100 protein-coding genes, 5 tRNA genes and 1 pseudogene (1 of these 106 running past the window's edge) are annotated in these 115,343 nt (G+C 71.4%); 64 read left to right on the top strand and 42 right to left on the bottom strand.

Annotation, left to right across the window (positions count from 1 at the left end):
- The 9 genes from CHC09_RS38055 to CHC09_RS38015 form a co-directional block, all read right to left on the bottom strand.
- A protein-coding gene (locus CHC09_RS38055) for an MFS transporter (RefSeq protein WP_089298118.1) crosses the window boundary here: on the bottom strand, positions 1-379 show its 5' end (the start). It extends 905 nt beyond the left edge of the window; 379 of the gene's 1,284 nt are visible here — the first part of the coding sequence; the start codon lies at positions 377-379; its stop codon lies beyond the left edge, outside the window.
- Between the two features lie 76 nt (positions 380-455).
- Positions 456-1,511, bottom strand: coding sequence for a polysaccharide deacetylase family protein (locus CHC09_RS38050; RefSeq protein WP_089298117.1), 1,056 nt, complete (start codon positions 1,509-1,511; stop codon positions 456-458).
- Positions 1,508-2,884, bottom strand: coding sequence for a condensation domain-containing protein (locus tag CHC09_RS38045; protein ID WP_089298116.1), 1,377 nt, complete (start codon positions 2,882-2,884; stop codon positions 1,508-1,510). Before CHC09_RS38045 ends, CHC09_RS38050 begins: the two co-directional genes overlap by 4 nt.
- A 70-nt stretch (positions 2,885-2,954) precedes the next feature.
- Positions 2,955-4,094, bottom strand: a complete 1,140-nt coding sequence (locus CHC09_RS38040; protein WP_089298115.1) for an acyl-CoA dehydrogenase family protein — start codon at positions 4,092-4,094, stop codon at positions 2,955-2,957.
- Entirely contained in the window at positions 4,091-4,843 is a 753-nt protein-coding gene (locus CHC09_RS38035) for a class II aldolase/adducin family protein (RefSeq protein ID WP_089298114.1), read from the bottom strand. Before CHC09_RS38035 ends, CHC09_RS38040 begins: the two co-directional genes overlap by 4 nt.
- Positions 4,840-5,556, bottom strand: a complete 717-nt coding sequence (locus CHC09_RS38030) for a dihydrodipicolinate reductase C-terminal domain-containing protein (RefSeq protein ID WP_089298113.1) — start codon at positions 5,554-5,556, stop codon at positions 4,840-4,842. Before CHC09_RS38030 ends, CHC09_RS38035 begins: the two co-directional genes overlap by 4 nt.
- Positions 5,549-5,812, bottom strand: a complete 264-nt coding sequence (locus CHC09_RS38025) for a phosphopantetheine-binding protein (RefSeq protein WP_089298112.1) — start codon at positions 5,810-5,812, stop codon at positions 5,549-5,551. Before CHC09_RS38025 ends, CHC09_RS38030 begins: the two co-directional genes overlap by 8 nt.
- A gap of 32 nt (positions 5,813-5,844) precedes the next feature.
- Positions 5,845-7,284 (bottom strand): class I adenylate-forming enzyme family protein, encoded by a 1,440-nt coding sequence (locus CHC09_RS38020; RefSeq protein ID WP_203833374.1) that lies wholly within the window; start codon positions 7,282-7,284, stop codon positions 5,845-5,847.
- 5 nt (positions 7,285-7,289) lie between these two features.
- Complete coding sequence (locus CHC09_RS38015) at positions 7,290-8,711, bottom strand: nitroreductase family protein (protein ID WP_179277448.1); 1,422 nt, start codon at positions 8,709-8,711, stop codon at positions 7,290-7,292.
- A gap of 964 nt (positions 8,712-9,675) precedes the next feature.
- On the opposite strand from CHC09_RS38015, the gene CHC09_RS38010 reads away from it, so the two are divergent.
- Together CHC09_RS38010 and CHC09_RS46835 are read left to right on the top strand one after the other, a co-directional pair.
- Entirely contained in the window at positions 9,676-10,767 is a 1,092-nt protein-coding gene (locus CHC09_RS38010; protein WP_239138800.1) for a hypothetical protein, read from the top strand.
- A gap of 252 nt (positions 10,768-11,019) precedes the next feature.
- Positions 11,020-11,172: a hypothetical protein gene (locus tag CHC09_RS46835; RefSeq protein ID WP_218827184.1), complete on the top strand. Its 153-nt coding sequence runs from the start codon at positions 11,020-11,022 to the stop codon at positions 11,170-11,172.
- Positions 11,173-11,178: 6 nt separating this feature from the next.
- On the opposite strand, the gene CHC09_RS38005 is transcribed toward CHC09_RS46835, so the two are convergent.
- The 3 genes from CHC09_RS38005 to CHC09_RS37995 are packed head-to-tail and all read right to left on the bottom strand — an operon-like array spanning position 11,179 to position 14,719.
- Complete coding sequence (locus CHC09_RS38005) at positions 11,179-12,984, bottom strand: choline/carnitine O-acyltransferase (RefSeq protein ID WP_089298109.1); 1,806 nt, start codon at positions 12,982-12,984, stop codon at positions 11,179-11,181.
- 22 nt (positions 12,985-13,006) lie between these two features.
- Complete coding sequence (locus CHC09_RS38000) at positions 13,007-13,858, bottom strand: class I SAM-dependent methyltransferase (protein WP_089298108.1); 852 nt, start codon at positions 13,856-13,858, stop codon at positions 13,007-13,009.
- A gap of 18 nt (positions 13,859-13,876) precedes the next feature.
- The gene (locus CHC09_RS37995; protein WP_089298107.1) at positions 13,877-14,719 is read right to left on the bottom strand and encodes a HalD/BesD family halogenase; all 843 of its coding nucleotides are present in this window, start codon (positions 14,717-14,719) and stop codon (positions 13,877-13,879) included.
- Positions 14,720-15,055: 336 nt separating this feature from the next.
- On the opposite strand from CHC09_RS37995, the gene CHC09_RS46830 reads away from it, so the two are divergent.
- A complete protein-coding gene (locus CHC09_RS46830; protein ID WP_179277446.1) occupies positions 15,056-15,199 on the top strand; it encodes a hypothetical protein in 144 nt (47 codons plus the stop codon).
- 60 nt (positions 15,200-15,259) lie between these two features.
- On the opposite strand, the gene CHC09_RS37990 is transcribed toward CHC09_RS46830, so the two are convergent.
- Together CHC09_RS37990 and cspE are read right to left on the bottom strand one after the other, a co-directional pair.
- Positions 15,260-15,547 (bottom strand): hypothetical protein, encoded by a 288-nt coding sequence (locus CHC09_RS37990; protein WP_239138799.1) that lies wholly within the window; start codon positions 15,545-15,547, stop codon positions 15,260-15,262.
- A gap of 375 nt (positions 15,548-15,922) precedes the next feature.
- Positions 15,923-16,126 carry a transcription antiterminator/RNA stability regulator CspE gene (cspE, locus tag CHC09_RS37985; protein WP_089298106.1) on the bottom strand — a complete coding sequence of 68 codons (204 nt, stop codon included), beginning with the start codon at positions 16,124-16,126 and terminating at the stop codon, positions 15,923-15,925.
- A 687-nt stretch (positions 16,127-16,813) separates the two neighbouring features.
- Here cspE and CHC09_RS37980 point away from each other — a divergent pair.
- Entirely contained in the window at positions 16,814-18,169 is a 1,356-nt protein-coding gene (locus CHC09_RS37980; protein WP_179277445.1) for a phosphatase PAP2 family protein, read from the top strand.
- A 73-nt stretch (positions 18,170-18,242) separates the two neighbouring features.
- On the opposite strand, the gene CHC09_RS37975 is transcribed toward CHC09_RS37980, so the two are convergent.
- The gene (locus CHC09_RS37975) at positions 18,243-19,889 is read right to left on the bottom strand and encodes a hypothetical protein (protein ID WP_089298105.1); all 1,647 of its coding nucleotides are present in this window, start codon (positions 19,887-19,889) and stop codon (positions 18,243-18,245) included.
- 813 nt (positions 19,890-20,702) lie between these two features.
- Between CHC09_RS37975 and CHC09_RS37970 the strand changes: the two genes are divergently transcribed.
- Both CHC09_RS37970 and CHC09_RS37965 read left to right on the top strand, forming a co-directional pair.
- Complete coding sequence (locus CHC09_RS37970) at positions 20,703-21,038, top strand: DUF3618 domain-containing protein (RefSeq protein WP_089298104.1); 336 nt, start codon at positions 20,703-20,705, stop codon at positions 21,036-21,038.
- Between the two features lie 52 nt (positions 21,039-21,090).
- Complete coding sequence (locus CHC09_RS37965; protein ID WP_089298103.1) at positions 21,091-21,381, top strand: hypothetical protein; 291 nt, start codon at positions 21,091-21,093, stop codon at positions 21,379-21,381.
- A 178-nt stretch (positions 21,382-21,559) separates the two neighbouring features.
- Here the strand turns inward: CHC09_RS37965 and CHC09_RS37960 are convergent.
- From CHC09_RS37960 to CHC09_RS37935, 8 genes and pseudogenes are all read right to left on the bottom strand, one after another.
- Positions 21,560-21,632: transfer RNA gene (locus CHC09_RS37960), tRNA-Asn, on the bottom strand.
- Positions 21,633-21,665: 33 nt separating this feature from the next.
- Positions 21,666-21,738: transfer RNA gene (locus CHC09_RS46825), tRNA-Gln, on the bottom strand.
- A gap of 74 nt (positions 21,739-21,812) precedes the next feature.
- Positions 21,813-21,953, bottom strand: a pseudogene (locus CHC09_RS48135) (HNH endonuclease); the annotation flags it as partial.
- Between the two features lie 6 nt (positions 21,954-21,959).
- A tRNA-Gln gene (locus CHC09_RS37950) sits at positions 21,960-22,030 on the bottom strand.
- A 12-nt stretch (positions 22,031-22,042) separates the two neighbouring features.
- Positions 22,043-22,115, bottom strand: a tRNA-Gly gene (locus CHC09_RS37945).
- Between the two features lie 10 nt (positions 22,116-22,125).
- A tRNA-Glu gene (locus CHC09_RS46820) sits at positions 22,126-22,199 on the bottom strand.
- Between the two features lie 487 nt (positions 22,200-22,686).
- Positions 22,687-23,490 carry an ABC transporter permease subunit gene (locus CHC09_RS37940; protein ID WP_089298102.1) on the bottom strand — a complete coding sequence of 268 codons (804 nt, stop codon included), beginning with the start codon at positions 23,488-23,490 and terminating at the stop codon, positions 22,687-22,689.
- Positions 23,487-24,407, bottom strand: a complete 921-nt coding sequence (locus CHC09_RS37935; protein WP_089298142.1) for an ABC transporter ATP-binding protein — start codon at positions 24,405-24,407, stop codon at positions 23,487-23,489. Before CHC09_RS37935 ends, CHC09_RS37940 begins: the two co-directional genes overlap by 4 nt.
- Positions 24,408-24,588: 181 nt before the next feature.
- On the opposite strand from CHC09_RS37935, the gene CHC09_RS37930 reads away from it, so the two are divergent.
- Together CHC09_RS37930 and CHC09_RS37925 are read left to right on the top strand one after the other, a co-directional pair.
- Positions 24,589-25,851 (top strand): sensor histidine kinase, encoded by a 1,263-nt coding sequence (locus tag CHC09_RS37930; RefSeq protein WP_239138798.1) that lies wholly within the window; start codon positions 24,589-24,591, stop codon positions 25,849-25,851.
- Positions 25,842-26,480 (top strand): response regulator transcription factor, encoded by a 639-nt coding sequence (locus tag CHC09_RS37925; protein ID WP_089298101.1) that lies wholly within the window; start codon positions 25,842-25,844, stop codon positions 26,478-26,480. Before CHC09_RS37930 ends, CHC09_RS37925 begins: the two co-directional genes overlap by 10 nt.
- Before the next feature lie 10 nt (positions 26,481-26,490).
- Here the strand turns inward: CHC09_RS37925 and CHC09_RS37920 are convergent, their stop codons facing one another.
- Positions 26,491-28,437 (bottom strand): TIGR02996 domain-containing protein, encoded by a 1,947-nt coding sequence (locus CHC09_RS37920; RefSeq protein WP_089298100.1) that lies wholly within the window; start codon positions 28,435-28,437, stop codon positions 26,491-26,493.
- A gap of 188 nt (positions 28,438-28,625) precedes the next feature.
- Between CHC09_RS37920 and CHC09_RS37915 the strand changes: the two genes are divergently transcribed.
- Positions 28,626-28,820 (top strand): hypothetical protein, encoded by a 195-nt coding sequence (locus CHC09_RS37915; RefSeq protein WP_089298099.1) that lies wholly within the window; start codon positions 28,626-28,628, stop codon positions 28,818-28,820.
- Positions 28,821-28,882: 62 nt separating this feature from the next.
- Here the strand turns inward: CHC09_RS37915 and CHC09_RS37910 are convergent, their stop codons facing one another.
- Positions 28,883-29,533: a TetR/AcrR family transcriptional regulator gene (locus tag CHC09_RS37910; protein ID WP_089298098.1), complete on the bottom strand. Its 651-nt coding sequence runs from the start codon at positions 29,531-29,533 to the stop codon at positions 28,883-28,885.
- Positions 29,534-29,627: 94 nt separating this feature from the next.
- On the opposite strand from CHC09_RS37910, the gene CHC09_RS37905 reads away from it, so the two are divergent.
- The 12 genes from CHC09_RS37905 to CHC09_RS37850 all read left to right on the top strand — a co-directional run bounded on the left by CHC09_RS37905 (position 29,628) and on the right by CHC09_RS37850 (position 48,267).
- The gene (locus tag CHC09_RS37905; RefSeq protein WP_089298097.1) at positions 29,628-30,656 is read left to right on the top strand and encodes an ABC transporter permease; all 1,029 of its coding nucleotides are present in this window, start codon (positions 29,628-29,630) and stop codon (positions 30,654-30,656) included.
- Between the two features lie 162 nt (positions 30,657-30,818).
- Positions 30,819-33,677, top strand: coding sequence for an AfsR/SARP family transcriptional regulator (locus tag CHC09_RS37900; protein ID WP_179277444.1), 2,859 nt, complete (start codon positions 30,819-30,821; stop codon positions 33,675-33,677).
- 60 nt (positions 33,678-33,737) lie between these two features.
- Entirely contained in the window at positions 33,738-33,998 is a 261-nt protein-coding gene (locus tag CHC09_RS37895; protein ID WP_143232806.1) for a hypothetical protein, read from the top strand.
- The gene (locus CHC09_RS37890; RefSeq protein WP_239138797.1) at positions 33,995-35,878 is read left to right on the top strand and encodes a RiPP maturation radical SAM C-methyltransferase; all 1,884 of its coding nucleotides are present in this window, start codon (positions 33,995-33,997) and stop codon (positions 35,876-35,878) included. Before CHC09_RS37895 ends, CHC09_RS37890 begins: the two co-directional genes overlap by 4 nt.
- Before the next feature lie 46 nt (positions 35,879-35,924).
- Positions 35,925-36,464, top strand: coding sequence for a GNAT family N-acetyltransferase (locus tag CHC09_RS37885; protein ID WP_239138802.1), 540 nt, complete (start codon positions 35,925-35,927; stop codon positions 36,462-36,464).
- A gap of 118 nt (positions 36,465-36,582) precedes the next feature.
- Positions 36,583-37,329, top strand: a complete 747-nt coding sequence (locus tag CHC09_RS37880; protein WP_089298094.1) for a LuxR family transcriptional regulator — start codon at positions 36,583-36,585, stop codon at positions 37,327-37,329.
- A gap of 168 nt (positions 37,330-37,497) precedes the next feature.
- Positions 37,498-38,484, top strand: coding sequence for a DUF8094 domain-containing protein (locus tag CHC09_RS37875; RefSeq protein WP_089298093.1), 987 nt, complete (start codon positions 37,498-37,500; stop codon positions 38,482-38,484).
- Positions 38,484-40,787, top strand: coding sequence for a TOMM precursor leader peptide-binding protein (locus CHC09_RS37870; RefSeq protein ID WP_089298092.1), 2,304 nt, complete (start codon positions 38,484-38,486; stop codon positions 40,785-40,787). Before CHC09_RS37875 ends, CHC09_RS37870 begins: the two co-directional genes overlap by 1 nt.
- A gap of 19 nt (positions 40,788-40,806) precedes the next feature.
- The gene (locus CHC09_RS37865; protein ID WP_143232805.1) at positions 40,807-42,264 is read left to right on the top strand and encodes a SagB family peptide dehydrogenase; all 1,458 of its coding nucleotides are present in this window, start codon (positions 40,807-40,809) and stop codon (positions 42,262-42,264) included.
- Positions 42,261-43,067: an HlyD family efflux transporter periplasmic adaptor subunit gene (locus tag CHC09_RS37860; RefSeq protein WP_089298090.1), complete on the top strand. Its 807-nt coding sequence runs from the start codon at positions 42,261-42,263 to the stop codon at positions 43,065-43,067. The genes CHC09_RS37865 and CHC09_RS37860 overlap by 4 nt, the downstream gene beginning before the upstream one ends.
- Positions 43,064-45,253 carry an NHLP family bacteriocin export ABC transporter peptidase/permease/ATPase subunit gene (locus CHC09_RS37855; protein ID WP_203833372.1) on the top strand — a complete coding sequence of 730 codons (2,190 nt, stop codon included), beginning with the start codon at positions 43,064-43,066 and terminating at the stop codon, positions 45,251-45,253. The genes CHC09_RS37860 and CHC09_RS37855 overlap by 4 nt, the downstream gene beginning before the upstream one ends.
- 29 nt (positions 45,254-45,282) lie before the next feature.
- Complete coding sequence (locus CHC09_RS37850; RefSeq protein ID WP_203833371.1) at positions 45,283-48,267, top strand: ATP-binding cassette domain-containing protein; 2,985 nt, start codon at positions 45,283-45,285, stop codon at positions 48,265-48,267.
- Positions 48,268-48,367: 100 nt separating this feature from the next.
- Here CHC09_RS37850 and CHC09_RS37845 read toward each other — a convergent pair whose 3' ends face one another.
- On the bottom strand, positions 48,368-48,850 hold the full coding sequence (locus CHC09_RS37845) for a hypothetical protein (protein WP_143232804.1): 483 nt from the start codon (positions 48,848-48,850) through the stop codon (positions 48,368-48,370).
- Positions 48,851-49,122: 272 nt separating this feature from the next.
- Positions 49,123-49,875, bottom strand: coding sequence for a MerR family transcriptional regulator (locus CHC09_RS37840; protein ID WP_089298088.1), 753 nt, complete (start codon positions 49,873-49,875; stop codon positions 49,123-49,125).
- A gap of 254 nt (positions 49,876-50,129) precedes the next feature.
- Between CHC09_RS37840 and CHC09_RS37835 the strand changes: the two genes are divergently transcribed.
- From CHC09_RS37835 to CHC09_RS37800, 9 genes are all read left to right on the top strand, one after another.
- Complete coding sequence (locus CHC09_RS37835; protein WP_089298087.1) at positions 50,130-50,495, top strand: hypothetical protein; 366 nt, start codon at positions 50,130-50,132, stop codon at positions 50,493-50,495.
- 151 nt (positions 50,496-50,646) lie between these two features.
- Entirely contained in the window at positions 50,647-51,021 is a 375-nt protein-coding gene (locus CHC09_RS37830; protein WP_089298086.1) for a hypothetical protein, read from the top strand.
- Between the two features lie 101 nt (positions 51,022-51,122).
- A complete protein-coding gene (locus CHC09_RS37825; protein WP_089298085.1) occupies positions 51,123-51,485 on the top strand; it encodes a hypothetical protein in 363 nt (120 codons plus the stop codon).
- Between the two features lie 3 nt (positions 51,486-51,488).
- The gene (locus CHC09_RS37820) at positions 51,489-52,649 is read left to right on the top strand and encodes a YcaO-like family protein (protein WP_089298084.1); all 1,161 of its coding nucleotides are present in this window, start codon (positions 51,489-51,491) and stop codon (positions 52,647-52,649) included.
- Entirely contained in the window at positions 52,642-54,042 is a 1,401-nt protein-coding gene (locus CHC09_RS37815) for a TfuA-like protein (RefSeq protein WP_089298083.1), read from the top strand. Before CHC09_RS37820 ends, CHC09_RS37815 begins: the two co-directional genes overlap by 8 nt.
- Positions 54,039-56,240, top strand: a complete 2,202-nt coding sequence (locus tag CHC09_RS37810) for a B12-binding domain-containing radical SAM protein (protein WP_089298082.1) — start codon at positions 54,039-54,041, stop codon at positions 56,238-56,240. Before CHC09_RS37815 ends, CHC09_RS37810 begins: the two co-directional genes overlap by 4 nt.
- Positions 56,203-56,334: a hypothetical protein gene (locus CHC09_RS48610; RefSeq protein WP_275407957.1), complete on the top strand. Its 132-nt coding sequence runs from the start codon at positions 56,203-56,205 to the stop codon at positions 56,332-56,334. Before CHC09_RS37810 ends, CHC09_RS48610 begins: the two co-directional genes overlap by 38 nt.
- 63 nt (positions 56,335-56,397) lie before the next feature.
- Positions 56,398-57,585: a hypothetical protein gene (locus CHC09_RS37805; protein ID WP_089298081.1), complete on the top strand. Its 1,188-nt coding sequence runs from the start codon at positions 56,398-56,400 to the stop codon at positions 57,583-57,585.
- 12 nt (positions 57,586-57,597) lie between these two features.
- Entirely contained in the window at positions 57,598-59,811 is a 2,214-nt protein-coding gene (locus tag CHC09_RS37800; RefSeq protein ID WP_089298080.1) for a tetratricopeptide repeat protein, read from the top strand.
- A gap of 19 nt (positions 59,812-59,830) precedes the next feature.
- Here the strand turns inward: CHC09_RS37800 and CHC09_RS37795 are convergent, their stop codons facing one another.
- From CHC09_RS37795 to CHC09_RS37765, 7 genes are all read right to left on the bottom strand, one after another.
- A complete protein-coding gene (locus CHC09_RS37795) occupies positions 59,831-60,280 on the bottom strand; it encodes a hypothetical protein (protein WP_089298079.1) in 450 nt (149 codons plus the stop codon).
- Positions 60,281-60,359: 79 nt separating this feature from the next.
- On the bottom strand, positions 60,360-61,697 hold the full coding sequence (locus tag CHC09_RS37790; protein ID WP_089298136.1) for a glucose/sorbosone family PQQ-dependent dehydrogenase: 1,338 nt from the start codon (positions 61,695-61,697) through the stop codon (positions 60,360-60,362).
- Positions 61,698-61,787: 90 nt separating this feature from the next.
- Positions 61,788-63,440, bottom strand: a complete 1,653-nt coding sequence (locus CHC09_RS37785; protein WP_089298078.1) for an AMP-binding protein — start codon at positions 63,438-63,440, stop codon at positions 61,788-61,790.
- Between the two features lie 63 nt (positions 63,441-63,503).
- Positions 63,504-63,821 (bottom strand): hypothetical protein, encoded by a 318-nt coding sequence (locus tag CHC09_RS37780; RefSeq protein ID WP_143232803.1) that lies wholly within the window; start codon positions 63,819-63,821, stop codon positions 63,504-63,506.
- Positions 63,822-64,016: 195 nt separating this feature from the next.
- Entirely contained in the window at positions 64,017-65,792 is a 1,776-nt protein-coding gene (locus CHC09_RS37775; RefSeq protein WP_089298076.1) for a DUF1996 domain-containing protein, read from the bottom strand.
- Positions 65,793-65,928: 136 nt separating this feature from the next.
- Entirely contained in the window at positions 65,929-67,287 is a 1,359-nt protein-coding gene (locus tag CHC09_RS37770) for a hypothetical protein (protein WP_089298075.1), read from the bottom strand.
- Positions 67,284-68,333 (bottom strand): NAD-dependent epimerase/dehydratase family protein, encoded by a 1,050-nt coding sequence (locus CHC09_RS37765; RefSeq protein WP_089298074.1) that lies wholly within the window; start codon positions 68,331-68,333, stop codon positions 67,284-67,286. Before CHC09_RS37765 ends, CHC09_RS37770 begins: the two co-directional genes overlap by 4 nt.
- 155 nt (positions 68,334-68,488) lie before the next feature.
- Between CHC09_RS37765 and CHC09_RS37760 the strand changes: the two genes are divergently transcribed.
- From CHC09_RS37760 to CHC09_RS37725, 8 genes are all read left to right on the top strand, one after another.
- Positions 68,489-69,148 (top strand): glycosyltransferase family 2 protein, encoded by a 660-nt coding sequence (locus CHC09_RS37760; RefSeq protein WP_089298073.1) that lies wholly within the window; start codon positions 68,489-68,491, stop codon positions 69,146-69,148.
- Positions 69,145-69,804, top strand: a complete 660-nt coding sequence (locus tag CHC09_RS37755) for a TIGR04282 family arsenosugar biosynthesis glycosyltransferase (protein WP_089298072.1) — start codon at positions 69,145-69,147, stop codon at positions 69,802-69,804. Before CHC09_RS37760 ends, CHC09_RS37755 begins: the two co-directional genes overlap by 4 nt.
- Positions 69,801-70,442: a class I SAM-dependent methyltransferase gene (locus tag CHC09_RS37750; protein WP_239138796.1), complete on the top strand. Its 642-nt coding sequence runs from the start codon at positions 69,801-69,803 to the stop codon at positions 70,440-70,442. Before CHC09_RS37755 ends, CHC09_RS37750 begins: the two co-directional genes overlap by 4 nt.
- On the top strand, positions 70,415-71,653 hold the full coding sequence (locus tag CHC09_RS37745) for a molybdopterin-dependent oxidoreductase (RefSeq protein ID WP_203833369.1): 1,239 nt from the start codon (positions 70,415-70,417) through the stop codon (positions 71,651-71,653). The genes CHC09_RS37750 and CHC09_RS37745 overlap by 28 nt, the downstream gene beginning before the upstream one ends.
- Entirely contained in the window at positions 71,650-72,114 is a 465-nt protein-coding gene (locus CHC09_RS37740; RefSeq protein ID WP_089298070.1) for a hypothetical protein, read from the top strand. Before CHC09_RS37745 ends, CHC09_RS37740 begins: the two co-directional genes overlap by 4 nt.
- Positions 72,115-72,124: 10 nt before the next feature.
- The gene (locus CHC09_RS37735) at positions 72,125-72,835 is read left to right on the top strand and encodes a response regulator transcription factor (RefSeq protein ID WP_089298134.1); all 711 of its coding nucleotides are present in this window, start codon (positions 72,125-72,127) and stop codon (positions 72,833-72,835) included.
- Positions 72,832-73,848, top strand: coding sequence for a sensor histidine kinase (locus tag CHC09_RS37730; protein WP_373872006.1), 1,017 nt, complete (start codon positions 72,832-72,834; stop codon positions 73,846-73,848). The genes CHC09_RS37735 and CHC09_RS37730 overlap by 4 nt, the downstream gene beginning before the upstream one ends.
- Positions 73,849-74,147: 299 nt before the next feature.
- Positions 74,148-74,822, top strand: a complete 675-nt coding sequence (locus CHC09_RS37725; protein ID WP_203833368.1) for an MBL fold metallo-hydrolase — start codon at positions 74,148-74,150, stop codon at positions 74,820-74,822.
- A 105-nt stretch (positions 74,823-74,927) separates the two neighbouring features.
- Here the strand turns inward: CHC09_RS37725 and CHC09_RS37720 are convergent, their stop codons facing one another.
- Positions 74,928-75,392 (bottom strand): hypothetical protein, encoded by a 465-nt coding sequence (locus tag CHC09_RS37720; RefSeq protein ID WP_089298068.1) that lies wholly within the window; start codon positions 75,390-75,392, stop codon positions 74,928-74,930.
- A gap of 158 nt (positions 75,393-75,550) precedes the next feature.
- The gene (locus CHC09_RS37715; RefSeq protein WP_089298067.1) at positions 75,551-77,266 is read right to left on the bottom strand and encodes an IlvD/Edd family dehydratase; all 1,716 of its coding nucleotides are present in this window, start codon (positions 77,264-77,266) and stop codon (positions 75,551-75,553) included.
- A gap of 68 nt (positions 77,267-77,334) precedes the next feature.
- Between CHC09_RS37715 and CHC09_RS37710 the strand changes: the two genes are divergently transcribed.
- Entirely contained in the window at positions 77,335-78,189 is an 855-nt protein-coding gene (locus tag CHC09_RS37710) for an SMP-30/gluconolactonase/LRE family protein (RefSeq protein ID WP_089298066.1), read from the top strand.
- Positions 78,190-78,191: 2 nt separating this feature from the next.
- Here CHC09_RS37710 and CHC09_RS37705 read toward each other — a convergent pair whose 3' ends face one another.
- The 3 genes from CHC09_RS37705 to CHC09_RS37695 all read right to left on the bottom strand — a co-directional run bounded on the left by CHC09_RS37705 (position 78,192) and on the right by CHC09_RS37695 (position 82,500).
- Positions 78,192-80,192, bottom strand: coding sequence for an ABC transporter permease (locus CHC09_RS37705; RefSeq protein WP_089298065.1), 2,001 nt, complete (start codon positions 80,190-80,192; stop codon positions 78,192-78,194).
- Positions 80,189-81,616, bottom strand: a complete 1,428-nt coding sequence (locus CHC09_RS37700; protein WP_089298064.1) for an extracellular solute-binding protein — start codon at positions 81,614-81,616, stop codon at positions 80,189-80,191. The genes CHC09_RS37705 and CHC09_RS37700 overlap by 4 nt, the downstream gene beginning before the upstream one ends.
- 113 nt (positions 81,617-81,729) lie before the next feature.
- Entirely contained in the window at positions 81,730-82,500 is a 771-nt protein-coding gene (locus tag CHC09_RS37695) for an IclR family transcriptional regulator (RefSeq protein ID WP_089298063.1), read from the bottom strand.
- Positions 82,501-82,546: 46 nt separating this feature from the next.
- Here CHC09_RS37695 and CHC09_RS37690 point away from each other — a divergent pair, with 46 nt between their 5' ends.
- The 4 genes from CHC09_RS37690 (at position 82,547) to CHC09_RS37675 (ending at position 85,690) form a co-directional block, all read left to right on the top strand.
- Positions 82,547-83,413, top strand: a complete 867-nt coding sequence (locus tag CHC09_RS37690; protein ID WP_089298062.1) for a fumarylacetoacetate hydrolase family protein — start codon at positions 82,547-82,549, stop codon at positions 83,411-83,413.
- On the top strand, positions 83,406-84,110 hold the full coding sequence (locus CHC09_RS37685; RefSeq protein ID WP_089298061.1) for a ThuA domain-containing protein: 705 nt from the start codon (positions 83,406-83,408) through the stop codon (positions 84,108-84,110). Before CHC09_RS37690 ends, CHC09_RS37685 begins: the two co-directional genes overlap by 8 nt.
- Positions 84,080-85,183, top strand: a complete 1,104-nt coding sequence (locus CHC09_RS37680; protein WP_089298060.1) for a Gfo/Idh/MocA family protein — start codon at positions 84,080-84,082, stop codon at positions 85,181-85,183. Before CHC09_RS37685 ends, CHC09_RS37680 begins: the two co-directional genes overlap by 31 nt.
- Positions 85,184-85,294: 111 nt before the next feature.
- Positions 85,295-85,690 (top strand): RidA family protein, encoded by a 396-nt coding sequence (locus CHC09_RS37675; protein WP_089298059.1) that lies wholly within the window; start codon positions 85,295-85,297, stop codon positions 85,688-85,690.
- Here CHC09_RS37675 and CHC09_RS37670 read toward each other — a convergent pair.
- Genes CHC09_RS37670 through CHC09_RS37660 form a run of 3 tightly spaced genes read right to left on the bottom strand, consistent with a single transcriptional unit; the run spans position 85,659 to position 90,453 of the window.
- The gene (locus tag CHC09_RS37670) at positions 85,659-87,485 is read right to left on the bottom strand and encodes a BTAD domain-containing putative transcriptional regulator (protein ID WP_239138795.1); all 1,827 of its coding nucleotides are present in this window, start codon (positions 87,483-87,485) and stop codon (positions 85,659-85,661) included. The genes CHC09_RS37675 and CHC09_RS37670 overlap by 32 nt on opposite strands.
- A gap of 50 nt (positions 87,486-87,535) precedes the next feature.
- On the bottom strand, positions 87,536-89,110 hold the full coding sequence (locus tag CHC09_RS37665; RefSeq protein ID WP_089298057.1) for an amino acid adenylation domain-containing protein: 1,575 nt from the start codon (positions 89,108-89,110) through the stop codon (positions 87,536-87,538).
- Positions 89,107-90,453, bottom strand: coding sequence for an MFS transporter (locus tag CHC09_RS37660; protein WP_089298056.1), 1,347 nt, complete (start codon positions 90,451-90,453; stop codon positions 89,107-89,109). The genes CHC09_RS37665 and CHC09_RS37660 overlap by 4 nt, the downstream gene beginning before the upstream one ends.
- Before the next feature lie 721 nt (positions 90,454-91,174).
- Here CHC09_RS37660 and CHC09_RS37655 point away from each other — a divergent pair.
- The 21 genes from CHC09_RS37655 (at position 91,175) to CHC09_RS37550 (ending at position 115,180) form a co-directional block, all read left to right on the top strand.
- Positions 91,175-91,423 (top strand): phosphopantetheine-binding protein, encoded by a 249-nt coding sequence (locus CHC09_RS37655; RefSeq protein WP_089298055.1) that lies wholly within the window; start codon positions 91,175-91,177, stop codon positions 91,421-91,423.
- Positions 91,420-94,614, top strand: a complete 3,195-nt coding sequence (locus CHC09_RS37650) for a non-ribosomal peptide synthetase (protein WP_089298054.1) — start codon at positions 91,420-91,422, stop codon at positions 94,612-94,614. Before CHC09_RS37655 ends, CHC09_RS37650 begins: the two co-directional genes overlap by 4 nt.
- Positions 94,611-95,336 carry an alpha/beta fold hydrolase gene (locus tag CHC09_RS37645; protein WP_089298053.1) on the top strand — a complete coding sequence of 242 codons (726 nt, stop codon included), beginning with the start codon at positions 94,611-94,613 and terminating at the stop codon, positions 95,334-95,336. The genes CHC09_RS37650 and CHC09_RS37645 overlap by 4 nt, the downstream gene beginning before the upstream one ends.
- A 73-nt stretch (positions 95,337-95,409) precedes the next feature.
- Positions 95,410-96,174 carry an SDR family NAD(P)-dependent oxidoreductase gene (locus CHC09_RS37640; protein ID WP_089298132.1) on the top strand — a complete coding sequence of 255 codons (765 nt, stop codon included), beginning with the start codon at positions 95,410-95,412 and terminating at the stop codon, positions 96,172-96,174.
- On the top strand, positions 96,171-97,448 hold the full coding sequence (locus CHC09_RS37635; protein WP_239138794.1) for a glutamate-5-semialdehyde dehydrogenase: 1,278 nt from the start codon (positions 96,171-96,173) through the stop codon (positions 97,446-97,448). Before CHC09_RS37640 ends, CHC09_RS37635 begins: the two co-directional genes overlap by 4 nt.
- Positions 97,449-97,598: 150 nt before the next feature.
- Positions 97,599-97,868 carry an acyl carrier protein gene (locus tag CHC09_RS37630; RefSeq protein ID WP_089298051.1) on the top strand — a complete coding sequence of 90 codons (270 nt, stop codon included), beginning with the start codon at positions 97,599-97,601 and terminating at the stop codon, positions 97,866-97,868.
- Positions 97,865-99,199, top strand: coding sequence for a TrpB-like pyridoxal phosphate-dependent enzyme (locus CHC09_RS37625; protein ID WP_089298050.1), 1,335 nt, complete (start codon positions 97,865-97,867; stop codon positions 99,197-99,199). Before CHC09_RS37630 ends, CHC09_RS37625 begins: the two co-directional genes overlap by 4 nt.
- Before the next feature lies 1 nt (position 99,200).
- The gene (locus CHC09_RS37620; protein ID WP_239138793.1) at positions 99,201-100,433 is read left to right on the top strand and encodes an acyl carrier protein; all 1,233 of its coding nucleotides are present in this window, start codon (positions 99,201-99,203) and stop codon (positions 100,431-100,433) included.
- Positions 100,430-101,926: a class I adenylate-forming enzyme family protein gene (locus CHC09_RS37615; RefSeq protein WP_089298049.1), complete on the top strand. Its 1,497-nt coding sequence runs from the start codon at positions 100,430-100,432 to the stop codon at positions 101,924-101,926. The genes CHC09_RS37620 and CHC09_RS37615 overlap by 4 nt, the downstream gene beginning before the upstream one ends.
- Positions 101,919-103,163, top strand: a complete 1,245-nt coding sequence (locus CHC09_RS37610) for a type III PLP-dependent enzyme domain-containing protein (RefSeq protein ID WP_089298048.1) — start codon at positions 101,919-101,921, stop codon at positions 103,161-103,163. The genes CHC09_RS37615 and CHC09_RS37610 overlap by 8 nt, the downstream gene beginning before the upstream one ends.
- Complete coding sequence (locus CHC09_RS37605) at positions 103,163-103,411, top strand: phosphopantetheine-binding protein (RefSeq protein ID WP_239138792.1); 249 nt, start codon at positions 103,163-103,165, stop codon at positions 103,409-103,411. The genes CHC09_RS37610 and CHC09_RS37605 overlap by 1 nt, the downstream gene beginning before the upstream one ends.
- Positions 103,408-104,565 (top strand): acyl-CoA dehydrogenase family protein, encoded by a 1,158-nt coding sequence (locus tag CHC09_RS37600; RefSeq protein ID WP_089298047.1) that lies wholly within the window; start codon positions 103,408-103,410, stop codon positions 104,563-104,565. Before CHC09_RS37605 ends, CHC09_RS37600 begins: the two co-directional genes overlap by 4 nt.
- Positions 104,558-105,706 (top strand): acyl-CoA dehydrogenase family protein, encoded by a 1,149-nt coding sequence (locus CHC09_RS37595; RefSeq protein ID WP_239138791.1) that lies wholly within the window; start codon positions 104,558-104,560, stop codon positions 105,704-105,706. The genes CHC09_RS37600 and CHC09_RS37595 overlap by 8 nt, the downstream gene beginning before the upstream one ends.
- Complete coding sequence (locus CHC09_RS37590) at positions 105,700-106,404, top strand: 4'-phosphopantetheinyl transferase family protein (protein ID WP_239138790.1); 705 nt, start codon at positions 105,700-105,702, stop codon at positions 106,402-106,404. Before CHC09_RS37595 ends, CHC09_RS37590 begins: the two co-directional genes overlap by 7 nt.
- The gene (locus CHC09_RS48130) at positions 106,401-108,911 is read left to right on the top strand and encodes an AMP-binding protein (protein ID WP_239138789.1); all 2,511 of its coding nucleotides are present in this window, start codon (positions 106,401-106,403) and stop codon (positions 108,909-108,911) included. The genes CHC09_RS37590 and CHC09_RS48130 overlap by 4 nt, the downstream gene beginning before the upstream one ends.
- Before the next feature lie 15 nt (positions 108,912-108,926).
- The gene (locus tag CHC09_RS37575) at positions 108,927-111,344 is read left to right on the top strand and encodes a condensation domain-containing protein (protein ID WP_239138788.1); all 2,418 of its coding nucleotides are present in this window, start codon (positions 108,927-108,929) and stop codon (positions 111,342-111,344) included.
- Positions 111,345-111,358: 14 nt separating this feature from the next.
- The gene (locus tag CHC09_RS37570) at positions 111,359-112,117 is read left to right on the top strand and encodes a HalD/BesD family halogenase (protein WP_089298045.1); all 759 of its coding nucleotides are present in this window, start codon (positions 111,359-111,361) and stop codon (positions 112,115-112,117) included.
- A gap of 5 nt (positions 112,118-112,122) precedes the next feature.
- Complete coding sequence (locus CHC09_RS37565) at positions 112,123-113,349, top strand: argininosuccinate synthase (RefSeq protein WP_089298044.1); 1,227 nt, start codon at positions 112,123-112,125, stop codon at positions 113,347-113,349.
- A complete protein-coding gene (locus CHC09_RS37560; RefSeq protein WP_089298043.1) occupies positions 113,346-114,266 on the top strand; it encodes a methionyl-tRNA formyltransferase in 921 nt (306 codons plus the stop codon). Before CHC09_RS37565 ends, CHC09_RS37560 begins: the two co-directional genes overlap by 4 nt.
- Positions 114,267-114,293: 27 nt before the next feature.
- Positions 114,294-114,665 carry a VOC family protein gene (locus CHC09_RS37555; protein ID WP_089298042.1) on the top strand — a complete coding sequence of 124 codons (372 nt, stop codon included), beginning with the start codon at positions 114,294-114,296 and terminating at the stop codon, positions 114,663-114,665.
- Positions 114,666-114,667: 2 nt separating this feature from the next.
- A complete protein-coding gene (locus tag CHC09_RS37550; protein ID WP_089298041.1) occupies positions 114,668-115,180 on the top strand; it encodes a flavin reductase family protein in 513 nt (170 codons plus the stop codon).
- Positions 115,181-115,343 lie beyond the last annotated feature (163 nt).

Below are 115,343 nucleotides of genomic sequence, written 5' to 3'. Positions count from 1 at the left end.
CGTCGATGCCGTGGAAGAAGAGGAAGGCGAGAAGCACCTGGGCGGCGAGGTTGCCGAGATCTGCGGCGATCATCATCCGGCGCGCGGTGAAACGGTCGGAGAGCACCCCGCCGAACAGCACCAATCCGGCGAACGGCCCCACCAGGAAGGCCATCGCGTACCCGGCGGTACCCAGCCCGTAGCCGGACTTGAGCAGGCCGGCGGTGATCGCGATCGGCAGCATGGACCAGCTGAGCAGGCCCGCGCTGCGGGCAACGAAGTAGTACCTGAAGTTGCGGGTCCAGATTGCCGGTTCCGTGCTCGGGGGCGCCTCTGTGAACCCGTCCCCGGCCTGCGAAGGTGTCGCCGCGGCGGCGCGGTTCGCCAATTCCTTGTTCATGAAATCTCGTTGCTCCAGCGTTGGATCAGGATTTTCGATCGAATCCGTGGTCGGCTGCCTCACCCGCGGCTGCCGGTCAACCGCCCATCGCGGCTGGGACGGACGGCGCGGGCAACTCGCCCACGGGCACCAGTTCCAGGCCCCGTTCCAGCAGGCCCTCGATGATCGAGGGCAGAGCCTGGACCGTCTGGCTGCGATCGCCGGCGCCCTCGTGCATCAGCACCACGGAACCCGGCCGGGTGGACTGCAGCACGGTCGCGGCGATCTGTTCCGGCCCCGGCCTGGACCAGTCGCGGGAGTCCACGTCCCACAGCGTCAGGGCGCTCGGGTGCTCGTCCAGTACGGTCAGGACCTCCGGGGTCAGCGCACCGTAGGGCGGCCGGAACCGGGTCGGTGCCGCGCCGGTCACCCGGGCCACCGCCTCAGCCGTCCGGTCGAGCTGCTGGTGCAGCTGAGCAGACGTCAGATCGGGCAGGAAGGGGTGGGACCAGGAGTGGTTGCCCACCTCGTGGCCGGCGGCGACGATCCGGCGCACCTCGTCGGGCAACGCGGCGACATGGTGGCCGACGCAGAAGAAGGTGCCCCGCACGCCGTAGCGGTCCAGGATCTCCAGGATCCGGCGGGTGTACACCGGATCGGGACCGTCGTCGAAGGTCAACGCGACCTGCGGAATATCCCGGCGGCCGTGCTCGAAGCAGCGTCCGGCCGCCGTCAGCTCCGCCAGCATCGGTTCGCTGCGCCGCGCGCCGTCGTGGTACTCGTCGGCGCGGCCGGTCAGACTGCCTCCCTCGGCGGTGACGCGGGCCAGCGAGCCGACGGCGGCTCGCGCCTGTTCCGCCAGCTGACGGGCGGTGACGGAGCCGAACGACGGCCGGGGCGGCAGCCGCCAGGGGTCGGCGCGGTAGACCTCGAGACCGGCGGCCGTCATCGGCCCGTCGAGCAGGCCGTTGGTGCTGTCGAACACCGCGGCCACCGGCTGTTCGTCGCCCAGCTTCTGGAGCCAGGTGATGAGCCGGGCGACCTCGGCTGCGCCCCAACTGCTCGGCTCGACCACCTGTCGTCCCGCGTCGTCGAGGATTTCGACCTCGTATCCGGTGCCGCTCCAAGCGACTCCCGCGTACCGCTTGGTCACGCGTCCTTCACCGCCATCGCCGCGTCGACGACCAGCCGCTCGACCCCGCGCAGGAGTTGCTCCATGCCCTCGCGGCTGAGCAGAGCCGGGTCGGCGGTCATCGAGAGCTCCAGGGCTCCCGGGGCGGTCAGCACGTCTATCGCCACCGAGACGTTGGCCCTGGGCAGGAAGTCGGTGGGCCAGCTCAGTTCCGTCCGCACGAGCAGTTCCCCCAGCGCGGCCCGGGGCCGCTCGACGGTGTCGAACGGGCCGACGCCCGGGTCGCGGGTGTCGTTCCACCAGCAGGAGTGGTCGGCCGCCTCGCCGCGCTCGACGAGCCGTGCCACCTGCCGGTCCAGTGCCCACTTGTCGTAGCCGGCGTGGCGGAACGCGCCGAACGCGACGGACCGGGTCCGCAGGACGGCGTCCTCGAAGTCCTTGTCCGCCATCGGGAGCAGGAACACGGCCTCCTGGGCCATGGTGCTGACCGACTCGGCGGCTGCCGGCTGGAAACGGTTGCTCACCACCACCTGGAACAGCACGTCGCTGCTGCCCGAGATCCTGGCCAGCTGGTGGGAGGCCGCGCCCAGCAGCACGGCGGCGTCGCTCACTCCCAGCCGCGCCGCCACCCGCTCGACGGCGACGGCCAGGGCCGGCGAGCGCAGCAGCGCGTTGGGGAACAGCCGGCCCGGGTGCGTCACCGCGAGGTCCGGTGCCGCGGGATTCAGGAAGATCCGGCGGGGGCCGCTGGTCAGCCGCTCGCACCAGTAGCGCCGGGCGGCCTCGTCCCGGCGCCGGCCCTGCGGCGTGGCCTGCAGCGCCGCCGCGTCCAACGGCTGGACGGCGGGTCGTGCCCGGAGCAGGGCCTCGGCTGACTCCCCGGCCTCGATCAGGGTCAGGTCGCGAAGCATCCGGCCCTCACCCCACAGGTCCATCGCGGTGTGCGAGGCGGCCAGCACAAGCCGGTGGACCATTCCCTCGTGCTCCACCAGACCGACCCGGAACGGCCACTCCCGCGCGTGGTCGAAGGAACGTCCGGCCAGCTCCTCCATCAGCGCCTCGCCCACCGCCTCCGCCTCCACGGGCGTGCAGACCCGCACGGTCGCCGGAAGCTCGCCGGTGCCGTCGACGACCTGCCGCAGACCGTCCTCGCCCTCCGGCAGCAGCCGGGTGTGCAGGCTGTCGTGCATCCGGAGCAGCTCCGTCAGGTCCGCAAGCACACGGGAGGCGGGGCGGGGTGGGGTGACGGGGAGGTTGAGCCGCAAGTTGTACCTGGGCGCGTCGTCGCCGAGGCGGGTGACGACACCCCAGATCGCCCGCTGCCCCCAGGTCGCCGGGCCGGTCCCGGCTCGCGCGGAGTCCAGTGTGATCGTCCGCTCCTCGATCGTGGTCATCGTGTTTCCGAACCGTCCTTTCGGTTGCCTTGTACGAACGCCTGCCAAACCCGCCCGGTAAGCGCGCGGGTCAGCCCAGGCCCTGCGAGATGACCATGCGCTGGATCTGGTTGGTGCCTTCGACAATCTGGAGCAGCTTGGCCTCACGCATCCAGCGCTCCACCGGGTGGTCGGCGACATAGCCGGCGCCGCCGAGGACCTGCACCGCGTCGGTGGTCACCTTCATCGCCATATCGGTGGCGAACAGCTTCGCCTTCGCCGCCTCCAGCGAGTACGGCCGGCCGGCGTCCTTGAGCCGGGCGGCCGCCAACGTCAGTGCCCGAGCCGCGGCGATCTGCGTGGCCATGTCGGCAAGCATGAAACCGACGCCCTGGAAGGAGATGACCCGCTGCCCGAACTGACGGCGCTCCTTCGCGTAACGCACGGCATAGTCGGCCGCGGCCTGGGCGATGCCCACCGCGCAGGCCGCGATTCCGAGCCGGCCGCAGTCCAGTGCGCCCATCGCGATCAGGAAGCCCTTGCCCTCGCGCCCGATCAGCCGCTGCGCCGGAACCCGGACGTCCTCGAAACCGACCTGGGCGGTGGGTGAGGACCAGACGCCCAGCTTCCGTTCCTTCGCGTGCACCACCAGGCCCGGCGCGCTTCCCGGGACCACCAGGCAGGACAACCCGCGGGCTCCCGGCCCTCCGGTGCGGCCGAACACGTTGTAGAAGTCCGCGTGACCGGCGTGCGTCACCCAGGACTTGGTGCCGGTGATGCGGTAGCCGTCCTCTTCCCGCACCACCTGGGTGCTGAGGGAGGCCACATCGGAACCGGCCTCCGCCTCGGACAAGCAGTAGGCGCCCAGCAGTTCGCCGCCCAGCATGTCGGGCAGAAGCTCCTCCCGCTGGGCCCGGGTGCCGTAGGTGGCGGTGCCGAAACAGGCGAGGTTGTGCACATTGACCGCCTCGGCCACCGCGAACCAGTGGTACGCGATCTCCTCCAGCGCCTGGAGGTACACCTCGTAGGGCTGCCCGCCGCCGCCGTACTCCTCGGGGTAGGGCAGGCTCAGCAGCCCGGCCTTGCCCAGGGTGCGCACGATCTCCCTGGGGAACTCGTGGGCCGCTTCGAAATCGGCGACACGGGGCGCGAGCTCACCCGCCGCGATCTCCCGGACCAGGCCGAGCAGCTCGGCCGACTCCTCCGTGGGCAGGATCCGTTGGACCTTCATCGAGAGATCTCCCATTCGCGGGTCTCGGGCCAGTGCCGGCCGACTCGGCGGACGGCGTAGTCCCAGTAGGAGCGGACCGAGAGGTCGGCGTAGATGAAGTCGTGCTTGGCCGCGACGTCCACATCAGAGGACCAGTGGTAGGGCACGCCGGTGCCCTCCGCGGTCAGCTGGAGGCGGCAGGCCCGCTCCAGTACCTGGGCGAAGACCGCGGCATGCCGCACGCTCTTGCCGACGACGACTCCGCCGTGGTTGCGCAGCAGCACGGCCGGATGGTCGCCGAGGTCCTTGGCGATGTGCTCGCCGGTCCCGATGTCCAGGACGGTGTTGCTCGTCTCGGTGAACAGCCCGATCCGGTCCCGGAAGTAGGCGCCGTCGTGCGAGATCGGCCGCATCGGCAGGTCGGTGGCGCCGAACAGCAGGGTGTACGGGGCGTGGCTGTGGACGATGCCGTTGACGTCCGGGCGGGCCTGGTAGATGGCCTGGTGCAGGGGTAGCTCCGGTGGCGCCAGGGCCGGCGCGGGACGGGCGTGGTCCACCGAGCAGCGGACCACGTCCTCGGGGGCGGCCTCGTCGAAGCCGACGAGTGCTCCCTTGATGAAGAACTCGTCCCGGCCGGGCATCCGGGCGGAGATCTGCCCCTGGTTGAAGTCGTCGTGCCCGTCGAGGGAGAGCATCCGGGCGCCGATCGCCACCTGAAGGACGAGCCGGCGTTCGGCCGGGGTCAGCGGCCGTGGTTCGTCGACGGTCATGTCGTGGTCCTTCCTGTCAGGTCGTCGTAGACGGTGCGCATGGTGACCAGGCCGGGCGCGGCGGTGCGGGCCCAGTCGGCGGCGGCCAGCGCACCCCGGGCCGGCACCGCCCAGTCGGCGACGTGGTGCCGCACATGCAGCGACTCGCCGCCCCAGGTGTGGGTCAGCTCGTGTTCGCTGACCGGGAGTCCGGCCCGCTCGTCGGCGATGTCGGCCACGGCTCGGCCGCTCGCCGCGGCCCAGGTGTCCGCCAGCGCCAGCGCGCTGCCACTGGGGCGGTGTGCCTTGCCGAGCGGGTGCCGCTCCCGGACCGTGGTGGTCGTCTCGAAGCGGCCGGTGGTGAGGGCCGCGGTGAACTCGGCGATGCGCACCTGCAGGTAGTGGGCGAAGGAGAGGTTGGTGGCGCGGACCACCGGAACCACCTCGGCCAGTTCTGCCAGCGCCTTCCACTGCGGTTCCGTCAGGTTGGAGACGCAGGCGACGAGCGGCACCCGGTGGCCGGCGCAGTAGTCGAGGACGTCGGCGTGCGCCTCCGGGCCACTGGCGTCGACGAGCACCTCAGGCACCGCTGCGGCGGACCAGCCGCCACGACGGGAGGCCGTCAGGGTGACCCTCCTGCCGTCGCTCCGGCAGGCCGACCGCAGTGCCGATCCCAGCCGGCCGAGGCCGACGATCCCGATCGTGGGCCCGTCGCCTTCTGGCGCGTCAGGCACCGGTGCCGGCCCCGCCGGCGACCACCAGGGCCGTGACGGAGTCGATGGTCTCGTAGTGCTCGATGTCGGCCTCCGGGTCGAGATAGACGCCCACCTCGTTCTCGATGCTGTCGATCAGGCGCATGTAGGAGAGCGAGGAGTATCCGACGTTGCGCAGCGAGTAGTTGACGCTTGCCAGTTCGTCCGCGGAGACACTGCCGTCACCGGCCGCGATGGCGAGTTCGAGGATCTTGGCGCGGAGCGAGTTGTAATCCATGGGGAACGCTTTCCTGTGTGTCGAAGGGATGGTCAGTTGCTCGGCGATTCGCTGAGCAGGCGTCGCAGGCGCTCGATGGACGGCTTGCCGATCGAGTTGGCCGGGATCCGGTCCGTCAGGCGGAGGATTGCGGGCACTTTGAAGGTGGGGAGCGTCGCCGCGCAGTGCGTGCGCAGGAACTGCGCGGTCACACCGGGTTCCGCGACGACGACGGCGGCCAAGACCGGTTCGCCGTGCTTGTTCTCGGCCTCGAGGGCGACGGCGTCCAGCACTCCGGGTGCCCCGCGCAGCACTTCGACGATCTCGATCGGGTCGATCTTGCGCCCTCCCGCGTTGACCAGCCGGCTGGTGCGCCCGGTCAGGTGGAGCGTGCCGTCGACCAGATGCCCCTGGTCACCGGTGCGGTAGTACCCCTCGGCATCGATGCGCTGCTCGAAGACCCCCGGCGCGTTGAGGTAGTGCGAGCCCATCGACTGGCTCCTGACCCGGATGCCGTGCTCGTCCGCGCGCAGGTCCACGCCGGGCAGGGGCTTTCCGAGTCCGCCACCGTCCGCGTCGGGGGCGTAGGTCAGTGGCCCGGTCTCGGCGACCCCGTAGTAGTTGTGGATCGGCACCCCGGTGATCCGGGTGAACTCCTCGCGCACCGTCTCGCGCAGCGGCGCCCCGGAGGAGATCGCGGTGCGGACGCTGGCGAAGCCGTTCCGGGGTGCCCGCCGCACGATCGACTCGTACAGTGCCGGGAAGGCCACGAGCCGGGTGGCGCCCGTGTTCTCCAGCAGACGCACGACCCGGGAAGCGGTGGGCAGTCCCTGGGACAGGTGCAGTGAGGCGCCGTGCAGGAAGGCCGCCAGCAGCGAGGTGTTGAAGGCCAGTCCGTTGGAGAGCGCGGCCAGACAGGCGATCCGGTCGTCGGCGGAGAGCCCGGTCCCCTTCGCCCAGTTGGAGGCGGCGGCGGAGACGGCCGCGCCAGAGAACGCGATGCAGTTGGGCCGCCCGGTGGAGCCGGAGGTGAACCGGCACACTTCGGTGTCGTCCAGTAGCTCCGGACGGGGCCTGCCATCGCGACGGAGTCGGCTGAGCCCGAGGGCGCCCAACTCGCCGTGGTGGGTGGGTGCCTCCTCCGCGATCGACCGGACGTCCGCTCCCGGAGCGTGGATCAGCAGGTCGAGCCCACAGTCCTCAGCGATGCGGGAGAGTTCGAAGGGACCGAATGCCGAGTCGGCCAGGAACGGCACCGCACCCGCGAACAGGGTCGCCAGGTAACAGACCACGTAGTCGATGGAATTGGTGGCGTAGAGGCCGACGCGCAGCCGCTCGCCCGGAACGGCGTGCGGGGCGATCCGCGCCGCGGCGGCGCGGGCCCGGTCGGCGAGTTCCGTGTACCCGACCGAACCGTCGGCGTCGGTGACCGCGACGCGGTCACCACGGCCGTCGAGAAGGCCGGTGAAGACATTCGTAAGCACAGCGGGCACTGGGCTCACCGCTCGTTCTGGGCGTACGCCATGGCAAGCCGGTCCAGCTTGACGCCCGAGTCGTCCAGGCTGCCGAGCAGCAGGGCGTAGAGGATCTCGTCACCCTCCGGGAGCCCTGCCAACGTACGCCACAAGGGCGTGTCGAAGCCGCCGACCCCGGTCACTCCGACCGACGCGCGGTTGGCACCCAGGTACAGCAGCTGTCCCAGAACACCACAGCGGAACGTGAGCTCACGCAGGCTCCCACCGTGCCCGGGTGGATTCGCTCCCGCGAGCGAGCCACGCGGCACGTGCAGCAGCAGGACGGCCGCGGCCCCGGCGAGGGCACGCTGCTGCATGCAGGCACGGGCCACCTCGTCGTCGGACGGCAGCGGCACCGCCTGGCGCTCACCGGTGTCCAGCCGGTACACCGCGTCCTGCCCGGGTTCTGTCGTCGTGCGCACGACCAGAGTGGCGGACAGCGACGAGACGTCGGGAAGGTCGGTCTCCAGCGGCGTCGACAGGGCGGAGACCGCCCGCCAGACGGCCTCGGCGGACACGGGCTCGCCGGTGAAGGCCTTGCTGGAGGCACGCGTCCTGATCAGCTCCGGCCATCCGGCCGCGGCGCCCAGTCCGCGCTTCTCCTCCGGCAGCTGTCGGCCCGCACGGATCCGCGCGAGCGGTGCGGAGGTCGTCCGCGGGCTCGGCGAGTCGGCGTCCTCGGGCCAGTCGACGAGCGAGTCCCAGCATGCGCTCTCCAACCAGGAACGCCAGACGGGCCCGCGCATCTCCCGGTCGGTGGCGTCGTGCACGGTCCAGCCGGTCCACTCGTCGTCCGATGAGCCCGCCCGCGCCAGGAAGGCGGAGTGGATCTGCCGGCAGTTCTCGTCCGTCTCCAGCAGGTCCGAGAGCGGCTCCCTCGGAAAACGCAGTCGCAGCACTCCCGCAGCGCCGCGCCCGGTCGCGGTCAGAGCGAGGCTTCCGGCCGCGTGTCCCGCGTCGAGCTGGGCGTAAAGGTAGCCACGATCGCCGTACTTGCGCATCGACAGCCAGGGCCGGGTGAGGATGAGCACGAGCGCTCCGCCGTCCTCCGGAATGGCCAGCAGTGACGCGTCCAGCGCGGCGGCGACCGGAGCACCGGCGGCCACACGGGCGCAGGCACGGCGATCGACGTCCACGCGGAAGGCCGTCGGCTCGCCGTTCTCCAGGGCGAGCACGGCGAATTCGTACGGGTAGACGGCCCCGGCCGACGGCACCGCCCGCGCGTCGGCGCCGCGGGACCGGTCGGCGTGGCCGGTCAGCACGCCCTCAGCCAACAGGGACAGGGCAAGGCGCAGGCCCGGCGCGTCGACCGGCTCGGCATGCGGCTCGGGAGCCGCCGCCGGGAGGGCCAGCCGGGCCCACAGGTCGACGGCACTGTTCGAGGAAATGCACTCGGCCCCATGCACGACTGACTCCGCTTCTTGTCTCATCAGATTTCTTTGCACGTTGGACACAAACCTCCTATCCGCCAACAGCCCACGGAATGCGCAGGGACGGCCACCTGGCAGGCAGCATCATCCGCACTGATATTGCGGGCTCCGCGCGCCACAGAGAAGTGTGAACGCATTCCGCCGACGCATGCGGCGGTTCTCTGGCACGGCTTTAGAATGCCCCTTTGAACAGGGCAGAGGAAATCTCAAATATTGAGACTGATGATTTGTTAACTAACGGTCCCCGTAGCGTCCGCGAGGGTCCGAGCACTCGTCCATTCGTCGACCCCCGTCTCAAGAATGTGACACGCATCCCGTTAACATTCCGCAGCTCTGCGGAGCGCATGATCAAATGCGTCGATGATCAGCATGCCAAGGCGTCCGGCTTCAGTCAAGTAACTTTACAGAAGTTTTGGGCGCGGACGGCCCTGGCGCGCATCTTGTGGATCGGGGTCCGCTTCAGCCCGGTTTCGCGGCGGCGAATCATGATCGAGTCAGTGGTTGCCGTTGCCCGCGGCGGTATTCGAGCTCGTCGTACCGGATAGTCGTGGCTGGATCTGTTTGAGCTGGTCGAATGCCCACTCGACCTGACTGCTGTCGTTGCTCCGCGGCCCATCTTGAGCAGGTTGCTCCGCTGCTCTCTGATGCCGGCGATGAGCAGCCGGTGCCGCTCGATCCGGGCCGTCAGGGTCCGAGGTCGGCCGGGGTGAATCTCCATCTGAACGGCCAGGCGGTCGCGCGAGTCAGACTCACCACCACCGGGACCTCTGCTTGCCATGATTGCCTCGGCGATCTGCTGCCGGCGGCCGTACGTGATCGTCACGCGGTGGGCCCGCCGCAGGGTGCCCGCTGCGCGGGTATCTGTACCGCAACTGACTGCGCGTGCCAGGCGGCTGGGGGAGAGTGGCCAAACCATCGGTCAACGTCGATTGGAGATCCGATGTTTTCCCGTCCGCGCCGCCTCGTTGCCGTCTACGCCACCGCACTCGCGACGGCACTGCTGCTGATCGCACCGGGTGCTCCCGCTGCGGCCGCCACTCCGGACCGATTCGGGTTCGCGTACATCAAGGATCCGACCGTTCCGGCGTGGACCCCGCTACCAGCGCCGTACCAGTTCGGCAGCTGGGTGCCCGGCCCGCTCGCCACCGGCGGGAAGATCGCCACCGGCCGGTTCCTGGTCCGGTTCCCGAACATCGCGTTCGGCTCGCGTGGCAACGTCCACGTCACCGCGGTCGCCCGCGACGGCCGGTTCTGCGAGATCGTCCGATGGTACGCGTCGGCGCCCGACGAGGTCATCGACGTGCAGTGCTTCAAGCCCGGCGGCGGCCCCGCCGACACCCCGTTCACCGTCCTCTGGAACGTGAACTCCGGCGTCCTGCCGGCCGGCGCGGGCGGCTACGCGTCCGTGCAGGCGATCTCCGGCCTGGTCGGTCAGTCGTACAACTCGAGCGGCGGCGCGGTGACGGTGACCGGGGTCGCGGTCGGTGTCTACCTCGTCCGGTTCAACGGCGTCGGTACGCCGGCCGGGCTCTCCGGCGACATCCAGGTCACCGCACAGCAGCCGAACGCGCAACCGCGCCGGTGCAAGATCCTGCGCTGGGGTGCCTCCGGCTCCGACGTGCTCGCCTACGTCACCTGCCACGACCCGGCCACCGGAGCGGCGCTCAACAGCGACTTCACCGCCTCGTTCCACCGGGAGCGCTCGGTCTACGCGGCGTTCGCCCCGCCGAAGTACTTCGGGTACATCGCCCAGCCCGGCGGCGGCACCACCAACTACCAGTACCCGCTGGGTGTCGGCGCCAACGGCATCGGCTCCCTCGGCATCGGCGTGTACGAGGTGAAGTACCCGGTCCTGCACCAGAAGGAGACCCACGCACAGGTGACCGCATTCGGCGACGGGCCGTCGTACTGCACCATCCGCGACCTCTGGACGGACAACCTGGGTGACGCGCTGCTGCCGGTGGCCTGTTTCGACAACGCCGGCCTGCCAGTCAACAGCGGCCTCACGGCGAGCTTCTCGTCGAGCATCTGAGCGCGCTTCGCCGTTCTGATCTTCATGATCGTCCGACGTGGTCGGGGGCGGAAAGGTCGACGAGTTCCTCCGGCGATCCGCGACTCCTGATCGGAGCGGGTGGTCGCGGCGGGCTGGATCGGCCCACCGCGACCGCTCGGGTCACCCGAGGAGCAGGTCGGTCCAGCCGTGGAAGATGCGGTGGTCGGAGCAGAGCACGCTGTCGCAGTAGCTCAGCGGCAGCGAGTCGCCGGCGTGATGGTGCCGCCGGTGGTGCCCGACGTCTGGTACCACCTGAGCGTCGACGCTCCGGCGAAGGGCAACAACACCGGTGCGTACCGGGAGATGGAGCATCTGCGGGAACGGGTCCGCCGTCAAGCCGGCCATCAGATCGCGGAGATCGAACGGCTTGCGGCGGACCCGTGACCCGGGCTACTGCTCGTCGAGAAGGTCGCGCAGCTCACGCAACGCTTCGCGGAGCCGGTCGGCAAACGTGTACATCATGCCGGCGACCGGGCGAGGTGTGCTGAGGTACAGGTTGAACCGGTCCGGCAGCAGTACGTACGCGATCCCGATGCAGCGACTGCTGGTGGCCCCGAACCCGAAGTAGCGGATGCTGGTCGACGGCGCCGAGCTGGTGCTCAGGTAGTCATCGCGCATCGTGAGCCACCCCGGCGTCTCGTACAGCCGGGGCGACTCGGGCACGCCGAGCGCGAGCCCACGCCCCTTCTGAATCAGCTGCAGCTGCCACAGGTGCTGCTCCGGTGCCGCACCGGCCTGGCACTGCTTCGCCCGTTCGACATGCTTGTCGGCCGCGGCCCGGAACGCTGCCCGCCGCTGGTCGGGTGACGCGGCGGGGTCGTCGATCGTGGATACGAACCGCAGCACCTCGGGCGTGACGACGCGCATCGCCTCGGTCCGTCCCCGCCGGTACTGGCGGGTGGCGATGGACTCGTACGTAGCACCGATGAGGCCTTTGGCCCGCTTGTGCGCGAGCTGGTAAGCCATCTGCACGAACGCGTCCGGCGACATCCGCAGCCGCTTGACCTCGTCCACCCCGAACTCGTCGAAGGACAGGGTCGCGGTGGCGGTGTCCGCGCCGTATTGGGCGAACGACCGTGCCGCGGCGGCGATGTCGGCCCGCAGCGCGTCGTCGAGCACGAACGTGACCGGTTCGATCGCCGGCACCCCCTGCGCCGCCGCACCCGACTTCGCGGCGTGCTCCTCGGGCGACGTGGCGAGCAGCGCGTCGACGAAGCTGAGGATGGTGGTGCCGTCCAGCTCGCAGTGCTCGACGTTGATGCCGGCCGTGCCGTCGGCGAACACGATGAGCGACACCGCCTTGTCGAACCACCGGTTGCCGCTGTCGCCGTGCAGCAACTGATCGCCGGCCGCCAGGTCGTCGGCCGGCGTCAGGTCCTCCAGGCACACGCAGAACAGCGCCGTCTCGATGGTGTCCAGCGTCGCCGCGTTACCGGGATCCAGTGCCGCCAGCCGGTCCCTGGTCGCCGCCCACTCGGCCCGGGCCATCGTGGTGAGATGACCGGCCGCGGTGTCCGTCGTGGCCCGCGCGGCACCGGCCTTCTGCACCTCACGCAGGCCGGCCGCCAGGTCGTCGAGGGAGTACGGGCGCCCGTCCGGACCGATCACGTTCATCCGGAACGCGTTGCCGCGCTGGAATACCACGATGTGCCGCGCCGTCGACGGGCCCGGCCACTCGTCGCTGTACGGCGCTCGGACGGTGTCCTGCACCGGCCCAGGGATGCGGGTGGTGGAGAACAGGAACTTGTGCTGCTCCATCGACAACGGCTTCCCGCGAGTCGCGATCGGCGGGATGCGTTCGTCGTCGAGCTGAGTCTTGTAGTTCACGGCGGCGGCGATGAGCCCCGCCGCGCGCTCCACCTGCGGCTCGGCGAGCCCGTGCAACGGCGTTTCACGGAACAGGAAGAAGAAGTTGGCGTTCAACGCGATCCGGTCCCGGCGACCGAGGTAGCGCGCCGGCCAGAACGCGTCCAACCAGCTGTGCGTGGCCGGATCCGCGTTGTACCGCACCAGATCGGCGTGCAGCTTCGGCCCCGGACCATCGGGCCGTCCGAACTCCCGTACCGCGGCCTCGGTGTCGGCGAACTCTTCCGCCGTCAGCAGCGGTGCACACCACTCGAGGAGCCGGGTGCAGGTGTCCTCCAGCGCGGGCAACGGCACCCGCGACAGCGTGTCCTCGTTTTCGAACGTGCTCACTCGGTCTCCTCGAATTCGATGCTCATCGGGCGGCCTTCTGGGTCATTGACTCGTCAATGTCGAAGGTCAAGGGGTCGGGCGTGCCGACGGGCCGGGAAACGTAGAGCTGAGCGTGCAACCAGCCATCGGTCTCCAGCCCCTCCGGGTCAACACCGGCGGCGGACATTGTCCGCAGCACCTGCCGCTGTTCCTGGTCGGACGCGAAACGCCGCTGTCGGAACGTCCGGTCCACCCGCATCGTCTCGTAGCCGAGGGCCGCGAGGCGATCCGCGATCGGCTCGAACGGGAACATTCGCAGCACGAAATGCGCCATCCACGGTCGCCGGTCCCGGCGGGAGCCGAGCACGCGCGTGAGCGTCCGGCCGGTGACGTAGCCGATGCATCCGGTGGAGATCACGATGTCGGCCTCGGCGAACAGGGCGCGCTGCCCCGCCGTGGGTTCGCGCGCTTCCAGGTCGGCCTGCACGGCATCGTCGAGGAACCCGGCCGCCGATGCGTACGCCAGCGCCGGCCGGGACACGTCCAGCCCCACGAACCGGGCCGGAGACCCTTGCGACCGGACCAGCTCACGATCGCGCTCCAGCAGTTCTTGCCGGGTGCACCCGGTGTCGGCGTAGCGGTCGTACAGGTCGTCCATGGTGGCGTCACAGCGCAGCAGTACCGCGTTGACGCCGTAGGAGCATCCGACGTCGACGACGGTCGGAACGGCCACCTGCCGCGATTCGCGATACTGTCCGATGATGTGCTGGAAATAGGGCTTGGCGAGTTGGGGAATACAGTAGTCGAGCTCACGCAGGGTGGTGAAATAGGCGCGGGGATCGGGCTGCGTGTAGATGCCTTCGAGGGAAACTTTTCCGGTCCGGTCGAAACGCACGGGGCTCCTCGCGATTATTCAGTCCAGCAACTGGTCGACCCGCACGGCATTGCGCTCGGCGTCGAGGTGCGCGGGCAGGACCCGGCCGAACAGCTGCCGGGTACGGGCGACGCTGCCTATCACGCCGGGGCGTTCGGAGTAGGCGAAGATCGCGGAGTGCCGGGAGGTGGCGCCGCGTACCGCGCTCACCCGGTGCAGCGCGTAACGGCCCTTGAACAGCTGGAGATCACCGGGGCGCAGGGTCAGGGCCCGCACCGGCGAACGGTCGGCGTCGGTGAGCACCGAACGGACGGCGTCGAAGTTCTCCGCGCCCGCCGAACGGATGTTCGGGCAGTACTCGAAGACGCCGCCCTCCTCCGGTTCCTGGGTCAGCATGCTGACGGTGAACTCGTTGGTGTCGAAGTGCCACGGGTGCTCCATGCCTGGCCGCACGACGTTGAGCACCAGGCCGGACAGGGGGTCGGCGAGCTCGTGCAGCTCCGGTAGTTCGAAGCAGGCGGCGACGAAGCGCACGAAAGACGGGTCGGTGTACAGCCGGTGGATGACGCTGTCGGTGGGGATCCGGTCGCGCGGGACGAACGCGTTGCCGCGCTGCATGATGATGCGGCCCGGGTGATCGGCCGGCAGGTCGGCGTCGAACGCGATGTTGTAGACGTTGGTCTCCTCAACGTCGTAGTACGCCAGCGGGGCGACCCCGGCGCCTTCTCGCCGCAGCGCCTCCCAGCTGCCGGGCCGAATGAAGCCCGGCAGCACGCAGCATCCGAGCTCGCGCAGTTCGGTGCGTGCGCGGGAAACGAGATTTTCCCATGCGTCATTTCCCGGTTCGTCCACTGGATAGCGCGCGGTGTCCACGATATTCATTCCGGTGGGTCCCCTCCTTCAGCGGTGGCGGCTTGAAGAAATGGGGAATCCTAACAAGATTGACCGGCATCCAGGTCCATGTTGGTTACATTGTTCACAGTGCCGGACCTGGAGCGCGGCCGGCCGGATCAGCCGATGCCGCGAATGGCGAGCGAGGTCGACTGCCATGGATGTGTGTCTTCGCCCTGGCCCAAGGTGCCGCGATCAGGAACCGGATTCGGATCGCGGTGGAGGCGGTGCCGGCGACCGTCGAGGCGGTGGGTGGGCCACCAAACCAGCATCCGGCTTTCTCCGGGCGCCGGAATCCGGGGCGCCACCGAGACGGATGTTCCCGAGATGTACATCGGGCTGGCGCCGCCCGGGCCGGCGTACGTCCATCTGGAGTTGACCACCGACGATGACGTACTGATCGGGCTCCGCCGAGCCCTGCCGGGCACCCTCACTCAGGCAAGAGTCGCCGGCCTCGGCTCGGCCGGGTGATCTGCTCCGTTCTGGCACAACCGCGCGGCGGCGATGTAGCGGCGGCTGTGCGGCGCACCATCAGAACGGTGCGGGTCCGCTACCTGCCAGCGACATCAACACCTGCGTGGCGAGCAGCTTGCGCATGCCGGTGACGGCGACTGTCCCCACCCGGTCGTAGGGCAGCTCCAACTGCAGCCCCTCGGTCGCGTTGCGCAGCTCCGTCGTGATCTCGTTCGGGCGAAACGTGCCGCCCCAGCCGTTGAGTCCTCCGCGCTGGTTGGTGCTGAGGGAGGCCATGCCGGATACGCACGCGCCGTCGACCAGAATCAGCTTTGCGGGGCCTGAGTAGGTTGTCGTCATCGTCATGTCCTCCAAGGTGTCCCCGTGACCCAGGGTTTCAACTAACCTGACCATTATCAGAGGGACGAGGCCTGTCGAGTCGTCCATGGTGTGTGCATGACCTGGGCCGCGACCGTACATGCTCAACTGCCAGGGCGGTGAGGCGAGATCCGGCCCGTCCCCGGCAGGGGGGCAGACCAGCGCCCGAGGCCCGGAACACCCGCTGTCGTGACAGGGGAAAGCGACCCCGCGCACAAGGATGCGGGAACGATGCGGAACAGGTCAGTACCGGCCATGGCCGGGTCTTCTACCGATCATAAGATCTTCACGATGCCGTGGCAGGCGGATGAACGGCCGAACGGCGGCCCGCTGAATCAATCGGGCCGCCGTTCGTGGAGTGGATCAGAGCGGGCGGATGTTCTCCGCCTGCGGGCCCTTCTGGCCCTGGGTGATGTCGAACTCCACCTTCTGGTTCTCGTCGAGGCTGCGGAAGCCGCTCGTCGAGATGGCGGAGAAGTGGGCGAAGACGTCGGCGCCACCGTCATCCGGGCTGATGAAGCCGAAGCCCTTGTCGGCGTTGAACCACTTCACGGTACCTGTAGTCATGTCTGCTCCTACGCAGGCTGTTGGAGACCGCACGGTGCGGACCCCTTGTGCCGCCGCGTTGATCACCCGCGTCGAACCGACACGACAAACGAAAAAAGCGCCTCGATAAGTTTGAATAACCCATCAGGCGCCAGAAAACGTCTACGGAAATCAAAACTGCAACCGGACCAACATAGCACAGGATCCGCTGCGGCCCCGCGGAAGCGAGTGGAGTTGGTCACTGCCCTGCACGCCGCGTCGTGCGGACGGCGCATCGGCCCGGGTTCACGAGAACCGCCTGCACTGCATCCGGGCGTCACCCTTCGTCGAGACGCGCGGGCCCGGGCCGGCAACGGCCCGCCGTCCTCGCCGCATTCTGTAACACTCCGATCGGACGCCGCCGCGTATCGGCGAGACGGCACCAGCGCAAGCGACGAGGTTTGCGGCGACGAGGTAAGTCATCCCGCACATCGGTGGCCGTCAGCTGCACAGCATCGGCAGGCGGATCATTCAGGAGCCGGACAAGAGGCTGCTGAGAGAGTGCGGATGACGCATCGGGTGCTGAAGCCTGTCCGCAGCAATCCGCTAGGATGACCGGCCTCGCGGCGGTGCCCTTGGATCGCCTGCGGGTCACTGGAAATCAATGCAATTGGCACGAAAAGTGATCTGTCGACCGGAAACTGGCAATCGGTAAAAATCTTGAAACCTATGGCATCGCGGGAACTTTCGCGGATAAACGACAAGGAAACGTTCGCCGCATGGCGCCACCCACGAGTTGCTCTGTGGGCCACCGCGGGCATCGCGGCTCTCGGATTTCTCGCCACGCTGGAATTCGCCGCACGCCATTACGGCCTGCCGGGCCCCGTCACCAATCAGGTGAAAGAATTTATATTCGCCCCTAAGTCGGGCTTCCTGCTGTACGCCAGCATGGCCTTGTCAATGGTGGCTCTGACCCGGCGGCAAAGATTCATCTCAGTTGGCGCGGCAATCGGTATTGATGCCGTCTTCCTGCTGGTTCGGTGGATCGCCGACGCAAAACTCGCCTTCGGAAACGGCGCGCTGTGGGTGATTGCGGCCCACGCGTTCATCGCCATGACGCGACGCACCGGCCAGGAACGAATCCTGATGCTGAAGGGCGTCGGGTTGGCTCTGCTGCTGGTGGCGGGCCGGAAGACCGGCGACGCCTGGCTGCTCATCACGTCGAAGACCCGTCCTGCGGTACTCGACCAGTACGTGGCGACCGCCGATCACGCGCTGGGCAACCCGTCCTGGGTGGCGGGCCGGATCGTCAGGGCCACCGGTACGGTCGGCGAACACCTCCTCGACTACGTTTACATACAGCTCGCGGTGGCTGCAGTTTGCGTCGCGTTCTACCAGCTGCGCAACGTGGCGACCGAGCGTGCGTTCCCGCGCCATCACCTGGTGCGCACGTTTCTTGTCATAGGACTTCTCGGGCCCGGCATCTACATGCTGTTCCCGGTGGTCGGACCAGTTTTCGCGTACGGTGTCGACGGCGGGCACTGGGCAACGGCCAACCTCTGGCCCGACATCCCGCCATTGATCAGTCCCCCGCGGCACATGCCGTTCGACGAGATCACTCCACGCAACTGCATGCCCAGCCTGCACACCGCATGGGCCACCGCGATCTTCATCCATTCTCGTCGAGGCCCACGCGCCCTACGATTCGCCGGGACCTTCTGGTTGATCGCCACGCTCGGCGCGACCCTGGGGTTCGGCTATCACTACGGTGCGGACATCGTCGCCGGTGTGGTATTCACCCTCACCATCGAGGCTGCCCTGCGCTCGCAGGCACGCGGCTGGGACCGATCGGGAATTCAGACGGCCGTCCATGGCGTGGCCGTCTTCGCCACGCTTTTGCTGGCCTACCGTTTTCTGCCGCTACAAATGGCCGAACAGCCTTGGATCTTCGGACCGGTTGTCATTCTGTTGATGATTTCCGTGATTTACCGCTATGTACGGACCACTCGATCCTGGGATCCAAAACCCCCAGTGACGACTCGGATCCCAGGACCCCGGCCGGCACCGCAATCGGAACTGGTCTGAGTCCCGGACACCAGACGTTGTGGGCTCCTCCTGGATCCAGGAGGAGCCCAGGTTCGAGCCGGGCTGAGGGGCATCAACTCGATGCGGTGATCGGGCAGGGTGTGCCCCGATCGAATGCATAGCGTGCTTCGACGGTGTAGGTGCCGGCGACTGGGGCGAACAGTTCGGTCCAGGAACCGTTCTGGGTGAGGCAGGCGCCCTGGCCCGTGCCGTCGACTCCAACCACGTTGAGCCACGGTGACCAGGCGATACGCAGCAGCGCGGTGCCGGGTCGGGGCATCTGGACGGTGAGGGTGGCCGGGCCGGCGGAGATGACGGTCGCGGGGGAGGAGGCGAGCGGGTCGGAGTCTTCGACCCGGTAGACGCGCCAGTTGGCATCGCTCCACACCTGTGGCAGCCATCTCTGCCCGGCGGCGATGATCGCAGCCTCGGCGAGGCCTGAGCCGTCCGGCTCCATCGTGGGTAGCACGACGTACGCGACGCTCCATTTGTGCAGCCAGGCGCGGTACGAGGCCGGGGTCAGGGTGCCGTCGTAGAACAGCGGGTTGCGTTCGACGTCGGCCTGCCGATTCCAGCCGCGGGCCAGCTGGACGTAGGGCGCGACGGCGGACGCTTCCGTGTGGGTGCGCAGCGGTACCACCTCGACCCGGCCACGCTGGGCGCCCAAACGGAACAGCTCGTCGATCAGCGGCCGGGCGTTCACCGTGGTCCCGGTGGAAGCCGGGGCGGTGTGGAGGACGTCGGCGACCGGCTGGATCAGTGTCCAGGCCGCGAGCACGGTGGCCACCGCGTAGGTCGTGACCGTCCGCCGGCTGCGGCGCCCGAGTGCGGGTGCGGCACAGAACAGGATCGCCGCGCCGGCCAGCAGGGCGAGCCGTTCGACGTTGCTGCCGATCGGTGTGGGAAGCAGCCAGCACAGGGCGACACCGGCGGCGTACACCCAAGCGCCGGCGCGTACCATCCGCCACGCCGGAGGTGTCAGCACGGCGACGGCTACAGCGGCAGCGGTGGTGAACAGCGCGGCGTACCACGGGAACGGCTGGACGCCCGAGAACGGGAAGAGCAACGAGGTCGCCGCGATCACCACCGGCGGCCCGGCCGCGAGCAGGTACGCGTCCCGTCGGCGGCCGATCAGGAACAGCGCCGCGGCCAGCACCTCGATGAACAAGCCGGCGACCGGGCTGCACAGCGTCGCCACCGTGCCGAGCACGGCTGCTGACACCGGACGGGGCCGCTGCCGCCCGCTCCCGGCCGATACGAGGACGGTGGCCGCCAGGGCGAACACCATGCCCAGCAGGTAGGTGACCCGACCGGCCACCAGGTTCGACCACACCGCGATCGCCAGCCAGAGGGATGGCAGTAGCGGGCGGTGGACGCCGAACCGGGTGAGTGCCAGCCCGCCGAGGGTCGCCGCGCAGACACAGGCGAGTACGCCGGTGGTGCGTACGCCGAGCCAGGCCATCAGGTACGGCGAGACGACGCTGTAGGAGGCCGGATGGATGCCGCCGTACCAGGACAGGTTGTAGGCCGATCCTGGGTGGTGACGGACGAAGGAGGTCCAGGCGTACTGAGCGGCGAGGTCGCCTGCGTCGCGGGCGAGCCAGAACGCCCATACGAGGCAGAGCGCGCCGGCAAGCAGTCCCGCCGACACCTGCGGCCGGCCCCACCAGCGTGGTGCGGCGAGAAGAGGGCCGCCGTGGACGCGGTCCAGGAGTGTCATCAGGTTGTCTGATCCGTTCGCTTGCTTCCGCCGGTGACGAAAGTGCCGATCCCGGCGGCGGACGGTAACACGTGACACCTGAAAGAATCTTGAGGGTAGTGCGCGTTAACGATCACATCGAATCGCACCCTCGAAGTCGCCATGCCTCCGCCGCCCAAGCCTCCCGGATACCCGGCCGCCGCAGCGGACGGATGCCGGGCGCGGCCGGGACCCGTCATCCAAGTGCGGTGCCTGCGGGGCACCGAGAAGTACCTCGTTCGCCTCTGGCCGGCGTCTTGAACCGGTCAAAGCGCCCATTCGAACACCTGGAGAGGCGGATGACCTCGGGGCTGCAGGCGAAACCGCCGAACATCGTTCACCCGGCCGGGAGTCCGGCCAGAAACAAAAGGGTCGGCCCGTACGCCGGCGCGGCTCGGCACGATCCAAACCGGTCGGTGCCGGGCACACCGCCACCGGCAACGGAGGATGACACGTTCGGCGGCCGGATCCCGGTTTCGTGTCGTCACCGCTCGGGCACACCAACAGCGAGGTAGCTAGGAGGTGAACCCTGATGACGTGGCCTGTTCAGTGGCGCGGGTGTTCCCGGACTGTACGGAATCGGGCTGCCGATCGCGCTCGTGGCCGTCGCGCTGGACCTGGTCCGGCCGCTGTGGCTGGCTGCGATGGCCGTGGTCTTCGCCGCCAGCGGCGTGGCCGCGCTGCCCGGCAAGAAGCATTGACCAAGTCGAGCCCGCCGATCCCGCACGACGTGAGCGCGAGCGTCGAGGCCGACCTGCACACCGTGAAGAGCGCAGCCAATCGAGGACGGAATTCATGAGCACTCCGCAGACCCCCGCACACCCTGACCAGCTGCGCGCCGAGATCGCGGAAACCCGCGCGGGCCTCGGTGACACCGTCGAGGCACTGGCGGCCAAGACCGATGTCAAGAACCGGGCCAGGCAGGCCTTCGACGGCACCAAGAGCCGCGTCCGGCTGAATCTGATCACCGCGAAGGCCCAGATCAGCGAGAAGAGCAAGGATCCCCGGGTACGCCGTGCCGCTGCCACGACCACGATCGCGGCTCTGACGGCAACGATCCTGGGCGCGGCGGCTGTCGTGACGCGCCGGCGACGGGCGCCGCGCACCGTCTGGCAGAGGCTGCGCCGTTGACCAGCCCACAACGCTGAATCGTCGTACGTCACATCAAACGGAGAGAGCTTTCATGGGAATGCTGAAACTGGCTGCCGGTGTCGCTGTCGGGTACGTGCTCGGATCCCGGGCCGGCCGTGAGCAGTACGAGAAGATCGCGTCGACCGCCCGCCGGCTGAGTGCCCACCCCACCGTCGTCCAGGCGCAGGAGAAGGCGAAGGCCGTCATCAGCGACCGGGCCGCCACCACCCGCGCCGAGACCACTCCGGTCGTCACCACCGCGAACGGGGTCAGCCCGCGGACACCGCGCCCGAAGCACACCGGCGTAACCGCCGTTCCCGCGCCCGGTGAGCCGCCGCTGTAGGAGCCCGTCCGGCCGCTTCGCGCTGGGCCCGGTGCCGGCCATCGGCCGTTGCCGGGCCCGCACGCATGCCACGATCATCAAGCGCTCGTATCGCCGGCAGAGAACTCGGCGGTATGACCGGCGGCGCGGATCGCCAGCGTCGATGGCACCTGCAAGAGCGGGTGGGAGCGGTTGGCTGCTCCGGCGGATGGACTCGAACCATCACCGTACGGCTTAACAGGCCGCTGCCCTGCCTATTGGGCGACGCCGGATCGACATGCTTCGGTGCCCCGGGTGGGGCAAAGCTGGGAGCCCAGGATTCGAACCTGGACGAGCTGCTTCAGAGGCAACCATGCTGCCGGGTTACATCAGCTCCCATCGCGGGCCGGGCCGGGCGGGGGTAGCGGCTCCCACCCGGCCCGGACCCGGTCAGCCCAGAGCGAGCCGCGACCAGCCGGGACCCGGGGAGAGGTCCGCAGCGGCATGCCGGCCTCGGCCGGCGTCCGGTCGCCCTTGCGCTGGCTGCAGCGGCCGCAGGCCGCCACGGTGTCGAGTCAGGAGTTCACGTCGCCGCGCGAGCGTGGCAGGACGTGACGGTGCTGGGGGTGCAGGACTCGAACCTGCACGACCGAGGTCAAAGCTCGGCGGCCTGCCGTTAGCCGAACCCCCAAGAAGGCACCAGAGCGGCCGGCGGGCATCGAACCCGCTTCCTCGGTTTGGAAGACCGATGTGTCCGCCGAGTTCACCACGACCGCATGCTGGTGTTGCGTCGCCCGTCCGGGGTTGAACCCGGCCTTCCGGATCGAGATTCCGGTGGTCTACCTGCCTCAACCCGACGCGAACCGCGCCGGATGGTGCCTTCCCCGAAGGCAGCGGTCAAGCCCGCCCGCAATCGGGGCGGTGCCTGCCGCGTGGACCTGGACGGATAAGACAATGGACGGAACGAAAAACCGCCCGTCCCTCGGCTGCTGAGGCGGGCGGCGCAGACGCAGATCCTGCTGCGCTACCGGCTCCACCGCTCCGGATTACGACTGGTTTCGTGACCTCGCGGGGACGGGAACCCATGCCGCGACGCCCGGGCTTGAGCGATCGTGCAATTTTGTCGCCATGACACGACGGTTCGACTCCCTTCGAGAATCCTGGAGCGGTTGGCTGTTGTTCAGCCTGGTCAACGCTTTGGTGAGCCGTCTCTTTGCTCGTCTCACCGGCGCCGAGGTCACTCTGCCCCATCACGGCGAAGCACGCGATCGAATTACCCGCGCCATCTCTCCACGCGCGACTTCGGCAGCAACCGCGGTGCCCGCGTAGCAGGTCGCGGACCGTCCTTCAGACGTCGCGGTGGCGCAGTCGCCACGCGGCGAGCCCGAGCACGATGGCGGTGTACAGGCAGAACAGCCCGAACCCGGTCCACGGGCCGAGCGTGACCGGATCGGAGTGCACGGCGGTGATGGCCGCGCCCGCCGGGGTCGGCAGGTATCGGTAGGCCGCGTCCGACATCGACTCCGGCAGCAGCCCCAGCACCAGCTGCGGGGCGAAGAGCAGGCCGAACAGCGCCGAGATCCCGCCGGCGCTGTTGCGCAGCAGGGCACCCAGGCCGAGGCCCAACAGGCCCACCGCGATCAGGAACAACGCGCTGCCGAGCACCGCCCGGAGCACGCCGGGTGCGCCGATCCCGGTGTCCAGATGCTCGGCGGACAGGATCGCCTGGCCGGCGTAGAACGTCACCACCACCGCGGGTACGGCCAGCCCGGCGATGGCCACGCCGAACGTCACCGCCTTGCCCCACAACAACACCGCCCGGTCGGGCACCGCCGCGAGACTCACCCGGATCGTGCCGGTGGCGTACTCGCCGGTGATGAACAGCACGCCCAGGACGCCGATGGCGAACTGCGCCAACTGGACGCCGGCGAGGCTGACCGCGGTGGCGTCGAAGGCGGACGGGTCCGCCGGCGGGCGCGCGACGCGCAGCGAGGCGTAGGCGACCCCGACCCCGACCAGCAGCGCGACCGTGGCCGCGAGGCACCAGATCGTGGACAGCAGGGAGCGCAGCTTCGTCCACTCCGAACGGATCACCCGCAGCCGGGTGACCCGCTGGTCTCCGGTACGGGTGGGCAGGGCGTTACCGGTCACGACGACACTCCAGCGGGGTTCGCGCGGTACTCGACCGCGTCGCGGGTCAGCTCGATGAAGGCCTCCTCCAGCGAGGCCTGTTGGGCGGTGAGTTCAAGCAGCGTGATGCCGGCCGCACCGGCCGCCAGGCCGATCCGGTCGGTGGTCGATCCGGACACGGTCAGGGTCTCGCCCCCGTCGAACGAGATCTCGACGCCGGGTCCGGACAGCCGGGCGGCGAGTGTGTCGGGGTCGACAGTGCGCACCCGCACCACGTTGCGGCCTCGGGTACGGACGAACTCCGCCGTGCCGACATCGGCGATCAGGCGGCCGTTGCCGATGACGATGAGGTGCTCGGCGGTGAGCGCCATCTCGTTCATCAGATGCGAGGAGACGAAGACCGTACGGCCCTCGGCGGCGAGGCCGCGCAGCAGCTCGCGTACCCATCGGATGCCTTCGGTGTCGAGGCCGTTGAGCGGCTCGTCGAGGATCACCGTGCGAGGGTCGCCGAGCAACGCCGTGGCGATGCCGAGTCGCTGGCCCATGCCGAGGGAGAACCGTCCGGCCCGCCGCCGTGCCGCGCCGGTGAGGCCGACCGCCTCGAGGACGTCGTCGACCCGCGTGCGGCTGATCCCGTTGGTCTGTGCCAAGGCCAGCAGGTGGCGGAACGCGCTGCGGCCCGGGTGCACCGAGCGCGCCTCCAGCAGCGCGCCGACCTCGCGCAGCGGCGCGACATGCCGGTGGTACGGCTTGCCGTTGACCAGCACCGTCCCGCCGGTGGGCCGGTCCAGCCCGAGAATCATCCGCATGGTGGTGGACTTGCCGGCACCGTTCGGGCCGAGAAAGCCCGTGACCGTTCCCGGGCGTACGGTGAAGGTCAGCCCGTCGACGGCAAGCCGGTCGCCGTATCTCTTGGTCAGTCCCCGTGCCTCGATCATCGTCTTGCTCCTCATCTGGTTCGTCCGGCGTTCACGCTGCCAGGGCGCAGCGGCCCGGTCAGTGGGGCGACCAGCCGCTTCGGGGTGGGGTTTTCCCCACCCTCGACGGCGGGTCTGCCCGATGGCCGGGCTGCCGCGGGGCCGCCTACCGTGACCGCATGATCGAATCTGGAGCGGCGTCGTGACGGCCGGGCGGGCCGCCGCGCCGGTGACCGCGCTGTGGTCGCCGCTCGCCTGGCGGGCGACCTTCCATGTGCTGGCCGGGATGTTCCTCAGCGCCACGACGGTCGCGACGATCTGGCTGCTGGGCCTGCTGTGGTGGGCCGCGATGGTGAGCCTCGTCGAGGGGCCGACCGGCGACCGGCTGCTCGCCGTGTTGTACCTGTTCCTTGCCGTCCTGGGCCCACTGGCGCTACTACCGTTCGTGCGGTTTCTCAGCGCCTTGCAGCGAGAGCGCTTCCGGGCGCTGCTCGGCGTGCAGATCGCCGCGCCGAGAGCCGCGGCGGGTACCGGTCGGCTGCGGCTGCCGCGGGCGTGGGCGGCGGGGCCGGTTTGGCGCCAGCTCGGCTATCACCTGCTCGCGCCGCTGCTGGGTGGCGTCGGCGGCATGCTCGTGGTGCTCTGCTGGTCAGCGCCGCTGCTCGCGGCACTCCCGGGTGATCACCGCTCCGGGCCACAGGCCGTGTCGTGGTTCGGCGGTGCCGCCGTACTGCTGCTCGCCGCACCGTGGGTGGCCCGCGGCATCGCCGCCGCCGACACGGCCGTGGCCCGGCGCCTGCTCGGTCCGAGTCCCAGCGACGAACTCGCCGAGCGGGTCGAGTCGCTGGCGCGCAGCCGGACCGAGCTGGTGCGGGCGGCCGACGACGAACGCCGCCGGATCGAGCGCGATCTGCACGACGGCGTGCAGCAACGCCTGGTGTCGCTGGCGATGAACCTGGGCATGGCCCGCGCCGCCGGCCCGGACCAGGCCACCGAGACGCTGTCGGAGGTCATCGCCGCCGCGCACGACGAGGCCACCGCCGCCCTCGCCGAACTGCGCGACTTCATCCGCGGCCTGCATCCGGCGGTGCTCAACGACCGGGGACTCGACGCGGCGCTCTCCGGCATAGCCGCGCGGGCGCCGCTGCCGGTACGGCTGCGCGTCGCCGTCGTGCCGCGCTGCTCGCCGAGCATCGAGGCGATCGCCTACTTCGCCGTGTCCGAGGCCCTGACGAACGTCGCCAAGCACGCCGGGGCGAGCCGGGCCGAGGTCGCCGCGGAACGCACCGAGGACCGGCTGATCATCACGGTGACCGACGACGGCCGCGGCGGTGCCTCGGCGGACGGGGCCGGCACCGGGTTGCGCGGTCTGGCGCAGCGCGCGGCGGCCGTCGACGGCACGCTCACGGTCCTGAGTCCGCCCGGCGGCCCCACCACCGTTACGGTGGATCTCCCATGCGAGTAGTACTAGCCGAAGACTCCGTGCTGTTGCGCGCCGGTCTCACCAAGTTGCTCACCGATGGCGGCTTCGACGTCGTCGCCGCCGTACCCGACGCCGAGGAGTTGCTGTCCGCCGTCGACAAATACCGGCCACACGTCGTGGTGGTCGACGTGCGGATGCCGCCGACCCACACCGACGAGGGCATCCGGGCGGCCCTGGTCATCCGGCGGCAGCACCCGACGATCGCGGTGTGTGTGCTTTCGCAGTACGTGGAGGAGAGGTACGCCACCGATCTGCTCTCGGTCGCCACCAGCGGCGTGGGATACCTGCTGAAGGACCGGGTCGCGCACGTGTCGGACTTTCTCGACGCGCTGCGGCGGGTGGCCGCCGGCGGTACCGCCCTGGACCCCGAGGTCGTCGCCCAGTTGCTGGTCCGCCGCGACGACCCGATGCACCGTCTGACACCCCGGGAGCAGGAGGTGCTGCGCCTGATGGCGGAGGGCCGGTCCAACACCGGCATCACCGAGGCGTTGCGGGTCAGCCACAGCGCGGTGGAGAAGTACGTGGGCAACATCTTCACCAAACTCGAACTGTCGCCCACCGACACCGACCATCGACGGGTGCTGGCCGTCCTCAAATACCTCGGCGGCTGAAAAGCAGGGGTCACCACGGTACGACGGTGAGTTCCGGCATCGCACAGGGCGGTTTTGCCCAGCCGCTGATCTCGTCGGCGAGGGCGCGAGATACGTCGACTCGCGCCGGCGCGTGCACCGTGACGTGTTCGATGCCCTCGTGACCGAAACCGTGCAGGTAGGAGGCGAGCGAGCCGGCCATCGGCTCGTTGCCGCGCCGCGGTGTGAGGTGCGCTCGCATGGTGGGAGCCAGCGCACCCCGGTGGTAGGACAGTCGGAACGTCCAGCCCGTGTGGCTCCAGCTTCCACACGCGTCGGCACGCAGCTCCAGGGTGCGCAGGGACGGCACGTTCGTCCGGAAGTACGACACCAGGTCCCGATACAGCCGGTTGCTGAGGTCGCCGTACGTGCTGAACGTCTGGACGGCCTGCCCGAGCGCCCCGGCGAACAGGGTGTCCAGCAGCGCCGGATCGCGGCGTACTTTCGCGAGTTCGGTGCTGCCCGCGACCCGTAGCCGGGTCACGTGGGGCAGGGTCGCGAGCGCCTCGACCAGTTCCCGGGCGGACTCGGCGCCGTCGCGCCAGGTGGGGCCGGACACGGCGACTTCCTCGAGCCGGTCGCCATGGGCGGTGCACGCCTCGACGGCGGTGGGTCCGAGCAGGCCGCCCACCGACCGGAGGGCCCGCAGAGCCGGGTGTCCGATCCCGTCCTGGGCGCTCACCTTCGGGTGGCAGCTGGTCGACCGGTGATCGAATTCCAAGGTCTCGACGGTGGACCAGACCGGGTTGCCCGCGACGGCACGCATGAGTTCCGGGGCGCGGGCGTAGACCGCCAGCCCGCTGACGAAGCCGCGGCGGAACCGGGTGCCGGTCGCCACGGCCAGCGGCGCCAGCGGACCGAGCCAGGTTCGGGCGTGCCGGGCGAGCAGCTCGGCCTCCCGGGCCTGCTCGACCGGGTCCAGGTCCCGTCGTACGGCAGCCAGTTGCAGGGCGATGAATTCACCGCGCGGATCGCCCGTGTCGGTCAGCCACTGGGCGTACTGCTGGCGTGGGACATCATCGGCGGGCGCCGCGTACACCGCCTCCAGCAGCTGTCGCCCGGCCTGCGCCCGAGAGCGTCGGCCCGCCACGTCGAGCAGCTGGGCCAGCGTGTCGCAGGCTGCCCGGGACGGTGCGTCGAGTGGTCGCGCGGTGCTCGAAAGGTGCTCCCGCAACGCGCCGGCCGGCCACGACGGGTCACCGCCCAAGGAATGCAGCACCTCGGACAGCGCGGCGTCGCCGTGCAGCAGGACGGCTGCGGCCAGCCGGTATGTGGTGGGAGTGAGTTCGGGCGAGGCGACCGCGGGATGGCGGTGCAGGTCGGCGAGCGCGGCGGCGATCCGCGGATTCGGCGGCCTCCGCAGGCAGTCCAGCAGGGCCGCGTCGAGTTCCTTGGCCGTCGTGGCGTCCGTCAGCGCGTCGGCGACGGGTTCCGTGACGGGGTGCCGTTCACCGATCGTGTCGAGCAGTTCCGACACACGCGTTGCCCGGGTCGTGCGCCACACCGCGTGCAGCGCCAGGCGGGCCGGCTCCATCCGTCCGGCGCGTAGGTCCGTGATCGCCGTCGTGAGCCGGTCGTGCGGCGACGGTCCGGCCGGTCCCGCACTGTCACGGACCGTGTCGGTGTAGGCCAGCAGCGTGCGCAGATGCTCGTCGACCCACCCGCCCATGGTGGCGGCACCGATGTGGGTGCTGTAGTGGCCGGCCAGCGGGCGTAGCGGCTCGACCGTGCCGGCCTCGGTGACGCGCAGCAGAGCGCGCCAGAGGCCCCACCATCCTGGCTGCGAACTGGTCGACCGGTACGGCGGTGACCTCACCAGATCCACCAGCACGGGGCCCAGGGCAGGATCGGGGGAGCCGCCGGCCAGCGCCCGCAACCTGGCGATCCAGGCGGGCAGCGGGCCGGCACGCAGCACGGCGGCGTCGATGGCGTCCTCCACGGGTCAGGAGTGTATGAAGCTCGCCGGCGTCCTGGCGCGGGCCGGGATGCCGGACCTAGGTATGCCTAGACGGCCTACGCGCTGTCTCTAAACCGGGCTGACCAGCGAAGATAGGTAGGAGCTCCCGATGTGACCGCTCCGTCGCCGGCCGAGGATGAATGCATCGACGGCGAACAAGGAGACAAGCCATGATGATGCACTCGGACCTGATGCTGGCCTTGGCGAACGACCGGCGGCGCGAGCTGATCACGGAGGCCGAGAGGGCGCACGTGCTCGCCAGCGCGCTGCGGGGCCGCCGGCCGAAGAAGGACTTCGCCGTACGTGGGCAACGCGCCGGAAGCCTGGCGTCGCCCAAACCCGGCGCGGTGGTGCCGGCCCGGTGACGATCGAGCCGGACAGGTTGGGGCTGCCGCCGCACCCTGGGCCGCCTCTGGAGCTCGGAGGGTCACGGACGGGAGTTCGGAGCAGGTGCTGAGGTCAGAGGCGGCGAGACCGGGGACAGCAGCGCCGTCACACCGGCGAGGTAGCCGTCGGCGTCGGTGTCGTCGACCAGAAGGCGCTGCAGGATGAATCCCTGCGCGAGGCTCAGCATGGCGGCCCCCACCTGCTCCGGCACCGCGTCGGCGGGCAGGTACCCGGCAGCCTGCCGGCGGCGGGCCACCTCGGCGAAGTGACCGCGCAGCCGCCGATAGACCTCGTTGGCCCGGCCGGCGAGTTCCGGACTGCGTAACGCCTCGGCCCAGACCTGCACCCCGATCCGGGTGACATCGACGCCGATGAGGGGGTGAGGGGTCATCCGGTCGTTGATGGCCCGGATCAGCGCGGCCAGAGCTTGCTGGGGTGACGGCACGGCGTCCTCGGACAGCAGCTCGGTGAACGCCTCGTCGGCAGCCGTCAGCCCCTCCTCCGCCACGGCGGCTATGAGTTCGTCCTTGCCACGGAAGTACCGGTACACGGCCCCGGCGGAGAGCCCGGACTCGTTGATCACGTCCGCCATCGACGTCGCGTGGAAGCCGTTGGCGGAGAAGAGGCGGGCCGCCGCGCTCAGGATCTCCGCGCGGCGACTGGCCAGGTACTGCTCGGACACGCGTGGCATGGATCAAAAATAAAGCGAACGATCGTTCTTGACAAGGAAGGCGGCCCTGCGCTTCGCTTATAAAGCGAACAGTCGTTCTTTTAAGGAGCTGGCCATGGCCACTGACAACGCACCCTCCTCATGGCCGACCGTGGGCCGAGCCGTCGCCCTGCTCACTGTGATCATCAGCGTGCTGCTCACCGCGTTCTCCTGGCCGTCGGTCCGGTCCTCGGTGCACGACGTGCCGATCGCTGTCGCCGGGCCGTCCGCCGCCACCGACCAGGTCCGCGCCGCCCTGGAACAACGCCTGCCGGGTGCCTTCGACATCAGCACGGTCGCCGACACCGCCGCCGCCGAACAGCTGATCCGCGACCGCGAGGTCTACGGCGCGATCGATGTCAGCGCCGGCAACCCGCAGGTCATCACCGCGACCGCGGCCAGCGCCGCGATCGCGCAGACGCTGCAGAATGTGGGAGCCGCACTCAGTCAGTCCCACGCACAGGACGCCGGCACCCCGGCGGCCGTCCGTGACCTCGTCGCTCTGCCCGCCGACGACCCACGCGGCGCGGGACTGGCCGCCGGAGCCCTTCCCCTGGTCCTCGGCGGCATACTCACCGCGGTGCTGCTCACCCGGCTCGTGCGCGGCACCGGCCGCCGGATCACCGGCGCCCTCGCGTTCGCTGTCACCGGCGGTCTGGCCATGGCGGCGATCCTGCAGTTCTGGCTCGGCTCGCTCGACGGCTCCTACCTGGCCAACACCGGCGCGATCGCCCTGACCATCGCGGCCACCTCGCTGACCATCCTCGGCCTGGAGTCCCTGCTCGGCTACGCCGGCTTCGGCATCGGCGCCGCCACCATGATGCTGGTCGGCAACCCGCTGTCGGGCACATCGACCGCCCCGCAGATGCTGCCCGGCTGGTCGGGCCCGCTCGGTCAGCTGCTGCCGCCCGGTGCCGGCGGCCAACTGCTGCGCTCCACCGCCTTCTTCGACGGCCACGGGGCGGCCCACTCGATCATCGTGCTGTCCGCCTGGCTCGCGGCCGGCGTCGTACTCTGCGCGATCGGCGGTCTGCGCAGCCGGCAGCGCCCGGCCTCGCCCACCGCCGACACCACCGTCCGCCCCGTCGAACCGGCGACCGCCTGACCCGGATCTTCCGGAACCACCGCCGGTCCAGAAGGCGGAGCCTCAGTCATGGCGGAAAGCGAGAACCCTCCATCAGATCTCCCGTAAAACGTGAATGACCTCGTGGGGTTTGACGCGTCCGGGTTCGTACACTGTGGTCATTGTCGATCTGAGGGGGCATCCTTGGTCGGGTCGCACCAGGGTCAGCCGGGGCCGGCGCTGCGCGTGGAGGTCCTCGGTCCCATTCAGGCGTGGCTGGGTGACACCCGCCTGAGCCTCGGCCCGGTCCAGCAGCGGGTGGTGCTCGCCGTCCTGGCCCTGCGGTCCAACCGGCCGGTACGCCGGGAACAGCTGATCGAGGCGATCTGGGGCGATACCGCACCGGCTTATGCGGTGAACGTCGTCCAGAAGTACATCTCCGGCCTACGCCGGGCGTTCGAGCCGGTGCGCTCCGATCGTTCGCCGTCCCAGGTGCTCACCTGGAGCGAGGTCGGCTACCGGCTGGCGCTGCCGCCCGGCAGTCTCGACCTGGAGGTGTTCGACCGCGAGGTCAGCCGGGCCCGCACGGCACGGGCGGCCGGTGAGCTGCCCGAGGCGGTTCAGGCCATGCACGCCGCGATGCAGCTCTGGCGCGGGCCGGCCTTCGACGGGCTGGGCGGTCCGCTGCTGGACGCCGAGCGGGCCCGGCTCGAGGAGCGCCGCATCAGCGTGCTCGAGGAGCGGATCGAGATCGATCTCGCGATGGGCAACGACGAGGACCTGGTCACCGAGCTGACCCGCCTGGTCGCCGGGCACCCGATGCGGGAGCGGCTCCGGGGCTCCCTGATGACCGCGTTGTATCGCAGCGGGCGCCAGGCCGAAGCGCTGGCCGCCTTCCACGAACAGGCCCGATATCTGCGCGAAGAGCTCGGTGTCGATCCGTCGGCCGAACTTCAGGACCTGTACAAGCGGTTCCTCGCCAACGATCCGTCGCTCGACGCGCCGTCCGGCTCGACCGTGTCCGAGCCGGTCCTGCGGCCGCCGATCCCGGCGCAGCTGCCGTACGCGACACCGCACTTCGTCGGCCGGGTCAACGAGTTGCGCCAGCTCGACGCCCTGGTGACCGGTGACGGCATGGTGATCGCCCTGATCACCGGGACGGCCGGGGTCGGCAAGACCTCGCTCGCCGTGCACTGGGCGCACCGGATCAGCGCCCGCTTCCCGCACGGCCAGCTGTACGTCAACCTCCGCGGTTTCGATCCGCACCGGTCGGCCATGGAACCCGGCGAGGCCCTGCGCGGCTTTCTCGACGCGCTCGGGGTGCCGGCCCGCCGGGTGCCGGCCACCCTCGAACAACAGGCGGCCCTCTATCGCAGCCTGCTCGCCGGGCGGCGGGTGCTGGTGGTGCTGGACAACGCGCGCGACACCGACCAGGTGACCCCGCTGCTGCCCGGATCGGCCGGCTGCCTGGCCGTGGTGACCAGCCGCAACTGGTTGTCGGGGCTGATCGCGGCCGGTGCGGTCGCGGTGCCGGTCGACCTGGTGACCGCCGACGAGGGGCGCCAGATGCTGCGGCGGCGCATCGGCGAGTCGCGGGTCGAGGTCGAGCCGACCGCGGTCGACGACATCATCGCCGTCTCCGCCCGGCTGCCGCTGGCGCTGGCCATCGTGGCCGCCCGGGCGGCGGCCCAGCCACGGTTCTCGCTCACCGCACTCGCCGACGAGCTGGGGCATGCGCGGGGCGGGCTGGACGCGTTCGCGGGGGAGGACCCGACCGCCGACGCCCGCGCCGTCCTGTCCTGGTCGTACAACCTGCTGGCCGAGCCGGCCGCGCAACTGTTCCGGCTGCTGGGACTGCACCCCGGGCCGGATATCTCGGTCGCGGCCGCCGCCAGCCTCGCCGGGGTCCCGGCGGCCGAGGCGCGCCGCCTGCTCACCGTGCTCCGCGGGGCCCACCTCATCGACGAGAGCGCGCCGGGCCGGTTCACCTTCCACGACCTGCTGCGCGCGTACGCCGCCGAGCAGGCCCGAGTCCTGGGCAGCGCGGTCGAACGGGAGGCGGCGCTCAGCCGGATGCTCGACCACTATCTGCACACGGCACACGCCGCCGACCGGCTGCTCTATCCGTACCGCGAAACGCTGGTGATCGATCCGCCCGCGACCGGCGTGGTCGCGGTGCCGCACGTCGACGCCGATCAGGCCATGACCTGGTTCGTGGCCGAGCACGCGAACCTGCTGGCGGCGCTCGCCCTGGCGACCACCGGCGGCCTGCACACCTATGTGTACCGTCTCGCCTGGACGATGACCGCCTTCCTCAACTACCAGGGGCACTGGCACGACTGGGCCGCGACGATGGGCGCCGCCCTGCACGCCGCCCGTCGGCTCGGCGACCGGGCCGGCCAGGCCCAGGCGCACCGCCTGCTCAACCTGGCCAATCTCCAGCTGGGCCGGTTCGACGAGGCGCGCGCACACGCCGAGCAGGCCCTGCAGCTCTTCGCCCAGCTGGGAGACCTGCCCGGCCAGGCGCGGATCCGGCTCAACCTCGGCCGGGTCCTGGAACGGCAGGGCAACCTGCAGCAGGCACTCGACCAGGCGCGGCAGGCGCTGGAGCAGTTCCGGCTCGCCGAGGACTGGGCCGGGCAGGCCGACGCCCTGAACTGGGTGGGCTGGTACCACAGCCAGCTCGGTTACCACGAGCAGGCGCTGGAGTACTGCGGTCAGTCGCTGGCCCTGCACGCGGACTCCGTCGACTGGCCCGGCCACGCCGACACCTGGGACAGCCTGGGCTACGCCCACCATCAGCTGGGCCATCACGACGAGGCGGTCGCCTGCTACGAGCGCGCGCTCACCCTCTGGCACGACCTCGGCGACCGCTACCAGGTGGCGATGACCCGGCTGCGGCTCGGTGACACGTACCGCGCCTCGGGCGAAGCCGACCGTGCCCGGGGCGCCTGGCGGGAGGCGATCGAGATCTTCGATGCGCTCGGGCATCCGGAGGCCGCCGCGGTTCGCGCCAAGTTAGACCATCTGGCCAATACCCGAGGGCGTGCCCGGCCGAAATAGTGACGCCAATCGCTTGATGCCGCGACCGGGGTCGCGTGCCCGCCAGTGAAGGGGAAACCCATGTCCGACAATCCTTCCCGCAGTGGGCCGCGCGCGCTCCTCAGTGGACTCGCCGTGGGCGCGGTGCTGGGTGCCCCGATCGCCGCGGTCACGACGGCCGGCGCCGAGGAGATGTCCGCGGCCGTCGTCGAGCGGGTCGTGTCCGCGGACGACTGCCCGGCCACCGAGACGACCGCGGCGACGATCCGGGAGCAGTTCCGGGCCTCCTTCGCCGCCGGCGCGGTCGCGCAGCCGGCCACCGATCACCCGGTCATCTGTTGAGGCTTCCTGATCCGCAGCCGGTCGCGCGGCGTCCGTCCGCCGAAGAGCGGGCCGCCTGGCCGGTGGTCCTGGTGTCGATGCCGTTCATGACGGCCGATCGGCCGTCGATCCAGCTGGGCCTGCTCAAGGCGGTCGCCACCGGGCACGGGTACACGGTCGGCACCCTGCACGCCAACCTCGACTTCGCCCACCGGATCGGCACCGAGACCTACGAGTCGCTGTGCGAGCAGCGCGGACACATGTTCGGCGACTGGCTGTTCTCGGTCGCGGCCTTCGGTGACCAGGCGCCCGACGCGGAGGGTGCCCTGCTCGACGACCCCGCGGCGAAGCTCGATCTGCCCGGCGGCCGCGAACTGCTCCGGCGGGTCCGTGACGAGGACGTGCCCGCCTACCTCGACCACCTGGCGGGCGCCGTGCGCTGGCAGGACGTGCGGGTCGTCGGTTTCACCTGCACGTTCCAGCAGAACACGGCCTCCTTCGCGCTGGCCCGGCGGCTGAAACGGGAGTTCCCGCATCTGGTTACGGTCTTCGGCGGCGCCAACTTCGACGACGAGATGGGACTGGAGTACGTCCGGCGGGTCGACGCCATCGACTACGCGGTGCTGGGCGAGGGCGACGTGGCCTTCCCCGAGTTGCTGTCCGCCCTGGCCACCGGCGCCGACCCGGAGAGGGTGCCCGGAGTCGCCGGACGCCGGGGAGACCGGGTGGTGGCCACGGCACCGAGGCCGCCGTTCGAGCGTCTCGACGAGTCGCCGCCGCCGGACTACGACGAATACTTCAGCCGGGCCGAGGCGCTCGGGCTGCAGCCCAGCGCCGGTCTGCGCAACGTCCGCATCCCGTTCGAGTCCGCCCGCGGATGCTGGTGGGGCGCCAAACACCATTGCACGTTCTGCGGGCTCAACGGCTCCGGCATGCAGTTTCGCGCCAAGTCTCCGGGCCGGGTGGCGGCCGAACTGGCCACCCAGGCGCGGCGGTACCGCAGCTTCCGTTTCGAGGCGGTCGACAACATCCTGGATACCGCCTACCTGTCCGGGCTCTTCCCCGAGCTGATCGCTTCCGGCACCACGTACGACATCTTCTACGAGGTCAAGGCGAACCTCACTCGCCAACAGCTGAAACTGCTCCGGCAGGGCGGGGTGACACATCTGCAACCCGGCCTGGAGTCGCTGAGCACCCGGGTGCTCGGCCTGATGCGCAAGGGTGTCCGGGCCGGGCAGAACGTCAACGTCCTGCGCTGGGGCCTCTACTACGGCATCACGATCTCGTGGAACATCCTCTGGGGTTTCCCCGGTGAGTCCGCCGACGACTACCGGGCCCAGGCCGCGGTCATGCCGCACCTCGTGCACCTGCGGCCGCCCGTCGGCGCCGGACGGGTCTGGATGGAGCGGTTCAGCCCCCTGTTCACCCAGAAGGATTCGGGCGTCCGCGTGCGCCACCCGGAGCGGGGATACCGGTATGTTTATCCGGACCGGTTCGATCTCGGCAAGATCGCCTACTTCTTCGAGTACGAGCTGGTCGACCCGCTGCCCGACGAGGCGTACGCCGGTGTCCGCGAGGCCGCCGCGGAGTGGACGGCCGCGTGGCAGCGTGCGACACCACCGACGCTCACCTACTTCTCCGCGCCCGGCCTGCTGCAGATCTACGACACCAGGCACCCCGGAGCGGAGGGCACGTACACATTCGAAGGCGATCTCGCCGAGATCTACCTCGCCTGCGTCGACCGGCCGATCGGCGCGGCAGCCGTACGGGAACGCCTGCCCCGGCGGTTGCCGCTCGACGCCGTTCAGGAGGCCTTCGCCGGCTTCGCCGAGCGGGGCCTGATGTTCCTGGACGGTCCGTCGGCGCTCGCGCTGGCCCTCCCGGCGGGGGCGACACGGTGATCCGATCACTGCGATACTCGCAGACCCCGACCCTTCCGAGGTGACAATGGACGAACAGGTGATCCTGCGGCCCTTCCGGGAGCCGGATCTGCCGTTTCTGGAACGGCTGGGCTCGGATCCCGGTGTCACCGGGCGCTACGTGTGGGCCGGGTTCCGCGATCCACGGTTGCGGCGATTGCGCTGGGAGAAGGACGGATACGTCGCCAGCGACTCCACGGCGCTCGCGGTGATCGGCAAGGACCCCGCGTCCGGCCAGGAGGCCGTGCTGGGCATCGCCAGCTGGGAGGCTCGGGACCGCGGTGGCCCGCCCGGTGGCTGCTACGAGATCGGGCTCGCGCTGCTGCCGGAGTGCCGCGGGCGTGGGCTCGGCACGACAGCCCATCAGCTGATGGTGCGTCACCTGTTCGACTGCACCCTGGCGCAGCGGCTGGAGGCCCAGACCGACGCCGACAACATCGCCGAGCAACGCGCGCTGGAACGGGTCGGCTTCAGCCGCGAAGGTGTGTTGAGGAACGCGCGGTTCCGCGAGGGCAGCTGGCGGGACATGCTGATCTACGGAATGCTCCGCACCGGGCCGGACATCTGACCGGGCTGCTTCCAGCCGGCGTTCCAGCGCCCGTTCCAACGCCCGTTCCAACCCCGTCGGCCAGGCTGGCACAGCAAGTCACGCCGTAGGCGTGCCGGCCAGCGCGACGGGAGCAGCCATGGACCGTACGGCGGAACTACGGGCCTTCACCGAGGCCGCGACGGCCCTCGCCGCCGGTCGGCAGTCGGTCGTCGAAGTGGTCGGCGCGGCCGGGACGGGCAAGACGAGCCTGCTCGCCGCGGCGGTGGAGAGGCTGGCCCGGCCAGGACTGCGGATCCGCACCGGACGCGCGGCCGAGCTCGAACGTGAGATCCCGTTCCAGGTCTTCCTGCACGCTTTCGGGCGGCACGAGCAGTGGCCGCTCGGTGAGGACGACGAACGGTTCTGGGACGACGCCACCGTCCGGGCCGCGGGGACGCCACTGAGCGTCGAACAGTTCCTGCTCTGTCGCCGCGGGCGGCGCCGGATAGCCGCTCGTGCCGGCACCGGCCTGGTCCTGGTCCTCGACGATCTGCAGTGGGCCGACCGGCTGTCCCGCGACCTGATCGGCCACCTGCTGCGATATCCGGTGGCGGCCCCGCTGCTCCTGGTACTGGCCTACCGTCCCGGGCCGGCCGTACGGTGGGAAGCGGGCCCGGAGGTGCGGCGGCTGCGGCTGGGTGCGACGGCGCCCCTCCCGCTGGCCAGGCTCACCGCCCGTCAGCTTCAGATCGCGCGGCTGGCCGGCACCGGAGCCACGACCAGGCTGATCGCCCGGGAGCTTTCGGTCAGCCCGCGCACGGTCGACGCCCACCTGGCCCGCATCTACCGGCTCCTCGGCGTGCCGTCCCGGGCCGGGCTGGCCGCCGTCGTCGCGCATGGCTGACATCGATCGGTGTCGTCGTGCCGACGCGGTGGCCACATTCGCTGCCGTGTCCCGCGGGGTGCCCGGTACGGTCTGCCGCCATCGGCCTCGGCGCCGCCGGGGCGGGGAAATACTCATGGCGCGGATCATGCCGTCGGGGCAGGTCCCGCACCCCGTCGGGAGGCTGTCGTGAGTCGTCTGCGTCCGAGCCGGTCGCCGCTGGCCGGAGGAATCCTCGCCGTCCTGCTCGGATTCGGCCTGACCGGCTGCGCCCGTTCCGAGACGGCCGCCGCCGCGCCGGGCCCCGCCCCCGCGTTCGGGGTACCCGCCGCGACCGAGGTGCTGGCCGCCTTCGACAACGCCGATTCGGCCGCGACGGTGGCCGGCGACGTGGCGGGGCTGCGTACCTCGGAGGTCAGCCCCTCACTCGACGGCAGCGTCGCGGCCGTCAACAAGGCCCGGCTCGTAAAGCGCAACCAGCCCGGTTTCCGGCACGTGGATCCGGTGTTCGCGCTGCCGGCCGACGATGCCGGTTGCTTCCTGGTGACGGCGAAACTGCGGCTGACCGGCGAGGAACTGCGGATGACCGACGTCAGCCACTTCCTCCGTACGCCGGAAGGCAGTTGGAAGCTCAGCCACAACGTGCAGATCGGGCCGGACGGGCAGGCCGCTCTGGCCTCCCTGGGCAGCGCGTCCGCCGTGGCGTCCGCCGAAGCCCTGCCCGACGAACTCCGGCAGCGGCTGGCGGCGCAACTGTTCACCCGGACCATCGGATCCGAAGCTCCGGACACCACCCTGGTGGCCTCCAACGTCCTGCTGGACCGCAGGTTCGCCGGCGGCTGGGCGGTCTACACCCAGCAGATGCAGGGGGTCGGGATGACGGTCGCCCGCACCTTCAGCCGGGCCCAGTGGTCCGATTGCGCGGCCCGCACCTCGGCCGGCACGCTGGCCTTCGTCACGCTCGCGGTCTCGGACACGATCACCGGCAAAGCCGCCTCACTGACCCCGGACGCACCGGACATGGCCGCGCTCGGCCGGTCCGCGGCGGTGCACGGGCGCAGCATCAGGATCGCCCGCCTTCAGACGTTCCTGCTGCTCGTGCCGCCGGACGGGACCGCACCGGCGAAGCTGCTCGGCCTCGCCGACGCCCCGGTGTCGCTCGACGTGGCGAAGTGATGGACACCGGCCGCCTGCGCCGCCCCCGGCTGAGGGCGGACTACCAGCCGGTTCTCTGCTCCGGTCCGGAGGGTGCCTACCTGGTCGTCGTCGGCGAGCACCGCAACCTGCTGATCGACGATCCGGCGACGGTCGCCCTGACGCCGCTGCTGGACGGCACCCGGACCGTGGAGCGGCTTGCCGCCCTGGTCGCGGACCGGCACCCGATGGCGGCCGTCGCGTCCGGGCTGCGCCGGCTGGCCGGGCTCGAACTGCTGGCCGACGGACCGGCCGGGACCCGTACCGCCGTGGCGGCCGGCTGGGACGCCCGCGGGGTCGCCCCGGACGCCGCCGAGCAGTGGACGGCGACCGGGCGGGTGCTGCTTGTCGACGCCGGCTCGCCGGTGACCGCCTCGATCGCGGACCGGCTGGCCCCCATGGTGGGCCGCGTGCAGGTCGTGGCCGCTGACGACCCCGACCTGCGGGCCATCCTGGCCGGCGCCGACCAGATCGTGGTCGCGCCCGGCTCGTACGTGGACGACCGGCTGTCCCTGGTGAACGACGCCTGCCTGAGCGCCGGCCGTCCGTGGACCCTGATCCGGGCGCACGGCTCGGTGCTGGTCCTCGGCCCCCACCTGATCCCGGGCTCGACCGGATGCTGGTCCTGCCTGCGGCAGCGGTGGCTGGAGAACGAGCAGGTGGAGAACTACCTGGCCGGGCAAGGCGACGCCGGTCGCCGGGTGACCGTGGCACGGGCGGTCCTGCCCGGCACGGTGGCGACCGCGGTCGGTCTGCTCGCGGCGGAGCTGCCGGTGCTGGCCGTCGCCGGGCGGTCGCCCCGCATCACCGGCCGGATGATCACCCTGGACAGTCGCGACCTGACCACCTCGGAGCACGAGCTGATCCGCCAGCCGCAGTGCCCGGCGTGCGGTGACCCCGGCCTCACCCGGGCCGCCGATCCGCGGATCACCCTGGCCGCCGCGGCAGCGACCGACGTGGACGGCGGCACCCGTACCGCGTCCACCGCCGAGGTCGAGCAACGGCTGACCAGGCACGTGAGCCGGTACCTGGGCGTCGTCACCCGGCTGGATCCGCTCACCGGCCCCGACGACCTCACCCAGAGCTGGATCTCCGGACACAACTTCGCCGTGGCCCGGCACCCGGCCGGTCTGCGCAAGAGCCTGCGCGGGTTGTCGGGTGGCAAGGGCCGTACGGTCGCGCAGGCCAAGGTGAGTGCCATCGCCGAGGCGATCGAGCGGTACAGCGGGGTCTGGCGCGATGATCGGCCGGTGCGCCGGGCCGCGTACGCCGATCTCGACCCGGCCACCACCGTGCACCCGCGCGACCTGCTGCTCTTCTCCGACAAGCAGTACGCCAACCGAGGGCACAGCAACGCCGGCGGCGGACACTTCCACCGCGTCCCGGTACCGCTGGCCGACGATCAGCCGCTGGACTGGAGCACCGCCTGGTCGCTCACCCACGACGCCCCGCGCGACGTGCCGGCCGCCTACTGCTGGTACGGCCACCCGGACATAGCCGCGCTCGACGTCTGCGCGCCCGACTCGAACGGCTGCTCGGCGGGCAACACCCTTGCCGAGGCGATCCTGCAGGGTCTCGGCGAACTGGTGGAGCGGGACAGCGTCGCCCTGTGGTGGTACCACCGCTCCCGGCTTCCCGGCGTCGACCTGGCGTCGTTCGCCGACCCGTGGATCGACGCGCTGCAAGCCCATTACGAGGACGCCCTGGGCCGGGAGCTGTGGGCGCTGGACCTCACGGCCGATCTCGGCATGCCGGCGTACGCCGCGGTGTCCCGGCACCTCGAGCGGCCCACCGAGGACGTGATCGTCGGATTCGGCAGCCATCTCGACCCGGCGACAGCGCTCGGCCGGGCGCTGACCGAGCTGAACCAGTTCCTGCCGATCGTCGCGCGGTTCGTCGGCGGCAACACCCGGTACGGCATCACCGACCCCGACACCGTGGCCTGGTACCGGACCGTCCGGGTGGCCGACCAGCCGTGGCTGACACCGGACCCGCAACTGCCGCCGAGCACCGTGCACACCCATGACCGGGCCGGAACCGGGGACGTGGCCGGGGACGTGCGGCACTGCGTCGATCGGCTCCGCCGGGCCGGCCTCGAGGTGATCGTGCTGGACCAGTCCCGCCCGGACCTGGATCTGGCCGTGGTCAAGGTGATGGTGCCCGGACTGCGGCACTTCTGGCGCCGATTGGGACCGGGACGGCTCTGGGACGTGCCGGCCGCCCTGGCCCGCACCCCGCGGGCGCCCGGTGAGGACTCGATCAATCCACTCAATGTCTTCTTCTGACAAGGCGAGGGGGTCCACGGTGACGAGTACAGCAATCCGCGGCGGTCCGCCCGCGGCGGCCGCCGCCCACGAATCGTTCCGCCTGCGCCGGGACGCGGAGTTGAACACCGATGAGACCGGTGAGCTGCGATTGCGGCAGAGCCGGTTCCAGCTTCCGCTGAGCGGGCTCGGCGTCAGCCGCCGAGCGCTGGCCCTGCGGCTGGCCGCCGATTGGGTCGGCGACCTGGAACTGCACCGGATCGTCGTCGGTCTGGAAGGCGAGGGACAGGTGCTGCCCGCGCAGATCCTGCTGCGCCGTCTGGCCGCCCACTCCTGGCTGGAGCGCCGGCTGCACGCCGGCGGCCGGCCGTTGCTCGACGTGGTTCCGCGGGGCCTGGGCTCGGGCAGCCTGCCGGAGGCGCGGCGGCACGAGCCGGGCAGCCGTTACCGGCTCTCCCGCTTCGCCGGCCTGCGCGTCCAGGACGGACGGCTGGTGGCCGGTTCGCCGCTGGCCACGGTCGCCGTCGCCTGCGTCGACGCCGGCCTGGCGACGGTGTTCGCCGCCGCGGCGGACCCGGGTTGCGACGTCCGCGGCGTGGCGCACATTCTCGCCGTGCCGGAGCCGATCGCCGGCCGCGTCCTCGACGAGTTGCTCACCGCCCGGCTGCTGGTCACCGCGGCGGAGTTCGAGCAGGAGTCCTCGGCCGCCCCGCTGGCCTACTGGCTGCCCGAGGAGCTCGCCCTGCACGACCGGGCGCGGCCGGGCCGGCACGTCGCCGCGGTGGGCGGCACGTATCCGTTCCGCGGCAAGCTGCCCCCGGCCTCGCTGCGCCGTGACTTCCCGGACGGCCGCCACCAGGTGCTGCCGGTCCCGGACATGGAGCTGGTGGCCAAGCGCGACGACCCGCTGACGACGGTGGTGCGGGCACGCCGCTCGATCCGGGAACACGACGACGGTCAGCCGCTCACCGTCGACGCCCTCGGTGAGTTCCTGTACCGGGTGCAGTACACCAGCGGTGTCAAGGAGGCCGGCGGGCAGGAGATCGGCCATCGCCCGTACCCGGGCGGCGGCGGGCTCTGCGAGCTGGAGATATATCCGCTCGTCTCGCGCTGCTCCGGTCTCGACCCCGGCTTGTACCACTACGACTCCGTCGAGCACCGGCTCACGCTGCTCACCGACACCGATACCACCGGCGGCCGGGTGGCCCGGTATGCCCGCTCGGCGGCCGGCATGGCCGAAACACCGCAGGTTCTGCTCGTGATCACCGCACGCGTGCAACGGATGATGTGGAAGTACGAAGGACTGAGCTACGCCATGGCCCTCAAGAACGCCGGGGTGCTCACCGGTCTGATGTATCTGGTGGCGACCGCGATGGGGCTCGCGCCCTGCGCCCTCGGGGCCGGTGACTCGGCCGGCTTCGCCCGTCTCGCCGGCATCGACCCGCTGGTGGAGCCGAACATCGCCGACTTCGCGCTCGGCTCGCGGAGGACGGCATGAAGTTCCGGCGACAGGCGCTGCGCCACCTGGAGGCGCCGGAACAACTGGACGACGTGATCAAGCTCGCCGGCGTGCCGAGCTGGCTGATCACCGTGGCCATGACCGTCGCGGTGGCCTGCGCGGGAGTGTGGGCGGTCTACGGGACCGTGCCGCGGGTGGTGGGGGCGGCCGGCGTGCTCATCCACTCCAACGGGGTGTCCGCCGTCGACGCGATGATCGGTGGCCAGGTCGTCAAGGTCTGGAGCGCGGCCGATCAGCGGGTGACCAAGGGCACGCCGCTGTACAGCGTGGAACAGGACGGGAAGATCACCATCGTGAACGCGCCGTGGGACGCGTACGTGGTGGCCTGGCTGGTCAGCGAGGGGGAGCTGCTGGAACCGGGCACGCCGGTCGCCGACATGGAGCGGCTCGACACGCCCGGGGACGCGCTGCAGGCGGTGGTCTTCGTACCCGCTGCCGCGGCCCCCCTGCTGCAACCGGGAAACCGGGTCACCGTCGTCGCCGACGCGGTGCCGAGCGCGGTGTTCGGCACCCTCTCCGGCACCGTCACCGACGTCGCGTCGTTCCCGGAGACCGAGCAGTCGATGCGGGCCTTCCTGGGCAGCGGCGCCGACCTCCGCCGCCTGCTCGGCGCGGGCAGCGTCATCCGGGTCACCGTGCCGTTGCAGACCGACCCCGGCTCGCCGAGCGGCCTGCGCTGGTCCAAGACCGCACCACCGTTCCAGCTCAACTCCGCCAGCGCGATCACCGCCCGGTTCACCATCGCCACCGAACACCCGATCGACTGGCTGGTGAACCGGTGACCGCCCCGGCCGACATCGACCTGGGCGAGGTCTCCGCCGCGGCCGTACCCCACCCCCGCCGGCGCCGGGTCCGGACCCCCACCGTGATCCAGATGGAGGCGGTCGAGTGCGGCGCCGCCGCCCTCGGCATCGTCCTCGGCCGCTACGGACGGCATGTCGCCCTCGAGGAGCTCCGGCAGACCTGCGGCGTCAGCCGGGACGGATCCACGGCGGCCAGCGTCCTCAAAGGCGCCCGCAAGTACGGCCTGGTCGCCAAGGGTTTCCAGATGGACGTCGACGGGCTGGCCGACGTGCCGCTGCCCGCGGTGCTGTTCTGGAAGTTCGAGCACTTCGTGGTTCTGGAGGGGCTCGGGCGCCGGGTGCGGATCAACGATCCGGCCACCGGTCCGCGAACGGTCAGCTGGTCCGAGTTCGACAGCGCGTTCACCGGCATTGTCCTCACCATGCGGCCGGGCCCGGACTTCGAGCCCGGCGGGACCCCGTTCCGGGTGCTGCCCCAGCTGGCCCGGCGGTGGCGCAACCTCGGTTCGGTGGTGCCACTGACCGTGCTGCTCGGCCTGCTCATCGCGGTGGTCGGCCTGACCCAGCCGGCGCTGGTGCGGGTCTTCGTCGACCGGGTGCTGCTGGGCAAGGATCACGGTGCGTTCACGTCGCTGGCGCTGGCCATGAGCGCCGCCGTGCTGCTCACCCTGGTCGCCGGGCTGCTGCAGCAGCGACTGCTGATCCGCAGCGAGACCGCCCTGGCGCTGAGCAGCGGCTCGCGCTTCTTCCGGCGCCTGCTCCGGCTGCCGGTCGCCTTCTTCGACCAGCGTCAGGCGGCCGACCTCACCCAGCGGGTGCGCAGCAACGACGTGGTGGCCGACCTGCTCACCCGGCGCGTGGCGGCCACCGCGGTGGACACCGCGCTGGTCGGGGCGTACGGGGTGCTGTTGTGCTCCTACGACGTCACACTCGGGCTCTGCGCGATGGCGTTCGCCGGGTTGAACGTGGCCGTGCTGCGCTACGTGGCGGCGCACCGCACCAGCGTGGTCGCGGGTCTGCAGGCGGAGCGCGGCAAGATGTTCGCGACCGTCTACACCACCATCCAGATGATCGAGTCGATCAAGGCCACCGGCGAGGAGGAGGTCGGCTACCAGCGCTTCGCGGCGCGCGGTGCCGCCGTCAGTTCGAGCCAGCAGCGGCTCGGTGTGCCGGCCGCGGTGCTGTCGGTGATTCCGGCGCTGATCGCGGCGCTGAACACCGCCGTCCTCCTCGGGCTCGGCAGCCGGCAGGTGCTCGCCGGCACCTTGAGCGTCGGGGTGCTGGTGGCGATGCAGGGGCTGGTCACCGCCATGAACCGGCCGATCGTCAACCTGACCGCGCTGGGCTCGAGGCTGCAGGACATGAGCGCCGATCTGAGCCGGTTGCGCGACGTGGAACGCTATCCGGCCCCGGCCCGTACGGCGGTGACCGCTCCGGTTGCTCCCCTGCAGGGACACCTGCGGATCGAGAAGGTGAGCTTCGGCTACAACCCGCTCGGCGCGCCGCTGCTGTCGGATTTCGACCTAGACATGCCGCCCGGGTCGCGGGTCGCCCTGGTCGGCTCCTCGGGCAGCGGGAAGTCGACCGTGGGCCGCCTCGTGGCGGGTCTCTACCCGGCCTGGTCCGGCCAGGTCACGGTGGACGGGCTCCGGCGCGACGAGATCGACGCCGAGCTGTGGGCGGCCACCGTCGCGATGGTCGACCAGAACCGGATGTTCTTCGAGGGAACCATCCGGGACAACGTGACGCTGTGGGATCCGACGATCGGCGACGAGGAGGTGATCGCGGCGCTCAAGGATGCCGCGATCTTCGCCGAGATCGCCGGCCGGGCCGGCGGTCTGTCCGGGCCGGTCCAGGAGGGCGGCCGGAACTTCTCCGGTGGCCAGCGGCAGCGCCTGGAGATCGCCCGGGCGCTGGTGCGCCGGCCCCAGGTCCTGGTGCTGGACGAGGCGACCAGCGCTCTGGACGCCGAAACCGAACTGCTCATCGATCGCAATCTGCGCCGCCGGGGCGCGACCTGCCTCATCGTCGCCCACCGTCTGTCCACCATCCGGGACGCGGATCTCATTGTGGTGCTCGAGGGCGGTCGTGCGGTCGAACGGGGCACCCACGACGAGTTGATGGCGGCCGGCGGGGCGTACGCCCGGCTCCTGCGCGAGCACTGACCTGCGTGACCGAGGACGGAGGAGGCGGCATGACGATCGAAACGCCGATGATCGCCGGCTGGACGGACCTGATCGGGCTGACCACACCGGCCGGCCGGGGACCGTTGCGGCTTGACGGGCAGTACGCCGCCGCGCTGATCCGTGGCGGCCCGGCCGATCTGTTCGCGATACGGCACGGCGGGGCCGATGGCGCGCAAGCACGACGCCACTTCGTCGCCCGGCTCCCGGCCGGCACCCTGATGCCGAGCCCCCCGGTGGCCGGCGCCTGGCAGCTCGTCGTGGTGCCGCTGCCGGACACCGAGGTGGGCTGGCTCGGCGAAGCGGCCTACCGCACGGTGGTCGGCGCGGCCGACGCGGCGGTGACGCCGGACGCCGCCGGCGAGGAGGTCGCCCGCGCCCTGGTGTCCGGCCTGGAGACCGGCCTGCAGGCCATCGCCGACGCGCTGCGCACCGGTCAGCCGCCGCGCGACGCGCCGCCGCTGGCGCCCCGCTCGGTCGGCTCCCTGGCCGCCGGCGGAGTGCTCGCCGGGACCTCCGGCCTGTGGTGGTTGCGGGTCGTGGGCGGTGATGTGGTCCGCAACGACGGTGACCGCGGTGAACCGATCGGCGGCGGCGAGTTGCTGCTGCTCACCGCCCGGGACTGGATCACCGCGACCGCGCCGTGCACGGTGGAGAGCATGAGCAGCGGGGAACTGCTCGCCGCGGGGCAGCTGTGGACCGCCGCGGACCGGCACGTCGCCCGGCTCCTGCGGGTCGTGGAGACGCGCATCGGCCGTGCCGACGCGGAGTTCCTGCACACGCTGCGAAAGCGGAAACAGATCAACGCCGCGGTGGTCGCCGACGCGGCGCGCGCCGCCTACGGCGTGGTCGGCGCGACCGACCGGCAGGCGCCGCCGGCCGAGGTGGCCCACCTCAACACCTACCAGCTCGCGGCCGCCGTGCTGCGGGCGCTGATCACCGAGGATCAGGTCCGGATCGTCGAACCGGCCGACCGCAGTCAGGCGCCGGCCGACCAGCGCGCAGCGCTGCACGCGGTGGCCCGCGCCTCCGGCCTGCACGTCCGGGAGGTCCGGTTGCCCGGCGGGTGGTCGCGGCGCGACCTCGGCCCGATGATCGGATGGCGCCGCACCGGCGATGACGGCAAGGAGGAAGCGGTCGCCCTGGTCCACCACCGCGGCGGTTACCGGACCCTGGACCCGCAGACCGGTGCCACGCTGCCGCTGGACGCCGCCGAGATCGCCCGATTCGGCGAGGCGGCCACGGTGGTCCAGGTCCCGTTGCCGCTCGCATCGACGCTCGGCGACGTGCTGCGCGGCGGGCTGCGCGGCGGCCGCCGCGACCTGACCGGCCTGGTCCTCACCGCGGCCGTGGTCGCCGGGCTGGGGCTGGCGATTCCGCTGATGAGCGGCCGGGTGCTCGGGGCCGTCGCCGGTCAGGGCACCGGCGACGGGCTCCTGCAGTCCGCGGCGCTGCTGGTGTCGAGCGCTCTCGTGGCCGCGCTGGTGGGTATCGCCCAGAACCTTCGGCTGCTGCGCGTCGAGGGTCGCGTGGAGCTCGGCTCGCAACTGGCCGTGTGGGACCGGTTGATGCGCCTGCCGGCGCAGTTCTTCTCCCGGACCACCAGCGGCGAACTTGCGAACGCCGTCCTCGGCATAACCTTCGTCCGGGAGTCGTTGTCGGGTGTGCTGGCGCAGGGGGTGCTGGCCGGCGTGACCGTGGTGGCCGACCTGCTGCTGCTGGCGATCATCGACATCCGGGTGGCGCTGAGCGGCTTCGCCCTGCTCGCCGCGACCTCGGTGCTCGCCTGGGTCTGCGGCCGCGCGGTGATGCGGCGCATGCACCGGGCACTGCCCGCCGAGCACCGGGCCGCCGCGCGCACCAACCAACTGCTGGGCGGCATCACCAAGGTGCAGATCGCGGCGGCCGAGGACCGGGCCTACAGCTGGTGGTCGGCGGCCAACTCGACGGCCCGGGCCGAGCTTCAGCGGGTGCGGCGGGTGCAGGCGGTCCTGGCCGCGGCGGCCGGTGTGCTGCCGATCGCCGGCCAGCTGGCGCTGTTCGCCCTCCTGGCCGGCCCGCTCGCCGGGCGGCTCACGATCGAGGACTTCTTCGTGGTCAACGTCGCCTTCGCGCTGCTGCTCGGTGCAGCGCTGGTGCTGGTCACGGCCGGCATCGAGGTCGTGGCCGCGGTTCCCCGGCTGGCCGACCTGCACGAGATCATCGACGCGGAACCCGAGAAGCGGCCCGACCGCGCCGATCCGGGCGAGATCCGCGGCGAGATCAGCCTGCACAACGTGACCTTCGCCTACCACGCCGATCAACCGCCGATCCTGGACGACGTCTCGTTCACCGTTCGTCCAGGGGAGTTCGTCGCCGTCGTGGGACCGAGCGGCTGCGGCAAGTCGACCCTGCTGCGGCTGCTGCTGGGCTTCGAGGAGCCGCGTAGTGGCAGCGTCCGCTACGACGGCCAGGACCTGTGGGAACTGGACGTGCAGGCGGTCCGCCGGCAGTGCGGGGTCGTGCTGCAGGACGGCACGCTGTTCGCGGGCTCCCTGCGGGAGAACCTGTGCGGCGCCGGCAGCTATCCGCTCGACCGGGTCTGGGAGGCGGTCCGGATGGCCGGCCTCGAGCAGGACGTCCAGGCCCTGCCGATGGGGTTGGGGACCATGGTGCCGTTCGGGGGCGGCACGCTGTCGGTGGGGCAGCGGCAGCGGGTGCTCATCGCCCGCGCGCTGATCCACCATCCCCGCGTGCTGTTCTTCGACGAGGCGACCAGCGCGCTGGACAACCGTACGCAGGAGGTCGTCACCTCCAGCACCCGTCAGCTGGCGGCCAGCCGGATCATCATCGCGCACCGGCTGTCCACGGTGCGCGACGCCGACACGATCCTGGTGATGGACCGCGGCCGGATCGTCCAGCGAGGCGATTACGACATGCTGATGGCGGACCGGGACGGGCTGTTCCACCGTCTCGCCAGCCGCCAGCTCCTCGGCGGTGCGCCGCCGTCGCGGTAGGCGCCGGCCCTTGCCGGCGGCTCCTCGACGGGGCGCCGCCCCTGACAACGGACGCGGCCGGAACGGAAGATCCGTTCCGGCCGCGTTGTATCAAATCGGATCAGGTGGTCAGGTAGAGCGTGCCGCTCCACCGGATCCACGTGCCTTCCGACCCGTCGTAGACGGCGGCCCGCAGGCGGAGCTCGCTGCCCTCGGTGAAGTTCTTGTTGCAGTAGGCCCACTTACCGCTGCCCAGCGAGTTCCGGCAGTAGCCCCAGCGGGTGAGGGTGCCGCCGACGTAGTTGTCCCAGTCGGCGACCGCCGACGCGCTGTCGGCGGCGGTGTCCTTCACCCACAGGATGTCGCCGTAGGCTTCCAGGCAGGCCGTCGCTCCCGTCGTGGAGACGCAGTTCAGCCCGGAGGACGGCGGAGTGCCCTCCACGGCGGTGTTCCATTCGATGTCGGGGACGGCAGCCAAGCTGCTGACCTTGCTGAGGTCCTTACCCGGCTTGGTGTCCGCCATCGCGGCGGTCGGCGCGACACCCACACCGATCACCCCGATCAGCGCGGCCACGATGATCGTGAACCAGCTTTTTCGCGACAACTTTTTCCTCCTCGTCATTGGCGGCCCCGTGAATGAGTTGCCCGGCCGCTGAAGATTCCGAAAACCTTTCGCGCCGCCGAGCCTAATCCACAGTGGATGGCGAGAGTGCCCGGCAAATCCCCCCAAATCGGTCGACTTTCGGATGATCTTCCGTTGCGGGCATTTGTTCCGCAAAGCAAGGAAATTCGGCAGACACCAGACGACCCGGCAGAGGAGAGGAGAAAGCACCCGAGCCGCCCACTACCGCAGGCCCGCCGTGGCGGGATCAGGCGTCAGCCGTTGTCGACCAGCTCGGACTCGTCGAGGTCGAAATCGAGGTCGTCGGGGCCGGCCATGAGGTCGGCCGCGGCGGCGCGGCCGTGGTTCTCCACGGTCAGCCGGAACGCCTCGGTGAACAGGCCCACCAGGCACTGGGTGAACACCACTGTGTCCTGTTCGAGCTGCTCCCACGTGCCCCCGGACTCCCCGGGGGCACGCCGGGCGTCCACCAGCCGCCGGCACGTCGACCGGACCAGGTCGTCGGTGCGGTCGCGCAAGGCGTCCAGCACGTCGGCGAGGATCTGCAGGGACGGCAGCGTCGGGACACCGCCGCGGCGCAACTCGAGCGCGGAGCGCAGGGCGCGCGGGCGGACCGTACGGACCGTGCCGTCGTCGGCGCGGCCGACCACACCGTGCTGCATGAGCGCGTAGACGAGGGCCGGGTGGTCGAGGCCGAGCCGTTGCAGCAGGGTGGCGAGCTGGTCGGTGTCCGGGTCGGCGCTCTGGGTGCCGAGGATCGCGTCGATGGCGACCAGGTTGAACCCCTGCCGCTGCAACGCCTTGATCGACTCGATGCGCCGCACATGGCCGGCGTCGTAGTAGGCGGTGCGCCCGACCCGGATCGGCGGGGCGAGCAACCGCCGCGCCTGGTGCGCCCGCACATTGCGGGCCGACATCCCGACCCGGCGGGCAAGCTCCTCGATGGTGTAGCGCTCGCCGGCCGGTGGAATCGTGGTGCGATCCGGCGTTGACGCGGTTGCCGTCATCGACCCTCCCGGCGTGCGACTGCCGCTCACGCTACGGGCGCCGGGCCGGTGCGCAAAGCAGTGAAATCACTGCTTCCGGTACGCCGCTCGCAGTATTACCATCCGCCGCGTCACCGCGATTCCCTGGTTTGCACATTTTGCTTCCTCAATTGCTTCGGCGACTGTCCGACATTGATGGCATTCACCGCCGTTCGGTGCCTCCGACGGCCTCCCGCTGCACCATGAAGGTCACTGCCGAGTGGAAGGAAAAAGGCGTGACCAACGGAGAGCGCGCGGCGTTCGTCGCCGCATACAGCAGGCTGGTAGCCGAGGTGTGGGCCGACGCGGCCGCCGAGCGGGCACTGGCCGAGAACCCGCGGGATCTGCTGGCCGAGTACGGCCTGACGGTGCCCGAGCACGTGCACATCGCCGTCGTGCGGGACGCCAACGACGCCCAGCCTGACCTCGATACCCAGGTCACGGCCTGGGAGAACGCCGGCCAGTTGGGAACCTTCACGCTCTACGTGCCGGCCACCGGCCCGATCGGTGAGGCGGAGCTGGAGGAAGACGAGCTCGACCGGGTGGTCGGCGGTCTGGACGCCAGCTGTGCGTGCTGCTGCCCGTGCTGCAGCACGACCTGAGCCCTCCATGTCATCGATCCGTGCCATCTGTTTCGGCCGGCGGTCACGAACGGTGTCACCCGGGCGACAGGTCTTGAAAGAAAAATCCATTCGCCCCTAGCTTCTGTTGCAGCGACGCCATCCCGCTCTTCATTTCCCGGAAGGAAATGCCATGACTACTGCCGGCCAGACCCCGGAGCCCGTCGACGCCGAGTTCCTCAACAAGTACACCGCGATGATGGTTTCGGTGTGGAAGGACGAGAACGAGGAGCGCAAACTGCTCGCCGACCCCCGGCAGTTCGCGATCGGCGCCGGCCTGCCGGTGGCCGAGGACAAGGCCGTGCGTCTCGAACGCGGCCAGGCCGACGGGCTCTTCACCGCCGAGCAGCTGCTCGGCGACTGGAACGGCGCCGAGCACGTTCTGCACGTGCCCGAGGCGCCGCTGATCGACGTCAGCGAACTCGACGAGCGCGAGCTCGAGGTGGTCGCGGGCGGGAACAGCGATTCCTCGGTCAACGTCATCGTCGCCTGCGTCGTCAACGTCTGATCCGGCGCCGGTCACCGACGTACCTGCCGGGCGCCGGACATCCTCCGGCGCCCGACCCCCTTCGCCCGGTCCCGCGCCGGGCGGCGCGAGAAAGGAAGACGATGAGCGAGACGCCCGACGCCAACGACGACTTCATCGCCCGGTACACCACGCTCATGCTCGCGGTCTGGAACGACGCCGAGACCGAGCGGCGCCTGGTGGCCGACCCGCGGGCCGAGGCCCTGACCGCCGGGTTGCCGGTCCAGCCGAACGCGGCCGTCGTGCTGGACCGTAGCCAGCCCGACGGCGTGTTCTCCCGGGAGACGCTCGTCGCCGACTGGACCGCCGACCCCGGCCGGCATGTCCTGCACGTGCCGGCCGCCCCGATGATCGACCTCGACGAGCTGGACGAGCGGCAGCTGGACCTGATCGCCGCCGGCAGCAGTGACACGAACGTCGTCATCGTGCTCTGCGTCGTGGCCTGACCGATGAGCCAGGGGACAGTAGCGGTGGCGGAGCGGACGTTCCGTACCGTGCCGGCCGAGCAGACCCGCCGCCGGGTCGAACCGATGCTCTCCACGTTCGGCATCACCCGGGTCGCCGACATCACCCGGCTCGACGAGATCGGGATACCGAGCCACGTCGCGTACCGGCCCTGCGGGAAGACGCTCGCGGTGAGCCTCGGCATCGGCCTGACGCACGCCCAGTCCTGGGTCGGCGCGGTGATGGAGAGCATCGAGACCTGGCACGCGGAGAACGTGACGCTCGAGGTGGCGGCCCGTGGCAGCGCCCGCGACGTACGGCCGGGCTACGACGTACGCCGTCTCAACCTGGCCGAGGGCTCGTCGCTGACCGATCGCGTCACGCTGGACTGGCTGCCGGCCACCGGCGTGCTCACCGGCGAGCCGGCGCTGGTGCCGCGCGAGTTCGTCCGGCTCGACTCCACCAGCCGGTTGACCTGGGGACATCTGCTGTTCCAGGTGAGCAGCAACGGCCTCGGCGTCGGCAACTCGCCGGCCGAGGCGACCCTGCACGGCCTGATCGAGCTGATCGAACGTGACTGTTGCGCGCCGTACACGGTCACCCCGCTCAGCCGGCGGCGATACGTCGATCCGTCCGGCACCGGCAACCCGACGGTCGAGGCGGCACTCGCCGCGCTGCGCTCCGCCGACTGCTGGGTCGAGCTCTGCGAAACCACCAACGACCTGGGCATACCGGCGTACGCCTGCTCGATCTGGTCGCCGGACGTGCCGCTGGTCTTCGGCGGGTTCGGCTGCCATCCCGACGCGGGGCAGGCGGTGGCGCGCGCGTTGATGGAGGCGATCCAGTCGCGGCTCGCAGGCATCTCGGGGGCTCGCGACGACATCGACGCCACGGTGTACGACAAGGCCGACGGCGCGATCGCCCCGAGCATCGCCGGGCGCACCCTGCACCCGGTCGTCCCGGCCGACGCCCCGACCGGCACCGACGCCGACGCGATGCTGCGGTTCTGCGCCGAGCGGGTGTGGGCCCGCACCGGGGTGGAACCGATGGCCGTCGACCTCACCCAGCCCCGGATCGGCATCGCCGCCCGCAAGGTGGTCGCTCCGGGCCTGGCGCTGTGCAACGAACGTGACATGGCCAGACGACCGGGGGAGAACCATGTCTGACTACGTGTTCCTCGGCCCCAGCCTCGACGCGGCCGAAGCGGTGGACCTGCTGCCCGGTGCGATCGTGCGGCCGCCGATCGAGCATGGCGACCTGCTGCGCCTCGATCCGGGACCGGGTGACCGGGTGTTCATCGTGGACGGGCTCTTCATGCTGCGGGCGCCGGTCCGGCATCGCGAGATCCTGCACTACCTCGACCGCGGGGTCGTGGTGGCGGGCAGCAGCAGCATGGGCGCGCTGCGGGCGGCCGAACTCTGGCAGTACGGCATGCGCGGCGCCGGGACCGTCTTCGAGCTGTACCGCGACGGTGTGGTCACCGACGACGACGAGGTGGCGGTGGTGCACGCGCCGGCCGAGGAGGACCACCGCTCGATGAGCGAGCCACTGGTCAATCTGCGGGTGGCGCTGGACCGGGCGGCCCGCGCCGGCGTCCTCACCACCGGCGAGGCGTCGCGGCTGCTGGAGACCGGTCGCGCCCTGCCGTTCCGGGCCCGGGGCCGGCGAGCCCTGCAACGGGCGGCGAAGGGCGGGCCGGCCGGCGACAGCTTCGAGCGGTTCGCCGCCTGGGACGCGGCACACCCGACCGATGTGAAGGCCGAGGACGCCCGGCTCCTGCTGCGCCTCGCGGCGGCCGGGGATCGCGCCCTTCGTCCCCGTGACGCGGCGGACACCCCGATCGAGAACGTGGACACCTACATCATGGAGGCGTGGACGGCGCGCGCCCACGGGCGTACGGCCGGCGGCGCCCTGGTCAGCGACGCGGTCACGGTGGCCACCATCATGGTGCTGCACCCGGAGTTCCCGGCCCGGCACGCCGAACGCGTGCTCGCCGACCTGGTGGGTGCCGAGCGGGACGCCGACCCGGAACGGGTGCGGCAGCGAGCGGTCACCCTGGCCCAGGAACGTGGCCTGCTTCCGGTCGACGACCCGGCGGCGATCTACGACTCGCCGCTGCTGACCGCGAGCGACCGCGACCGGTCCCCGGCCGACGCCGCGCTGCGCGTGCTGATCCGCATGTTCGGCCCGGTCGACTGCGGCACCCTGGCGGTCCGCAACCTGCCCGCGGCCCTGCGCACGCCCGAGGTGATCGAGGCGGCCCGGTCCTTCGCCGGATCGGCCATGCGGCTCAACGACCGGCTGCCCCACCCCGACCCGCACCGGCCCCACCTGCGCATGACCTTCCGGGACGAGGTCGTCGACCGGTTGCTGTGCCGGTTGTGGGATTGCCCGCCGCAGGAGTTGCCGGCCGCGGTCCGCGACCACGGCTTCGTCCACCTGGATCGGGTGCGGGCGCTGCTGGAACCGCTGACGGCCGGACTGAAGGTCTGCGGCCCGCCCGCTTTCCCGGGCGCCGCAGCGGTCAGCGCGCCCCTTGTCCAGCTGGTCTCGGCATGACGGCCCGGCCCAAGGCGGTGCTGATCTACCCGCCGCTGACCGATCCCACCTCCGGCTACCACTCGCTGAGCTACCTCGACTCCTTTGCGCGGTCGCGCGGATATCCCGCCGCCGACATGATCGACGCGAACATCGAGGCTTTCCACCACTCGTTCTCACCGGCCGGTGTGGCCTGGCTGCGGGAGGCCCTCACCGCCGCCCCGGCGTCGGACCCGCTGGCCCACTACGACGACGTGTCCTGGCAGGTGGAGGCGCTGCGGACCGGCGAGCCGGATCCGGCCGGAGTGCGCGACGCCGTCGCGGTCCTGCGGGACCCGGAGCGGTTCTACCGCTACGACCACTACGCCCGCGCGGTCGAGCAGGTGCTCGCCTGGATGAACTGCCTGGCCGGCACCGGCTTCCCGGGCCAGTTCACGAACGGCTTCCAGCTGCGCATGCCGCCGGCCGTCGCGCTCGGCTCGGTCGCCGCGCTCCGCGACGAGGCGGTGCTGGACCGGCTCGCAAGACCCTTCCAGCCGTACGTCGAGGGCGTGCTCATCCCGCAGCTGGTCGCCGGCGACTACGACGTCGTCGGGCTCAACATCACCTACCAGGCCCAGCTGCCGTTCGCCCTGTGGCTCGCCCGGCTGATCCGGCGGGCGCTGCCGGGGGTGTTCCTGGTCGCCGGGGGCACCGAGGCGTCGGACGTCTGGAAGTACCTGCGCGACAAGACCCAGATGTTCGCGGTGTTCGAGAACTTCGACGCGGTCGTGGTGGGTGAGGGCGAGACGGCGTGGGTGGAGATCCTGGACAGCGTGTCGGCCGGCACGATTCCGTCGTCGCACCCCAACATCCGGCTGCATCCGCGCTACCGGGCGATGAACCTGCTTCCCGTACGGTACGAGCCGATCCGCGGGCTGCCGACGCCGGACTACAGCAGGCTGCCGTGGGACAAGTACCTGAGCCCGGAGCGGTTCGTCTACTACTCGCCGACCCGCGGCTGCTACTGGAACCGGTGCACGTTCTGTGACTACGGGCTGAACACCGACGGCCCGACGAGCCCCTGGCGGCAGGACACCGTCGAGTCCATCGTCACCGATGTCGCCGAGCTGTCGAAGTTCGCCAAGTTCATCTACTTCTCGGTCGACGTGCTGGCGCCAGCGACGATCCTGAGGTTCGCCGAGCGTGTCCTCGAGACCGGGATCGACGTCCGGTGGGGCGCCGAGATCCGGCTGGAGAAGTACTGGTCGGACGAGCGGTGCGAGACGCTGCGCCGGGCCGGCTGCGTGGCCGTCTCGGTCGGGTTCGAGTCCGGCAACCAGCGCGTCCTCGACCTCATCGACAAGGGCACCCGGCCCGACCGGGTGCGTCAGACCATCACGTCGATGACCAAGGCCGACATCGGCGTACAGATGATGGGCTTCACCGGTTTTCCCACCGAGACCGCCGCCGAGGGCCGGGAGAGCATCGACTTCCTCCTCGACAACCGTGATCTGTGGACGTTCGGCGGCCTCGGCCAGTTCATGCTCACGTCGGGCTCGATCGTGGCGCGCCGGCCGGACCGCTTCGGCGTCACCGACATCCGGCCCCTGCCCGGCTCGGACATCCAGCGGGTGCTGCTCTACGACGAGCCGATCAGTGAGGCCGCCCGTGCGGAGCTGTCGGTGGCGGCGGCGCGCGCCTTCGAGATGCCGCACGCGCGGCCGTGGCTGAGCAGTGTGGACACGCCGCACTCGTTCTTCTACCACGACCGCTTCGGGGTGTCGGTCCGCGACGCTCTCGATCGTGACCTCACGGTCCGCGACGACGACGAGGACCGGGCCTTCGTGGTCAACGGCCTGTTCACGGACCGGCCCGACGAGACGGTGGTCGACCGGCTCACCACCACCTACCAGCTCACGTACGGCGCACCGATCCCACCGGACCGGCTGCTGTTCCGGCGTATCGACGGGCAGATCACCCCGCTGCCCCGGTCCTACAAGCCGATTCTGAACCTGTTCCAGCAGCCCACGACGTTGCGGGCGGCGCACGCACAGCTCTGGATGCTGGACTCGGCCGCCGCCCGGAAGGTGTGGCAGACGCTGATCAGCCGGCGCCTGATCCGCCGGCTCCCCGAGTTTCCGGACCGACCGGTCCCGGACGAGACCACCACTCAAGGAGGTGAAAACAATGACTTCGACGATGACCAAGGCACCCCTGCGCAAGATCGCCGTGCGTAAGGCCGGCACGGTCCGGCTCACTTCGGCCGCCGCGTCGATCTACGCCGACGGCTGTGTGCCGCCGGGGCTGCCGCCGATCCCGTGGCCCTACTGATGTCGCTGATGCCCGGCCGGTCGCCGGCCGGGCATCGCCTCTCCGGCGAAGAACGAGGCTTCGATGATTGACCTGGACCGGGCGGTGACCATGCCGCCGCTGGTGTACCTGGACGAGGGCGACGAGGTCACGGTCGGCCGGCCCGACACCGACTCCTACGCGGTCCTGCCGGCCGACGGCGCCGAGCTCGTCCGCCGGCTGGCCGACGGGATGACACCGCGCGCGGCGGCCCGGTGGTACGCCGAAGCCTTCGGCGCCGACGTCGACATCGAGGAGTTCCTGGCCGACCTCGCCGAGCTGAACCTCGCCGAGGTGGGACCGCAGCCCGTCCCCGCCCCGGCCCCGGTGCGCTTCCAGCGGCTGGGCCGGCTGCTCCTCGCGCCGCCCGCCCTGCTCGGATACGGCCTGATCGTGCTGGCCGCCGTGGTTATGGCGGCCCGGCATCACGACCTGGCCCCCGGATACGGTCACCTGTTCTTCACGCCGTACTTCGCGGTGGTGGAGATCGGGCTGTTCCTCGGCCAGTTCCCGCTGATGCTCCTGCACGAGAGCGCACACGTGCTCGCCGGTCGGCGGCTCGGCCTGCGGACCCGGGTGTCGGTGGGTTTCCGCTTCTACTACTTCGTCCTGCAGACGGAGATGGACGGCCTCGTCGCGGTCCCGGCCCGCAAGCGGGTGCTGCCGATGGTCGCCGGCGTCGGCACCGACCTGGTGGTCGCCTCCCTGCTGACGCTGATCGCGGCGGCGCTGCGCGGCCCCGGGGGAAGCCAGCCGCTGCTCGGCCGGCTGGCCCTGGCGCTGGCCTTCACCACGCTGCTGCGCGTCGTCTGGCAGTTCTACTTCTTCCTGCGGACCGACCTCTACTACGTGGTCAGCCTGGTGCTGGGCTGCGTCGACCTGCACGGCACGGCGAAGGCCATGCTGCGCAACCGGTTCTGGCGGTTGCGCCGGCGCCCGGACCGGCTGGTCGACGGCTCGGCGTGGCATCCGCGCGATGTCCGCGCCGGCCGGTGGTATGCCGCGTTCATGGTCGCCGGCTACGGCCTCAGCGCGCTGATGCTCGTGGTGGCGGTGCTCCCGGCCGCCTACCACTTCGTCTCCGGGGTGCTCGGCCACCTGAACGGATCCGCCGGCGTCCGCGGCGTCGCCGACGCCGCCGCCTTCCTCGGTCTCAACCTCCTCCAACTGGCCCTCGTGGCCACGCTCGCGGTACGCGCACGACGCTCCCGCCGCCGTCCCGTGCCGGCCTGAAAGGACGACGACATGGCTGAACTCGCGAACCACCACTGGATCCGCGCCGACCGGCCGGACGAACGGCGCGCCGTTCTGGTGGCCGAGCCGTGCGCACCGGTGCTGGCCGTCCTCGACGCCCACCGGCGGCTTCGCGGCCCGTACACGGCTGCCGGCACCCTGCTGCGCCTGATCGTTCCCGAAGCGCTGACTCGCTGGCCGGATCTGGTGCACCGGCACGCCATCGAGATCCTGTCGGTCGCCCCGGAACTGCGCTCGGTCGTCCCGGCCACCCGCGAGACGCTGACCTCACTGGCCGTTCCGGCCGAGCGCACCCGGTTCTACTCCCGGCTGCGGACCGCCCGGCTCGCCAACGGGCTCACCGAGTTCCTGCACGGCTACCTGCGGCAGCTCGGTGGCGGCCCGCGATGTCTGCTGGTCGACAACCTGCACCACGCCGACCCGACCGACCGTGAACTGTTCGCGGTGCTGTTGCGGCGCGCCGACCCGGCCGTGCTCTGTCTGCACCTGGCGACCGCCGCGGTCCCGCCCGCCGACCCGCCCGGCCCGGTGCCGTTCCCCCTCGGCGAGGCCCTCACCCGGTACGCCGCGGTACGCACCACGCCCGCCGCCGTCCCGCAACCGCGGGCCGGCGACGACGAGGAACTGGCCCGGCAGTACGTCTGGAGCGACGGCGTCACCGACGATGCGGGGATGCTGGCGGCCTATCAGCGCCTCGACCCGGCGCGGCGGGCCGCCCTGCACGACGCTCGCGGTGACGAACTGGTCCAGGTCGCGGAGGCGTCGCTGCGCCTCGGCGCCATCCCGTACCACCGCGAACATGGCTCCGAACCCGCGGCGGCCGGCGTGGCCAGCCTGTGCGAGGCCCTGTTCATCTGCCTGGACAACGGCTTCTACCACGCCACCGTCGAGCTCGGCCGGCGCGGCCTCGCCCTGCTCGACCCGGCGGCACAGCCGATTCCGTGGTGGGCGTTCACCACCAAGATGACGACCTCGCTGTCCGCGCTCGGCCGGGGAGAGGAAGCCATCGAGCTGTACGACGAGGCACGTGCCCGGACCACCGACCCCACCCAGCAGCGGCAGGCGGCCTACGCCACGGCGATGCTCTACACCCGCCACCTCGGCGCCGACCGGCACAATCAGCGTCTGGCCCGGGCCTGGTCGAACATCGCCATCGCGCTCACCGAGGCCATCGCGGATCCGAGGGAACGGGCGTTCCAGTCGGCGTTCCAGCGCAACGGGCTCGCCCTGGTCGCCACGCACGACGGAGCACCGGACGAGGCCCTGCGGCTGGTGGAGGACGGCATCGACCGGCTGGACCGGGAACTCGACGACGGCCAGCACGCTCTGCACCGTTCGGTGCTGCGGCACAACCGGTCGATGCTGCACCTGGGCGCCGGCCGCTACGAGGCGGCGCTGGCCGACCTGAACGCCGTCATCGAGGCCGACCCCAACTACGCCGAATACCGTTTCGACCGGGGCAACCTGTTGCGCCGCATGGGCCGGCCGTACGAAGCGCTCGCCGACTACGAGACCGCGCTGACGCTGTCCCCGCCGTTCCCCGAGGTGTACTACAACCGCGGTGACACCCGCCTGGAACTGGGCGACGCCGACGGTGCCGCCGCCGACTTCAGCTACGTGCTCGAGCTGGACCCGGACTACGTGGACGCCTACCTCAATCGCGCCGGCCTGCGGCTGGCGGCCGGAGACCTCACCGGCGCGGCCGAGGACACGGCGGCCGGGCTGCGGATCGCGCCGGGGAATGTCCACCTGCTCTGCGTACGCGGGCAACTCGAACTGTCCGACGGCGATCCGGCGGCCGCCGAGCGCACGCTGTCGGCCGCGCTCGCCGCCGCACCGGAACTTGCCGCCGGCTGGGCGGCCCGCGCCACCGCCCGCTACGAACTCGGCGACGTGCCCGCGGCGCTCGCCGACCTCGACCGGGCGCTGTCCTTGCTCGACGACCCGGAGATGCGTTTCAACCGGGCCGTTCTGCTCGCCGAGGCCGGCCGCCATGCCGAGGCCGTCGACGACCTCACCGCCGCCGGCGGGAGCAGCGACGACCCGCAGATCCGGTGGGAACGCGCGCGTTCGCTGCTCGCCCTGGGCGACACCCGTGCCGCCGACGACGATCTGCGGGCCTGCGCGGCAGCCGATCCGGAGTTGGCCGATCAGGTGCGCCGCCTGCGCCCGCAACTCCTCGAGCCGCTGAGCGCGGCGACCTGAAGCGGTCGTCGACGACGGCTCAGTCGGACGGCAGGACCGAGCTCCAGCGCAGCCGGTGCGGGTCGGACCAGCTGGCCAGGCGTACGCCGTCCTCGTCCCGCGAGAGGCGGTTTGCCCGGATGGACAACAGGACGCAGCCGGCTGTCGCGACGGAGGAGAGGCCGAACAGGGTCGCCGCCAGGTGAGAGGCGGGCTTGTCCGGCAGGTGGCCGGCGATCGAGATCGCGTCCGCGAGGAGCACGGCGGCGGCCGCGACGATGCAGAGGCGTGACACCAGCCGCCAGCGGGCACGGAACCGAATCGTGTCCGCCACGCTGTAGACCCGGCACCGCACCGCCTGTCCGCAATGCTCGCACTCGACCACGGAGGCGGCCCGGCCGGTCGCCGGCCGGGAATCCCGCAGGGGGGTGAGAGCGTAGTCGTCCGCGCGTCGATGCGCGACGCTGCGGCGCGCGATCGCAACCTCCATCGAGCATCCCCTCCGCCCAAGCCCTAGATCAACACTCTAGAACAGCCCGGCGCCTCCGCCCCGGACGACCTGCTCGTGGTCAACGAGCCGCGGTGTGGTGGAAGGCGAGGATCGCGCCCGGGTGCTCGAGGCTTGTCGTGGGCCGCCCGTCGCGGCCGAGGGCGGTGCCGGACGGATCGGTGGCCACGAAGATGGTGCGGCCGTCCGGGCTGATCGCGACGTCCCGGTAGCGGTCGACGGTGTGCAACTGGGCGATCGGATCGCCGTTGCGGCCGGTCGGGATCCGGTAGACGGTCCCGTCCTTCAGCGCCGGCATCAACAGCGATCCGCGCCAGCCCGGGATGCCGGGCGCGTCGTAGAAGTCCAGGCTCGACGGCGCCACCGTGGGCCAGCACATGTGCGGATGTCCGGCACACCGTGGATCTTGGAAGTGGTAACCGTCCGGCACGGTGCCGATCGTCCGCAGGGGCTCCGTGTACGCGGTGCTGGTGAAGCTCTTCTCGGTGTAGGTGGGCACCGAGGACGGGATCGTGTAGTCGCTGTAGGTCAGCGACGAGCAGGGGGCCGGCGCGGAGGCGGACCAGTCGGCGTACCGGTAGGCCAGGTCGTCGCGGCGTCCGGCGACCCGCGGCCAGCCGTAGTCCCCGCCCGGCCGGATCTCGTTGATCTCGTCGTCGGTCTTCGGGCCCTGCTCACTGGAGTACAGACGACCCCGCCCGAAGACCAGACCTTGCGCGTTGCGGTGCCCGTAGGACCAGATGTGCGTGCGTACGCCGTTGAGTACCGGATTGTCCGCCGGGATCGTGCCGTCGCGTTCGAGCCGGAGCACCTTGCCCTGGTAGGCGGAGCGGTCCCGGGCGTCGGCCGGCAGGTCGCGGGCCCGGTTGCGCAGGCAGAACCGGCCGAACTGATTGTTCCCCTGGTCGCCGATCGTGTAGTACAGCTTGTCGTCGGGGCCGAGCACGAGCCGCCCGGAGTCGTGGTCGGGACTGGCCGGCAGCCCGGTCAGCAGATCGGCGTGGTGACGCAGTGTGCCGGTCGCGGCGACGTACCGGAAATCGGCGATTTTGAATCTCTCGGCCACGGCTGGTGACGGGTCGGCGTCGTAGCTGTAGGCGAGGTAGACGTCCGGAAGGCGCAAGGCCATGCCGAGCAGCCCGTCCTGGCCGCGTTTGCCGCCGATCGCCTCGGTGACGGTGGCCGCCACCCGCGTTGTGCCGTTCTCCGGGTCGATGCGTAGGACCCGATGCCCGCTGCGCTCGGTCACCCAGAGCCATCCGTCCGGCCCGGTCAGGATCTCCCACGGGTTGCGCAGACCCGAAGCGAGCACACGCGGCGTGAAATCGGGCGCCGCGGGTGCGGCAGCCGAACAGGTCAGCAGAGCGGCCGCCGTCGCGGCCGCCAGAAGTCTGGGCACCACGCCCGCATACCCCGATCGTGGCAGGCCAACCCGCCTCCCAAGGGCGAGCCGGCGCGGGCCGGACAGCAGGCTCAGCGGGTTTCGTGATCAGGCGCTCTTCACCGCCGCTGCTTCGTCCAGGTCCAGCAACTCGATGGACTTCTCGCGCATCTCGACCTTACGGACCTTGCCCGTGACGGTCATCGGGAAGGCGTCCACGACGACCACGTAGCGTGGGATCTTGTAGTGGGCGAGCCTGCCGGCGGCGAACTCGCGCACCTTCGCGGCGGTGAGTTCCTCGGCACCGTCGCGCAGCATCACCCATACACACAGCTCCTCGCCGTAGGTGATGTCGGGTACGCCGATGACCTGGGCGTCGACGATGTCCGGGTGGGTGTGGAGGAACTCCTCGATCTCGCGGGGATAGATGTTCTCGCCGCCACGGATGACCATGTCCTTGATCCGGCCGGTGATGTTGACGTACCCGTCGTCGTCCATGACCGCCAGGTCGCCGGTGTGCATCCAGCGGGCCGAGTCGATGGCCTCGGCGGTCCGGTCCGGCTCGCCCCAGTACCCGAGCATCACCGAGTAGCCACGGGTGCAGAGCTCGCCGGGCTCGCCGCGGGGCACGGTCAGCCCGGTGTCCGGGTCGATGATCTTGACTTCGAGGTGCGGGTGGACGCGGCCGACGGTCGACACCCGCCGTCGCAGGGAGTCGTCGACCCGGGTCTGCGTCGACACCGGCGAGGTCTCGGTCATGCCGTAGCAGATCGTCACCTCGGTCATGCCCATCCGGTCGATGACCTGCTTCAGGACCTCCACCGGGCAGGGCGCCCCGGCCATGATCCCGGTGCGCAGGCTGCTCAGGTCATAGGAGTCGAACTCGGGGTGGTGCAGTTCGGCGATGAACATCGTCGGCACGCCGTAGAGCGAGGTGCACCGCTCCTGAGCGACGGCCCGCAGGGTCGCCTCCGCGTCGAAGCCCTGCGCCGGGATGACCATCGTGCACCCGGTGGCGGTGCAGGCGAGGTTGCCCATGACCATGCCGAAGCAGTGGTAGAAGGGCACCGGTATGCAGACCCTGTCCTCGACCGTGTAGCCGCACAGCCGGCCGACGAAGTAGCCGTTGTTGAGGATGCTGTGATGCGACAGCGTCGCGCCCTTCGGGAAGCCGGTGGTCCCCGAGGTGTACTGGATGTTGATCGGATCGTCCGGCGACAGGGCGGCCTGGGCCCGCGCGACCAGGGCCCGATCGCCGTCGCGGGTGCTCAGCCGCTCCCACCGCGCGGAGCCGATCACCACCACCGACCGCAGCCGCGGGCAGTCTCCGCGGACCTCGTCGATCATCTGCTCGTAGTTCGACGTCTTGAACGAGCTCGCCGAGACCAGGACGGTGATGCCGGCCTGGTTGAGGACGAACTTCAGCTCGTGCGTGCGGTACGCCGGGTTGATGTTGACCAGGATGGCGCCGATCTTGGCGGTGGCGTACTGCAGCAGGGTCCACTCGGGCAGGTTCGGCGCCCAGATGCCGACCCGGTCGCCTTTGGTCAGGCCGAGACCGAGCAGGCCCAGTGCCAGGGTGTCGGAGTCGGCGCGCAGCCGCGCGTAAGTCCATCGGCGTCCGGACGGGACGTCGACCAGCGCCTCACGATCGGGGTACGCCGCCGCGGTGCGGTCGAGGTTGTCGCCGATCGTCTCGCCCAGCAAGGGCATCTCGGAGGTGCCGGACGCGTAGGAGGCGAGGAGGGTGTCACCGGTCATGGCGTGCTCCTTCGGGCGGACAGGTCGTCGGTGGCCTGTTGATCCGGCCTGGTTGCCCGGAGATCAACGCCAGACGTACATGGTCACGTTCTGCGGTTTGATGTCGGCGGGAAGCAGGAACAGCGGCTGACCCGTGGTGTTCCGCAAGACGGCCGCCGCGCCGACGATGCGCCTGCCGGCCTTGCCGGACACCGGGAACGTCGCGAACCCGCGATCCTGCGCGACGATTCCCTGCGCGATGTCGTCGTGCAGCAACGAGGCGCCGGGACTCGAAGGCGGCGCAGGCGGATCGTTGTCCTCATACCTGCCGGTGCACCCGGCGGCCACGACCGCGGTGACACCGAGCACGGCCGGGAGCAGACGACGCCGGTCGTGAATCAACGTTCCCTTCCCTGGTACTTCAGGTAGAGGCGCGGTGCCGCGACGAGAACGACGGCTGCATAGTAGCCCTCGTGACTGTGGTGCGGGAAACGCACGCGAATCCCGCACCACAGCCGCTTTATCCCCTCAGGTGACAGGAGCGGTGCGGTGTCCGCCGCGGGGGAGAGGGCATGACGAGATGCCCGGCCGTACGCCTCATGAGCAGTTCTTGCCTCTGTTGATGCAGGCAGCGATGCGCTGCATGGTCCGTACAGAGTTGACGTTGATGAAGTCGTCATGGTCGGAGAAGGGGTTGTGGTTCTCCTCCGGGAAGGAGTCGAGGGCGTACTGACCCTTGAGCTGCACGTCGCGGGGGAGGTCGTAGGAGATGGTGATCCGCAGCTGCGGGATCGCCCGGAAGCCTTGCGGGCAGGCGCCGGTGACCTTGTCGGCGAAGGCGACGTGCTTACGGTGGTTGTCGCTGTCGATGTTCCTGCCGTCCCAGCAGCCGGGGAAGTCGTGAACGCGCTGCACCCGACTGCCGGCGGGGCAGATGGGGTAGCGGTCGGAGAGCCGGTCGGCGAACCCTGAGCAGGTCCAGGCGGCGCGGGCGTTGGCCGGGCCGCGGCTGGTGGGCTTGGCGTCACCGGTGAGGGCCCGCAGGAACTTCGGCATCGGTACGACCTTGCTGGTGGCATTTCCGCGGTACTCGATCAGCACCTTCGCCGGGCGGACGATCCCGCCGGTGTTGCCGGGCAGTTCAAGGTTGGGGCCCTGCGGCTCGGGCAGGACGGCAGGGCCGGCGGGGGTGCTGCTCGAGGTGGGCGGTGTGCCGGCGGCCCGGTCGCCGGGGGCCTGGTTCACGGTGCAGGCCGCGAGGCCCTCGAGGTCTCGGGGGCGAGCGGCTTGCCGGCCGATCGCGGTGGCGATCCGGTCGAGCACGGCGACGCGCTTGGCCCGCAGCGGTCCGAGGATGGCATTGTCGATGAAGGCCGGGCCGCCCTGTCCGCGGGTGGTGACGAGGCGTTCGTCGGCCTCGGAGATCTGCCGGTCGAGCTCGTCGAGGTTGCGGTTCACCTCGCTGAGGGCACGGTCGGGTACGCCGGGTAGCTTGTCGCGGACGGTGGGGCATTGGACTTGCGGGTTGGCGACCTGGCCGGCTGTGATGCTCGCGGTGTGGGCGGCGCTGTGCATCGAGGCGTGCATGCCGTCGTAGCTGACGTCGCAGTCGACCAGTGAGACCAGGCCCGGCCGGTTGTCGCCGGCGTCGGCGATCGTGGCGCTGATGTCTTTGATCAAGGTGGCTCGGCGGACCCGCAGCGTTCCGAGGATCTGATTGTTGAGGGTGGGGTCGATGCGGCCGTAGCTGGCCGCCATCCGCTTGTCGGCGTCGGCTTCGAGGCGATCCAGGTCGTTGAGGAGACGGTCGACGGTGTTTCGGGCGCTGACCGGTACCGCGGGCAGCCGGTCCCGGACCGAGGGGCAGGCGATCATCGGCTGGGTCTGGGCGAGGGCTTGCTGAATCCGGTTGTTGCCGCGGACGGTTTTGTCGATGCGTACGACCGGCCAGAAGTACGACGACTTGTCGCCGTTACGGCACGTGGTGCCGGAAGCGTCGAGGTCGGCATTCGACGAGTTCGCGGTGATCGCCCGATTGCCGACGAAGTCGTGCACATGCTCGGCGCCGTTCTTGATGCCGGGCTGAGCCACCGGGTTGTCCGGACTGAACTTGCCGATGCCGTTGGTGCCGCAGTCCACCGTGAACCGGCCCGTCGACCCGGCGGCGGACGGCTTCGGGGGCCGCACGCCCGGCCGTACCTTCTGGATCGGCACGAACTGGTCCGGGCTGGTGGCGGCGTCCGCGGTGCCTTTGCCGCCGCTGGAGACGAAGGTGACGACGAGCGCCCCGGCGGCGACCAGCACCGCCGCCGCCATGGCGATCCTGGCCGGCCTGGACTCCAGCGGCGAGGGCCGGTACTTGCTGCGTTTCATAGTGGATCTCCTCAACCCTTGATGAGGTCGGCCGTGGTGTGCCGACGCCACCGGATACGGGCCTGCCTCTGCCGAAAGGTCACCATTAAGCGTGTACGTCATGATTTGTTAAGAACTCGCCGGCGGCCGGGCGCGCCTACCAGGTGGTCAGGAGCAGGTGGTTGACGGCCAGGGCCACCGCGGCCTGCACGGCGAGCCACGTGCGGCGGCTGGACGGTGGGATCAGGACCGCGCCGGCCATGAACCACACCATGAACGGCAGCCAGATGCGTTCGACCTCGGCCTTGCTGTAGCCGGAGAGATCGGCGGCGGCGATCGCCGCCGCGGCGGCCAGGGGCAGCAGCCACGTGACCCGGGGCAGGACGTCCGCGGCCCGGGTCCGCCAGGCCGCGATCGCCCGCCATCCGGCGAGAGCCGCGCGGCGCAGCACCACGGCCGCCGCCGGACCGGCCGCGACGGTCAGGATCGCAAGATCAGCCCACACCCAATAGGCGTACGGCCGATGGCTGGCCAGACCCTGGTAGTAGCGCTCGACGACGAGGTGATAGCCGGTCGTCCAGTCGAACCCGGCGGCCGTGAACGCGGCGACGACCGGCACCGCACCCACGCAGGCCCACCAGCCGGTACGCCGGTGCGGGCCGGCCAGGACGAGGACCGCCACGGCGATCGGGGCCATCAGCACGAGTCCATAGGAGAGGTAGCAGCCGAAGGCGAGCAGCGCGCCACCGGCGAGCGCCGCGGCCACCGTCCCGCGGGTGACGCCGAACGCCAGCAGCAGGATCCCCGCGGCGGTCACGCCGGCGAAGAGACCGTCGGCCGACACCCCCGACCAGATCGCCCCGGGGAACAACACCGCGAACGGCAGCACGGTACGCGCCTGTTCGTCCGTGCCGAGCAGGCGCACGGTCTGCGGCACCGCGACCGCGGTGAGTGCCGCCACCGCGATGCACAGAACCCCGGCCCAAGCGCCGCCGCTGAGCCCGGCCCGGTCCAACCAGACGAACACCAGCAGCGCCCCCGGCGGATGACCGGACACGTGGGTGGTCCAGGAGTCCGGCTGGAAGTCGAGGATCCGGGCGGTGAAACCGCGCAGCATGGCGGGGAGGTCGGTGACGCCGGCGACCTCGTGCAGATACTCGAACCGGGTGGTCAACCGGCCGGCGATGCCGCGCTGCCAGCCGTCGATCAGGGCGAGGGACGTCGTCCAGGCCACCGCGGTGACGTAGGAGAGGGCGAGCAGGCGTCGCCAGGGGAGCCGGGCGGCCAGCGCCGGCCCGTGCCACCAGACCAGTGCGGCCAGCGCCGGCGCCGGCAGGGTGCCGGGGCCGACGTGCGGCCGCCAGTCCGCGAACAGTGGTGCCGCGCTCGCGTGCACCGGACGCCCGAGCAGATAGAGCACGCCTCCGACGGACGCGGCCACGGCGAACAGGCCCAGCGCGGCCACGGCGGCGATCAGGTCGGCCCGCGCCGGCCGGTTGAGGATCCGTGGCCTCATCCGCGTAACGGTGCGCCGGCGAACTGCGCGATCCCGTCGGCGAGGCCGACCGTGGCCAGGAATCCGAGTTCGGCCGCGGCGCGCCCCGGCGCGGCGACCACATGGCGTACGTCGCCGAGCCGATATTCGCCGGTGATCACCGGGGGTGGTCCGTCGGCGGCCCGGGCGAGGCCGGCGGCCAGCTGACCGATGGTGGCCGGGCGTCCGGAGGCGATGTTGTAGGCGCGCCAGCCGGTTCGCGTGCCGGTCGCGGTCACCGCGGCGAGGTTGGCCGCCGCCACGTCACGGACGTGCACGAAGTCCCGGCGCTGACCGCCGTCCTCGAACACCCGCGGCGCCCGGCCGGCTTCCAGCGCGGATCGGAAGATCGCCGCGACACCGCTGTACGGCGTGTCGCGGGGCATGCCCGGCCCGTACACGTTGTGGTATCGCAGCGCCAGCACGGTGCCGCCGGTCTGCCGGGCCCACGCCGCGGTGAGATGCTCCTGGGCGACCTTGGTGGCGGCATACACGCTGCGCGGGTCCAGCGGCGTGTCCTCACCGGTCAGTCCCGGTCGCAGCGCGGCGCCGCAGGCCGTGCAGACCGGCTCGAACCGGCCGGCGGCCAGGTCCGTGACGGCGCGCGGCGCGGGGCGCACCGTGCCGTGCCGCGCACAGGTGTAGGTGCCTTCGCCGTAGACGACCATGGAGCTGGCCAGCACGAGGCGGTGGATCCCCGCTCGGGCCATGGCGGCCAGGAGCACGGCCGTGCCGAGATCGTTGCAGCCGACGTACTCGGGCAGGTCGTCCAGGTCCACGCCGAGTCCCACCATCGCGGCCTGGTGAACCACCACGTCGATGCCGGCCAGGGCGTCGGCGACGGCCGCCCGGTCGCGCAGGTCGATCCGGTGCACCGGCGCACCGGCCACGGTGTCCGGTAGCGGCGCCCGGTGTGCGCCGGGGTGGCCGGCGTCGGCGACGGTCACCTGGTGGCCGGCGTCGTGCAGGGCGGTGACGACATGGGTTCCGATGAAACCGGCTCCGCCGGTGACGAGTACGTGGGTCACGGCGCAGACAGTAGGACCGGTTCACGCGGATGGCCTCCGGTCGCGGTGAGCCGTCAGCGGATCGTAAGAACCAGCAGGCCACGTCATTGTTTCGTAAGACCTCGTCATCGGCGGGTAAGCATTTCCGGCCGGGTCACGTCCTAGCGTTCGACGGCATGACCGATGTGGTTCTTCCCTGCCGGAACGAGGCTGCGGCCCTGCCCGGCCTGCTGGCCCGGATGCCGGCCGGCTACCGGCCGCTCGTGGTGGACAACGGCTCGACCGACGGTTCCGCGGCGGTGGCCCGCTCCTGCGGCGCCGACGTGATCAGCGTGGCCGAGCCCGGGTACGGAGCGGCGGTGCACGCCGGTGTCCTGGCGGCCGACCCGGCCGACGGGGTGGTGTGCGTGATGGACGCGGACGGTTCGTTCGACCCGGCGCAGCTGCCTCGGCTGGCCGGTCCGGTGCTCGCCGGCGAGGCACAACTGGGCACCGGCCGGCGTCGTGCCGTCGCTCGCGGGGTCTGGCCGTTGCACGCCCGGGTCGCCAACACCGTCCTCGCCCACCGCTTGCGCCGCACGACCGGCCTCGACCTCCACGACATCGGGCCCATCCGGGCGGTACGCCGTGCCGACCTGCTGTCGCTGGGGCTGCGTGACCGCCGCTTCGGCTACCCGCTGGAGCTGCTCATCGCGGCCGGCCGGGCCGGTTGGCGGGTGGTCGAGGTGGACGTCACCTACCACCCGCGAGCGGCCGGAACCCGCTCGAAGGTGACCGGCACGCTGCTGGGCACCGCCCGCGCGGTCCGGGACATGAGCGCGGTGCTCGCCCGATGAGTGCGTCCCAGGTCCTGGTGCTGGCCAAGGCGCCGAAACCGGGGCGGGTCAAGACGCGGCTCTGCCCACCCTGCACCCCCGAGCAGGCCGCCCGGATAGCCGCCGCCGCCCTCGGCGACACCCTCGACACCGTCGCCGCGGCCGCGGCCGGCGCCCGTGTCCTCGCCGTCGACGGCGACCATCCCGCTCCGCCGGGCTGGACGACGCTCCCGCAGCGCGGCGGTCCGCTCAGCGACCGCCTCGCCGCCGCGTTCGCGGACAGCCGGGCACCCGGCACGGCCACCGTCCTGATCGGCATGGACACGCCGCAGCTCACCGTCGATCACCTCGACGAGGCCCTGTGGCTGCTCGGCGTCGCCGGCGGCCCGGACGCGGTGCTCGGCCCGGCCACCGACGGCGGCTGGTGGGCGCTGGGCCTGCGCGACCCCGGCCACGCCGAGGTCCTGCGCACGGTCGCGACCTCCACGGCGACCACCGGAGGCCGGACGCTGGCCGCGCTGCGCCGTCGCGGCCTGCGGGTGAGCCTGCTGTCCCGCCTGCGCGACGTGGACACCGTGGCCGATGCGCGCACCGTGGCCGGGCTGTGCCCGCCGGGCAGCCGTTTCGTCCACGCTGTCGCGGCCGATGTGCCGTCGCCCGCGACGGTCGGCCGGTGAGCGCCGTCGCGGTCTTCGACGTCGCCATCGACCGGGCCGCGGCGGGCGTCCCGGCCGCGTTCACGGCCCGGCACGCAAGCGGCGGCATGCTCCGGTTCGACCCGGCCGCCTGGTGCCGGGACGCGATCGCGGGCGACGCGGCGCTGCTCGACCGCTGCACCGGTCCCACCCTCGACGTCGGCTGCGGCCCCGGCCGTCTCACCGGCGCGCTGGCCGGTCTCGGCCGACCGGCTCTGGGTATCGACATCAGCGCCACCGCCGTGCGGCTGACCCGTCGCCGTGGCGCGGCCGCGCTGCAGCGTGACGTCTTCGACCCGGTGCCCGGCACCGGCAGGTGGCGGCATCTGCTGCTGGCCGACGGCAACATCGGCATCGGCGGGAACCCGCATCAGCTGCTGCACCGCTGCGGTCAGCTGCTGACCGCCGCCGGCCACCTGCATGTGGAGGTGGCGCCACCCGGCACTCCCGCCTGGTCCGGCGTGGCCACGGTGCAGACCCCGGACGGAGGCGGGAAGCCCCTGCGATGGGCGTGCGTGCCCCTCGACGACCTTGCGGCCCTGGCCGCGGCCACGACGATGCGCATCCTCGAGACCTGGACGGAGGCGGGCCGATGGTTCGCCACACTGACAACCCGGTGACCGGCCGCTTCATGCTTCTGCGCCGGCTCGCCCGACGGTGGTGGACACCGGTGCCGGAACCGCCCGCGACGTTGCGGCGCGGACCGCTGCGCCCCGGGGTGTTCCGGTCGACGGCACGGTCGACCCGGCTGACCAGCCAGGTCGGTCTCGCGCTCGGCGTGACGTTCGCCGTCTGCTTCCTCACCGGGCTGCTCAGCCACCTGATCCAGCACCCACCGGCCTGGTTCTGGTGGCCGTCGCGCCCGGTGCACCTGTACCGGTTCACGCAGGGCGTGCATGTGGCGACCGGCCTCGCCTCCGTGCCGTTGCTCGGCGTCAAACTGTGGTCGGTCCATCCGCGGCTTTTCACCTGGCCGCCGATCCGGTCGGTTGCGCACGCGGCCGAACGCGCCGGAGTCGCTGTGCTGGTCGCCGCCGCGTTGTTCCAGACGATCAGCGGCGTCCTGAACATCTCCCGGTGGTACGCGCCGATGCCGTTCTTCTTCACCGCGGGGCACTACTGGGTGGCATGGCTGGGGGTCGGCGGGCTCCTCGTGCACATCGGCGTACAGCTGCCGGTCGCCGGGGCCGCGCTCGCCCGCCCCGCCCCCGGGCCGGGACCTGACGGACTGAGCCGGCGAGGGCTGCTCGGTGGCGTGGCCGCCGCAGCCGGTGTGATCACCCTGACCACGGTGGGGCAGACGGTCCGGCCGCTGTCCGGTCTCGCGGTCCTCGCCCCGCGCCGCCCCGGCGTGGGACCACAAGGCGTGCCGGTGAACAGGACCGCCAACGGTGCGGGCGTGCGCACCCTGGCGTCGGATCCGGCGTACCGGCTGCTGGTCGTCGGCCCCGGACGGCGTGTCAGTCTGGACCTCGCGGCTCTCGGCGCCCTTCCCCAGCACACCGCGGACCTGCCGATCGCCTGTGTCGAGGGCTGGAGCGCGACCGGGCAGTGGAGCGGGGTCCGGCTGCGTGACCTGGTGGCGCTCGTGAGCACCGATCCGGACCAGGCGACCGTTTTGGTCGAGTCGCTGCAACCGGCCGGCCGGTACCGCGGCTCGACCGTGCCGCCCGAGCACGTCCGGGATCCGTTGACGCTGATCGCGCTGCGGCTGGGCGGGGAGGCTCTGCATCTCGATCACGGCTATCCGGCGCGGCTGATCGCCCCGAACCGGCCCGGCGTGTCGCAGACCAAGTGGATCGGCCGGATCACCGTGCGGGAGTCGCCATGAGAACCCGGGTCGCGCTGATCACCGCCGGGGTGCTGATCATGGGATATGCCACCGCCGGCAGTCTCACCGATCCCGATCTGGATCCGGCCGGTGTGCTGCTGTTCGCGGTCGCGGTGCTGGTCGGCCACGACGTCCTCTGGATGACGGCGGTCCTGGCCACCGGCGCCGGGATCACCCGTCTCGTCCCGCGACAGCACCGGCCGGCGGTGCGCGTCGCGTCGATCAGCGCGGCCGCGATCACGTTCGTCGCGTTCCCGCTCGTCGTCGGTGACGGACGCCCCGCGGACAACCCGTCAGCGCTGCCACTGCCGTACGGCCGAAATCTGGTCTTTGTCCTGTTGATCGTCTCCGGGGTGACCCTGCTGACCTGCCTGTGCCGGGCCCGGCGACGCCGGCCGACGGCAGACCGTAAGAAATCCGAAAGACCTGCTGGGAGCGGTCCGCGAACCGCGGGTCGGTAGCGTGGCCGGGATGGGACATCGGGTGTTGGTGGTCGACGACGATCCGACGGTGAGCGACGTGGTCCGACGCTACCTGGAGCAGGACGGATGTGAGGTCCGGCTGGCCGCCGACGGCGCCGACGGCCTCGCGGCGATCGCGGCGCAGCGGCCCGATCTCGTGGTGCTCGACCTCATGATGCCCGGCATCGACGGCCTCGAGGTGTGCCGCCGGTTGCGGCGGCAACTGCCCGATCTGCCGGTGATCATGCTCACCGCACTGGGTGAGGAGGCCGACCGGGTCCTCGGGCTCGAGGTCGGCGCCGACGACTACGTGACCAAACCGTTCTCTCCGCGCGAGCTGGTGCTGCGGATCCGTTCGGTGCTGCGTCGCACCGCCGGGCACCCGCCCAACCCCGCCGTCCCGGCGAAGCTCGTCGACGCGGAACTGACCGTGGACGTCACGCGCCGCCTCGCCGGCCTGAACGGTGCGGCGCTGTCCCTGACGGGCCGGGAGTTCGATCTGCTCGTCTTTCTCATGCGCCATCCCGGACGCCCCTGGTCGCGCACCGAGCTGCTGGACAAGGTCTGGGGGTGGCAGTTCGGCGACCAGTCGACGGTGACCGTGCACATCCGCCGGCTGCGGGAGAAGGTCGAGAAGGACCCGGCCGAACCACGCCGCATCCGGACCGTCTGGGGCGTCGGATACCGGTACGACCCCGTCGCCGGGGGAGCCCAGCCGTGAACGACATGCTGTTGATCGGGCTCTACGCCCTCACCGCCGGAGGCGTCGTCGGCCTCACCGGTGCCGGCGTGCTGCGGCTGCTGCGCGGCCGCTCGGTCCTGATCCATATTCTGGTGCTGCTGGTGGTCACCGTGCTCGCGGTGGTCGCCGGCGTCGCCACGGTCGCCTGGGCCATGTTCCTGTCCGCGCACGACCTGACCGTCGTCCTCGTCACGGTGAGCGCGTCGGCGGTGATCAGCCTCGCTCTCGGCGCGATCTTCGGCAGCCGGCTGGCCGCCGCCGCGGTCTGGGCGCGGGCGGCCCGGGAACGGGAACGGCGCCTGGAAGCCGGACGGCGGGAACTGGTCGCCTGGGTGTCCCATGACCTGCGGACCCCGCTCGCCGGGCTGCGGGCAATGGCCGAGGCCCTCGAGGACCGGATCATCAACGACCCCGTCACCGTCACCGACTACCACCGGCGGATCCGGGTCGAGACCGACCGGATGACCCAACTCGTCGACGACCTGTTCGAACTGTCCCGCATCAACGCGGGCGCGCTGCGACTGGCACCCACCACCGTGCCACTGCGTGAGATCGTGTCCGACGCGATCGCCGGTGTCGCCCCGCTCGCCGCGAACCGCAAGATCCAGCTGATCGCCGCCGACACCGGCTGGCCCCTCGTCCGGGCCGGCGAGCGCGAACTCGCCCGTATCGTCAGCAATCTGCTGATCAACTCCGTCCGGTACACACCCGAGGACGGAACGGTGCACATCGCCGCCGGTCGCGAACACGACGATGTGTGGCTCGCCGTCTCCGACACCTGCGGCGGCATCCCCGACGACGACCTGGGCCGGGTCTTCGACGTCGCCTTCCGCGGCGAACGCTCCCGGACCCCGGGATCGGCCGGCTCCGGCGGCGGCGGAGGTCTCGGCCTCGCGATCGTGCGTGGCCTCGTCGAGGCCCACGGCGGCCGGGTCGACGTCCGCAACACCGACCGTGGCTGCCAGTTCGAGGTGCGCCTCCCGACCGGCTGACCAGGGTGCCCGGGCGTTGACGGACCCGTGCGACCTCGATGGCCCGGCTGATGCCGAGCCATCGATGGGAAGCTGGATCCCGCACATCGGCGGCCGTCAGGACGACGTAGGCACAAGGACGAAAGGTGGGACCTGGCATCATGCGTCGCTCAGCACCAGCGGGCGTCGGCGCGGACAGCGGGCGAACTCGGAACGTCGGCACGTTCACCGTGCATGCTCTCTGCGACGGAGTCGGTACGTTCTTCGAGCCGCTCTCGTCGGCCTTTCCGGACGCCGGCGCCACCGAGCTCGCCGCGGCCGTGGCACTCGACCCGGAGTCCTTTCCCCCGGACGGTCGCTGGCGGTTGCACTTTCACGCGTTCCTCATACGTCCCCGCGCGGGCGGTGCCATCCTCATCGACGCCGGGATCGGTGACGCGAACGCGCCCGCGGCCGAGTGGGCGCCGACACCCGGGCGGATGCCGGAGAACCTGAAACTGCTGGGAGTTGCTCCCTCGGACGTGGACACGGTGCTGCTCACGCACCTGCATTCCGACCATGTCGGTTGGTCGGTGGTGAACGGCCGGCCCTGTTTTCCCAACGCCCGGTATGTGGTTCCCAAGGCCGACCACGATGCTGTGGGAAAGCTGAACCCGCGGGTTCGTGACGAGATCCTGGCGCCCTTGGCGGCGACCGGGCAGCTCGACCTGATCGAGGGGAAGGTGCGGCTCGGCCCGGGAATCACCACGGTTCCGACACCGGGTCATACGCCCGGTCATACCTCAGCGCTGCTGGAATCCGGCGACGACGCGATCGTGTTCTCGGGCGATGCCGTTCTGAACGCGCTGCAACTGGTCGCACCGCGGGTGGCCTACCTCCTGGATGACAACCCGGAGGCCGCCCGCGCTGCCCGCCTCGCCCTTCTCGATCAGGCGCGCTTGCGCGGCGCGTGGCTGGCCACCTCGCATCTGACGGATCCGTTCCTCCGCGTGTGACGTCCTGGTCGCCTGGTCCTGACCCGGGTGGGCGGCGTGGCGGCCGCGCCGCGGACCGCCCGTTCGTGAGCTCGCGGGGCCGCCGTGAGACGGCCCCGCGGCAGGTCAGCAGACCTCGACGTTGAGGGTGGCGTGGGTCTTGCCGGCGAGCTTGAACCAGACCGGCGTGCTGTAGCCGCGGGCGCTGACCGTGTAGTTGCCGAAGCCGTCGTTGTAGGTGACGGTGCAGCCCGGCTCGACCCGGAAACCGTCGGTGTCGTAGTAGTACTTGTAGTTCGCGGTGGTGTCCCCGGTGGTCAGGTAGAAGTACGAGTGGTAGGCCCCGGAGTTCCAGGTGGCGGCCTTGTTCCCGTTGTCCCCGCACTTGATCACCGAACCGGTGTAGGCGGTCAGGTTGGTCGACGGCCAGCAGTTGGTCACGTAGACGCCGTGCTTGAGCTTGTTGGTCACGACGCCGCCGCAGTACTTGGTGCTGCAGGTCGAGGCCTGAGCGGCGCCGGCGGGGATCAGCGCGGTCGCGGCGGCGGCGGTGGCCAGCGCGGCGGCGACGCGTCCGAGAGTCTTCAGCATGTCTAGCCCTTCGGTTGGGAGAGGCCGAGGCTAGTCACTCTTTATGCGGCTTTAAAGGGGTAATCCGGGTGGCAAATCTTGGACTTCGTGGCGTATCCGGTTCGGGTTCGACGTGCTGGTTGTGCCAGCGGGTGTAGGCGCCCGCGGCGTTCCGGAACTCAGTGGGATTCGCGGGAGACGCGGTCGCCGCTGGAGCCGCGCAGGAAGTCGCAGTCGGCTCCGGTGTCGGCCTGGCCGACGGTCTCGACGTAGAGGCGCTCCCAGCCGCGCGCCGGCGCGGCGTAGGCCTTCGCCGCCTCCGGCGACGGCTCGCGGGCGGCCCACTCCTGCTCGGGGACGTCGGCGTCGAGGCGCCGGTTCGCGACGTCGAGGACGATCATGTCGCCGGTGCGGACCCTGGCGAGCGGCCCGCCGGCCGCGGCCTCGGGAGCGACGTGCAGGACCACGGTGCCGTACGCCGTACCCGACATCCGCCCGTCGCAGACGCGCACCATGTCGCGTACCCCCTGCTCGAGAAGTTTCGCCGGCAACGGCATGTTGGACACCTCCGGCATGCCCGGATAGCCCTTGGGCCCGCAGCCGCGCAGTACCAGCACCGAGTCGGCGGTGACGTCCAGATCCGGGTCGTCGAGCCGGGCGTGCAGGTCCTCGACGGAGTCGAAGACCACGGCCGGTCCCCGGTGCCGCAGCAGGTGCGGGGACGCGGCGGCCGGCTTGACGACCGCCCCGTCCGGCGCCAGGTTGCCGTAGAGGACCGCGATCCCGGCGTGCGGCCGCAGCGGCTCGGCCCGCGGCCGGATCACCTCCCGGTCGTAGACGCGGGCGTCGCCGAGGTGGTCGGCCAGCGGCCGGCCCGTGACCGTGATCGCGGCCGGATCCAGCAGGTCACGGACCTCGGCGAGGACGGCGTGCAGGCCGCCGGCGCGGTAGAGGTCGTCCATCAGGAATCGGCCGGCCGGCAGCAGGTCGACCAGCAGCGGCACCCCGGAGCCGGTGGTGTCGAAGTCGTCCTGGGACAGCGGCACGCCGAGCCGGCCGGCGATGGCGAGCAGGTGCACGACGGCGTTGGTGGAGCCGCCCAGGGCGGCGAGCGCGACGATCGCGTTGAGGAACGAGCCGCGGGTCATCACCGCGCTGGGGCGGCGGTCCGCGTCGACCAGTTCGACGGCGAGGACACCGGTCGTGTGGGCGGCCTCCAGCAGGCGGCTGTCCGGGGCCGGGGTGCCGGCCACCCCGGGCAGGGTCATGCCCAGCACCTCGGCGAGCAGGCCCATGGTGGAGGCGGTGCCCATCGTGTTGCAGTGGCCCCGGCTGCGGATCATCGACGACTCGGAGCGCTGGAACTCGGCCGCGCTGAGCGTGCCCGCGCGCACCTCCTCCGACAGTTTCCACACGTCGGTGCCGCAGCCGAGCGGCACGCCGCGGAAGGTGCCGGTCAGCATCGGGCCGCCGGGCATCACCACGGCCGGCAGGTCGACCGAGGCGGCGCCCATCAGCAGCGCGGGGATGGTCTTGTCGCAGCCGCCGAGCAGGACGACGCCGTCGATGGGGTTGGCGCGCAGCATCTCCTCGATCGCCATCGCGGCCATGTTGCGCCACAGCATCGCGGTCGGCCGGACCTGGGTCTCGCCGATCGACACGACGGGCAGGTTCAGCGGGACGCCGCCGGCCCGGTGGATGCCGTCGGCGACGCTGCGGGCGACCTCGTCGAGGTGGGCGTTGCACGGGGTCAGGTCGGAGGCGGTGTTGGCGATGGCGATGTGCGGGCGCCCGTCGAAGGCGTCGGCCGGCAGGCCCCGTCGCATCCAGGCGCGGTGGATGTAGCTGTTCCGGTCGTCACCGGCGTACCACTGCGCACTGCGTCGCGGATGCATCGCCCACCTCCGGGATTCTGACGCTGTCATTGACGTGGATGATTCGACAATGGGGCAATGGAGATGCGATGACTACACGACACACCGCCCGCCCGGCCACCGGCACCGGCTACTTCCTCGGCGAGGGGCCGGTCTGGGACGCCGCCCGGCAGCGCCTGCTGTGGGTCGACATCATGGCGGGCGACGTGCACGAGGGCCGGCTCGGTGACCGTGTCGAACCTACCCGTACCTGGTCCTTCGAGCAGAGCGTGGGCGCCGTCGCGGTCGCGGAGAACGGCGACCTGCTGGTGGCCGAGCGGGAGACGCTCACCCGGGTGCATGCCGGCGGCGGGCGTACGCACCTGGCACGGGTGCTGCCGCCGGGATCGCCGAGCCGGCTGAACGACGGCGCGGTCGACCCGTCCGGCCGGTTCCTGGTCGGCAGTCTCGGCGGTGACCGGGAGGTGCTGGTCCGCTTCGAGAACGGCGGCTGCACGATCGTCGACGACGACCTGACCCTCTCCAACGGGCTGGCCTGGAGCCCGTCCGGTGACCGGTTCTACAGCGTGGACACGCTCACCAGGACCATCCATGTGCGGGACTACCCGGCGGGCGCCCGGTCCGTGCTGTTCACCGTCGACGACGGATACCCGGACGGCATGTGTGTGGACGCCGACGGCAACCTGTGGCTGGCCGTCTGGGGCGGGGGCCGCGTCGAGTGCCGGTCGCCCGCCGGTGAGCTGCTCGCGGTGGTCGAGGTCGACGCCCCGCACACCTCCAGCGTCGCGTTCGCCGGGCCGGGACTGGACGTTCTGGTGATCACCACGGCCACCCAGCACCTCTCCCTCACCGACGTGGCGGCCCATCCGTTGTCGGGCCGGCTGTTCAGCGCCAGCGTCGGTGTCACGGGACTGCGTACGCCGTACTGGAATCCCGGTCTCTGATCTCATCCTTTCACCGCGCCCGCGGTGAGCCCCTCGGTGAGGAAGCGCTGCCCGAACGCGTACATGACCACGACGGGAATGCTGACCAGCAGTGACGCGGCGGCGAGCTGTCCCTGCGGCACGACGTCACCGGCGATCATCGACTGCATCCCGACGGGCAGCGTCTTGTACTCGTCCTTGGTGATGAACACGAAGGCGAAGAGGAACTCGTTCCAGGCGTTGGTCAGGGTGAACAGCGCGACCGCCAGCAGGCCCGGTCTGGCCAGCGGCAGCACCACCCGGCGGAACGCCTGGATCCGGGTGCTTCCGTCGACCAGGGCCGCCTCCTCCAGGTCGACCGGGATCGACGCGAAGTAGCCGGTCAGCAGCCAGGTGGCGAACGGCAGCGTGAACGTCGGGTAGGTCAGCACCAGCGACCACAGCGAGTCGGTGAGCCGGGCCTCGATGAGCAACTGGTAGAGCGGGATGAACAGCAGCGCACCGGGCATCACGTAGGTGAGCAGCACCGTGACGGTGAAGCCCTGCGCCCCGCGGAACCGCAGCCGGGCCAGCGCGTACCCGGCCAGGGCGGCGCAGAGCAGGGCCACCGTGGTGGACGCCGCCGACACCATCAGGGTGTTGAGGTACCAGCGGCCGAACGGCTGGCTGGTGAACAGGGCGCCGAACTGGTCCAGGGTCCACGGCGTCGGCCACAGGTCGTTGTCGCGCATGACGACCTGGCTCTCCGATTTGAACGCGGTGACCGCGATCCAGTACATCGGGCCGAGCACGAAGGCGAGCAGGCCGGCCAGCGCGACCCCGGTGCCGGCCCGGGACACCGCCGCGGACGCCCGGCGCCCGCCCCGGTGGTCCAGCGCCGAGAGCACCCGGCCGATCCCGGCCACGATCAGCAGGAGGATCCCGAGGACCACCGCCACTTTCCAGAAGATCTCCGGCGAGGCCAGGAACAGCAGGGCGGTGACCCCGGCGGTGACGACCCAGCCGAATGCTGTACGGGTCGGCCCGGTCCACCGTGGACGCCGGTTGCCGGAGTCCTGCCGCAGCAGCCGGACCAGGACGAACACCAGGCCGGCGATGATCGGCAGCATGACCAGGGTGACGGCCGCGCCCGCGCCGTACTGCAGCTGCAGGATCGCCTTGGTGTAGGCGACCAGCACGTACGGGGCGGTCACGTCACCCGGGCCGCCCTGGGTCAGCAGCCAGACGAGGTCGAAGTTGTTGAACGTCCAGATCGACGACAGGGTCACCGTCACGGTGATCACGTGGCGCAGTCCGGGCAGCGTGACGTGCCGGAACCGCTGCCAGGGCGTCGCGCCGTCGATGGTGGCGGCCTCGTAGTGCTCGGCGGGGATGGCCTTCAGCCCGGCGAGGAAGCAGACGGTGAAGAACGGCACCCCCTTCCACACGTTGACCAGGATCACCGACGGCATGGCCAGCGCCGGGTCGGACAACCAGCCGGCCGGCCAGCTGTCGACCAGGTGCAGGCTCGCCAGCAGCGGGACGATGCCGGAGCCGGTGAGCAGGGCGTTGACGCTGCCGAAGATCGGGTCGAGCAGGGACCGCCAGCTGAACGCGGTGACCACCGTCGGGACCACCCACGGCACCAGCAGCAGTCCGGTCAGCAGGGCGCGCCCGCGGCGCAGCCGGTGCAGGAGCAGGGCCGCGGCCAGGCCCAGCATCACCTTGAACACCTCGGCGTACGCGGTGAAGACGAACGAGTTCACCACGCCGGTACGGAACTGCTGGTCACCGGCGAGCGAGCGGTAGTTGTCCAGGCCGACGAACACGCTGTCGGCCCCGTGCCGTTCGGTGGTGCTGGTGATGAACGACTGGACGATCGGCACCAGCACGAGCGCGCCGACGAGCACGGCGGTGGGGGCCAGGAACAGGGCCGCGAGCCGCCAGTCGCGGCCCAGCCGCCGCTGGGTTCCAGTGAGGGAACCGGGCCCCGGTGGCGACGTCGCCTTCACCGCCGGGGCCGGAGCCGTGCGGAGCGACCTCACTGCGGCAGCCCCTGCTGGGAGAAGATCTGCACCATCTTGGCGTGGGCGTCCTTGACCGCCTGCGCGGGCGCCGCACCCTGCACGACCTGCTGCATCATGTCGGTGAGGACGTAGGCCGCGACGACGGCCTGCTGTCCGGCGCTGGCCTTCTGCGGGAAGGACAGGCCGTTCTTGGTCTTCAGCGGCAGCGGCTGCTGGGACATGGTGCGCAGCATCGGGAACGCCGGGTCGCCGCTGCCGAAGAACGGGTCGGCGTCCCAGACCTTCTCCCAGGCGGGCATCGCCAGGCCGGGCGCCTGGACGGCCACCCCGACCAGGGCGGGCGCGGTGATCAGGTATTGCGCCAGGAGGCGGGCGAGAGCGCCGTTCCTGGCTCCCTTGAACACCACGAAACCCTGGGACTGGCCGAGCAGCAGCGACTTGTCGGTGGCCGGGCCGATGCAGTCGGAGAAGACGTGCGTGTTGCCGTACACCGGATTCTTCTTGGTCTTGGAGTCGGCGTAGACGCTGAAGCTGTTGCGGGTGTAGCCCAGCACGCCGGCGAGCCAGTTCTCGTTGTTGCTGGTGTCGGTCCAGCTGTCCACGCCGGGTGGCAGCATCGGCTTGTATTTGGGGTTGGTGTAGATGTCGCCGAGGAAGGTGACCGCCTGCACCGTCTCCGGGGAGTCGAAGGTGACCTTGCGGCCGTCGTTGGAGGCGATCGCCCCGCCGTAGGAGTTGATCAGCGCTTCGATCGTGCCGTTGCCGTCCCCGGAGCGGTTGACGGTCATGCCCCAGCCGAAGCGCCGTTTGCCCGGGTCGGAGATCTCCAGGCAGACGTCGCGTACCTCCTCCCAGCTGTAGACGTCCTTGGGCGTGATCCCCTTCTCCTGCATCCAGTCCTTGCGCAGGAAGGATCCGATGCCGATGAAGTGGTACGGGATCGCGTACCACTTGCCGTCGAAGACGCAGAAGTTCTTGGCCTCGGCGCAGGGCTCGCCGTACTTCGCGGTCAGAGCCGTGACGACGTCCGTCACGTCCTCCAGGTCACCCAGCGCCTGGAACTGTGCGACGAACCGCGAGTCGGTCATGAACGCCAGGTCGCGGGCCACGCCGCCCTTGACCTCGGCGTCGATCTTGGCGACCACGTCGCCCGCGTCGGCCTGGACCAGGCTGTTCTCGATCTTCGTCCCGGTGCTCTCGGCGAATTTCCTGATCGAGGCGTCCAGCGCCTCGTTGGCCGCCGTCGAGTACAGCTTCTGCGACAGCATGCCCATGGTGGAGCCCTTCAGCGCCGCGGCGGCGTCGAGCAGCTCCTTCGGCACCTCCGCCTGGGCCTTGGGCGGTGACTCGGAGCCGTCGCCGCACGCGGCCAGGCCGGCCGCGCCGAGCACTCCCACGCCCATCCCCAGAAAGCCGCGCCGGGACCACATCGCGTTCTCCATGGCCGCTCACCCCTTTGTTCGAGATTTCGAACGTGGTTCGATATACCGTGCCAGGTGGACGCGACGCTAAGACAGACCCAAGAGGGGTGTCAATGTTTCGGGGCGATTGCCGATTACCGCGATGTGGCGCGGTACCCCATGCGGGCGGAGAGCGTGGCCGCGCCGTCGCGCACCAACTCGGTCCACTTCTCCGGCGACTGCGGGGTCCAGCGGATGATCGGAGCCGACACGCTCATCGCGGCGATGACCGCGCCGGAGTGGTTCCGGACCGCCGCGGCGACACAGCGCATGGCGGTGTCGGACTCACCGACGTCCGCCGCGACACCCTCGGCGCGGACCTGCTCGAGATGCGCCCGCAGCCGGTCCGGGTCGGTGATGCTGGCCGGTGTCATGCCCGCCAGGGGACTCTTCGCCAGGACGGTCTCCAGCCCCGGCCGGTCGAGTCCGGCCAGCAGGATCTTGCCGACCGCCGTGCAGTGTGCGGGCAGCCGGCCCCCGACCGCGGAGACCATCCGGACCGGGTGCGTGCTGTCCACTTTGACGAGATAGATGACGTCGGCGCCGTCCAGCACGGCCACATGGACCGCCTCGTCACAGGCGGCCGCCACGTCCCGCGCGACGCCCTGCGCCTCGCGGACCAGATCGAGCCGCCCGGCGAACGCCGAACCGAGCTGGAACAACGGCATGCCGAGCCGGTACCGCACCGGCTGGCCCGGGACGGCGATCAGGTACGCCCGCTCCACCAGCGTGACCAGCAGCTCGTGGACGGTGGTCCGGGGCAGGTCGAGCCGCTCGGTCACCTCGCGGGCCGACAGCTCCGGCCGGTCCAGGAACAGTTCGAGGATGTCGAGCGCGCGGATGACCGCCGGTACCACACGGGCCACGTCGATAAGTCCTTTCGATCTCGACAACAGGTTAACGGAGGGTCACATGCCGATCTCCCTTCACCACCTGCGCGCCGGCGCCGGGTCACGCTGGACAGTGTGCCAGGACGGCGAATGGGCCGAGCTCGGCGGCACTCTCGCCGACCTGCTCGCCGGGTCGCTCGACCGGGCCCGGGCCACGGTCGAGGCCGCCGCCCGGACCGCCCGCGGCGACCGGCCCGGACCCGCCCTGCCACCGATCGACCGGCAGGAGGTGTGGGCGGCCGGGGTCACCTACCTGCGCAGCCGCGACGGGCGCCGGGAGGAGTCCGGGCACGGCTCGCTCTACGACCACGTCTACGACAGCGACCGCCCGGAGATCTTCTTCAAGGCCAGCCCCTGGCGCGTCGTCGGCGACCGCGACCTGGTCGGGATCCGCGCCGACTCCGGCTGGGACGTGCCCGAGGCCGAGGTCGGCCTGGTGCTCAACGCGGCCGGTGACGTGTTCGGCTACACCCTCGGCAACGACATGAGCAGCCGGTCGATCGAGGGCGAGAACCCGCTCTACCTGCCCCAGGCCAAGATCTACGATCGGTCCTGCGCGATCGGGCCGGCGATCGTGCCGAGCTGGGCGGCCGGTCCCGGCCCGTTCGACATCGGACTGCGGGTGCTGCGTGACGGCCGTGAGGCGTACGCCGCGACGACCTCCACCTCGGCGATGGCCCGCAGCTTCGCCGACCTCGCCGGCTGGCTGTTCCGGGCGCTGAGCTTCCCGGCCGGCGTGGTGCTGCTGACCGGCACCGGCGTGGTGCCCGGCGCCGATTTCACGGCCCGCCCCGGCGATACGATCGAGATCCGGTGCCCGGAACTCGGAATGTTGACCAACGGGGTTGTCGCGGTGGGGCGCGGTTCGATAGGCGTTGGTGATGGCTAACGCTCTGGTTGTCCGCGGCGGCTGGGACGGTCACCGTCCGGTCGAGGCCACGGATCTCTTCCTGCCGTTCCTGGCCCGCAACGGTTTCGACGTCCGCGTCTCCGATTCGACGGCGGTCTACGGCGACCCGGCGGTCATGACCGAGACCGATCTGATCGTGCAATGCGTGACCATGTCGTCCATCGGGCGCGACGAGGTGGCCGGGCTCCGGGAGGCGGTGGCGGCCGGCACCGGGTTCACCGGCTGGCACGGCGGCATCGCCGACTCGTTCCGTTCCTCGTCGGACTACCTGCAACTGGTCGGTGCCCAGTTCGCCACCCACCCCGGCAAGGAGCCGGCCTGCCGTGTCCAGGACGAGACCGACAACTTCCTGACCCACACCATCGAGATCACCCCGCTCGGCCGTGAGCACCCGATCACCGCCGGCCTGACCGATTTCACCCTTACCACCGAGCAGTACTGGGTGCTGCACGACGACCTCATCGACGTGCTGGCCACCACCACCCATCCGGTCCGGACCTGGCACCCGTGGCACCGGCCGATCACCTCACCCGCCGTCTGGACCCGGCAGTGGGGCGCCGGCCGGATCGCCGTCAGTACCCCCGGTCACAGTCTCGACGTTCTCGCGAACCCGTCCGTGCGTACCGTCATCGAAAGGGGCATGTTGTGGGCGAGCCGCACCGCATCGGCATCGTAGGCACCGGGTGGATCTCCGGCGCCTACCTGGAGACGCTGCGCGACCATCCCGCGGTGACCATCGGGGCGGTCGCCGACCTCGACGCCGCCCGCGCGGCGTCGGTCGCCGCCGGCATCCCCGGCTGCCGCGCCCTGCCGCCCGACGACCTGCTGCGGGACGACTCGATCGCGACGATCCTCAACCTCACCGTCCCGGCCGCGCACGCCGAGGTCGGCCTGGCGGCGATCAGGAACGGCCGGCGGGTGTACGGCGAGAAGCCGCTCACCTCCGACATGACCACCGCCCGCACTCTGATCGACCAGGCCGGGGAACGCGGCGTCGAGATCGGGTGCGCCCCCGACACGGTGCTCGGCACCGGCGTGCAGACCGCCCGCGCCGCCATCGACAGCGGGATCATCGGCCGCCCGCTGTCGGCCGTCGCGGTGATGGCGACACCGGGCCACGAACGCTGGCACCACCATCCCGACTTCTACTACCTGCCCGGGGGCGGACCGCTGCTCGACATGGGCCCCTACTACCTGACCGCCCTGGTCCACCTGCTCGGACCGGTCACCGCCGTCACCGGCGCCGCCTCCCGGCAGCGCACCTGGCGCGTCGTCGGCACCGGCCCGCGGGCGGGGGAGCGGATCCCGGTCTCGGTCGACACCCACGTCACCGGTGTCCTGCACCACGCGAACGGCGCCCTCTCCACCGTCACGACCAGCTTCGACGCGGTCCGTACCACCGCCGCCCCGATCGAGGTCCACGGCGAGACCGGCACCATCGAGGTCCCCGACCCCAACCGGTTCGACGGCGACGTCCGTCTCTTCGCCCTCGGCGCCACCGACTGGCAGACCCTGGAACCCTCCGCCGGGTACGCCGGCGCGGGCCGCGGCATCGGTCTGCTCGACATGCTCACGTCTCCGGCGCCCCGGGCGAGTGGCGCCCTGGCCCTGCACGTGCTGGACGCCATGACGTCCCTGCTCCGCTCCGCCGCCGAGGGCCGCCGCATCGACCTGACCACCACTGCCGAACGCCCCGACCCGGTCCCGCTGATCTCGCCCACGACCTGGCGCCGAGCCCCGGCTCGATGACGGCCTGACGGCTGTCACGCCGCCGGACCGGCAGTACGTCGGATGGCGTTTTACGTCCGGATGATGCATTAAGGTGGCGATTCGATAAACGGTGCGCATGAAGGAGATCCCATGGTCACGACGCTCAGTGTGACTCCCATCGACCCTTCGAGCGTGCCGGAGGCCAGCGGCGGCTACCACAACGCGGTCTCGGTGGAGGGGGCTCAGCGACTGCTGTTTATCAGTGGACAGATCCCGCAGACTCCGGACGGAAGTGTTCCGGCCGACCCGGAGGACCAGTGCCGGTTGGTCTGGACGAACATCGAGGCGGTCCTCGCCGAGGCCGGCATGACAGTCCGCAATCTGATGAAGGTCACCACCTTTCTCGCCGACCGCAAGCACGCCGCGGTCAACACGAAGGTCCGCAACGAGGCGCTGGACGGCCACCGGCCGGCCCTGACGGTGATCGTCACCGGAATCTTCGACCCGTCCTGGATCATCGAGATCGAGGCGATCGCAGCGGCTTGACCACGCGCCGCGGGTCAGCGTGGTCGGCCGCGGCACCACGGTCGGAACTCGGGGACGCTTTGCGCGCCATGTCGCGGTCCAGCTCGCGCGCGTAGACGCGGACCAGTTCGAGGACGTGATACCGGCCGTCCGGCAGGGCCTCGGCGAGACCACAGTCGACCAGCCGCTCCGCGCACCTCTCCGCGGCGGCCGGCGATCGGTCCAGCAGGGCGGCCAGGTCGGCCACGGTGACCGGGGACCGGTTCAGCCAGGCGAGCTGGCGGAGCGCGCGTAACGCCTCGCCGTCGCCCCACCCGGTCAGTTGCCGGACCGCGTCGGCGAGACATTCACGGACCGACATCGACTCGCAGACCAGCGCGTCGAGCCGTACGGCCGGGTCGGCGAGCCGCGCGACATACGCCGCGATCGGCCAGTTCGGCCGGGAGGCCAGGCGGGCCGCCGCGACCCGCACCGCGAGGGGAAGCGCGTCGCACCGCTGGACCAGCGTCCACGCCGCCGCCGGATCGGCGTCCAACCGTTCCGTGCCGAGGTAGAAGCGGATCACCTCGAGCGCGTCCGCCGGCGCGAGGGCCCCGACGTGCACCCGCGTGACACGGTCCAGACCGGTGACGCCGGACCGGGCCGTGATGATCATTCCGATGCCCGGGGGGAGTGGCTCCAGCCGCTGCACCTCCGCGGGAGCGGCCACGTCGTCGAGGACGATCAGCATCCGTCGTCCGGCCAAGATCGTCGACAGGTCAGCCGGGGGATCCTCGCCCGGGGGCGGCGCCGATCCGAGCGCCTGGGTCACCGCCTGCGCCACCCGGGCGTAGCCCGGCGGCTCCTGCACGCCGCCCATCGGCACGAAGACGAGCCCGTCCGGATAGTCGGCGGCGAGCCGATGGGCGGCGTGGACGGCCAGCGCGGTCTTACCCGCCCCGGACAGGCCCTGCACCACGCCGATCCGGCCCCCTCGGACCGCGGTGACCAGCTGCTCCAGGTGTTCGTCCCGCCCGCGAAGGACCGCCGGGTCGGCGGGGAAGGACGGTTGCGGCCGCGGTGTCGCGGCGAGCCGGATTCCCGGCTCGGGCGCGCGTAGCGACGGGTCGTTGCGCAGGATGCGCTGCTCGAGGGTCTGCAGCAGCTGGCTCGGCTCGATGCCGAGTTCGTCGACCAGCAGCTTGCGCAGATCCCGGTAGGCGCCGAGGGCCACCGCCTGCTGACCGTCCTGGTACAGCGCGGTCATCAGGTGGGCGTGCAGCCGTTCCCGCAACGGATGCTGGCTCACCAGCACCTTGAGCTCCGGCAGGAGCATGGTGTGCCGGCCCAGCTGCAACTCCGCGCCGATCCGCGCCTCGAGCGCGGAGATCCGGGTCTCCTCCAGGCGCGCGATCTCCGCCATGATCATCGGCGTCGGCCGGACGTCGGCCAGCGGCAGGCCGCGCCAGAGCGCCAGCGCCTCGTCGAAACGCTCGATGCCGGACGCCGGCAGCCCGGCGGCGACGTCGGCGTGCGCCCGCCGGAGCAGCCGCTCGCACTCGCCGATGTCGATCGTCTCGCCCGAGACCACCAGACGGTAGCCCGGACTGCGGGTCGTGAGGATCCGGCCGCCGCGGTCGTCGAGGGCCCGGCGCAGCCGGTAGGCGTAACCCGCGACCAGGCCGCTCGCGGACACCGGGGGGTTGTCGTCCCAGAGCTCGCTCATGAGCTGTTCCAGGGACACCGCCTGATTGACTTTGAGCAGCAGCATGGCCAGCAACGCGCGTTGCTTGGCCGAGCCGATTCCCAGCCACTGCGTACCGTCGTGGAACTCCACCGGTCCCAGCAGGCGAAATCGGAGACGGGGTGGGGCCGGCATTCTGGTGCTCACCTCGCTGGCGTGTGTTGGACCGAGATCTCTTGCGGAGGGTGTATGCCGGCCGCCAGCCGCCCGCGGTCGATCTTTCCGTTTCCGTTGAGGGGAAAGTGCTGGACGCGGTGATAGCGCTCGGGTGCCATGTACGGCGGCAGGTGCCGGGCCACCGCGGCCGCCAGCACCGCCTCGTCCACCGCGTCACCGGTGTACACCGCGTGCAGGGCGATTCCCGCCGGGTCCGGCAGCGCCAGCACCACGACGTCCTCCACCGGGGAGTGCCGGCGCAGCACCGACTCGATCTCGCCGAGCTCGACCCGGTAGCCATGGATCTTCACCTGATCGTCGAGCCGCCCGAGGTGGACCAGCTCGCCGTCCTCGAGACGCACCCGGTCGCCGGTCCGGTACCAGGCGTGCCGGACCGGCTCGGTCTCGGTGGCCGGCCGCCCGTCGTAGGACACGAACCGCCGGGCGTTCTGGCCGCCGTCGAGATAGCCGTCGAAGCGCTGCGGCCCGCGGACACACAGTTCGCCGTCGTCGCCGGCGACGCCGTCCGGGCCCAGCAGGACCCCTTCCAGATGTGGGTAGATCCGGCCGATCGGGACGGTGTCGTTGCTGGTCCGCGGCCACCGGGCCGGATCGGCCGGCAGGCGGTAGCGGGTGCAGGTCACGGTGAGTTCGGTCGGCCCGTACAGGTTCTCCAGGATGCTGCCGGGCGCGGCCTCGGCCCAGGCCCGGGCCTGGGCCAGGGTGAGCTGTTCCCCGGCGAAGAGGCTGTACCGCAGCGTGGGCAGGCTGCCCGGGCGCAGCTGCCGGAGCCGCCGGGCGAGCGAGATGACCGAGGGCACCGAGAACCAGTGCGTGATCTCGTGGTCGCGGACGTAGCGGACCGGCGCGAGGGTGTCACCCGGTGCGGCCACCACCAGCAGGGCGCCGGAGAGCCAGGCGACGAACATGTCGAACACCGACGGGTCGAAGGTCAGCTCGAAGGTCTGTGACAGCCGGCTGCCCGGGCCGACCTGGTAGGTGTCGATGCAGGACGCCAGGTACGCGGTGAGGTTGCGGTGACGGATCGGCACGCCCTTGGGCGCGCCGGTCGATCCCGAGGTGAACAGTGTGTACGCGACGGCGTCCGGGGCGGCGGCGCAGGGCTCGTCCCAGCGCGGCGCCGGCTCCTCGTACCACCGGCGATCCGCGGTGTCCGGCAGGTGCAGCACCCGGTCCGCACCGACCGCCTGTATCGCCACCGCCGGATCGTCATCGGCGATGAGCAGGTCGGCGCCGGCGGCGGCGCAGATGCTCCGGATCCGTTCGGCCGGCAGCTGGGTGCCGAGCGGGACGACGGTCGCGGACAGTCGCAGGGCGGCCAGGTAACCGACGTACGCGGCGAGGCTGCGCGACGCGCACAGGCCGACCACCCGGGGCCGGGAGCCGTGCCGCTCGACGATCCGACCGGCCAGTCGTTCGACCTGCTCCAACAGCTGCGCGTAGGTGAGTTGATGTCCGGCCACGCGCAGCGCCGGTTCGCCGGCATTCCGCTCGGCCGAGGCGGCGAACGACGCGAACAGGGTGCCGTTCTCCACGCTCATCGAGACCCCGCCGAGTCCGCCGGCTCCGGCAGGTCGTCCTCGTCGTCGGCGGGCTGCTCGGCCGCGGGGGAGGCCGCGGCGGCGGTGACGGCGTCGACCTCGGCCATCTGCGCCGGGGTCAGCACTTTGAAGAAGGGGTAGATCAGCAGGGCGCACAGCACCGCGAACGTCCCGAAGGCCACCCGGTAGGAGAACGCCTGTGCCAGGACTCCGGCGAGCATCGCGGCGATCGGCGTCATGCCCCAGGCGACCAGGCGGCTGGCGGCGCTGTACCGGCCCAGCATGTCGGCCGGCACGAGGGACTGCGTGATGAAGCGGGAGTTGACCGTCCACATGGTGCCGCCGACGCCGGCGACGAACGCCGCGGCCCCGATCGGCCAGGCGCTGCTCGGCTGGGCGGGCAGCAGGGCCGGCGTGGCGACGAGCGCGAACGCGCCGATGATGTCGGTGAACATGGACCAGCGCCGTCCGATCCAGCGGTTGACCCGGCCGACGACGGTGGTACCGATGATGCCGCCCGCGCCGAGACAGGTGAGCATGAAGCCGTACTGCCGCTCGTCCAGCCCCAGCGGGCCGCCGACGGCGTAGACCGGGATCAGCGCCAGCCAGGCCGCCCAGCAACCGGCCATGATGGCGATGAGCAGCGCCATCGTCCGCAACAGCCGGTGACTCCAGAGGAAGCTGACACCCTCCCGGATGTCGGCGTTGACCGACCGGCGTGCGGTCTCCGGGGCGGCCACCTTGAAGTTTCCGATCAGCAACAGCAGCAGGGCCGCCCCGACGGCGTAGGCGATCCCGCTGACGCTCAGCGCCAGCACGAAGCCGATGGCCACCAGGAAGCCACCGATCGGTTGCCCGACGAACCCGTTGAAGAGGTACTCCAGGGCGGTGATGCGCGAGTTGGCGGTCTCCCATCGGTGCCGCGGCACGGCGGACGGCACGATGGACACTCCCGCGATGCCCGCGACCACGTCGGCCAGGCCGAGCACCAGCGCGGCCAGGTAGATGAGGGGCAGCGCGGGCCCGCCGGCCAGCAGGCTCACCAGCACGACGCCGATCGCGAGCAGCCGCGCGGTCTCGGCGCCCATCATCAGCGTCCGCCGGTCCATCCGGTCGACGACGACGCCGATGTGCAGAGCGGCCACCAGCCAGGGCAGGCTCATCAGAGCCGCCACCGCGGTGACCGTTATCGGCGATCGGCTGATCTGCGCGGCGAGTAGCGGGAGGGCAATTCTGGCGACCGCGTCGGCGCTGTTCGTGGTGCCGGTGAACACCACCAGAATCCATTCATTGCGCCGCGCACCGGGAGGATCCACTCCCACGGCCGGCCGAGATGTGATCATGAGCGCCCCTCGCGCGATGTCATAATTTTGACGCGACAAAGTCGCCGTCGATGTATTAATGGCTTTCCGGGATGATGCGGCACGAATTCCTTTGATGGTCGACCGGTGATCGACAGCGCGCCAAGAAGTGCCTCTCTGCTGCCTATGGGCTTCATGCACTCTCGCGTGTCACGCCGGCGCTCCGAATCATGCGGATGCGTGCATTCTCATTCAGTGATGGAACGGGTCGGGTCTGAGACCGCAATGTATCTCTGGCGCCCCCGCCGACACGTTGCGTCGCTGCGTTGCACCATAGAGCACGGTAGCTAGGAGTGTCTATCTACACACCGATAGATTCGTCGATCGATCGTTGTCGCGGTCGTCGAGGGAAAGCCGGGCCGCTAACTGACCTTATTTCGGACATATCTGGCGCTCGCGGCAGCCCGCCCGAATCGGGACCAATACGATGACATCAATGTTAATACCCCTCGCCGGTAATTAATTTCGAACATTTTTTATTGGCCGGCGAACGATGCTCATCGGGCACCTGATCTGGGCTGTTCCGGGTCTGCCAACCAAATTCCATCCCGCGAACATCGAGCGAACATCGGAGCGCGGATGCTCAGTCGGTGAAAGCGGCAAGCCGCAATGTCAGTAGGGGCCTCCTGCGATAGCAGATGGTTATCTGTCGGGTCCCCGACGTTCGGCCGAGCCCCACTCCTCAGGTGAACGGGAAGCACGGATGACGATTCCAGCTGACCTCGACACGACCATTGCCAAGTACGCCTCGGTGGCCTTCGACGACTCCACCCCCCTGCTCGAGGCCGGGCTGGAGTCGCTGTCGCTGCTGCGGCTCGCGGTGGAGGTGGCCGCCGACGACGACGCGGAGATCGATGCGACACGCCTGGTCGACCTGCGCAACGTCGGCGACCTGAAGAAGTGGCTGGGCGAGCTCGCCGCAAGCCGGAGCGAGGAAGGTGTCACCAGGTGACGGCATCGACGACCGACCCGACCGTGCCCTCGCCCGATGAGCGGCTACCGATCACCGAGTCCCAGAAGGGCCTGCTGGTCGTCAACGAACGTTCGCCGGGACACGCGGTCTACAACCAACTGGTCCGCTTCGACATCGATCCGCGGATTCCGGTCGACACGGTGGAACAGGCGCTGGCGACCCTGGTCGCGGTGCAGCCGGCGATGCGCCAGGTGTTCGGCATGCTGCCGGAGATGCACGCCCGGATCACGCCGCCGCCGTCCCCGGCCGAGCTGCCGCTGCACCGGGTCACGGTCCGGGCGCGTGACTACGAGGAGGCGGTCGAGGCGGCCCAGCGCGAGATCGGGCGGCCGGAGTTCGACCTCGCGGCCGGTCCCGCGTACCGATTCGCGACGGTGCGCTGCACGGACGAACCGCGCGCGTCCATCATCATGGCCGACCACCACATCACCCTCGACGGCTTGTCGATCGGCCCGCTGGTGCAGGACCTGGAGGAGGCGCTCTCCGGGCGACTCACCGGCGAAGCGGCCGAACGGCGCAGGGTCGCCCGCGAGGCGGCGTTCCGCAAGGAACTGAACGCGCAGAACCGCAGCGTCGGCACCGAGAACGTCGCGGCCCGCTCCCGCGACTGGGCGCAGCGCCTGCGGACGGTACCCCCGCTCGTGCTGGCCCCACTGCCCGGGCGGCCGGCGCAGACCGCGTTCACCGGCGACCGGGTCGCGTGGCACCTCTCCGAGGCGGAGACGGCGGCGCTGGCGGTGACCTGCCGCCGGTTGGAGATCTCCCCGTTCGTCTTCCTCTCCGGCCTCTACGGCGCGGTGCTGGCCCGGCACGGCGGCGTCCCCACCGTCCTGATCGGCAGCCCGTTCATGGCCCGGCGCACGGTGGGGGCCTTCGACCTGGGCGGCTTCTTCGTCAACACCCTGCCGGTCACCATCGAGGTGGACTGGACCCGCACGGTCGACGAGCACCTCGGCAAGGTGGTGCGCGAGGCGGTCGACTTCTGCCGGGCGAACGTCGACGTCACCTTCAACCGGCTGGTCGCCGACGTACGGCCGGACCGGTCCAGCAACCGGAACCCGATGTTCTCCGCCATGCTGGCCATGCAGGACACCTTCAGCGCGGCGCCGGACGGCGCCGCGGTCCAGCGGGTGCTCGAACCCGGCAACGGCACGGCGAAGTTCGATCTCTGGCTGGGCGCCACCCCGGTCGACGGGCGATGGCTGTTCGAGCTCGAGTACGACCGGCAGCTGATCACGCCGACCATGGCCGACGGCCTGCTCACGTCGCTCCGGGACGCGGTCCGCAACGCGCTGCGCGACGGTTCCCGGCCGATCGCCGACCTGTTCGCCGACGCCTCGGCGGCGCTCAGCGTCCGATCCGACGGCTGGACCAGCCCGCTCACCGGGAGCACCCCGTGGGACTGGGTGTCGGCGGTGGCCGAACGGCGCCCGGACGCGCCGGCCATCGAGGACGCCACCCGCCGGCTCACCTACGGCGAACTGCTGGCCGAGGCCGAGCGGATCAGCGCCGGGCTGGCCGCGCGCGGCATCGGCCCACGGGACGTGGTCGGACTCGCCGCGACCGGACTGTGCGACACGGTCACCGGCATCCTGGCGATTCTGCGGCGGGGAGCGGCGTACCTGCCGCTGGATCCCGGGCTGCCGGCCGGCCGGCTGGAGTACATGATCCAGCGCGCCGGTTGCGGCTTCGTCATCGGCGAGCCGCCGGCGCCCGGTGTGCCGGCGGTCCCGGTCGCCGAGCTGGCGAGCAGCACCGATCCGATACCCGGGTCGCTCGCCGACCCGAGCCTCCCGATCTACATCATGTACACCTCCGGCTCCACCGGGCAGCCGAAGGGCGTCCAGATGGGGCACGGCCCGCTGGCCAACCTGACGAGCTGGCAGATCGCCGCCCTCTCGATGGACACCGAGACCCGGTTCCTGCAGTACGCCCCGCTCGGCTTCGACGTGTCGTTCCAGGAGATCCTGCCGACGCTGGCCGCGGGCGGGACGGTGGTCTCCCGGGCGCCGGCCGACCGCCGGATGTTCCCCGCGATCCTGCACCGCATCGCGCGGACCGCGGTGACCCACGTCTACCTGCCGGTCGCGGCGCTGCGGCCGCTGCTGCAGGTGGCGGCCGGCCGCGGAACCCGGCTACCCGCGCTGCGGTACCTGTGCGTGTCCGGCGAACAGCTCGTGGTCGACGACGACGTGCGGGCCTTCTTCACCGCCCACCCGCACTGCACCCTGGTCAACCTCTACGGCCCCACCGAGACCCACGCGGTCACCTCGCACCGGCTGTCCTACCGGGACCCGGTCTGGCCGGCGCACGTGCCGATCGGGATCCCCTATCCGGCGGTCGCCGCCTACGTGGTGGACACCACCGGCCATCTCGCCCCGCCGGGAGTCGCCGGCGAGCTCTTCCTGGGCGGTGACTGCCCGGCCGACGGATACCGCAACGACCCCGAGATCACCGCGGAACGCTTCGTCGCCGACCGGTTCGCCGGTTCCGCGGGCGGCACGATGTACCGCACCGGCGACCTCGTGGTCCGCGACGACCGGGGCGACCTCGTCTTCCTCGGCCGCGTCGACACCCAGGTCAAGATCCGTGGCTACCGGATCGAGCTGGGCGAGATCGAGGCCGTGGCGCAGCGGATCGACGGCGTACGCCAGGCGGTCGCCGTGGTCCGCGGTGACGGCGTCGACCGCGAACTCGGCCTGTTCCTGTGCCCGGCGGCGGACGCGACCGTCGACCCCGACCGGGCGGGCGAGGTGCTGGCCGGCACGCTGCCCACCTACATGCGGCCGGCCTGGATCTTCCCGATCGAGCAGGTTCCGACCACCCCGACCGGTAAGACGGACCGGGATGAGCTGGTTCGCCGCGCCGAGGCGCTGCTGCTCGAACGGCAGGCCGAGGAGTCCGCCGATGACATCGCCTACGCCGACGATCTGGAGCGCGATCTCGCCGCGCTGTGGGCCGGTGTGCTCGGCGTCGAAGGTATCCAGCCGGACCGGCCGCTGGTCGAGTACGGCGCGCACTCGCTGAACATCTTCACCACCCTGGCCGAGACGCAGGAACGCTACGGCGTGCCGGTGCCACTCGTCGACTTCTTCGCCTCACCCACCGTGCGGACCCTGGCGGCCCTGGTCCGCGCCGGCCGCACCGACGAGGCGGAGACCGCCCGATGACCACCGCGCAACCCGGCCGCCTGGTCCCGCTGCTACGGCGCGGCAGCCGGCCGACCTTCCTGCTGCTCCCCGGCGCCGGCGGCGGCCTGCACCCCTACCTGCGGCTGGCCGCGGCGCTGGGACAGAACCACAACGTCACCGCGGTACGCGCGGCCGGACTGGTGCCCGGGGAGGAGCCGGAACACGACCTCGCCGAGATGGCCGAGGGTGCGCTGCGGGCGCTGGAGGAGAGCGGGACCGTTCCGGAGGCCGTTCTCGGCTGGTCCCTCGGCGGCGCGGTGGCGTGGGAGCTGTGTGTCCGGCTCGCCGACCGTGGCCACCGGCCCGACCTGGTGCTGGTCGACGGTTCGCCGCTGCCCCGGCACTCCACCGTGGAGGAGGACCAGGCGCTGCGCGCGACGATCATCGGGATGCTCGGCCCGCGGCCGGATCCGGCCACCGCCGAGCGGGTCGGGCGGGTCTTCGACACCCAGGTCGCCGCGCTTGCCGCGTACCGGGCGGACCGGGCCTATCCCGGGCGGGTGCTGATGCTCATGTGCGAGGGCGACGACATGGCGTTCCGGGACGAGGCCGCGGCCGGGTGGCGTGAACTGGCCCCGCAGTTGCGGGGCGGCCGGCTCGACGCCGGGCATTTCGCGGTGTTCGACCCCGAACACCTGCCGCAGCTCCTCGACGCGGTCGTTCCGTTCGTCGGGCGTACCTCCGAGGCGGTGCGCCAATGAGCGAGCTTGCGAGCGAATCAGCCAGCTCGGTCATCAAGTCATGGCGGCGCTGGAGCGCAGCGGAGGTGACGGCATGACCGAGCTTGCGAGCGAATCGGCCGGCGCGCTTGCGGTGGTCAGTGGTGGGACCCGGGGGATCGGCCTGGCGATGAGCCGCCGCCTGATCAAACTGGGACATCGGGTGGTGGCCCTGTACCACGTCGACGCCACGGCGGCGGCCGCCGCGGCCGCCGAACTCGGCGGCGCGTTCCACCCGCTGCGGCTGGACATCGCCGACGGCGGCGCGGTGGCGACCGCCGCGGCCGAGGTGCTGGCCGCGCACGGTACGCCGGCCGTGCTGGTCAACAACGCCGGCATCAACATCGACCGGCCGTTCCTGCAGATGTCGGTCGAACAGTGGCGGCGGGTGCTCGACACGAACCTGTCCGGCACCTTCCACCTCTGCCATGCGTTCGCTCCCGCGATGATGGCGTCCGGCCGCGACGGCGCGATCGTGAACGTGGGCGCCACCACCGGAATCCGGCCGCGCCGCGACGGTGCCAACTACTGCGCCAGCAAGGCAGGCGTACTGCAACTGACCAAGTGCCTCGCGCTCGAGCTGGCGCCGCGGATCCGGGTCAACTGCCTGATCCCCGGCATGACCGAGACCGCGGAACTGGTGACCCGGTTCCGGCTCGACGACCCGGCGGCCCGGGCCGCGGTGGTGACGGAGATTCCCCGTGGGCGTATCGGCACCACCGAGGAGGTCGCCGACGCGCTGGAGTTCCTGATCGGGCCGGCGAGCGGCTACCTGACCGGACAGAAACTGATCGTGGATGGTGGGCAGTTCATGTGGTGACCGATGTAGAACACCTTCTCGCCGTCGCGGGACGCGCCCGGGAGCAGATGCCGCCGCCCGGTGACGCCCGCTACGAGCAGTACTGCGTCGCGCTGGCGGACCGTCTCACCGAGGCCTGGCCCACGGTCCTGACGGCGAACGCCGCCGACGTCGGCCGGGCCGCCGCGACCGGGATGGGCCCCGCCCTGCTCGACCGGCTCTCGCTGGGAGACCAGCATCTGCGGGCCCTGCTCGGCCTCGCCGAACGGACCCGGACGGCACTGCCCGCGGTGACCGCGCCGGCCGCCGGGCACCGCGCCGGCAACGGCACCCTGGTCCGGCGGGTGCCGAAGCCCGTCGGTGTGGCACTGATGATCTACGAGGCCCGGCCGACGGTGACCGTGGAGGGCGCCCTGCTGCCGGTGGCGACCGGCAACGTGGTCGTCCTGCGCGGCGGATCCGAGATCGCCGGCACCAATCAGGCTCTCGGCGACGCGGTGGACAAGGCGCTCGCCGACGCCGGTCTGCCGGCCGGTGCCGCCCAGATCGTCACCGACCCGGACCGCAAGGTGGTGCGGGCGCTGCTGCGCCGGCACGACGCGGTCGACGTGCTGATCCCGCGCGGCAGCCCCACGCTGATCGACTACTGCCGGACCAGCTCCACCATTCCGGTGATCGCCAGCGGGGGCGGGGTCAACCACCTCTACGTCGACCGCAGCGCGGACCTCGACCTGGCCGCCCGGATCGCGCTGGACAGCAAGCTCGCCGAGCCGACCGCGTGCAACACGCTGGAGCTGGTTCTGGCCCACGCCGAGGTGGCCGGGGAGCTTGTCGGACGGCTGGTGGACGCCGGCGACGGGAGCGGCGAGCCGTGGCTGTTGCGGGTCGACCCGCGCCTGAACGCCTCCGTGCCGGCGGGCGCCGCCGTGGCCGAGCTCGCCGGGACGGATGACGGCCGGGAGTTCCTCGAACGCTCGGTCGGCGTACGGCCGATCGCCGGCCTCGACGACGCGGTGCAGCACATCCGGCGGTTCGGTTCCGGACACACCGAAGGGGTGGTGGCGGCCGATCAGGGCGTCGTCGACGCGTTCGTCTCGCGTGTCGACGCCGCCGCGCTCGTGGTGAACGGCTCGCTGCGGCTGCACGACGGGCCGACGATGGGGCTCGGTCCGGAACTGTCCATCAGCACCGGACGGCTGCACGTCCGCGGGCCCGTCGACCTGTCCGCGCTGCTCACCTACAGCTGGGTCATCGACGCGGCCGGCACACTGCGCGGCGGGAGTGAGCCGGCATGAGCGAGCTTGCGAGCGAATCGGTCAGCTCAGTTGTCAAGTCATGCCGACGCTGGAGCGAAGCGGAGGTGGCGGCATGACCGAGCTTGCGAGCGAATCGGTCAGCTCAGTTGTCAAGTCATGCCGGCGCCGGAGCGAAGCGGAGGTGGCGGCATGACCGACCACAAGCGGGTCAACGGCGCGGTCAAGCGCCTGCTCGTGCGGGAGTCGCGCCTGAGTATCGACCCGGACACGGTTCCCGACGACGAGCCGCTCGACGGCGAACTGCTGCGGGTCAACTCCCTCGGGTTCCTCGGCATGCTCGTCCGGCTCGAGGACGAACTGGACGTGACGCTGGACGACGACATCTTCGCCGGCCGGGTCTTCACCACCGTCGCCGATGTGGTGGACGCCGTCCTGGACGCGGCCAAGGAGACCACATGACCGAGCCACCCCGGTCCTGGCGCAGCGTTCTGCCGCACCTCGGCTACGAGCTGCCCGCGGATCGCACCCCGGACGGCACCGACGGCCCGGTGACCGTCGGCCTGCCCCTGGAGCTGGTCAGGCAGAGCGTGTCCAGCCGCGAGTACTGGCCGATCCCGGAGCCGGTGGCGCAGCTGTACCGAGCCTGGCGGCCGGCGCCGCTGTGGCGGGCGCGGCGCTTCGAGGCAGAGGTCGGCGCCACCGTGCCGATCTACGCCAAGTACGAGGGCGGGAACATCTCCGGCAGCCACAAGTTCACCACGGCGCTGGCGCAGGCCTACTACTACCACCGCGCCGGCTTCCGTGAGCTGGTCACCGGCACCGGCGCCGGCCAGTGGGGCAGCGCGCTGGCGGCCGCCTGTGCGGCGTTCGGCATGGCGTGCACCGTCTTCATGGTCGGCCGCAGCCTGCGCGACAAACCGTACCGGGGAAGTCTCATGCGGCTGTACGGCGCGGAGCTGCACGCCAGCCCCAGCCCGCTGACCGCGCTCGGGCGGGCCACCGACGAGCGGCTGGACAACAGTCTCGCCGTGGCGATCGGGGAAGCCGTCGAGTATGCCCGGGGCGACGCGAAGCGGGCGTTCTGCATCGGCAGCGGCGAGACGTACAGCATCCTGCATCAATCGCTGATCGGCCTGGAGTCGATCGATCAGCTGGCCGGGCTCGGCGCCACCGTGGACACGGTGGTCGGCTGCGTCGGGGCGGGGAGCAACTTCGGCGGCGTGGCCCTGCCGTTCTTCGCCGCCGCCCGCGCCGGCGAGCTGGACGTGCCCGCCGCCCTGGTCGCCGCCGAGTCCAGCGCCTCACCGAAGCTGACCCGCGGTGTCTACGCCTACGACCACACGGACGCCACCGGCAGCGGCCCGATGGAGGCGATGTACACCATCGGCAGCCGCTATCCGATCCCGGCGTCGCACTCGGCCGGACTGCGCTTCCACGGCGCGGCCAAACTCATCTCGGCGATGCGGCACCACGGCCAGATCTCGGCCACGGCGGTGGGGCAGCGTGAGGCGCTCTCCGCCGGGCGGGCCTTCGCCACCACGGAGCTGGTGCTGCCGGCGCCGGAGTCGGGGCACGCACTGGCCGCCGCCGCCCGGATCGCGAGCGGCCGGGAGCCCGGGCACACCCCCCGGCACGGGGTGCTGGTCTGCGTCAGCGGGCACGGCCTGCTCGACCTGCCCGCGTACGACAAGCTCCTCGCCGGCCTTCCGGAGGACCGGCCGGCCGACCCCGAAGCGCTCCGGGCCGCGACGGCGGCGCTGCCGGCCGTCTCATCGATCGAAGGGTTCTGACGTGATCGCCGAACCACCGGTACCGACCCGCAGCCGGGACTGGACGCCGGTCCTGGCCGGGCTGCACGCCGACCTGATGGACTGCATCCAGGTGAACCTCGCGGCGTTCGCCGACCGGGCCCACGGTGCCGGGACGCATCTGGCCCTCGGCGCGCTGCTGCGATTCGACACCGTGCCCGGACCCGGCGGCGTCCCGATCGTCGGGGCCACCGTCGAGCAGCGCCTGGCCGAGGCGGCCGACCTGCTCGCCGTCCGGGTCGACCAGCGCTTCGACGACGTGACCGGCGCGCGGTTGCGGGAGATCTCGGCCGGGTCGGCGCCGCTGTTCGTGGTCGCCGACGCGTACACGATGAGCTGGGTGCCGTACGCCGGGCACCAGCACATGGAGCACAGCTTCCTGCTGCTGGCCGCCGACGGCCCAGTGCTGGTGGGGGACGGCTACCACAACGCCACCCCGTGGGGTGACATCCGCCCGGGCGTGTGGCGGCTCCCGGCCGCCGGCTTCGACGACGCGGTGCCGCGTGCCACCGCGATGACACTCACCGCCGCGGCCCCGCCGGTGCTCGACCGGGCGGCCGTGCTGACGGAGAACGCCGTCGCGATGAGCGCGGCGACCGGCCGCATCGACCGGTACCTGGCCGCGCTCCACGAGCACCGCGAGGAACCGGAGACAGCCGCCCGCCTGGTTCTCGACGTGTGGTTGCTCGGCCGTTCCCGGGCGCTGCACGCGGCGTGGCTGGGCACGTACCCGGAGGTCGACGCCGCCGGGCAGGCGAGCGCCCAGGCCGAGTCCTGGTCGGCCCTGGCCGCGCAGAGCTATGTCGCGATGCGGCGCGCGAGCCGGGGCGGGGCCTTCCCCACCGCCGTGCTCGACCGGCTCGGTGAGCTGCTGCACGAGGATGTCGCCCTCGCCCGGCGGCTCGCCGGCGGCGACCCGGCCACCGGCACGCCGGCCGGCGCCGGATCCACCGGTGACCCGGACGGGACCCGGGCGGTGCTGGCCGAGGAGCTGGCGGCGGTCCTTGGCCTCGGGGCCGGGCTGCTCGACGGCCGGCCGAGCCTGCGATCCCTGCCCGGCTTCAACTCCTTCCGCCTGGTCGAGGTGATCGAGCGGGTGGAGGCCCGGCTTCGGGTCACTCTGGATCCGGACGAGCTGACCGGGGCGGCGCTGCACGACCTGGACACGTTGACCGTCCTGTTCGACCGGGCCCGCTCGGCGGTGGCGCAGCCATGAACGTCTTGTTGCACGACCTGGTGGATCACGCCGCGGCGATGAACCCGGAGGCGGTCGCGATCGGCCATGACGGCGAGCTTCGGACGTACGCCGCCGTGGCCGCCGCCAGCCGCCGGCTCGCCGCCTGGCTGGCCGAACGGAACATCCAGCGCGGCGATCGGGTGATCATCTGCCTGCCCACCGGTACGCTGCTGCCCGCGCTGCTCTACGCCTGTTCCCGGGCGGCCGCCGTGTTCAGCGTGATCCACGAGCAGTCGCCGGCCGCGGCCGTGCGGCACGTGCTGGCCGACGCGGAACCGGCCCTGCTGATCACCGACGGCCCCGCCGCCGCGGCCGGAGCCGAACTCGGCGTACCCACCGTGGGGTCGGCCGAGCTGCTCGCCCTGGCCTGGGACGGCCCGGAGCCGGGCCTGCCCGCGCCGCCGCTGCGAGTGGACCCGGTGTGCCTGATCTACACCTCGGGCAGCACCGGCATGCCGAAGGCGGTGGTCTCCACCCACGCCCAGCTGGTCTTCGCGGCCACCGCCATCGCCTCCGTGCTGGGATACCGCGGCGACGACACGGTCTACTGCGCGCTGCCGCTCTCCTTCGACTACGGCATGTACCAGATCTTCCTCAGCGCGCTGGCCGGTGCCCGGTTGCAGCTGGGGTCGCCCGGCGTCGCCGGCCCGACGCTGGCTCGCCAGCTCGTCGCGCACCGGGCGACCGTCCTGCCCGCGGTGCCGGCACTGGCCCGGGCCCTCGCCCGCCTGCTGTCGCGACCCGGTGTGGCGGCGCCGCGGCTGCGGCTGCTGACCAACACCGGCGCGGCGATGCCGGCCGAGGTGCTGGGCGAGCTCCGGGCCCGGATTCCGTCGTTGCGGGTGCAGCTCATGTTCGGGCTGACCGAGTGCAAGCGGGCCGCGATCATGCCGGTCGACGAGGATCTGCGCCGCCCCGGAGCGAGCGGGCGGGCGTTGCCGGGCACCGAGATCCTCATCGTCGACGCCGACGGCGTGCCCGCGGCGCCGGGCACGGTCGGCGAGATCGTGGTGCGCGGGCCGCACGTGATGGCCGGGTACTGGCGGCGCCCGGAGCTGACCGCGTCGCGTTTCCCCCGCGTCGAGGGCCTGTTCCCACAGCTCAACACCGGTGACTACGGCTGGATGGACGCCGACGGCTATCTCTACTTCGTCGGCCGGCGGGACGACATCTACAAGGAGCGCGGCACGCGCGTCAGCGTGACCGAGGTCGAGGCGGCCGCGTACCGGGTGCCCGGGGTGGAGGCCGCCGCGGTCCTGCCGCCGCGCGCCGAGGACGCCACCGATTCCGCGACCCTGTTCGTCGTCGGCGTGCTGACCGCGCAGGAGGTGCTCACCGCGTTGCGGTCCGAGCTCGACGAGATCAAGACGCCGCGTACCTGCCTCGTCCTCCCCGAGCTTCCGCTGAGCCGCAACGGCAAGGTGGATCGGGCCGCGCTGTACCGGCTGTGGCAGGAGCACGCCCATGTCTGACCTCGCGCGGTGGTTCGAAGGCCCGGAGGCCCTGGAGACGCCCGCCTACGTGTACGACCTGGACGAGGTCGGCCGGTCCCACGAGGCGCTGCGGTCGGCTCTGCCGGAGGCGGCCGAGCTCTACTACTCCCTCAAGGCCAATCCACACCCGGCGGTGGTGGCCACGCTGCTGGACGCGGGCTGCCGCGCGGAGGTGTGCTCGCCGGGCGAGCTGCGGGCCGCGGTGCAGGCCGGTGGCGATCCGGCCGAGATGCTCTACAGCGGTCCGGGCAAGCGGGATGCCGATCTGGCCGACGCGCTGAAGACCGGCGTGCGGCTCTTCTCGGTGGATTCGCCGTACGGGCTGGACCAGCTCGACCGGGTGGCCGGCGATCTCGGCGCCGACGTGCGGGCCGTGGTGCGCGTCAACGACGACACCCCGGCACCGGGCCAGGGACTGACCATGACCGGGGTGACTTCGCAGTTCGGCGCGGACGTGCGCTGGGTGCTCGCGGAGCCCGGCCGGTTCGGTGCCCGGCCCCACGTGCGGCCGGTCGGATTCCACCTTTACATGGGCAGCAACGTCGACGGCGAGGACGCGCTGACGGCCCAGTTCACCCAGGCCGTCGACACGGCGCGGCGGCTGTCCGCCGCGACCGGTGTCGAGCCCGAGCTGCTGGATCTCGGCGGCGGCTTCGGCGCGCCGTTCGCCCGTTCCGGCGTACGCCCGGGATTTCCGCATCTGGCGGAGCGGCTGACCACTCTGCTCAGCGACGCCTTCGCGGGATGGCCGGGGCGTGGGCCGCGGATCGCCTTCGAATCCGGGCGCTACCTGGCCGGCACGTGCGGCACCCTGGTCACCCGGGTGCTGGACGCCAAGCTCTCGCAAGGGACACCGGTGGTGGTGCTGGAGTCCGGGATCAACCATCTCGGCGGCATGTCCGGGCTCCGGCGGCTGCCCCCGGTCGTGCCCGACCTCATCACCCCCGCCGCCGGCGAGCCGCTGACCGGTGTGCTCGTCGCCGGCCCGCTCTGCACGCCGCTGGACACCTGGGCCCGGACGGCCAGACTCCCGGAACTTCGCCCGGGTGATCTGGTCGCCGTGCCGAACGTCGGGGCCTACGGGCTCCACGCCAGCCTGGTGGGTTTCCTCGCCCACCCCCTGCCGCTCGAGGTCGTCGTGGCCGGCGGACGGGTCACCGGTACGACGCGGCTGGCTCTGCACCGGCACACCCTCCTCGGCAAAGACAAGGACTGATGACGTTGGACACCGGCTTCCTGGATCTGCTCCGACCGTTTCTCAAGTACGTGGGTGACAAGCCCATCAGCGCCGACTCGTCCCTGCACGATCTCGGCCTGGACTCCATGCGCGCGATCGAGCTGCTCTTCGCCGTCGAGGAGGAGTACGGCGTCGCCATGCCGGACGAACTGCTCACCGACAGCACGTTCGCCACGGCGAGCAGTCTCTGGGCCACGATCGCCTCGCTGCGGGAGCGCACGCCGTGACGGCCGCCCCCGGGTACGAGCCCGCCCTGCGGGAGGTCGTGGCGGCGGCCGCCGCCGGGTCCAGGCACGCGGACGAGGCCGCCGAGTTCCCGATCGCGGCCCTTGACGCGATGCGCTCGACCGGCCTGCTGGGCCTGCTGGTGCCGGCCGAACACGGCGGTGGCGGCGGCGGACTGACCGAACTGGTCGACGTCACCATGGGCCTGGCCCGGGTCGACATGTCGGTCGGGCTGATCTTCGCGATGCACTGTCAGCAGGTGGTGACCGCGGTCCGGCACGCGACCGGGCCGCTGGCCGACCGGCTGTTGCCGGAACTGGGCAAGGGCGACGTCTACCTCGCCTCGGTCACCACCGAACGAACCACCGGCGGCCACCTGCTCAGCTCGACGTCACAGGTGCGGCGGGACGCGGCGACGCTCACCATCGACCGGGACGCCCCGATCGTCACCGGCGGCCGGCACGCCGACGCGTTCCTGATCACCGCGCTGGCACCGGACGCCACCGCGCCCACGCAGGTGTCGCTGGTGTACGCCCGGCGGGACCAGCTCACCGTCGAGGTGCGCGGCGGATGGCAGCCGCTGGGCATGCGCGCGACGCAGAGCGTGCCGATGCGGCTGACCGGCGAGATCCCGGTCGATCAGGTCCTCGGCGTGCCGGGCCGGTTCCGGGAGATCGTCGCCCCGACCTTCGCCCCGCTGGCGCACATCGGCTGGTCGGCGGCGTGGCTCGGTGCGGCGGCCGGCGCCCTGTCGCGACTCGTACAGCACATCCGCGGCGACGGCCGGGGCCAGTTCGACCCGTCGTCGGAGCTGCTGCTGTCCCGGCTCGCCCGGGTCCGTGGCCGGCTCGACGCGGTCCACGCCCTGCTGCGGCACACGATCGGTGTGGTGGACACGGCCGCCGATCTGGCCGGCCCGCCGGTGCAGATGCTGGTGAACACGCTCAAGACGCAGGCGGCGGAGCAGTGCTTCGCCGCGATCGACGAGATGGTGGAGCTGGTCGGCCTGCGGCACGGCTACCTGGCGTCGTCGCCGCTGTACCTGGAGCGGGTGTTCCGAGATCTGCGCTCGGCCTCCCTGAACTACGCCAACGACCGTCTGCTGCTGGTCAACGGGGCACTGGCGCTGCGGGACCGGGAGGTGCGCCTTGTCTGACCGGGCGCCCGGAGCGGGAACGGTGACGGCGGTCGCGCCGGCGGCCGGTGCCGGCTCGTACCCGGTCGAGGACGTCGCGACGCGGACCGGGGCGGCGATCCACGCGGCCGGCACACCGTCGGACGCCCGGGCGGTGTGGCGGGCGCTCGGCGGCCACGGCCTGCTCGACGGCGCCGGCCCGGAAAGGCTGCCGGCGCTGCTCGGCGTCCTCGACGAACACTGCCCGGTCGGGGTGGTGCTGTCGGTCTGCGTCCAGGTGGCCAGTGCCCTGCCGTTGCTGCGGGAACACGCCGAGGCGGTGGACGGCGGGCCGGTCAGCGCCGTGCACCGGGCGGCGGCGCGAGGCGCCGCGACGCTGGCGCTGGCCGCCACGGACCGCGCGGGCTCCGGGTCGGATCTGATGAATCTGGGTACGACGGCACAGCTGAACGGCGACGAGGTGATCCTCGACGGCGGCAAGCGGTGGATCACCAACGCCACGACCGCCGACCACGCGCTCGTCCTCGCCCGGCACCGTCCACAACCGCACTTCACCAGCTTCGTCTGGGTGCTGGCGCCGATCGAGGCGCCCGGGGTGCGGGTGACCGCGACCGAGGACGACCTGCTGCCCGGCGCCGGACTGGGCGACATCGAGTTCGACGGCGTGCGCCTGGACCGCTCCCACCTGATCGGGCGGGCCGGCCGCGGGATGGTCAACTTCGCCCGGCACATCACCACCGAGCGTTACGCCGGGGGAGTCTGGGCGGCGGCGATCTGTCGCCGGGTGCTCGCGGACACCCAGCGGCGGCTCGCCGCACGCCCGCTCGGCGCCGGGCACGCCTGGGACAACGCCGCGATCCGGGAGCGGTTCGCGCGCTGTCTCGTGGAGAGCTGGCGGATCGGCGCGGCCTGTGCCGCGTACCGGGACAGCCCTGACCCGATGGTGGCCAGCATGCTGCTCAAGACGGCGGTCGCCGAGAGCCTGGATCTGGTGCTGGGCGAGTGCGGCCGGTTGCTCGGCGCGGACGCGTACGGCGACGCCGGGCTGGCCCGGCTGCGCGCCGCGACCGCGATGTTCGCCACCGCCGGCGGCGCCACCGGTGCGATGCTGGCCGGCATCGCGGATCACGCCGGCGACCTGCTGGGAAGACGGCCGTGGTGACCGCGCGCCCGCTGCCGCCGCGGGTCTGTGACCGGCCGCGGCGGGACGCCCGCGGGCAGGGCCGGAGCCTGGTGCGGTTGCGCCTGGGCAGCCGCCTCCGGGTCGCCGTGGCCGACCAGCGGCTGCTCGCCCGCGTGCCGGCCACCCGGACCGACCTGGCGGACACGGCCGGCTCGCCGGCCGCCCGGCGCACCGAGCGGCTGGCCGCACGAACCCTGCTGCGGCTGCTGCTGGCCGACCGGCTCGGGCCGCCGGCCGCCGACACGCCGATCGCCGTGCGCCGCACCGGCCAGCCGTACCTGCCGCAGTGGCCGGGGATCGGGATCAGCCTGTCGCATGACGCCGGCACCGTCGCCGCGGCGATCGGCGTCGGCGTGGCGGTCGGGGTGGACGTGCAGAGTCCGGTGCCGGCTCCGCCGGCGCTGCTCCGCCGCTGCTGCACCCCGGCGAGCCGCGCCGCGCTCGACCGGTTGCCCGAGGCCGCCCGGGGCGGTGAGTTCGCCTGGATCTGGACGGTGCAGGAGGCCTGCGTCAAGGCGACCGGATCGGGCCTGGCCGGAGCGCCGTGGTCCATCCCGGTGCCGTACCGGCGGCGCGCCGGGCGTTGGGCCGACGTGTGCTGGGTCAGCCTGCGCGGGTACAGCCGGCTGCCGGTCACGGTCGCCTGGCGGGACGCCGTTCCGGGGAGGCGGCGATGACCACAACCGAGCCGCGGTTCACCGGACTCAGTTGCTACACCAGCAACCTCGCCGGCTACCTGGACAGCGAGTTCCCCGGCACAGCGGAACGCCTCGCCGCGTCGATGCGGGTGGCGGTGCGCACCGATCTGCCCGGCGGGCGGCTCGCCTTCTCGCATCACCGGTATCCGCTGGACCGGCTTCCGGACGGCGGTCGCCTGGTCTGGGCGACCGGTCTGGCCGGCGAGGTGGAGGCGGAGCTCGAGGCGGAGCTGCGCCGGCACGGCCGGGTGCTGGTGGTCACCGACAACGCGGCCCTGCCGTGGTCGCCGGCGGTCGGTGGCAGCGGGCACGCCCCGCACTGGCTGCTGGTCGACGACCGTACGGCCGCCGGCTGGCACGTGCTGGACGGGTTCCAAGGCGTACTGCCCGAGGGCGAGCAGCACCCGTACGCGGGCTGGCTGACCGGCGCCGACCTGGTCGCGGCGATGACGCCGCCGCCGGGCTGGAGCCCGGTGCAGGACCTGCGCAACGCACTGGTGTTCGGGCACTGGCTGACCCCGCCGCTGCCCGGGCGGCCGTGCTGGCTGCGCCGCTCGTCGGCGGCTACCGCCGCCGAACCGGTGCTGCCCGGGCGCTGGCGCACCGGCGACGCCGCGCTCGCGTACCTGCGGGACTTCGTGGTGGCGGCGGGCGAGACGGCCGCGGAACACCTGGAGGACCTCTGGGCGGTCGCGCAGCACCAGATGTTCCGGCATGGCGTGGCCGGCGACCCGGAGGCGGCGGCGGCCTGGGCCGGGCTGCCCCGCGCGCTGCGCTTCGCCCTGGACTCGGCCCGCCGTGGGCGGCCCCGCCACACGCTCCTGCGAACCACGTTCGACCATCTGCGACACCTGGAACGCGACCGATCCGCCGCGGCGCTGCGGCGGACCGGCACCGCCGGACCCCCCGAAGGAAGTGCCATGCAGATTCGTTCCCTCTACGACTGGTTCCAGACCTCGGCCCGGCAGCACCCGGAGAGTGTGGCCATCGAGGTCGACTCGGACGTGCTGACCTACGCCGAGTTGTGGGCGGCGGCCGAGCGCCTGTCCGGCGCCATGCACGCGGCCCTGGGCCGCGCGCCGCTGCGGGTCGGCCTGCTCACCTCGCGAAGTCTGGTGGGCTACATCGCGTACCTGGCCGCCCTGCGGCTGGGCGCGACGGTGGTGCCACTGAACCCCGCGAATCCGGCGGAGCGCAATCTCGCCATCACCGCGGAGGCCGGACTCGACCTCACGATGATCGACGACACCTCGGGTGACGGCCTGGCCGACTACCGGGCGAAGGCCCCGGTCGCCGTGCTGAACCTGACCGGCGACGGCTGGCGCCGGTTCCTCGCACCCGAACCCGGTCAGGAGATACCGCCGCAGGTTCAGCGCGGGCCGGACGACTTCGCGTACATCATCTTCACCAGCGGTACGACGGGCCGGCCCAAGGGCGTGCCGGCCACCCACGCCAACGTCAGCGAGTTCCTGACCGAGGTGATCCCGAGGTACCGGTTCCTGCCCGGCTGCCGCGTCTCGCAGACCTTCGAGATGTGCTTCGACGGGTCGATCCTGGCGATGTTCGGCGCCTGGGGCACGGGCGCGACGCTCTGCGTGGCGCAGCGCGGCGACGTCCTGGCGCCGGTCCGCTTCATCAACTCCCGCCGGCTCACCCACTGGCTGTCCGTGCCGTCGCTGATCTCGTTCGCCAAGCGGCTGCGGGCGCTGGTCCCGGAGAGCATGCCGACCCTGCGGCTGAGCTCGTTCGGTGGTGAGCCGCTCTCGATCGAGCAGGTCGAGGACTGGACGGCGGCCGCGCCGAACACCGCGGTGATCAACTGTTACGGGCCCACCGAGACCACGGTCATCGTCACCGCGTACGAGGTGCCGTCCGACCCGGCCGCCCGCGTCGAGTCCTCCAACCGCTCGGTGCCGATCGGTGACATCTACCCGCGGCTGGATCACGTCCTGCTCGACGCGGACCTGCGCCCGTGCGACGACGGCGAGCTGTGCATCCGTGGCCCGCAACGGTTCCCCGGCTATCTGGAGGCGGCACAGAACATCGGCCGGTTCGTCGCGTTCGACGGGGTCCAGGGCCGGCTGTACGACGGTACCGAGCCGCTGACCGCCGAGCACTGGTACCGCACCGGTGACCGGGTCCGCCGCGAATCCGGTGAGCTGGTGCACCAGGGCCGCATCGACCACCAGGTCAAGGTGCGTGGCAACCGGGTGGAGCTGGGTGAGATCGAAGCGGCGCTGCGGGTGCATCCGGGTGTGGTGGAGGCGGTGGTGGTCACGGTGGCCGCCGCCGACGGCGAACTGGATCTGCACGCCGTCTACACCGGCGCGGCGCTGGCCGACGGCGAGCTGACCACGCTCGTCCGGCACCTGCCCCCGTACATGAGGCCCCGCGCCTTCCACCACCGCGTCGAGATCCCGCTGACCGAGGTCGACAAGGTGGACCGCAAGCGGCTGACCTCCGAACTGCTCGCGGCTCAGGGCTGAGGCAGGGCCGTGCGCGTGACGAACGTGGAGCCGGTCCCGGCCACCCCGATGCAGGAGTCGCTGTGGTGGCTGCACCAACGGGCCAGGAACCGTTCGGTCTACCACCTCACCTGGCGGATGCTGCTGGACCGTCCGCTCGACGAGGCGGCCCTGCGGGTCGCCTGGCAGGCCATGGTGGACCGGCACGAGGCGCTGCGGACCTCGGTGGTGCGCCGCGACGAGACGGTGACCCTGGCCGTGGCCGGCCCGATGCCGGTCGACCTGGGCCACGTCGAGATCAGCGACCCCGGGCCGGTCGACGCGGCGACCCTGCTGCGCCTGATCGCCGAGGAGGTGCACGCCCTGCCGCTGGAGCCGGACCGGGCGCCGCTGGCGCGGCTCACCCTGGTCCGGGTCGGCGACCGGCGCGAGGTGCTGCTGACCGTCCACCACGTGGTGCTGGACGGGTGGGCGGTGCAGCTGCTGGTCGGCGAGTTGTCGGCCGCGTATGCGGCCGTCCAGCGGGGCGAACCGGTGTCCTTCCCGGGGGAGCCGGCGCCGTTCTCCGGCTACGCCCGGCAGCAGGCGGCCGCCCGTGCGGACGGCGGCTGGGACAAGAGCCTGGCCTACTGGTGCGAGACCCTGGACGGCGTCACCGCCACGGTCCTGGAGCCCGACCTGTCCGGCGAGGCGGTCAGCGGCGCGCCCGGGGCGATCCTGCGGTACGGCTTCAGCACGGAGGCCGCCGCGGGCCTGGCCGCGCTGGCCAAAGCCAGCTTCGCCACCCCGTTCGCGGTCCTCCTCGCGGCGATGCAGATCGTGCTCGCCCGGGCCGGTGCGGGGTCGGACGTCTCCATCGGGGTGGTGACGGCGAACCGGATGACCGCATCGGATCAGGCGCTGATGGGCTACACCGCCAACCTGTGCCTGATGCGGGCCTCGGTCGCCGGCGGCGACACGGTAGCGCAGGTGGTCGGCAACGCCCGGGACGCGATGTGGCAGATGCTGGTGCACCAGGCCGTTCCGTACCCGGTGGTGTTCCAGGCGTTGCCGGAGGCCACCCGCACCGCGCTCGGTGACACCACCCCGCTGCTGCTGAGCTACCTGGGTCCGATCGGCGCCGACCTCGGCTTCGGTGAGGTGCCGGCGACCCTGCTGCCCAGCCCCAACCGGGCCGCCCGCGCCGACCTCGCGATGTCCGCGTGGGAGGTGGCCGACGGCTATGCCATCGAGGTCGAGTACCACAGCGGCCGGTACCGGGAGAGCAGCGTGCTGGCGCTGCTGCACGACCTCGACGCCGTGCTGGCCGACGGTGGGGCCGAGCCGAAGCGCACGATCGGCTCCTTCGAGGTGGCCAGCCGCGCCCGTGGCCGGGGCGCCGCGACCTCGCCGGCCGAGGTCCACGAGCCCGCCGGCGAACTGCCCGGGTCGGCCGGATGGCGCACGGTGGCCGCCGCGTGGGCGCAGGTGCTGGGGCAGCCTCCGCAGGGCCCGGACGTGGACTTCTTCGCCGTCGGCGGCAACTCGCTGGGTGCGTTGCGGCTGGCCGGCCTGCTGGACGGCGACGGAACGGGCGTCGACCTGGTGCGCTGGCTGGCCGAGGCGACGCCGCGGCGCCTGGTCGAGCAGCTCGCCGGCGACCCGGCCCGGGACCCGGCCGGGACCGAGTCGACCCTGGTCACCCTGCGCGAGGGCCCCGGCACCCACCTGCACCTGGTGCACGGCGCGGGTGGCAGCCCCAACGACTACCAGGAACTGGTACGGGCGCTGCCGGAGTCGTGGCGGATCACCGCGTCCCGGGACACCACCGAATCGACCACGGTCCCGGACCTGGCCCGCCGCTACCTCGCCGACCTGGTGGCCGCCGGAGGCCCGCCGGACCTGATGGGCGGCTGGTCGTTCGGTGGCCAGATCGCCTACCAGATGGTCGCCGACCAGGCCGGGCCCCGGTCGGCGCTGGTGGTGCTGGACGCCACGCCACCGACCGGCTACGCACTGCCCCCGGACCCGCGCCGGACCTGGTTCGACACGTTCTCCGGGGTGATCCACCGCTCGTTGCGGCTGCCGCCGGACATGCCCGCGTCGCATACGGCGGTCGGCGCCGGCGACACGAGCTTCGACGAGTCGCTGGCGATCGCCGCGCTGGCCGCCGGGCTGGCCGCCGCCGGCCAGCCGGTCCCGGCGACGCTGCTGGGCCAGCGGTGGCGTGTCTACGAGCGGCACGCCCGGGCGAACGCCGCCTACGTCCATCCCGGACCGGTCGACGTGCCCGCGCTGGTGGTCGGCGCCGACCTGCTGGACGTCCAGCTCACCCAGTGGTCGCAACGGCTCGGGGCCACCGAGACCCGGCGTGTCGCGGCCGAGCACTTCGAGGTCTTGCGCGCGCCCGCCGTGCCGGAGGTCGCCGCCGCCATTTTCGCATTCGCCCGCGTCGTGACGGCGCGGAACCGATAAGGGGGGGGGAACCCATGTTTGAGGTAAGAACACTGCATCAGGACGTACGCGAGCACGTGGAGCGGTCGGTCACGGCGGAGGAGATCGCGGCGGCTCGTCGTGACTTCTCGTACCTGGGCCACGCCAAGGTCTCGTTCGCCGCCCCGGAGAGCGTCAAGAAGCTGCTCGCCGAGGAGGTGAACGGCCTGATCGAGAAGGCGGGCACCCGGCGGGACCTGAGCTTCGCGGAGACGGACTACACCCCGCGGCGGATGCGTAACGTGACCCGCAAGGAGATCTTCGAGCTGGGCACGGTGATCAACGAGGTCTACACCGCCGAGCCGCTGATGCGGGTGCTGTCGGAGGTGGCCGGCGAGCCGGTGCACGTCTGCCCGTACGAGGCCGAGCAGTACGTCATCACCTGCCTGGAGCGCGACGGCGACACACACGGATGGCACTGGGACGACTTCGCCTTCGCGCTGGTGTGGGTCATCGAGTGCCCACCCGTGGAGGAAGGCGGATTCGTTCAGTGCGTGCCCGGCACCACCTGGGACAAGAAGAACCCGGCGATCAACCGTGCGCTGGTGACCCGGCCGATCTATTCGATGGAGCTGTTCCCCGGCGACCTGTACCTGATGCGGACCAACACCACGTTGCACCGGGTCTATCCGGTCCGCAGTGGCCGCCGCAAGATCGTCAACATGGGGTACGCCTCCACAACCGACCTGAACCGGGAATTCACCCACGAGACCATGGACCAGCTCTGGGCCGCCGCGCCCGGGGGAGAGGCGTGAGGCGTATGTCGAACCGAAACGAGACCGTCCCCCAGCACATCGTGCTCGCCTTCTCCGGCGGGCTCGACACCTCGGTGGCCCTGGTCTGGCTCAAGGAGCGGTACCGCTGCCGGCTGACCGCCTTCATCGCCGACCTCGGCCAGGGGGAGGAACTGGGCGTCGCCGCCCGCAAGGCGGAGAAGCTCGGCGCCGACGAGGTACGGGTGGTGGACCTGCGCGAGGAGTTCGCGCGGGACTTCGCGTTCCCGATGTACCGGGCCAACGCGCTCTACGAGGGGCAGTACCTGATGGGTTCCTCCATCGGCCGCCCGCTGATCGCCGCCGCACACCTGCGGGTCGCCGAGGAGGTGGGCGCCGACGCGGTCGCGCACGGGGCCACCGGCAAGGGCAACGACCAGATCCGCTTCGAGATGACCTTCGCCGCGCTGCGGCCGGACCTCACCGTGATCAGCCCGTGGCGGGAGTGGGAGTTCGCCTCCCGCAGCGACCTGCTCGACTACGCCGGCAAGCACGGCATCGAGCTGGACCTGAGCAGCGGTGATCGGCCGTACTCGATCGACAGCAACCTGTTGCACACCTCCTACGAGGGCGAGGCCCTGGAGGACCCGGCGCAGCCGGCTCCGGAGGGCCTGCTGTTCCGGGTACGCGACCTGGCCGACACCCCGGCCGAGCCGGAGACCGTCGAGATCCACTTCGAGGGCGGGAACCCGGTCGGGGTGAACGGCGAGTCCCTGTCGGCCGCCGGGGTGCTGCAGGCTCTCGACGAGATCGGCCGCCGGCACGGGATCGGCCGGCTGGACATCGTGGAGAACCGGATCTTCGGCATGAAGACCCGCAACATCTACGAGGCCCCGTCCGGCACGCTGCTCTGGCACGGCCACCGGGCGGTGGAGTCGCTCGTGCTCGACCCGGAGGTGGCCCAGCTCAAGGAAGAGCTGATGCCCAAGTACACCGCGCTGGTCTACCGCGGGCTCTGGTTCGCGCCGGAGCGGCTGATGCTGCAGACCGCCATCGACTTCAGCCAGCAGAACGTCACCGGCGACGCGATCCTCCGGGTGCACCGGGGCACGGTGCAGGTGATCGGCCGGCGATCCCCGCACAGCCGCTATGACACCGCCTTCGCCACCTTCGAGGCGGACGACGTGTTCGACCAGCGGGACTCCTCCGGGTGGTTGCGGGTCAACACCGTCCGCTTCCGGGCCGGCCGGGGAACGGCGCCGGTCCAGCCATGAAAATCGTCTTCTTCGGGTACGGCCAGCTCGGCGCGACGGTGCTGCGCGGCATCGCGCCACACCACGAGGTGCTGCTGGTGCTGACCCACCGAGCGGACTTCAGCGGGCTGGGCGAACCGGATGTGGAGGAGGCCGCCGCCGAGCTGGGCCTGCCGGTCCGGTACTCCGCCGGCGCCCGCGAGCCCGAGCTGCACGACCACCTGCGCCGGCTCGCGCCCGAGCTGATCGTCTCCACCAACTGGCGTACCCAGGTGCCGATGGACGTGCTGCGGATCCCCGAGCACGGCGCGATCAACACGCACGACGCCCTGCTGCCCGCGTACGCCGGGTTCGGGGCGGTGAACTGGGCGATCCGCAACGGCGAGGAGGAGACCGGCCTCACCGTGCACTACATGGCCGAGACGCTCGACACCGGTCCGGTGCTGGCCCGGGCCCGGGTCAAGATCGGTCCGCAGGACACCGCGGACTACGTCCTGCGACGCCTGCTCGACGAGTACGTGCCGGTCACCCTCGAGGCGCTGGAGCGGGTCGCGGCGGGCGACCTGGGCGAGCCGCAGCAGACCGTGGGAGCCTCGTTCTATCACCGGATCGGTGCGGCGGACACCCGCATCGACTGGTCCGACAGCGCGACCACGATCTGCAACCTCGTCCGTGGACAGTCGGATCCCTTCGTCAACGCCTGGACCACCCACCGGGGCCTGCGGCTGTGGGTCAAGGCGGCCGTCCGGCCGACCCGGGCGTACGGCGGCACTCCGGGCCGGGTGGTGAAAGCCGAGGACGGTGGTGTGGTGGTCGCCTGCGGGCGGCCGGCCGACGGCTTCGACCGTGGCGTGATCCTGCTTCAGGTCGCCACCGAGACCGGGCCACCGGTGCGTGCCGTCGACTATTTCGGCACCGTCGGTGACTATCTTCACTGACCCGGTGTCGACGAGGGGAGAGTACGGATGATCGGCCGTCTGCACGCGGTGGTGCTCGACTGCCCGGATGCCGGCAAGCTGGCGGAGTTCTACGTCGAACTCACCGGTCTGCGGTGGGCCGACGACGACGGGTACTGGGTGACGCTCGCCGGCGAGGACGGCCATCCCCGCCTGTGTTTCCAGAGTGTGCCGGACTACCAGCCGCCGCAGTGGCCGGACGCGGACTTCCCGCAACAGGTGCACCTGGACATCGAAGTGGACGACATCCGGGAGGCCGAGCCGGCGGTGCTCAAGCTCGGCGCCACGCTGCTGCGCGGCGGCGGGGGCCGGACCTCGGGCTTCCGGGTCTACGCGGACCCGGCCGGCCACCCGTTCTGCCTTGTCTGGGGACAGGATTGACGATGGCGGTTCAGGATCAGGGTATCGATTTCCGCCGTGCGGCCGGGGCCTTCGCCACCGGGGTCGGCGTCATCAGCAGCGTGCTCGACGACATCCCGGTGGCCATGACGGTCAACTCGTTCACCACCGTGTCGCTGACACCGACCCTGGTCTTGACCTGTCTGAAGGACCGGTGCCGGCTGCTGACCCAGGTCCGGCAGTCCGGGATCTTCGCGGTCACCGTCCTGGCGGCCGACCAGGAGGGCGTGGCGCGCTGGTTCGCCGACGCACGACGCCCGTCCGGGGCGGCCGCGTTCGCCGGGGTCCGGGTGCAGCGGGGCCCGGCCACCGGCTGCCTGGTGCTCAGCGAGGGCACCGCCTACTTCGACTGCCGGGTGCAGGACATCCTCGATCGCGGCGACCACGCGGTGGTCATCGGGGAGGCGGTGACCTTCGGCACGCTCCAGGCGGGAAAGGGGCCCCTGCTGTTCCTGAACGGGTCGTACCGCTCGATCGCCGCGCCCGTTCCGACCTGACCGGCAGCCTTCTCCAGAATCGCCGCGCGTAGCCGGTGTGCGCTGAATACCCCCTGACAGCGCCCTGGTCCGGGGTGTCAGGGCGCTGTTAGGGCGGTGTCAGTGGCGGCGGTCATGGTCTGGGTGTCACCGCGGGAGACGCGGAATCGCAGAGGGAGATCAT

The organism is Actinoplanes regularis, assembly GCF_900188005.1.
Taxonomy (GTDB): Bacteria; Actinomycetota; Actinomycetes; order Mycobacteriales; family Micromonosporaceae; genus Actinoplanes; species Actinoplanes regularis.
Note: the sequence above shows the minus strand (reverse complement) of the source record. Positions and strands in the feature narration are given on the sequence as shown.

Excerpts from the sequence above, each read along its gene's own strand:
- CHC09_RS37630 (WP_089298051.1), top strand. The coding sequence starts at position 97,599 with ATGACCGACCACAAGCGGGTCAACGGCGCGGTCAAGCGCCTGCTCGTG.
- CHC09_RS37905 (WP_089298097.1), top strand. The coding sequence starts at position 29,628 with ATGGCCACTGACAACGCACCCTCCTCATGGCCGACCGTGGGCCGAGCC.
- CHC09_RS37615 (WP_089298049.1), top strand. The coding sequence starts at position 100,430 with ATGAACGTCTTGTTGCACGACCTGGTGGATCACGCCGCGGCGATGAAC.
- CHC09_RS37555 (WP_089298042.1), top strand. The coding sequence starts at position 114,294 with ATGATCGGCCGTCTGCACGCGGTGGTGCTCGACTGCCCGGATGCCGGC.
- CHC09_RS37880 (WP_089298094.1), top strand. The coding sequence starts at position 36,583 with ATGGACCGTACGGCGGAACTACGGGCCTTCACCGAGGCCGCGACGGCC.
- CHC09_RS37645 (WP_089298053.1), top strand. The coding sequence starts at position 94,611 with ATGACCACCGCGCAACCCGGCCGCCTGGTCCCGCTGCTACGGCGCGGC.
- cspE (WP_089298106.1), bottom strand. The coding sequence starts at position 16,126 with ATGACTACAGGTACCGTGAAGTGGTTCAACGCCGACAAGGGCTTCGGC.
- CHC09_RS38045 (WP_089298116.1), bottom strand. The coding sequence starts at position 2,884 with ATGACCACGATCGAGGAGCGGACGATCACACTGGACTCCGCGCGAGCC.
- CHC09_RS37770 (WP_089298075.1), bottom strand. The coding sequence starts at position 67,287 with ATGAGGCCACGGATCCTCAACCGGCCGGCGCGGGCCGACCTGATCGCC.
- CHC09_RS37710 (WP_089298066.1), top strand. The coding sequence starts at position 77,335 with ATGACTACACGACACACCGCCCGCCCGGCCACCGGCACCGGCTACTTC.
- CHC09_RS37735 (WP_089298134.1), top strand. The coding sequence starts at position 72,125 with ATGGGACATCGGGTGTTGGTGGTCGACGACGATCCGACGGTGAGCGAC.
- CHC09_RS37980 (WP_179277445.1), top strand. The coding sequence starts at position 16,814 with ATGGCATCGCGGGAACTTTCGCGGATAAACGACAAGGAAACGTTCGCC.
- CHC09_RS37935 (WP_089298142.1), bottom strand. The coding sequence starts at position 24,407 with ATGATCGAGGCACGGGGACTGACCAAGAGATACGGCGACCGGCTTGCC.
- CHC09_RS37570 (WP_089298045.1), top strand. The coding sequence starts at position 111,359 with ATGTTTGAGGTAAGAACACTGCATCAGGACGTACGCGAGCACGTGGAG.
- CHC09_RS37830 (WP_089298086.1), top strand. The coding sequence starts at position 50,647 with ATGACTACTGCCGGCCAGACCCCGGAGCCCGTCGACGCCGAGTTCCTC.
- CHC09_RS37840 (WP_089298088.1), bottom strand. The coding sequence starts at position 49,875 with ATGACGGCAACCGCGTCAACGCCGGATCGCACCACGATTCCACCGGCC.
- CHC09_RS46830 (WP_179277446.1), top strand. The coding sequence starts at position 15,056 with ATGTACATCGGGCTGGCGCCGCCCGGGCCGGCGTACGTCCATCTGGAG.
- CHC09_RS37800 (WP_089298080.1), top strand. The coding sequence starts at position 57,598 with ATGGCTGAACTCGCGAACCACCACTGGATCCGCGCCGACCGGCCGGAC.
- CHC09_RS37975 (WP_089298105.1), bottom strand. The coding sequence starts at position 19,889 with ATGACACTCCTGGACCGCGTCCACGGCGGCCCTCTTCTCGCCGCACCA.
- CHC09_RS37815 (WP_089298083.1), top strand. The coding sequence starts at position 52,642 with ATGTCTGACTACGTGTTCCTCGGCCCCAGCCTCGACGCGGCCGAAGCG.
- CHC09_RS37685 (WP_089298061.1), top strand. The coding sequence starts at position 83,406 with ATGGCTAACGCTCTGGTTGTCCGCGGCGGCTGGGACGGTCACCGTCCG.
- CHC09_RS37665 (WP_089298057.1), bottom strand. The coding sequence starts at position 89,110 with ATGAGCGTGGAGAACGGCACCCTGTTCGCGTCGTTCGCCGCCTCGGCC.
- CHC09_RS37870 (WP_089298092.1), top strand. The coding sequence starts at position 38,484 with ATGGACACCGGCCGCCTGCGCCGCCCCCGGCTGAGGGCGGACTACCAG.
- CHC09_RS37820 (WP_089298084.1), top strand. The coding sequence starts at position 51,489 with ATGAGCCAGGGGACAGTAGCGGTGGCGGAGCGGACGTTCCGTACCGTG.
- CHC09_RS37610 (WP_089298048.1), top strand. The coding sequence starts at position 101,919 with ATGTCTGACCTCGCGCGGTGGTTCGAAGGCCCGGAGGCCCTGGAGACG.
- CHC09_RS37785 (WP_089298078.1), bottom strand. The coding sequence starts at position 63,440 with ATGACCGGTGACACCCTCCTCGCCTCCTACGCGTCCGGCACCTCCGAG.
- CHC09_RS37885 (WP_239138802.1), top strand. The coding sequence starts at position 35,925 with ATGGACGAACAGGTGATCCTGCGGCCCTTCCGGGAGCCGGATCTGCCG.
- CHC09_RS37805 (WP_089298081.1), top strand. The coding sequence starts at position 56,398 with ATGATTGACCTGGACCGGGCGGTGACCATGCCGCCGCTGGTGTACCTG.
- CHC09_RS37625 (WP_089298050.1), top strand. The coding sequence starts at position 97,865 with ATGACCGAGCCACCCCGGTCCTGGCGCAGCGTTCTGCCGCACCTCGGC.
- CHC09_RS37970 (WP_089298104.1), top strand. The coding sequence starts at position 20,703 with ATGAGCACTCCGCAGACCCCCGCACACCCTGACCAGCTGCGCGCCGAG.
- CHC09_RS37990 (WP_239138799.1), bottom strand. The coding sequence starts at position 15,547 with ATGACGATGACGACAACCTACTCAGGCCCCGCAAAGCTGATTCTGGTC.
- CHC09_RS37715 (WP_089298067.1), bottom strand. The coding sequence starts at position 77,266 with ATGCATCCGCGACGCAGTGCGCAGTGGTACGCCGGTGACGACCGGAAC.
- CHC09_RS37640 (WP_089298132.1), top strand. The coding sequence starts at position 95,410 with ATGACCGAGCTTGCGAGCGAATCGGCCGGCGCGCTTGCGGTGGTCAGT.
- CHC09_RS37740 (WP_089298070.1), top strand. The coding sequence starts at position 71,650 with ATGAGAACCCGGGTCGCGCTGATCACCGCCGGGGTGCTGATCATGGGA.
- CHC09_RS37560 (WP_089298043.1), top strand. The coding sequence starts at position 113,346 with ATGAAAATCGTCTTCTTCGGGTACGGCCAGCTCGGCGCGACGGTGCTG.
- CHC09_RS38040 (WP_089298115.1), bottom strand. The coding sequence starts at position 4,094 with ATGAAGGTCCAACGGATCCTGCCCACGGAGGAGTCGGCCGAGCTGCTC.
- CHC09_RS37720 (WP_089298068.1), bottom strand. The coding sequence starts at position 75,392 with ATGCTGAAGACTCTCGGACGCGTCGCCGCCGCGCTGGCCACCGCCGCC.
- CHC09_RS37745 (WP_203833369.1), top strand. The coding sequence starts at position 70,415 with ATGGTTCGCCACACTGACAACCCGGTGACCGGCCGCTTCATGCTTCTG.
- CHC09_RS48610 (WP_275407957.1), top strand. The coding sequence starts at position 56,203 with ATGACCAAGGCACCCCTGCGCAAGATCGCCGTGCGTAAGGCCGGCACG.
- CHC09_RS37605 (WP_239138792.1), top strand. The coding sequence starts at position 103,163 with ATGACGTTGGACACCGGCTTCCTGGATCTGCTCCGACCGTTTCTCAAG.
- CHC09_RS38035 (WP_089298114.1), bottom strand. The coding sequence starts at position 4,843 with ATGACCGTCGACGAACCACGGCCGCTGACCCCGGCCGAACGCCGGCTC.
- CHC09_RS37690 (WP_089298062.1), top strand. The coding sequence starts at position 82,547 with ATGCCGATCTCCCTTCACCACCTGCGCGCCGGCGCCGGGTCACGCTGG.
- CHC09_RS38025 (WP_089298112.1), bottom strand. The coding sequence starts at position 5,812 with ATGGATTACAACTCGCTCCGCGCCAAGATCCTCGAACTCGCCATCGCG.
- CHC09_RS37775 (WP_089298076.1), bottom strand. The coding sequence starts at position 65,792 with ATGAAACGCAGCAAGTACCGGCCCTCGCCGCTGGAGTCCAGGCCGGCC.
- CHC09_RS37810 (WP_089298082.1), top strand. The coding sequence starts at position 54,039 with ATGACGGCCCGGCCCAAGGCGGTGCTGATCTACCCGCCGCTGACCGAT.
- CHC09_RS37655 (WP_089298055.1), top strand. The coding sequence starts at position 91,175 with ATGACGATTCCAGCTGACCTCGACACGACCATTGCCAAGTACGCCTCG.
- CHC09_RS37565 (WP_089298044.1), top strand. The coding sequence starts at position 112,123 with ATGTCGAACCGAAACGAGACCGTCCCCCAGCACATCGTGCTCGCCTTC.
- CHC09_RS37895 (WP_143232806.1), top strand. The coding sequence starts at position 33,738 with ATGTCCGACAATCCTTCCCGCAGTGGGCCGCGCGCGCTCCTCAGTGGA.
- CHC09_RS37995 (WP_089298107.1), bottom strand. The coding sequence starts at position 14,719 with ATGAATATCGTGGACACCGCGCGCTATCCAGTGGACGAACCGGGAAAT.
- CHC09_RS37700 (WP_089298064.1), bottom strand. The coding sequence starts at position 81,616 with ATGGAGAACGCGATGTGGTCCCGGCGCGGCTTTCTGGGGATGGGCGTG.
- CHC09_RS48130 (WP_239138789.1), top strand. The coding sequence starts at position 106,401 with ATGACCACAACCGAGCCGCGGTTCACCGGACTCAGTTGCTACACCAGC.
- CHC09_RS37965 (WP_089298103.1), top strand. The coding sequence starts at position 21,091 with ATGGGAATGCTGAAACTGGCTGCCGGTGTCGCTGTCGGGTACGTGCTC.
- CHC09_RS37675 (WP_089298059.1), top strand. The coding sequence starts at position 85,295 with ATGGTCACGACGCTCAGTGTGACTCCCATCGACCCTTCGAGCGTGCCG.
- CHC09_RS37910 (WP_089298098.1), bottom strand. The coding sequence starts at position 29,533 with ATGCCACGCGTGTCCGAGCAGTACCTGGCCAGTCGCCGCGCGGAGATC.
- CHC09_RS37660 (WP_089298056.1), bottom strand. The coding sequence starts at position 90,453 with ATGATCACATCTCGGCCGGCCGTGGGAGTGGATCCTCCCGGTGCGCGG.
- CHC09_RS37860 (WP_089298090.1), top strand. The coding sequence starts at position 42,261 with ATGAAGTTCCGGCGACAGGCGCTGCGCCACCTGGAGGCGCCGGAACAA.
- CHC09_RS37760 (WP_089298073.1), top strand. The coding sequence starts at position 68,489 with ATGACCGATGTGGTTCTTCCCTGCCGGAACGAGGCTGCGGCCCTGCCC.
- CHC09_RS37795 (WP_089298079.1), bottom strand. The coding sequence starts at position 60,280 with ATGGAGGTTGCGATCGCGCGCCGCAGCGTCGCGCATCGACGCGCGGAC.
- CHC09_RS37755 (WP_089298072.1), top strand. The coding sequence starts at position 69,145 with ATGAGTGCGTCCCAGGTCCTGGTGCTGGCCAAGGCGCCGAAACCGGGG.
- CHC09_RS37925 (WP_089298101.1), top strand. The coding sequence starts at position 25,842 with ATGCGAGTAGTACTAGCCGAAGACTCCGTGCTGTTGCGCGCCGGTCTC.
- CHC09_RS37550 (WP_089298041.1), top strand. The coding sequence starts at position 114,668 with ATGGCGGTTCAGGATCAGGGTATCGATTTCCGCCGTGCGGCCGGGGCC.
- CHC09_RS38010 (WP_239138800.1), top strand. The coding sequence starts at position 9,676 with ATGTTTTCCCGTCCGCGCCGCCTCGTTGCCGTCTACGCCACCGCACTC.
- CHC09_RS37915 (WP_089298099.1), top strand. The coding sequence starts at position 28,626 with ATGATGATGCACTCGGACCTGATGCTGGCCTTGGCGAACGACCGGCGG.
- CHC09_RS37825 (WP_089298085.1), top strand. The coding sequence starts at position 51,123 with ATGAGCGAGACGCCCGACGCCAACGACGACTTCATCGCCCGGTACACC.
- CHC09_RS37850 (WP_203833371.1), top strand. The coding sequence starts at position 45,283 with ATGACGATCGAAACGCCGATGATCGCCGGCTGGACGGACCTGATCGGG.